The sequence below is a fragment of the Mucilaginibacter sp. OK268 genome (assembly GCF_900103125.1).
GTDB lineage: Bacteria > Bacteroidota > Bacteroidia > Sphingobacteriales > Sphingobacteriaceae > Mucilaginibacter.
In genome coordinates, this window is record NZ_FNJV01000001.1 from 1,267,934 (window position 1) to 1,383,276 (window position 115,343).

The 115,343-nt window shown below is 42.0% G+C and carries 100 protein-coding genes (2 of these 100 running past the window's edge); 54 read left to right on the forward strand and 46 right to left on the reverse strand.

Features of this window, described 5'->3' with window-relative positions; genetic code table 11:
• The 3 genes from BLR84_RS05150 to BLR84_RS05160 form a co-directional block, all read left to right on the forward strand.
• Nucleotides 1-795, forward strand: partial view of a family 20 glycosylhydrolase gene (locus BLR84_RS05150; RefSeq protein ID WP_090465254.1) — the 3' end only. It extends 1,560 nt beyond the left edge of the window; only the last 795 of its 2,355 coding nucleotides appear in the window; the start codon falls outside the window, past its left edge; the stop codon is at nucleotides 793-795.
• Between the two features lie 242 nt (nucleotides 796-1,037).
• Nucleotides 1,038-2,726, forward strand: coding sequence for a DUF4091 domain-containing protein (locus BLR84_RS05155; protein WP_176851954.1), 1,689 nt, complete (start codon nucleotides 1,038-1,040; stop codon nucleotides 2,724-2,726).
• 9 nt (nucleotides 2,727-2,735) lie between these two features.
• Nucleotides 2,736-4,925: an alpha-galactosidase gene (locus BLR84_RS05160; protein WP_218128207.1), complete on the forward strand. Its 2,190-nt coding sequence runs from the start codon at nucleotides 2,736-2,738 to the stop codon at nucleotides 4,923-4,925.
• Between the two features lie 476 nt (nucleotides 4,926-5,401).
• On the opposite strand, the gene BLR84_RS05165 is transcribed toward BLR84_RS05160, so the two are convergent.
• Complete coding sequence (locus tag BLR84_RS05165) at nucleotides 5,402-5,761, reverse strand: DUF1304 domain-containing protein (RefSeq protein WP_090465260.1); 360 nt, start codon at nucleotides 5,759-5,761, stop codon at nucleotides 5,402-5,404.
• A 477-nt stretch (nucleotides 5,762-6,238) separates the two neighbouring features.
• On the opposite strand from BLR84_RS05165, the gene BLR84_RS05170 reads away from it, so the two are divergent.
• Genes BLR84_RS05170 through BLR84_RS05180 form a run of 3 tightly spaced genes read left to right on the forward strand, consistent with a single transcriptional unit; the run spans nucleotide 6,239 to nucleotide 12,155 of the window.
• On the forward strand, nucleotides 6,239-7,327 hold the full coding sequence (locus BLR84_RS05170) for an ROK family protein (RefSeq protein WP_255366860.1): 1,089 nt from the start codon (nucleotides 6,239-6,241) through the stop codon (nucleotides 7,325-7,327).
• A 44-nt stretch (nucleotides 7,328-7,371) separates the two neighbouring features.
• Entirely contained in the window at nucleotides 7,372-10,530 is a 3,159-nt protein-coding gene (locus BLR84_RS05175) for a SusC/RagA family TonB-linked outer membrane protein (protein ID WP_090465264.1), read from the forward strand.
• 26 nt (nucleotides 10,531-10,556) lie between these two features.
• The gene (locus BLR84_RS05180) at nucleotides 10,557-12,155 is read left to right on the forward strand and encodes a SusD/RagB family nutrient-binding outer membrane lipoprotein (protein WP_218128208.1); all 1,599 of its coding nucleotides are present in this window, start codon (nucleotides 10,557-10,559) and stop codon (nucleotides 12,153-12,155) included.
• Nucleotides 12,156-12,247: 92 nt separating this feature from the next.
• Here the strand turns inward: BLR84_RS05180 and BLR84_RS05185 are convergent, their stop codons facing one another.
• A complete protein-coding gene (locus BLR84_RS05185) occupies nucleotides 12,248-13,051 on the reverse strand; it encodes an SDR family NAD(P)-dependent oxidoreductase (protein ID WP_090465267.1) in 804 nt (267 codons plus the stop codon).
• Between the two features lie 80 nt (nucleotides 13,052-13,131).
• Nucleotides 13,132-13,725 carry a Crp/Fnr family transcriptional regulator gene (locus BLR84_RS05190; RefSeq protein WP_090465270.1) on the reverse strand — a complete coding sequence of 198 codons (594 nt, stop codon included), beginning with the start codon at nucleotides 13,723-13,725 and terminating at the stop codon, nucleotides 13,132-13,134.
• Nucleotides 13,726-14,010: 285 nt separating this feature from the next.
• Between BLR84_RS05190 and BLR84_RS05195 the strand changes: the two genes are divergently transcribed.
• From BLR84_RS05195 to BLR84_RS05210, 4 genes are read left to right on the forward strand one after another with little or no spacing between them, the layout of a single operon-like run.
• The gene (locus BLR84_RS05195; RefSeq protein ID WP_090465856.1) at nucleotides 14,011-15,609 is read left to right on the forward strand and encodes a glycerol-3-phosphate dehydrogenase/oxidase; all 1,599 of its coding nucleotides are present in this window, start codon (nucleotides 14,011-14,013) and stop codon (nucleotides 15,607-15,609) included.
• A gap of 42 nt (nucleotides 15,610-15,651) precedes the next feature.
• Nucleotides 15,652-17,157: a glycerol kinase GlpK gene (glpK, locus tag BLR84_RS05200; protein WP_090465273.1), complete on the forward strand. Its 1,506-nt coding sequence runs from the start codon at nucleotides 15,652-15,654 to the stop codon at nucleotides 17,155-17,157.
• Between the two features lie 35 nt (nucleotides 17,158-17,192).
• On the forward strand, nucleotides 17,193-17,924 hold the full coding sequence (locus BLR84_RS05205; protein WP_090465276.1) for an MIP/aquaporin family protein: 732 nt from the start codon (nucleotides 17,193-17,195) through the stop codon (nucleotides 17,922-17,924).
• 41 nt (nucleotides 17,925-17,965) lie between these two features.
• Nucleotides 17,966-18,748 (forward strand): hypothetical protein, encoded by a 783-nt coding sequence (locus BLR84_RS05210; protein WP_090465278.1) that lies wholly within the window; start codon nucleotides 17,966-17,968, stop codon nucleotides 18,746-18,748.
• A gap of 27 nt (nucleotides 18,749-18,775) precedes the next feature.
• Here BLR84_RS05210 and BLR84_RS05215 read toward each other — a convergent pair whose 3' ends face one another.
• Nucleotides 18,776-19,807: a LacI family DNA-binding transcriptional regulator gene (locus BLR84_RS05215; protein WP_090465281.1), complete on the reverse strand. Its 1,032-nt coding sequence runs from the start codon at nucleotides 19,805-19,807 to the stop codon at nucleotides 18,776-18,778.
• A gap of 295 nt (nucleotides 19,808-20,102) precedes the next feature.
• Between BLR84_RS05215 and BLR84_RS05220 the strand changes: the two genes are divergently transcribed.
• Together BLR84_RS05220 and BLR84_RS05225 are read left to right on the forward strand one after the other, a co-directional pair.
• Entirely contained in the window at nucleotides 20,103-21,566 is a 1,464-nt protein-coding gene (locus tag BLR84_RS05220) for a tagaturonate reductase (RefSeq protein WP_090465285.1), read from the forward strand.
• Nucleotides 21,567-21,666: 100 nt separating this feature from the next.
• The gene (locus BLR84_RS05225; RefSeq protein ID WP_090465288.1) at nucleotides 21,667-22,308 is read left to right on the forward strand and encodes a DUF2306 domain-containing protein; all 642 of its coding nucleotides are present in this window, start codon (nucleotides 21,667-21,669) and stop codon (nucleotides 22,306-22,308) included.
• A gap of 11 nt (nucleotides 22,309-22,319) precedes the next feature.
• Here BLR84_RS05225 and BLR84_RS05230 read toward each other — a convergent pair whose 3' ends face one another.
• From BLR84_RS05230 to BLR84_RS05245, 3 genes are all read right to left on the reverse strand, one after another.
• Nucleotides 22,320-23,198: a cyclase family protein gene (locus BLR84_RS05230; protein ID WP_090465290.1), complete on the reverse strand. Its 879-nt coding sequence runs from the start codon at nucleotides 23,196-23,198 to the stop codon at nucleotides 22,320-22,322.
• Nucleotides 23,199-23,705: 507 nt separating this feature from the next.
• On the reverse strand, nucleotides 23,706-25,088 hold the full coding sequence (locus tag BLR84_RS05235; RefSeq protein WP_090465293.1) for an MFS transporter: 1,383 nt from the start codon (nucleotides 25,086-25,088) through the stop codon (nucleotides 23,706-23,708).
• Between the two features lie 614 nt (nucleotides 25,089-25,702).
• On the reverse strand, nucleotides 25,703-26,623 hold the full coding sequence (locus BLR84_RS05245) for a ThuA domain-containing protein (RefSeq protein WP_090465298.1): 921 nt from the start codon (nucleotides 26,621-26,623) through the stop codon (nucleotides 25,703-25,705).
• Between the two features lie 509 nt (nucleotides 26,624-27,132).
• Between BLR84_RS05245 and BLR84_RS05250 the strand changes: the two genes are divergently transcribed.
• A complete protein-coding gene (locus tag BLR84_RS05250) occupies nucleotides 27,133-28,632 on the forward strand; it encodes an FAD-dependent oxidoreductase (protein WP_090465301.1) in 1,500 nt (499 codons plus the stop codon).
• Between the two features lie 218 nt (nucleotides 28,633-28,850).
• Here the strand turns inward: BLR84_RS05250 and BLR84_RS05255 are convergent, their stop codons facing one another.
• The 13 genes from BLR84_RS05255 to BLR84_RS05315 form a co-directional block, all read right to left on the reverse strand.
• Nucleotides 28,851-29,237: a DMT family transporter gene (locus BLR84_RS05255; RefSeq protein WP_090465304.1), complete on the reverse strand. Its 387-nt coding sequence runs from the start codon at nucleotides 29,235-29,237 to the stop codon at nucleotides 28,851-28,853.
• 11 nt (nucleotides 29,238-29,248) lie between these two features.
• Nucleotides 29,249-30,205: a sterol desaturase family protein gene (locus BLR84_RS05260; RefSeq protein WP_090465307.1), complete on the reverse strand. Its 957-nt coding sequence runs from the start codon at nucleotides 30,203-30,205 to the stop codon at nucleotides 29,249-29,251.
• A 103-nt stretch (nucleotides 30,206-30,308) separates the two neighbouring features.
• Entirely contained in the window at nucleotides 30,309-31,112 is an 804-nt protein-coding gene (locus tag BLR84_RS05265) for an SDR family oxidoreductase (RefSeq protein ID WP_090465310.1), read from the reverse strand.
• A gap of 157 nt (nucleotides 31,113-31,269) precedes the next feature.
• Nucleotides 31,270-32,613 carry an aminotransferase class III-fold pyridoxal phosphate-dependent enzyme gene (locus BLR84_RS05270; RefSeq protein WP_090465313.1) on the reverse strand — a complete coding sequence of 448 codons (1,344 nt, stop codon included), beginning with the start codon at nucleotides 32,611-32,613 and terminating at the stop codon, nucleotides 31,270-31,272.
• A 13-nt stretch (nucleotides 32,614-32,626) separates the two neighbouring features.
• Nucleotides 32,627-33,565, reverse strand: a complete 939-nt coding sequence (locus BLR84_RS05275; protein ID WP_090465316.1) for a transketolase family protein — start codon at nucleotides 33,563-33,565, stop codon at nucleotides 32,627-32,629.
• A 4-nt stretch (nucleotides 33,566-33,569) separates the two neighbouring features.
• Complete coding sequence (locus tag BLR84_RS05280; protein WP_255366861.1) at nucleotides 33,570-34,433, reverse strand: transketolase; 864 nt, start codon at nucleotides 34,431-34,433, stop codon at nucleotides 33,570-33,572.
• Between the two features lie 28 nt (nucleotides 34,434-34,461).
• Nucleotides 34,462-35,268 carry a cytidylyltransferase domain-containing protein gene (locus BLR84_RS05285; RefSeq protein ID WP_090465318.1) on the reverse strand — a complete coding sequence of 269 codons (807 nt, stop codon included), beginning with the start codon at nucleotides 35,266-35,268 and terminating at the stop codon, nucleotides 34,462-34,464.
• 99 nt (nucleotides 35,269-35,367) lie between these two features.
• On the reverse strand, nucleotides 35,368-36,420 hold the full coding sequence (locus BLR84_RS05290; protein ID WP_090465321.1) for a hypothetical protein: 1,053 nt from the start codon (nucleotides 36,418-36,420) through the stop codon (nucleotides 35,368-35,370).
• 225 nt (nucleotides 36,421-36,645) lie between these two features.
• Nucleotides 36,646-37,446, reverse strand: a complete 801-nt coding sequence (locus tag BLR84_RS05295; protein WP_255366862.1) for a phosphatidylinositol-specific phospholipase C/glycerophosphodiester phosphodiesterase family protein — start codon at nucleotides 37,444-37,446, stop codon at nucleotides 36,646-36,648.
• A gap of 332 nt (nucleotides 37,447-37,778) precedes the next feature.
• Nucleotides 37,779-39,395: a RagB/SusD family nutrient uptake outer membrane protein gene (locus BLR84_RS05300; protein ID WP_090465324.1), complete on the reverse strand. Its 1,617-nt coding sequence runs from the start codon at nucleotides 39,393-39,395 to the stop codon at nucleotides 37,779-37,781.
• Nucleotides 39,396-39,415: 20 nt separating this feature from the next.
• On the reverse strand, nucleotides 39,416-42,442 hold the full coding sequence (locus BLR84_RS05305; protein ID WP_090465327.1) for a SusC/RagA family TonB-linked outer membrane protein: 3,027 nt from the start codon (nucleotides 42,440-42,442) through the stop codon (nucleotides 39,416-39,418).
• Between the two features lie 480 nt (nucleotides 42,443-42,922).
• Nucleotides 42,923-45,475: a hypothetical protein gene (locus tag BLR84_RS05310; RefSeq protein ID WP_090465330.1), complete on the reverse strand. Its 2,553-nt coding sequence runs from the start codon at nucleotides 45,473-45,475 to the stop codon at nucleotides 42,923-42,925.
• A 334-nt stretch (nucleotides 45,476-45,809) separates the two neighbouring features.
• Nucleotides 45,810-46,013 (reverse strand): hypothetical protein, encoded by a 204-nt coding sequence (locus tag BLR84_RS05315; protein WP_090465333.1) that lies wholly within the window; start codon nucleotides 46,011-46,013, stop codon nucleotides 45,810-45,812.
• Between the two features lie 285 nt (nucleotides 46,014-46,298).
• Between BLR84_RS05315 and BLR84_RS05320 the strand changes: the two genes are divergently transcribed.
• From BLR84_RS05320 to BLR84_RS30545, 9 genes are all read left to right on the forward strand, one after another.
• On the forward strand, nucleotides 46,299-48,701 hold the full coding sequence (locus tag BLR84_RS05320) for a GumC family protein (RefSeq protein ID WP_090465336.1): 2,403 nt from the start codon (nucleotides 46,299-46,301) through the stop codon (nucleotides 48,699-48,701).
• A gap of 17 nt (nucleotides 48,702-48,718) precedes the next feature.
• Nucleotides 48,719-50,080, forward strand: coding sequence for a lipopolysaccharide biosynthesis protein (locus BLR84_RS05325; RefSeq protein ID WP_090465338.1), 1,362 nt, complete (start codon nucleotides 48,719-48,721; stop codon nucleotides 50,078-50,080).
• Nucleotides 50,081-50,168: 88 nt separating this feature from the next.
• The gene (locus BLR84_RS05330) at nucleotides 50,169-50,756 is read left to right on the forward strand and encodes an acyltransferase (RefSeq protein WP_176851955.1); all 588 of its coding nucleotides are present in this window, start codon (nucleotides 50,169-50,171) and stop codon (nucleotides 50,754-50,756) included.
• 12 nt (nucleotides 50,757-50,768) lie between these two features.
• Nucleotides 50,769-52,034: a hypothetical protein gene (locus BLR84_RS05335; RefSeq protein ID WP_090465344.1), complete on the forward strand. Its 1,266-nt coding sequence runs from the start codon at nucleotides 50,769-50,771 to the stop codon at nucleotides 52,032-52,034.
• Between the two features lie 11 nt (nucleotides 52,035-52,045).
• Nucleotides 52,046-52,807 (forward strand): glycosyltransferase family 2 protein, encoded by a 762-nt coding sequence (locus BLR84_RS05340; protein WP_176851956.1) that lies wholly within the window; start codon nucleotides 52,046-52,048, stop codon nucleotides 52,805-52,807.
• Nucleotides 52,808-52,835: 28 nt separating this feature from the next.
• Complete coding sequence (locus tag BLR84_RS05345; protein WP_090465350.1) at nucleotides 52,836-54,137, forward strand: glycosyltransferase; 1,302 nt, start codon at nucleotides 52,836-52,838, stop codon at nucleotides 54,135-54,137.
• A gap of 1 nt (nucleotide 54,138) precedes the next feature.
• Complete coding sequence (locus BLR84_RS05350; protein WP_090465353.1) at nucleotides 54,139-55,281, forward strand: glycosyltransferase family 4 protein; 1,143 nt, start codon at nucleotides 54,139-54,141, stop codon at nucleotides 55,279-55,281.
• Entirely contained in the window at nucleotides 55,265-55,990 is a 726-nt protein-coding gene (locus BLR84_RS05355) for an acyltransferase (protein WP_143013832.1), read from the forward strand. Before BLR84_RS05350 ends, BLR84_RS05355 begins: the two co-directional genes overlap by 17 nt.
• 297 nt (nucleotides 55,991-56,287) lie before the next feature.
• Complete coding sequence (locus tag BLR84_RS30545; protein ID WP_369829174.1) at nucleotides 56,288-56,560, forward strand: DapH/DapD/GlmU-related protein; 273 nt, start codon at nucleotides 56,288-56,290, stop codon at nucleotides 56,558-56,560.
• Here the strand turns inward: BLR84_RS30545 and BLR84_RS05365 are convergent.
• Nucleotides 56,557-57,225 (reverse strand): acyltransferase, encoded by a 669-nt coding sequence (locus BLR84_RS05365; protein WP_090465359.1) that lies wholly within the window; start codon nucleotides 57,223-57,225, stop codon nucleotides 56,557-56,559. The two genes, BLR84_RS30545 and BLR84_RS05365, sit on opposite strands and share 4 nt — an antisense overlap.
• A 265-nt stretch (nucleotides 57,226-57,490) precedes the next feature.
• On the opposite strand from BLR84_RS05365, the gene BLR84_RS05370 reads away from it, so the two are divergent.
• From BLR84_RS05370 to BLR84_RS05400, 6 genes are all read left to right on the forward strand, one after another.
• Nucleotides 57,491-58,651: a DUF1972 domain-containing protein gene (locus BLR84_RS05370; protein WP_090465362.1), complete on the forward strand. Its 1,161-nt coding sequence runs from the start codon at nucleotides 57,491-57,493 to the stop codon at nucleotides 58,649-58,651.
• 4 nt (nucleotides 58,652-58,655) lie between these two features.
• Complete coding sequence (locus BLR84_RS05375) at nucleotides 58,656-59,462, forward strand: polysaccharide biosynthesis/export family protein (RefSeq protein ID WP_090465364.1); 807 nt, start codon at nucleotides 58,656-58,658, stop codon at nucleotides 59,460-59,462.
• A 426-nt stretch (nucleotides 59,463-59,888) separates the two neighbouring features.
• Nucleotides 59,889-60,698 carry an SDR family oxidoreductase gene (locus BLR84_RS05385; RefSeq protein ID WP_090465370.1) on the forward strand — a complete coding sequence of 270 codons (810 nt, stop codon included), beginning with the start codon at nucleotides 59,889-59,891 and terminating at the stop codon, nucleotides 60,696-60,698.
• Nucleotides 60,699-60,799: 101 nt separating this feature from the next.
• On the forward strand, nucleotides 60,800-62,119 hold the full coding sequence (locus BLR84_RS05390; protein WP_090465373.1) for an MFS transporter: 1,320 nt from the start codon (nucleotides 60,800-60,802) through the stop codon (nucleotides 62,117-62,119).
• A gap of 166 nt (nucleotides 62,120-62,285) precedes the next feature.
• Entirely contained in the window at nucleotides 62,286-64,142 is a 1,857-nt protein-coding gene (gene hscA, locus BLR84_RS05395) for a Fe-S protein assembly chaperone HscA (RefSeq protein ID WP_090465375.1), read from the forward strand.
• A 113-nt stretch (nucleotides 64,143-64,255) separates the two neighbouring features.
• Entirely contained in the window at nucleotides 64,256-65,218 is a 963-nt protein-coding gene (locus BLR84_RS05400) for a hypothetical protein (protein ID WP_090465378.1), read from the forward strand.
• Between the two features lie 139 nt (nucleotides 65,219-65,357).
• Here the strand turns inward: BLR84_RS05400 and BLR84_RS05405 are convergent, their stop codons facing one another.
• On the reverse strand, nucleotides 65,358-65,882 hold the full coding sequence (locus BLR84_RS05405) for a DinB family protein (RefSeq protein WP_090465381.1): 525 nt from the start codon (nucleotides 65,880-65,882) through the stop codon (nucleotides 65,358-65,360).
• Between the two features lie 251 nt (nucleotides 65,883-66,133).
• Here BLR84_RS05405 and BLR84_RS05410 point away from each other — a divergent pair, with 251 nt between their 5' ends.
• Nucleotides 66,134-66,796: a hypothetical protein gene (locus tag BLR84_RS05410; RefSeq protein ID WP_176851957.1), complete on the forward strand. Its 663-nt coding sequence runs from the start codon at nucleotides 66,134-66,136 to the stop codon at nucleotides 66,794-66,796.
• Nucleotides 66,797-66,823: 27 nt separating this feature from the next.
• Here the strand turns inward: BLR84_RS05410 and BLR84_RS05415 are convergent, their stop codons facing one another.
• The 3 genes from BLR84_RS05415 to BLR84_RS05425 form a co-directional block, all read right to left on the reverse strand.
• Nucleotides 66,824-67,114, reverse strand: coding sequence for a hypothetical protein (locus BLR84_RS05415; protein WP_090465386.1), 291 nt, complete (start codon nucleotides 67,112-67,114; stop codon nucleotides 66,824-66,826).
• Nucleotides 67,115-67,368: 254 nt separating this feature from the next.
• A complete protein-coding gene (locus tag BLR84_RS05420) occupies nucleotides 67,369-67,953 on the reverse strand; it encodes a riboflavin synthase (protein ID WP_090465388.1) in 585 nt (194 codons plus the stop codon).
• Nucleotides 67,954-68,605: 652 nt separating this feature from the next.
• Nucleotides 68,606-69,103 carry an SRPBCC family protein gene (locus tag BLR84_RS05425; protein WP_176851958.1) on the reverse strand — a complete coding sequence of 166 codons (498 nt, stop codon included), beginning with the start codon at nucleotides 69,101-69,103 and terminating at the stop codon, nucleotides 68,606-68,608.
• A 75-nt stretch (nucleotides 69,104-69,178) separates the two neighbouring features.
• On the opposite strand from BLR84_RS05425, the gene BLR84_RS05430 reads away from it, so the two are divergent.
• The 6 genes from BLR84_RS05430 to BLR84_RS05455 all read left to right on the forward strand — a co-directional run bounded on the left by BLR84_RS05430 (nucleotide 69,179) and on the right by BLR84_RS05455 (nucleotide 73,532).
• Nucleotides 69,179-69,637 carry an NUDIX hydrolase gene (locus BLR84_RS05430; RefSeq protein WP_090465393.1) on the forward strand — a complete coding sequence of 153 codons (459 nt, stop codon included), beginning with the start codon at nucleotides 69,179-69,181 and terminating at the stop codon, nucleotides 69,635-69,637.
• Nucleotides 69,638-69,805: 168 nt separating this feature from the next.
• On the forward strand, nucleotides 69,806-70,780 hold the full coding sequence (locus BLR84_RS05435) for an ABC transporter substrate-binding protein (protein WP_090465397.1): 975 nt from the start codon (nucleotides 69,806-69,808) through the stop codon (nucleotides 70,778-70,780).
• The gene (locus BLR84_RS05440; RefSeq protein WP_090465399.1) at nucleotides 70,781-71,650 is read left to right on the forward strand and encodes an ABC transporter permease; all 870 of its coding nucleotides are present in this window, start codon (nucleotides 70,781-70,783) and stop codon (nucleotides 71,648-71,650) included. It begins immediately after the preceding gene.
• Nucleotides 71,647-72,396 (forward strand): ABC transporter ATP-binding protein, encoded by a 750-nt coding sequence (locus BLR84_RS05445; RefSeq protein WP_090465402.1) that lies wholly within the window; start codon nucleotides 71,647-71,649, stop codon nucleotides 72,394-72,396. The genes BLR84_RS05440 and BLR84_RS05445 overlap by 4 nt, the downstream gene beginning before the upstream one ends.
• 34 nt (nucleotides 72,397-72,430) lie before the next feature.
• Nucleotides 72,431-72,673, forward strand: a complete 243-nt coding sequence (locus BLR84_RS05450; RefSeq protein ID WP_143013834.1) for a hypothetical protein — start codon at nucleotides 72,431-72,433, stop codon at nucleotides 72,671-72,673.
• A gap of 337 nt (nucleotides 72,674-73,010) precedes the next feature.
• The gene (locus tag BLR84_RS05455) at nucleotides 73,011-73,532 is read left to right on the forward strand and encodes a tetratricopeptide repeat protein (protein WP_090465407.1); all 522 of its coding nucleotides are present in this window, start codon (nucleotides 73,011-73,013) and stop codon (nucleotides 73,530-73,532) included.
• A 162-nt stretch (nucleotides 73,533-73,694) separates the two neighbouring features.
• Here BLR84_RS05455 and BLR84_RS05460 read toward each other — a convergent pair whose 3' ends face one another.
• Both BLR84_RS05460 and BLR84_RS05465 read right to left on the reverse strand, forming a co-directional pair.
• Nucleotides 73,695-74,156, reverse strand: a complete 462-nt coding sequence (locus BLR84_RS05460) for a c-type cytochrome (protein ID WP_090465410.1) — start codon at nucleotides 74,154-74,156, stop codon at nucleotides 73,695-73,697.
• The gene (locus tag BLR84_RS05465; protein ID WP_090465415.1) at nucleotides 74,156-75,466 is read right to left on the reverse strand and encodes a PQQ-dependent sugar dehydrogenase; all 1,311 of its coding nucleotides are present in this window, start codon (nucleotides 75,464-75,466) and stop codon (nucleotides 74,156-74,158) included. The genes BLR84_RS05460 and BLR84_RS05465 overlap by 1 nt, the downstream gene beginning before the upstream one ends.
• Nucleotides 75,467-75,752: 286 nt before the next feature.
• Between BLR84_RS05465 and BLR84_RS05470 the strand changes: the two genes are divergently transcribed.
• The 4 genes from BLR84_RS05470 (at nucleotide 75,753) to BLR84_RS05485 (ending at nucleotide 80,129) form a co-directional block, all read left to right on the forward strand.
• Nucleotides 75,753-76,436, forward strand: a complete 684-nt coding sequence (locus BLR84_RS05470; RefSeq protein ID WP_090465417.1) for a hypothetical protein — start codon at nucleotides 75,753-75,755, stop codon at nucleotides 76,434-76,436.
• A gap of 215 nt (nucleotides 76,437-76,651) precedes the next feature.
• A complete protein-coding gene (locus BLR84_RS05475) occupies nucleotides 76,652-77,665 on the forward strand; it encodes a LacI family DNA-binding transcriptional regulator (protein WP_090465421.1) in 1,014 nt (337 codons plus the stop codon).
• A 46-nt stretch (nucleotides 77,666-77,711) separates the two neighbouring features.
• Nucleotides 77,712-78,992: a serine hydrolase domain-containing protein gene (locus BLR84_RS05480; RefSeq protein ID WP_090465423.1), complete on the forward strand. Its 1,281-nt coding sequence runs from the start codon at nucleotides 77,712-77,714 to the stop codon at nucleotides 78,990-78,992.
• A 156-nt stretch (nucleotides 78,993-79,148) separates the two neighbouring features.
• The gene (locus BLR84_RS05485) at nucleotides 79,149-80,129 is read left to right on the forward strand and encodes a hypothetical protein (RefSeq protein WP_090465426.1); all 981 of its coding nucleotides are present in this window, start codon (nucleotides 79,149-79,151) and stop codon (nucleotides 80,127-80,129) included.
• A 5-nt stretch (nucleotides 80,130-80,134) separates the two neighbouring features.
• On the opposite strand, the gene BLR84_RS05490 is transcribed toward BLR84_RS05485, so the two are convergent.
• The 5 genes from BLR84_RS05490 to BLR84_RS05510 form a co-directional block, all read right to left on the reverse strand.
• Complete coding sequence (locus tag BLR84_RS05490) at nucleotides 80,135-80,815, reverse strand: arylesterase (protein ID WP_090465868.1); 681 nt, start codon at nucleotides 80,813-80,815, stop codon at nucleotides 80,135-80,137.
• Between the two features lie 4 nt (nucleotides 80,816-80,819).
• On the reverse strand, nucleotides 80,820-83,405 hold the full coding sequence (locus BLR84_RS05495) for an ABC transporter permease (protein WP_255366863.1): 2,586 nt from the start codon (nucleotides 83,403-83,405) through the stop codon (nucleotides 80,820-80,822).
• Nucleotides 83,383-84,072 (reverse strand): ABC transporter ATP-binding protein, encoded by a 690-nt coding sequence (locus BLR84_RS05500; RefSeq protein WP_090465430.1) that lies wholly within the window; start codon nucleotides 84,070-84,072, stop codon nucleotides 83,383-83,385. The genes BLR84_RS05495 and BLR84_RS05500 overlap by 23 nt, the downstream gene beginning before the upstream one ends.
• A gap of 134 nt (nucleotides 84,073-84,206) precedes the next feature.
• The gene (locus BLR84_RS05505) at nucleotides 84,207-84,806 is read right to left on the reverse strand and encodes a GNAT family N-acetyltransferase (protein WP_090465433.1); all 600 of its coding nucleotides are present in this window, start codon (nucleotides 84,804-84,806) and stop codon (nucleotides 84,207-84,209) included.
• 24 nt (nucleotides 84,807-84,830) lie between these two features.
• Nucleotides 84,831-85,463 carry a MarR family winged helix-turn-helix transcriptional regulator gene (locus BLR84_RS05510; protein ID WP_090465436.1) on the reverse strand — a complete coding sequence of 211 codons (633 nt, stop codon included), beginning with the start codon at nucleotides 85,461-85,463 and terminating at the stop codon, nucleotides 84,831-84,833.
• A gap of 240 nt (nucleotides 85,464-85,703) precedes the next feature.
• Between BLR84_RS05510 and BLR84_RS05515 the strand changes: the two genes are divergently transcribed.
• The 3 genes from BLR84_RS05515 (at nucleotide 85,704) to BLR84_RS05525 (ending at nucleotide 90,195) form a co-directional block, all read left to right on the forward strand.
• A complete protein-coding gene (locus BLR84_RS05515) occupies nucleotides 85,704-87,455 on the forward strand; it encodes an ABC transporter ATP-binding protein (RefSeq protein WP_090465439.1) in 1,752 nt (583 codons plus the stop codon).
• Between the two features lie 103 nt (nucleotides 87,456-87,558).
• Entirely contained in the window at nucleotides 87,559-89,319 is a 1,761-nt protein-coding gene (locus BLR84_RS05520) for an ABC transporter ATP-binding protein (RefSeq protein WP_090465442.1), read from the forward strand.
• A gap of 171 nt (nucleotides 89,320-89,490) precedes the next feature.
• The gene (locus BLR84_RS05525) at nucleotides 89,491-90,195 is read left to right on the forward strand and encodes an NUDIX hydrolase (RefSeq protein ID WP_090465445.1); all 705 of its coding nucleotides are present in this window, start codon (nucleotides 89,491-89,493) and stop codon (nucleotides 90,193-90,195) included.
• A gap of 184 nt (nucleotides 90,196-90,379) precedes the next feature.
• Here BLR84_RS05525 and BLR84_RS05530 read toward each other — a convergent pair whose 3' ends face one another.
• Nucleotides 90,380-92,500 carry a sensor histidine kinase gene (locus BLR84_RS05530; RefSeq protein ID WP_090465448.1) on the reverse strand — a complete coding sequence of 707 codons (2,121 nt, stop codon included), beginning with the start codon at nucleotides 92,498-92,500 and terminating at the stop codon, nucleotides 90,380-90,382.
• Nucleotides 92,501-92,617: 117 nt separating this feature from the next.
• Here BLR84_RS05530 and BLR84_RS05535 point away from each other — a divergent pair, with 117 nt between their 5' ends.
• Both BLR84_RS05535 and BLR84_RS05540 read left to right on the forward strand, forming a co-directional pair.
• Nucleotides 92,618-93,067 carry a response regulator gene (locus BLR84_RS05535; RefSeq protein WP_090465451.1) on the forward strand — a complete coding sequence of 150 codons (450 nt, stop codon included), beginning with the start codon at nucleotides 92,618-92,620 and terminating at the stop codon, nucleotides 93,065-93,067.
• A gap of 124 nt (nucleotides 93,068-93,191) precedes the next feature.
• Entirely contained in the window at nucleotides 93,192-94,208 is a 1,017-nt protein-coding gene (locus BLR84_RS05540) for a PorP/SprF family type IX secretion system membrane protein (protein WP_090465454.1), read from the forward strand.
• A 21-nt stretch (nucleotides 94,209-94,229) separates the two neighbouring features.
• Here BLR84_RS05540 and rpoN read toward each other — a convergent pair whose 3' ends face one another.
• Complete coding sequence (rpoN, locus tag BLR84_RS05545) at nucleotides 94,230-95,705, reverse strand: RNA polymerase factor sigma-54 (RefSeq protein WP_090465457.1); 1,476 nt, start codon at nucleotides 95,703-95,705, stop codon at nucleotides 94,230-94,232.
• Nucleotides 95,706-95,896: 191 nt separating this feature from the next.
• Between rpoN and mscL the strand changes: the two genes are divergently transcribed.
• Nucleotides 95,897-96,307, forward strand: a complete 411-nt coding sequence (gene mscL, locus BLR84_RS05550; protein ID WP_090465460.1) for a large-conductance mechanosensitive channel protein MscL — start codon at nucleotides 95,897-95,899, stop codon at nucleotides 96,305-96,307.
• Nucleotides 96,308-96,393: 86 nt separating this feature from the next.
• On the opposite strand, the gene BLR84_RS05555 is transcribed toward mscL, so the two are convergent.
• A complete protein-coding gene (locus BLR84_RS05555) occupies nucleotides 96,394-97,272 on the reverse strand; it encodes a ChaN family lipoprotein (RefSeq protein ID WP_090465462.1) in 879 nt (292 codons plus the stop codon).
• A gap of 138 nt (nucleotides 97,273-97,410) precedes the next feature.
• On the opposite strand from BLR84_RS05555, the gene rpmH reads away from it, so the two are divergent.
• From rpmH to tsaB, 4 genes are all read left to right on the forward strand, one after another.
• Nucleotides 97,411-97,569: a 50S ribosomal protein L34 gene (rpmH, locus tag BLR84_RS05560; RefSeq protein ID WP_076375290.1), complete on the forward strand. Its 159-nt coding sequence runs from the start codon at nucleotides 97,411-97,413 to the stop codon at nucleotides 97,567-97,569.
• 76 nt (nucleotides 97,570-97,645) lie between these two features.
• Entirely contained in the window at nucleotides 97,646-98,050 is a 405-nt protein-coding gene (rnpA, locus tag BLR84_RS05565) for a ribonuclease P protein component (protein ID WP_090465465.1), read from the forward strand.
• Nucleotide 98,051: 1 nt separating this feature from the next.
• Complete coding sequence (yidD, locus tag BLR84_RS05570; protein ID WP_090465468.1) at nucleotides 98,052-98,294, forward strand: membrane protein insertion efficiency factor YidD; 243 nt, start codon at nucleotides 98,052-98,054, stop codon at nucleotides 98,292-98,294.
• Nucleotides 98,295-98,378: 84 nt separating this feature from the next.
• On the forward strand, nucleotides 98,379-99,071 hold the full coding sequence (gene tsaB, locus BLR84_RS05575; protein WP_090465471.1) for a tRNA (adenosine(37)-N6)-threonylcarbamoyltransferase complex dimerization subunit type 1 TsaB: 693 nt from the start codon (nucleotides 98,379-98,381) through the stop codon (nucleotides 99,069-99,071).
• Between the two features lie 43 nt (nucleotides 99,072-99,114).
• Here tsaB and BLR84_RS05580 read toward each other — a convergent pair whose 3' ends face one another.
• Both BLR84_RS05580 and BLR84_RS05585 read right to left on the reverse strand, forming a co-directional pair.
• The gene (locus tag BLR84_RS05580; RefSeq protein ID WP_090465474.1) at nucleotides 99,115-100,587 is read right to left on the reverse strand and encodes a DUF5723 family protein; all 1,473 of its coding nucleotides are present in this window, start codon (nucleotides 100,585-100,587) and stop codon (nucleotides 99,115-99,117) included.
• A gap of 137 nt (nucleotides 100,588-100,724) precedes the next feature.
• Nucleotides 100,725-102,320, reverse strand: a complete 1,596-nt coding sequence (locus BLR84_RS05585) for a hypothetical protein (protein WP_090465477.1) — start codon at nucleotides 102,318-102,320, stop codon at nucleotides 100,725-100,727.
• A gap of 85 nt (nucleotides 102,321-102,405) precedes the next feature.
• Between BLR84_RS05585 and BLR84_RS05590 the strand changes: the two genes are divergently transcribed.
• The 3 genes from BLR84_RS05590 to BLR84_RS05600 all read left to right on the forward strand — a co-directional run bounded on the left by BLR84_RS05590 (nucleotide 102,406) and on the right by BLR84_RS05600 (nucleotide 106,296).
• Entirely contained in the window at nucleotides 102,406-102,792 is a 387-nt protein-coding gene (locus tag BLR84_RS05590) for a DUF423 domain-containing protein (protein ID WP_090465480.1), read from the forward strand.
• Between the two features lie 74 nt (nucleotides 102,793-102,866).
• A complete protein-coding gene (priA, locus tag BLR84_RS05595) occupies nucleotides 102,867-105,353 on the forward strand; it encodes a replication restart helicase PriA (protein ID WP_090465482.1) in 2,487 nt (828 codons plus the stop codon).
• A gap of 283 nt (nucleotides 105,354-105,636) precedes the next feature.
• Nucleotides 105,637-106,296 (forward strand): protein-L-isoaspartate(D-aspartate) O-methyltransferase, encoded by a 660-nt coding sequence (locus BLR84_RS05600; RefSeq protein WP_090465485.1) that lies wholly within the window; start codon nucleotides 105,637-105,639, stop codon nucleotides 106,294-106,296.
• Nucleotides 106,297-106,467: 171 nt separating this feature from the next.
• Here BLR84_RS05600 and smpB read toward each other — a convergent pair whose 3' ends face one another.
• The 3 genes from smpB to BLR84_RS05615 form a co-directional block, all read right to left on the reverse strand.
• On the reverse strand, nucleotides 106,468-106,923 hold the full coding sequence (gene smpB / locus BLR84_RS05605) for an SsrA-binding protein SmpB (protein ID WP_090465488.1): 456 nt from the start codon (nucleotides 106,921-106,923) through the stop codon (nucleotides 106,468-106,470).
• 167 nt (nucleotides 106,924-107,090) lie between these two features.
• Entirely contained in the window at nucleotides 107,091-108,974 is a 1,884-nt protein-coding gene (locus BLR84_RS05610) for an Nramp family divalent metal transporter (protein ID WP_090465490.1), read from the reverse strand.
• Nucleotides 108,971-109,624 carry a metal-dependent transcriptional regulator gene (locus BLR84_RS05615; protein ID WP_090465493.1) on the reverse strand — a complete coding sequence of 218 codons (654 nt, stop codon included), beginning with the start codon at nucleotides 109,622-109,624 and terminating at the stop codon, nucleotides 108,971-108,973. The genes BLR84_RS05610 and BLR84_RS05615 overlap by 4 nt, the downstream gene beginning before the upstream one ends.
• A 141-nt stretch (nucleotides 109,625-109,765) precedes the next feature.
• On the opposite strand from BLR84_RS05615, the gene BLR84_RS05620 reads away from it, so the two are divergent.
• Entirely contained in the window at nucleotides 109,766-110,236 is a 471-nt protein-coding gene (locus BLR84_RS05620; RefSeq protein ID WP_090465496.1) for an Lrp/AsnC family transcriptional regulator, read from the forward strand.
• A 109-nt stretch (nucleotides 110,237-110,345) separates the two neighbouring features.
• Here BLR84_RS05620 and ung read toward each other — a convergent pair whose 3' ends face one another.
• On the reverse strand, nucleotides 110,346-111,023 hold the full coding sequence (gene ung / locus BLR84_RS05625) for a uracil-DNA glycosylase (protein WP_090465498.1): 678 nt from the start codon (nucleotides 111,021-111,023) through the stop codon (nucleotides 110,346-110,348).
• A 72-nt stretch (nucleotides 111,024-111,095) separates the two neighbouring features.
• Here ung and BLR84_RS05630 point away from each other — a divergent pair, with 72 nt between their 5' ends.
• The gene (locus BLR84_RS05630; RefSeq protein ID WP_090465501.1) at nucleotides 111,096-111,647 is read left to right on the forward strand and encodes a hypothetical protein; all 552 of its coding nucleotides are present in this window, start codon (nucleotides 111,096-111,098) and stop codon (nucleotides 111,645-111,647) included.
• Between the two features lie 57 nt (nucleotides 111,648-111,704).
• Here BLR84_RS05630 and BLR84_RS05635 read toward each other — a convergent pair whose 3' ends face one another.
• The 5 genes from BLR84_RS05635 to BLR84_RS05655 all read right to left on the reverse strand — a co-directional run.
• Nucleotides 111,705-111,920, reverse strand: coding sequence for a hypothetical protein (locus BLR84_RS05635; RefSeq protein ID WP_090465504.1), 216 nt, complete (start codon nucleotides 111,918-111,920; stop codon nucleotides 111,705-111,707).
• A gap of 300 nt (nucleotides 111,921-112,220) precedes the next feature.
• Nucleotides 112,221-113,117 (reverse strand): helix-turn-helix domain-containing protein, encoded by an 897-nt coding sequence (locus BLR84_RS05640; protein WP_090465506.1) that lies wholly within the window; start codon nucleotides 113,115-113,117, stop codon nucleotides 112,221-112,223.
• A gap of 59 nt (nucleotides 113,118-113,176) precedes the next feature.
• Nucleotides 113,177-113,998, reverse strand: coding sequence for an SDR family NAD(P)-dependent oxidoreductase (locus BLR84_RS05645; protein ID WP_090465510.1), 822 nt, complete (start codon nucleotides 113,996-113,998; stop codon nucleotides 113,177-113,179).
• Between the two features lie 205 nt (nucleotides 113,999-114,203).
• Nucleotides 114,204-114,728, reverse strand: a complete 525-nt coding sequence (locus BLR84_RS05650) for a metalloprotease family protein (protein ID WP_090465513.1) — start codon at nucleotides 114,726-114,728, stop codon at nucleotides 114,204-114,206.
• Between the two features lie 3 nt (nucleotides 114,729-114,731).
• A protein-coding gene (locus BLR84_RS05655; protein WP_090465517.1) for a hypothetical protein crosses the window boundary here: on the reverse strand, nucleotides 114,732-115,343 show its 3' portion. 297 nt of this gene lie beyond the right edge of the window; only the last 612 of its 909 coding nucleotides appear in the window; its start codon lies off the right edge, out of view; the stop codon is at nucleotides 114,732-114,734.

Below are 115,343 nucleotides of genomic sequence, written 5' to 3' on the forward strand. Positions count from 1 at the left end.
CCGGCCGGCGACCCGACCATTATCGGTGGTTCTTTTGCCGCCTGGAACGATATCGTAGGCAATGGCATCAGCGAAAAAGATGTGAACGACCGCGTATTTCCGGCCATGCAGGTTTTATCACAAAAAATGTGGGGTGGAAATCATACTGAAAGTGCTTATCCCGATTTTGCTGTAGCGAGTAAACAGGTTGACGAAGGTCCGGCTGTAAATATCAGGGGCAGGATAAGTGCAGATACAACTACGATTACCCGTTTTACTTTTGATAAAAGCGACCGCCGGGTTAAGCTTCAGGGGACTATCTATACCAAAGGCATAAAAGGACAGGCCCTCGCGTTTTCAGGCGAAAATAGTTTAGCCACATTACCTTATCCCGAGATCGGTTATAACTATACTGTTTCCTTTTGGATCAATCCTGCTGATAACCCTACAGAGGATGTGGTGCTGTTCAAGGGCCCCAATTCGGTAGTGAAATTAAAACAGGGAAACACCGGCAAACTGGGCTTCTCCAGAGATGGTTACAACTTCGATTTTGACTACGCCGTTCCAGAAAACGTTTGGACACACGTGGTGATCTCTGGTACTAACAAAGGTACAAGCCTGTACATCAATGGTGCTTTACAAAAGAAACTGTACGACGATTGGATCCAGTTCAGCGATAAAGAAAAAACAAAGGTGCGTAAGGTAGAAACCCTGTTTTTTCCACTGCGGGAGATGGGCGGCTTCCATGGTAAAATAGATGAGCTGCAGATCTGGAACAGGGCATTATCCGACCAGGAAATAGCGAACGACAAATAGCCCTAAACTTTAAAAAAGTAAAAGAACACATGATCAACACAGGCAAATCGCTTTTAAATAGGCGGCACCTACGGAGCCGATACTTTTTTGTATTTTATCTACAAACATGTTACTCCTCCGGAGTTGTGTTTGGGCGGGCTGTTAAACTCCGGAGGAGTAACATGTTTATAGCAGAAAATATTTTTATAAAGGCTCCGTTAGGTGCCTCCTATCGACCACATGATTTAAAAGCGATTTCCCTGATGATCAAAAAAATTGCCACCATTTTATCCGTGATAATATTGGGAGGATTAACAAGCCTCCAGGCCCAGAGTATTAAATTAGTAGACCCTTTAGAGCCTATATATCCCGATACCAATCATATAGAACAATATACCAATAACTACCGGCAAGAGTTTTCCTTAAATACCAATGCCGATGTTCATGTGTTGATAGAAGCAGCCCCGGGAACTACTATATCTATATCCGCCGATATCAATAAGCACCGTGTGCCGCTTTCATCATGGAGTCAATTACTCGATGTCCCTGTGGAACGGAATACAGGTTTAACCGGCAGGACCGAGATCTATAATCATCAAATCAATCCATATGTTATCCGTCGCGCGCCTTTTCGCATTTATGAGGCCATACAGCCGCTCAAACAACCCCAATTAGTAACAAGTAACAGGTTTACGGCCTTAAGTCTGACCATCGACCAATCGTTGATCTCCAAAGCCGGCGATTATTCCTGCCATATCCTGGTTAAGGGCAAGAGCTGGCAGCGTAAGGCCGTTTTTACCATAAAAGTTTATCCTGTAAAGCTGCCATCTGTGGCCGATCAGCATTTTTTCTATACCAATTGGTTCAATATAGTGCAGATGGAAAAACGACAGCACGTGGAGCGTTGGACAAAAGATTGGTTTACCATGCTCGATAAATACGCGCGACTCATGGCACATGGTCGCCAGAACTGTATCAATATCCCCGAAGAATTATTGAGCTATCACGATAACCACATCGCCCTGGACGAAAAACGACTGTTAGATTTCATAGCCGTTTTCCGGAAATATGGTTTTAAATACTTTGAATCGCCCCACTTGATGTACCGTGGCGATAATGACGATTGGAACGATCCGGAATTGAAAGTTTTCCTGACCAAAAGGCACTACCATACACCGGAAGCTAAGCTGGATGTTGACACCATGGTGCATTTGATCAAAAACTTTTGCGTTAAAAATAACCTGGAACACAGCTGGCTGCAGCATGTATCAGACGAACCTAAACAAGTACAGGCCAAATGCTACCGCGAGATAGTGGCACAAGTACGGTCCATATACCCGGCTATAAAAATTATTGAGGCCACAAATGATAGGGATAGCCTGGCCGGCAGTGTCGATCTATGGTGCCCCACCATTGACGATTACCAGGAAAACCAGGCTTTTTTTGATGAACGGAAAAAGCATAACGAAAACGTATTGGTTTATACCTGCCTAACTCCCGGCGGTAAATGGCTCAACCGCACGCTTGATGAGGAAAGACTGCGACAGGTATACTTTGGCTGGGCCGCTGCCAAATACAATACATTAGGCTTTCTGCACTGGGGCTTAAACCAATACCATGTTCCCGATCCTTTACAACAAAGCGTGGTACATCATTTTGCACCGGGCGCGGCACTCAATAACGAGCTCCCGCCGGGCGACACCCATATTATTTATCCCGGTGCGGATGGGCCGCTGTCGTCCCAGCGTTTTGAATCGCAACGGATCGGTATTGAGGATTATGAACTATTGAAAATGCTGCAAAGCAAGGATAATACAGCAGCAGCCGGTATTATCGGGCAGATTTTCAATAGTTACAATGATTACAATACATCGGTACAAAAATACCGGCTGGCAAAGGCCCAATTATTGAAAGCTTTATCTGTAAATTCAACTGAACTTATCTCCAAATAAACAATTACCATGACGATATTTTCCTGTAATCTGAAACATGCGTTCGCAGCCATGATCTGTTTTTTTATGCTGATAGGACTATGTTCCCCGATTAACGCTCAAACTAAACCGCAGGCCGACTGGCTGCTTAACCCAACCGCTTATAAAGCGGTGATCAAAGCTGCTCCCTCTGGTAAAGAGATCACGCTGAATAATGGCTTGGTTAAAAGAACTTTTAGGTTGAGTCCCAATTTGGTTTGTACAAATTATACGAACCTGGTTAACGGACAACAGTTGTTACGCTCGGTTAAGCCCGAGGCCCGTTTAACCATTAACGGTAAAAGTTATAATGTAGGTGGATTGATAGGGCAAAAAGAGAACGCCTACCTTTTGCCCGAATGGATCGATAATTTCAGTGCCGGTAAAAACGATTTCCAGCTAAAACGTTTTGAGATCAAAGCGCTGGTACCCAGTCTTAACTGGAAAAGTAAATTCTGGGCAAGCAATCATCATCAACCCGCTGGCCAGCAGATCGATTTCCTCTACCTTCCCGCCGCGCCTGAGCTAGCAGGATTGGAGGTTACGGTTACCTATGAACTGTATGATGGCTTACCGCTGATTGTTAAATCACTCCGGATCAATAACAAGCGCGATCAGTCATTTAAGATCAATAGGGTGGTTAGCGAGGTGTTGGGTATGGTAGAGGAGCAAAGCGCCGTGGTTGGTACACCCGCCAATATGGCCAAACCGCAGGGCATATATTTGGAGACAAATTATGCCTTTAACAATGCCATGCGGTATGATCTGAGCGACCAAACCACGCACTGGAAAGCTGATTCAACCTATACCTCGCAGGTAAATTATGATTATCAGACCCCATGCCTGCTGGAGGTCTACCCGGATAAGGCGCCCGGTATTGATCTGCAAAAAGGAGAAACTTTAAACTCCGTACGCACAAACGAGTTACTGATGGACAGTTACGACCGGGAACGCAGGGGACTGGCTATCCGTACCATGTACAACACCATAGCGCCCTGGACAACCGCCAACCCCATATTTATGCACCTGGTGAGCCGCAATGATGAAGAGGTACACACAGCGATAGATCAATGCGCGGCAACAGGCTATGAGGCCCTGATATTGAGTTTCGGTAGCCATTGCAATATGGAGGATACCTCTGCCGTTAACATCAAAAGATGGAAACAACTGGCTGCTTATGCGCATAGCAAGGGGATCTTTATAGGGGGATATTCCCTGTTTAGTTCGCGCCGAATAAGTGATGAGGATGATGTGATCAACCCTAAAACAGGCAAACCCGGCGGGGCTTTCTTTGGCAACGCGCCATGCTTCGGCAGTAAATGGGGACTGGCCTATCGCGATAAAATAAAAACCTTTTACGCGCAAACAGATTTCGATATCTGGGAAAATGATGGCCCGTATCCCGGCGACGTATGCGCATCGACAACGCATCCAGGGCATAAAGGCCTGGACGATTCGCAATGGCGGCAAATGGAGATCCAAAAGGATCTGTATCATTCCCTGCATGAAAAAGGCGTATATATCAACGCCCCCGATTGGTATTTTTTAGATGGTACCAATAAAATAGCGATAGGTTATCGCGAAGTGAATTTCTCGCTCTCGCGCGAAGAGCAGATGATCCTGAACCGTCAGAATATTTTTGACGGTACCTGGGAAAAAACGGCCTCCATGAGCTGGGGATTTGTGCCGCTAACCAAATACCAGGGCGGCGGTCCGGAAGCGGTGCTGGAACCTTTGAAAGACCATCTGAAAGATTACGAACAATTGATGGCCCAGTATTACGGGGCAGGGGTACAAGCCTGCTATCGTGGTCCGCGGTTATATGATACGGAGGTCACTAAGCAAACCGTTATCAAAGTGATCAATTGGTACAAAAAATACCGCGATATACTCAACTCGCAGATCATTCACCTGCGCCGGGCCGATGGCCGCGATTGGGACGGGATCTTGCATGTAAACCCCAACCTACAAACCAAAGGCATGCTGATGCTGTATAACCCGCTCAAGCAAACCATCACCCGTACTGTCAGCATCCCGTTGTACTATACCGGGCTGACCAGCACGGCTACGGTTCAGGAACAGGAAGGCCCCGCGAAAAAATACACGCTAAGCCGTGACTATAAAATAACCTGCACTTTTACCCTGAAACCCGAAAGTTACACCTGGGTACAGATCAAGTAAGGGTTTGGGGAGATTTTTGGAGTATGGATTTGGGAAGCAAGGAGCAAGGACGAAAAGAGTAAGGAGCAAAGACAAAATATAAAAAGTATGTCATTGCGCGTAGCGTGGCAATCTCGTAGCTATTCCTATTGATTAGAACGTGATGAGATTGCTTCGTACCTCGCAAAGACATGGTATAGAAATTTTCGAATCTCCCTGATTTTTCGTATATTTATATCAACACCAGCCCGGATCTCTTTTTTTAGAGACCCGGGCTGTTTGGTTAAAGGGAAAATAAGACCAAAAACCGACCGTTTTTCACTTAGTTAATTGATATTCAATAAATTAATACTTTTTAAACCTTTCAAAACCCACCAAAAATTTGTTAAAAAGTGTTAAAATGGCGTTAAAAAAGTGTTAAATGGATAAAAAACAAGCCTTTTTGCCCCTGTTTTGACTAAAAAAGTGTTAAAATTTAAGGTTTAAAAAGTTTTTTCTTACCTGATCAAGATAAGAATGATAGCCAGCAACGCCGGTACCGCCTGAATAAAGAATATCTTTTTGGTTACGGTAAGCGCTCCGTAAATTCCCGCTACGGCTACACAGATCAGGAAAAACAAGGCAACATTGGTATGCCACTGAGCATCGCTGATAAAAAATGTCCAGATCAAACCGGCTGCTAAAAAACCATTATATAAACCCTGGTTTGCAGCTAAAACCTTACTCTTTTCCAGTTCCTCCAGTGGTTTGTTAAAGGCTTTAGGTCCACGGGTTGTCCAGGCGAACATTTCCAGCCATAAGATATAGCAGTGTATAAGGGCTACCAGGCCAATAAGTACTTTGATAATAAGATCCATAGGTTTATGATTTATAGGATATAAATGTAGTAAAATGTGAATGATATATTAAGTCTGGATTTCTGTTATAGCAATAAAGCTTTGCCTCTATTTAGTTAGACCTTCCTACATAAGATGAATATATAGCTTACCTTTTTGCTAAATAAGCTTAATTATTGCGAGTATTATAATTGCCGCTAATAATTGTTGTGATTTTTATTAGATAGTATTATTTGTATCAGTCAATTTTGGAAATTATTCTATTTGTTTGGATACTTATTAAAAAAAATAAAAAAGTTTGCTTAAAAAATCAGAATTAATTAATTATGTTTGAATAATAAGCAATTATTTATGGAAGGTAGGCATAAGCAAATTAAAAGTGCCCAATTAAAGAGTGATATCTTAAAGCAATTGTATTTTAAAAAATCGCTACTATATAGTGAATTAAGCGCGATTTATAACAAAAGTATTCCTGTAATAAATAAAATAATAAACCAGTTGATCAAAGAGGGCTTCGTAGCCGAGATTGGTTATGCTGCATCGAGTGGGGGGAGAAGGCCCCTGATGTATTCGGTAAAACCAGATGCTATGTACATCATGGCTATAGCGATGGATCAGTTCTCGACCCGTATGTTAATTATGGATCTGCATAACGAGCCGATAACGGAAGTTGAAATGATAGCATTGTCGCTAAATGCTAATCCAGAGGCTTTGCCGCAACTGATAGATCATATTAACCATTGTATCGTCAATAGTGGGATAGATAAGGCCAGGATACTTGGAATTGGAATTGGTATGCCAGGTTTTGTTAGTGTTTCTGATGGCATGAATTACTCCTACCTGGATACAGGCGGCGAAAAACTAACAGAATATATTCAACGCGCTACCGGACTACCGGTATATATAGATAATGATTCGAGTTTAATTGCACTGGCCGAGCAAAAATTTGGCGCAGCACGATCAAAGGACCAGGCCATGGTTATTAACCTGGGTTGGGGTATAGGGCTGGGGATGATAGTTAACGGTGAGATTTTTAGAGGAAGTGATGGCTTTGCCGGTGAATTTAGTCATATCCCTTTATCTGAGGACGGTACGCTATGCCTTTGTGGTAAACAAGGTTGCCTGGAAGCCGAAGCATCAATGCTGGTTGTAACTAAAAGAGCAATAGAAGGCATCAATCAGGGCAAACTATCCTCATTAAAGTCATTTATTAATGAGCCATTGGAAGTGATCGCGAAAGCCATTTTTGATGCAATAGATATTGGTGATCAATATGTGATAGATCTGCTTTCAGATGCGGGCTATAAAATAGGGAAGGCCCTGGCCATACTGATACATATTATGAACCCGCGCGCTATAGTTTTAAGCGGTCGGGGTACAAAAGCCGCTAAAATAATGCTGGCTCCTATACAACAGGCATTAAATAAATATTGTATTCCCCGATTGGCGGCAAAAACAGAACTGCTCATTTCATCATTGGGTTTTGATGCCGAACTTTTAGGGGCCGCAGCCCTGGTCATGGAATATTTAGACGATGATATTTTAACTACACACTTTAATCAACAGCCTATGGATAAAACACGCTAAGAAAACACAAACAAAAATTTCAAAATTACTATAACCGCTTAATCATGAAAAAAACATTACTCGCATTAATAATGCCCTGTTTGGCTATTGGAGTCAACGCCCGCACAATGGCCGGCTTTAGGGTAGCAGATAATCTGCACATTATAAAAAACAATACCACGAAAACCTTAAATGCGATTGACGCCATTAAAGGAAACGTGAAAGACGCCAGCGGCCAACCGCTTATTGGCGTTAATATACAGGTAAAAGGAACCAGCCGGGGGACACAGACCGATGCAAATGGTGCCTTTACTGTACAAGCCAGCGCCGGCGAGGTATTGGTTGTTAGCTACATAGGATACGCAAAAAAAGAAGTAACCGTAGCAGGGCCGGCAGTAGCCCTTAATATTGTGCTTTCAGAAGATTCTAAAACACTGGGCGAAGTTGTGGTTACCGCTTTAGGTATTAAAAAATCCGAAAAATCAATTACATACGCTTCGCAGCAAATAGGTGGCGGTGAGCTTACCCGTGTAAAAAGCGATAACCTGATGAACTCCCTGAATGGTAAAATTTCGGGTGTTACGATCTCGCCAAGCGCGTCAGGCGTGGGTGGTTCGGCTAAGGTTATTTTAAGGGGTAATAAATCGGCCGCTGGTAATAACCAGCCTTTATACGTAATTGATGGTATACCTATTTCCAACGGTTCCAACTCAAACGGACAACCCAATAACACATTCGGAACCAGCGTTGGGCAAGGTGGCATGGCATCAGCAGCATCTACCAACCAGGATGGTGGCGATGGTATATCAAACCTGAATCCCGATGACATCGAAAGTGTTACTATATTAAAAGGTGCTTCCGCATCAGCATTATATGGTAGCCAGGCGCAAAATGGTGTTATCCTGATCACGACCAAAAAAGGTAAAGCCGGTAAAACCTCTATTAGTTTTACCTCATCAGCCACAACGGATCATATTGCCTATAAACCTGAGTTTCAAAATTCATATGGGCAAACTCCCGGTGGTGCAGACAGTTGGGGCGCCAAAATATCCAGCGGGCATGATAATCTTTCAGAGTTTTACCAAACTGGTACCAATTTTACCAATTCTATAAATCTTTCCGGTGGTTCTGAAATTGCGCAAACATATTTTTCTTACGCCAATACTACTGCCAGAGGTGTTGAGCCTGGTAACAAGCTGGTTCGTAACAACCTTAACTTTCGCGAAACCGGTCATTTTTTAAATGATAAATTAACGGTTGATGGAAATATCACCTATGTTGATCAGAAAATAAATAACTCACCGGGTCTGGGTTTGTATTTAAATCCTTTAACCGGCTTATACCTATTCCCCCGCGGACGCGATATCCTTCCATATAAAAATCAATTTGAATTACCACCAGTGCCTATTACTGGAAACGGTGCTCCGACACAGAATTGGCCTTTTAACGAAGATATTCAACAAAATCCATGGTGGACAACCCAGCGCGATCCAAACACGGCTCAGCGTAATCGTGTGCTGATAAACGGTAGTGTTAAATATGATTTTAGTAAATGGTTAAGTCTGCAGGTTAGGGGAAATCTGGACCGTTTTAACGACGTTTATGAGCAGGATCTGTATGCAGGTACCAATCCTGTTTATGCCAAAGCAAATGGTCAGTTACTGTTAACCAATCAAACTACCGAGCAAAAATATGGTGACGCGTTACTAACTTTTACAGTGCCTGGTAAATCTGATTTTAAAGTTGATGGTGTTCTTGGTGCAAGTATAACTGATTCAAAGACAGCTGGTACCATTATAGGCCCAAATTCGCTGAATGCTTACAATGATCCAGGACTTTTAATACCTAATGTATTTTTGCCCGAAAATCTGGTTTCGGCAGATGGCGCGCCTCCGGTTAATTCGCTTCCGGCAAATCATAACCAAATACAATCATTATTTGCCAATGCTAACTTGTCTTACAAAAACTGGGCGTTTTTAACCCTGACAGGCAGGAACGATTGGTCGTCAAATCTGGCATTTACACCTAACAGCTCCTATTTTTATCCTTCTGCAGGTTTGTCATTCATCTTAAACCAGATGTTTGAATTGCCTAAAGCTATTTCTTATGCTAAAATCAGGGGAACCTATGCAGAAGTTGGTAATACAGTACCATCGTATGTAACTAACCCGTTAACGCATATTATCCCTGGCGGTGTAGTTTTAAACTCTGTGGCTCCTTTCCCGCAGTTGAAGCCTGAAAGAACAAAATCATTTGAGTTGGGCTTTGATTCTCGCTTTTTTGATGATGCCTTAACGGTTAATTTTACCTATTACAAATCCAATACAAGAAACCAATTCTTCCGGATCACACCTTCTTTTGTGACCACTTACTCTCAAGGGTTTGTTAATGCCGGGAATGTTCAAAACTCGGGTATTGAGTTTATGGTGGCTTATGATGTAATTAAAAACAGTTCCTTCACCTGGAATACTGCTTTCAATGGATCTACCTTTAATAATAAAGTGATAGATGTTGATTCAAAAGATGGTATCGATCAGTTTATTTTAACAACAAGCTCAAATAACTCTTATGAATCTGTACTGGCTAAAGGTGGTTCATACGGTGATATTTATGGAGTTACTTTAAAACATGATGCACAGGGCCGTATTATGGTTGGTGCCGATGGAAAACCAATTACAGAAGATGGGTTTAATTATATCGGTAACCCTAATCCCAAATTCCAATTAGGCTGGAATAACACATTCAATTACAAAAAATTCACCGTAAGCTTCCTGATTGACGGCAAATTTGGCGGACAAGTATTGTCATTAACGCAAGCTGTAATGGATAAATATGGTGTTTCACAAGTAACAGGTGATGCGCGTAATGCAGGTAGTGTACAAATTAATGGTGTTGATCCAACTGGTAAAGCAGTTAGCAGCGTTGATCCTAAATTATGGTATACTACTATCGGCGGTCGCGATGGTATCTCAAGCCAATACATATACAGCGCCACAGTGGTACGTTTGCGTGAAGCCTCTGTAGGTTATACGTTGCCGCTTACCGGAAGTGTATTTAAAAGCCTAAGACTTTCACTAACTGGCAGAAATTTATTGTACTTCCACAAGAAAGCTCCTTATGATCCAGAGGTTACCATGTCAACCGGTAACAGTCTTTCTGGCGTTGATACCTTTAACCAGCCGGCAACACGTAATATTGGTTTTAACCTGAATGTTACTTTATAAAATATTCACTTTTAAAAATGAAAGTAATGAAAACACATTATAAATTAATTGTACGCTCCGGCTTTAACTACGGGATGGCCGGGCTGCTTGCAATGGTAATATTTACTTTTACCAGTTGTAAAAAGAACTTCGAAAAATTCAATACAGATAATACAGGTGTTAAGGATTACCCTGTTGGTTTGGTATTTCCAGGGTTACAATATTCAGTTTTTAATGAAGAGGGCGGGTATCAGCTTGATCAGAACCTGAATGCCGATTGCTATTCGGGCTATATGATGTCTCCAAACCCATTCAGGGGAAACATTAACAACCTGAACTATAGTTTAGTTGATGGCTGGAACCAGCAGATTTTTATCGATTCCTATTCAACCTCCTTATTCGCTGTTAATGGTATTGCCAAAACTGGCGCCAAAGCCAATCTTCCGGATTTTTGGGCGATAGCCCTGATATTAAAAGTAGAGATTATGGATAGGGTAACCGATAAATACGGGCCGATAGCTTATAGTAAAGCAGGTTCTGTTATATTGAATACGCCCTATGATAGTCAGCAAGCCGTTTACAATCGGTTCTTTTTGGAATTGGATACAGCCGCGGCTAATTTAAATACATTTATTGCAGCTAATCCTGGCAAAACGCCTTTTGCAACATATGACAGGGTTTATGGTGGCGATTATACCAAATGGCTTAAATTTGCTAACTCGTTACGGTTACGCCTGGCTATGCACCTTACTAAAATAGATCAGACAACCGCTCAGGCGCAAGCTCAAAAAGCTTTGACGGCTCCTGGTGGTTTGCTTACAACTAATGATGACAATGCCGGCATTTCTGGCTCAGGATACCATAATCCACTTTTTACAATTACCACGAGCTGGACTGATATAGCAGCCGGAGCTTCTTTGGAATCATATATGGTAGGATATAAGGATCCGCGTTTGCCTAAATACCTGTCGCCGGCTACCGATACGCATTTTGCCGGTCAGTATAAAGGTATCCGTATAGGTTCGGCAGTTACCGCAAAGCCTGGTTACAACGGCTTCTCTGTTTTAAATCCAAACACTATTGTGGCATCTGGATCGCCTATGATGATGATGACCGCTGCCGAAGTCTGGTTTCTGAAAGCAGAAGCAGCGTTGCGCAACTGGCCGGGTGCGGGTGACGTAAAAACCAATTACGAAACCGGTATAAATACATCCTTAGCTCAATGGGGAGTTTCAGGTGGTAGTTATGTTAGTGATGCGGTTAGTAAGCCTAAGGATTATGTAGATCCTTTGAATGCTGCTAATAATGCAACCGCGGTTTCATCGATTACAGTTGCCTGGAACGCAGGGGCTACTAACGAGCAAAAACTGGAGCGGATCATTACCCAGAAATGGCTGGCTATGTTCCCGGAGGGTCAGGAAGCATGGACAGAGTTTCGCAGAACCGGTTATCCTAAATTATTTACGGTTGTAAATAATAATAGCAGCGGAACGATTGATACTCAAATCCAGATCCGTAGGCTGGCATACCCTCAAAATGAATATACGACCAATGGAGCCGAAGTGCAAAAGGCCGTTACCTTACTGGGAGGCCCGGATAATGGTGGCACAAGAGTATGGTGGGATGTAAACAAAGCAAATTTTTAATTGAAGCATTAAAGCAGCATCCAAATGCTGGTTATCTTATAAAAACAAAGTGGCCCTTATATGGCGCCACTTTGTTTTATTGATGTTGACAATTATGTTAAAGAATAGCTTTTAACCTTGTTTTTAAACATATTGGCAACAATACCTATAATGGTTCGGCGGGGCAGGAAGCGTGAAGATAGGGATTGTATATAATTGTTGAAGCTGCCTGTTACGGTATAGTTTCTCCCCTTCATGAAGGCTGCAATACCTTCTTTAGCAACTTGTTGCGGAGTTGCATAGGTCTGCCCCTCCGTTTGGGCATTCGCAACTTCAGAAAAAAGAGTTTTAGTATTTCCCGGGCATACGGCTGTAATGGTGATGCCTTTATCCTTGTATTCGCCAAACAAAGCCTCCGAGAAACTGAGCACAAAGGCTTTTGTAGCACAATAAACGGCAATATAGGGTGTAGGTTGAAATGATCCGGTTGAGCCTATGTTGATAATGCCGCCGCTTTTATTTTTAAGCATCTGTGGTAAAAAAAGATGGGATAGCTTTACTGTGGCATCTATGTTTAAGGCAATCATTTCGGTATAGGTTTGTTTTTCTTCATCAAGAAAATTGGCCCATTTGCCAAACCCGGCATTATTTACCAAAATGTCTACATGGAGTTTGTCATTCCAGATTTCCTGCGCTATCTTGTCGGCGGCAGAGGGGGAGGTAAGATCAGCTGTGATGATCTTTACGTCGACAGCATGCTCTTTTCTGATCTCGGCTGCAACTTTAGCCAGTTTATCACCTGACCGGGCAGTTAAAATAAGGTTAAGGCCCATTTGTCCGAACTGTCGGGCAAAGGCTTCGCCAATTCCAGAAGAGGCTCCTGTTATTAGTGCTGTTTTATTTTTTAATGATTTCATATTATTAGCTTTTACAGCTGCAATAGTATATCATTAAAATACGAGATTGCTTAACCTATGTTAGGAAATTAAAAAAGTGATCAAATCAGTTGACCAGCTACAGATCTGCGTATGCGACTAAGTGATTCCGGTTTTACGCCTATAAAAGATGCAATATATTGTAAGGGAATATTGTGGATAAAATCTGGATGTTGTTTCATGAGTTGCAAGTATCTTTCCTCGGCGGTTTTGCTAACAAGATCCCGGGTACGTTGTGAATTGTAAAATGCCACGTGCTCATTGATGATGCGGCCCGCATCGGCCCATTTTGGATAAAGTTGGAATAGTGACTCCAGTTTTTCTTTTTTTATTCGCAGTAGATCACAATCTGTTATGCATTCCAGTTGCTCCTGTGAGGGCGTACCTGAGATATAGCTGCCAAATGCTGTCATAAAACCCAGGGGGCAATTGATCTGATTGGTTATCTCCTGACCATCTGTGTAGTAGTAAGTCCTTAGATATCCTGAATTTATAAAGTACATATACCGGGCGAATCCTTGGTGCTTAACAAGTACAGATCGTTTTTGATAGCTCACAGGCTCAAAATTTTCAACAATAATATCCTTGTCATTGTTGTCAATGAAAATCAGTCCCGAAAGCAGATCTATCAATTTTTGATGTTGTTGGAGCTCCATATATAAAATTATAACAATTTGCCTGTTATATGGTCATTCTTTTTCAAGATTTGGTTTGGGTAGCTCTTTATTGTTTGTGTTGTATTGTTTAATTTGTTTCGTTTTATTTCAATTGTATTTCATTTTGTATTGTTTTGATGAATTATTCATTTGTAAATAGCTTTTTTGTTCTCTTTTTGTGAAAAATTAATTATTAGTTAGTTTTGTTTTGTTTCTAATTGTTATTATTTATAATTTTGATATGTGAATCGAAACTGATTGATAAAATATAACTATATAAAAATCATGGTTGCAACTAACAGAAGCGATATTGTAAAATCCATAGCCGATCCTGATAAAATTTGGGATGTGGTGATAGTAGGTGGTGGCGCCACTGGTTTAGGCGCTGCGGTTGATGCTGCCTCCAGAGGCTATAAAACCCTGCTATTAGAACAGGCTGATTTTGCAAAAGGTACATCCAGCCGGAGTACTAAACTGGTACACGGTGGTGTGCGTTATCTTGCCCAGGGTGATATTGGCCTGGTGCGTGAAGCTTTGCATGAACGCGGTCTGTTGCTTAAAAATGCACCTCACCTGGTAAAAAACGAATCATTTGTTATTCCTAACTATGAATGGTGGGGTGGCGCTTTTTATACTATTGGCCTAACCCTTTATGATCTGTTAGCTGGCAAGCTTGGTTTTGGCCGCGCAAAACATATCTCCAAAAAAGAGGTGATCAGTAAGCTCCCCACCATCAATCAAAAAGGTTTACGGGGTGGGGTAGTGTATCATGATGGTCAGTTTGATGATTCACGGCTTGCAATTAACCTTGCGCAAACCTCACTTGAGCAAGGTGCTACCGTACTGAATTACTTTCGCGTGGTTAGCTTGATTAAAAACGATCAACAGAAAATTGCCGGTGTAATTACCACCGATATGGAGACTGACCAAACCTATACCATAAAATGTAAAACAGTTATTAATGCCACTGGTGTATTTGTTGATGATCTGTTGCAGATGGATAAACCTGGCAAAAAGCCACTAGTTAGGCCAAGCCAGGGTGTGCACCTGGTGCTCGATCGGTCATTTATGCCAGGCGAGGATGCCATCATGATCCCTAAAACGGAAGACGGCCGGGTGCTATTTGCCGTTCCGTGGCATGATAAATTAGTTGTAGGTACAACGGATACCCCGCTTAATGAACATAGCCTTGAACCTCGGGCATTGGAAGAAGAGATCGACTTTATTATACGCACCGCTGAAAAATACCTGACCAAAGCGCCAACCCGTAAGGATGTGCTCAGTGTATTTGCCGGTTTGCGCCCATTGGCTGCTCCGGAAAGTGATTCATCCAAAACAAAGGAAATTTCACGTAGTCATAAGCTGCTGGTATCCGATTCTGGACTGATCACCATTACCGGGGGTAAATGGACAACCTACCGCAGGATGGGAGAAGATACGATTAATAAAGCTATTGAGGTAGGTAAACTAGGTCCCAAACCAAGTGTTACTAAAGACCTGTCGATACACGGCAGTAAACTCAACGTAAACCGGAATGATCATTTATATGTGTATGGCAGTGATGAAGATGCTTTGCTGTCACTGGTAAATGAAAACGCGGAATGGGGTAAAAAAATGCACCCAGATATGCCTTATATACAGGCAGAGGTGGTATGGGGAGTAAGGCATGAGATGGCCCGCAATGTAGAAGATATTCTGGCGCGCCGTGTACGGTCCTTATTCCTCAATGCGCGTGCCGCTATTGATATGGCCCCGATTGTGGCCAGCCTGATAGCCCAAGAATTGAACAAAGACGCCGCCTGGGAGAAGGAACAGGTTGCATCTTTTACCGCTTTAGCCAACGGTTACCTGCTTGAGCCTTATCAAACCAAACCAATACAATAGATAGTCAATTAATTATATCCAAACCAGTGAAAAACGTAAATTATGGAAGATTACATTTTAGCATTAGACCAGGGAACTACCAGCTCAAGAGCTATAGTATTTGATCACAAAGGGCAAATTAAATCTGTTGCCCAAAAAGAATTTAAACAGATATTCCCGCAATCGGGTTGGGTTGAACACGATCCGAATGAGATCTGGTCGACTCAGGCCAGTGTAGCAGCAGAAGCCACCGTTAAGATGGGCATAAACGGTACCAATTTGAAAGCTATAGGTATTACCAACCAACGTGAAACCACTATTGTGTGGGATCGTAATACAGGTGAGCCTGTATATAATGCTATTGTTTGGCAGGATCGCCGTACGGCTGCTTTTTGCGACAAATTAAAACAGGATGGGCACGAGGATATGATCCGTTCCAAAACAGGACTGGTGATCGATGCCTATTTTTCCGGATCAAAGATCAGGTGGATTTTGGATAATGTAGAAGGTGCCCGTGCAAGGGCCGAGAAAGGCGAACTGGCATTTGGTACGGTAGATAGCTGGTTGGTATGGAAATTTACCCGTGGACATGTGCACATTACGGATGTTACCAATGCCTGTCGTACGATGCTTTTCAACATCCAAACTCAGGAATGGGATGATGAGCTGATCGCTTTATTGGGTATACCAAAAAGTATGTTGCCCGAGGTAAAACAATCCAGTGAGGTATATGGCGAAACGGCAACAACCATTTTTGCCTCCAAAGTTCCTATAGCGGGCATAGCTGGCGATCAGCATGCGGCACTTTTTGGCCAGATGTGTATTGAAAAGGCCATGGTTAAAAACACCTACGGAACAGGCTGCTTTATGCTGATGAATATTGGCGATAAATTTATTGAATCAAAAAATAACCTGTTGACTACCATTGCCTGGAAAATTAACGGGAAGATACAATACGCTTTTGAGGGCAGTATATTTATTGGTGGTGCCGTTGTACAATGGTTGCGAGATGGCTTGGGTATTATCAAAACATCTGCCGACGTAGAAAAACTGGCTTTGGCTGTTGAGGATACGCAGGGTGTTTATTTTGTTCCTGCCTTTGCCGGCCTGGGTGCACCTTACTGGAAACCTGATGTACGGGGGACTATTGTTGGCCTGAGCCGGGGAACCACAGCATCGCACATTGCCAGGGCAGCTTTGGAATCTATAGCTTATCAAACTATGGATGTACTCAAAGCGATGGAGGCTGATAGTGGGATGGAAATTAAAGAATTAAGAGTTGATGGCGGTGCTACGGCGAATGATCTGCTGATGCAGTTTCAATCAAACTTGCTCAATTGTAAAGTGATCAGGCCAAACGTGGTAGAAACAACGGCTCTGGGTGCTGCATATCTGGCAGGTTTGGCGGTTGGTTACTGGGAAAGCGTAGAGGAAATACAACAGTTGTGGAAATCAGAAAAGGAATTTACACCCGAAGCTGATCTACCTGCAATTAAACAAGGGATCAAAGGCTGGAAAAAAGCTATTCATGCTGCCCAGTCCTGGACTGATGAACTGCCAGAGGCTTAATTAATTGATTATTCACTATTAATTTTAATATCAATATGTCACCATTCATAGCTGAGTTGTTAGGCACCATGTTGCTTATACTTTTAGGCGATGGCGTAGTTGCCAACGTTGTTTTAAATGATACCAAAGGGAATAATAGCGGTTGGATTGTTATTACCACCGCTTGGGGGCTGGCCGTTTTTGTAGGTGTGGTTGTTGCCGGGCCATATAGCGGGGCGCACTTAAATCCCGCGGTTACCATAGCCCTGGCCATTGCCGGTAAATTTGCCTGGGCCAGTGTGCCGCTTTATATTGCTGCACAGCTTTTAGGAGCCTGTTTAGGCGCTTTTTTAGTGTGGTTAATGTATTACGATCATTTTCAGCGTACCAATAATCCAGGTGGGATCTTAGCGATTTTTTGTACGGGACCTGCTATTCGTAACTATAAATCAAATATTGCAAGCGAGATCATCGGTGCATTTGTGCTGTTGTTCACTATCTTTTATATTTCCGGAGCAGAGATAACACCCAGTAAAACCCCCGTTGGGTTGGGATCTGTAGGCGCATTGCCCGTAGCATTATTGGTTTGGGTAATCGGTTTATCCCTTGGTGGTACTACGGGCTACGCTATTAATCCGGCGCGTGACCTGGGGCCACGCATCATGCATGCTATTTTACCTATCAAAAGCAAAGGTACAAGCGACTGGGCTTATGCCTGGATACCTGTTATCGGCCCCATTATTGGTGCCGCGATAGCCGCTTTTTTATACACTAACCTGAGTCATTAACACATAATCCAATTATTATTTCTTTTTAAAACCAGAGTTTTATGAAAACGATTTATAAAGTTGGCTTTTTGGCCATACTTGGGCTATGCCTTTGCCTTAAAGGCATGGCACAAGACACCACAGCAAGGAAAAAAGACTCGATCATTGTAAAAAAATACCGCCCGTTTGATGTTAATTTACAGGTAAGGTCATTATATATATGGCGCGGATTTAAGGTATCAAACGCACCCATTACGGACGTAGATATGCATTATACTACCCGCGATGGTAGTTTCGCCGTTGGCTTATGGGGTGGTGCCGGTTTCACGGGCGATTACAAAGAGTTTGACTACTATGTGAGCTATAAAGATAAAAAATCCGGGTTCAGCGCTTCTGTATGGGATATTAACAACATTACCAATTATCCTAATGCCGATCTGTTTAACTATAACAAGGCAAGCACATCGCACTTTATTGATGTTACAGTAGGTTATCAGTTTAAGGATGCATTTCCGCTCAGTATCAACTGGAGCACCATTGTGCAGGGGCGGGATACCTATGTAAAAAGCAATGGCGATTTAGGTAACGCTTATTCCAATTATGTGATATTGGACTACAGGCTATGGAAAGAAGGAAGTTCTGATCTGCATATTTTTGCAGGAGGCGGTTTCGCTTTTGGCCGACGGGTGAATTTTTATGGCTCAAAACCCAATATTGTTAACACCGGCTTAACCCTGAATAAGGACCTGGTGCTTTTTAACTATCATATGCCAATTTCCGCCACGGCCATGTTTAGTCCGGAACATAAATACGGGGCATTACAATTAATAATCAATGCGTTTTAAGTAATTATATGCCTGTTGAGGTGGGTGCTACCGAAGTTTTTGAGATGATGCCCGGGCAATCAGCTCGGTTTCCACTTGTTCTGTAGTAAATTCCTCAACAGGCCATTTGCTTTCAATGGTCTTGATCAGCATTTCAGTGGCCAGCTGTCCTATTTGAAATGCCGGTTGGCGCACAACTGTTAAGGGCGGATCAAACAACTCTGCCACATCTGAGTTAGTAAAGCCGACAATGGCTATATTGTCCGGAACTTTGATCCCCAGCTTTTTTAGAATGTGCATGCAGCTAATGGTAAGCCGGTCGCTGCCAACGAAAATAGCTTCAGGGCGCTCGTCCATGCTCAGTAGCTCTTTAATCGCAAATTCAACTTCGTCCTGTATCATACCTCCATGATTGCAGTGCTTTAAATAACCTGCCCTAAAATCAAGGTTGTGTTTGTCAAGCGCTGCCTTAAAACCGTTAAATCTTTCCTGGGTAATTGACAGGTTATTGGAACTGGTTAAGTGGGCTATTTTCCTGAAACCTGTATTGATTAAAAGTTCGGCAGCATCAAATGATCCTTTAAAGTTGTTCGCGATTACTTTATGGGTATCAACATCTGCCGCAACCCGATCAAAAAATACAATTGGAAATCCTTTTTCATGCAGGTATTTATACTGAGAAGTATCGGTTGATTCGGCAGATAAGGATACCAGCAAGCCATCTACATGGCGCGACAAAAGGTGCTTTACATTGGTGCATTCCCGGTCAAATGATTCATGCGTTTGCGTGATAATAACATGGTATCCCCGATTATAAGCAATTGATTCAATGCCATTAATAGCCTGCGAAAAATAGGTGTTAGCAACTTCACATACTACAACACCAATGGAGTGGCTTTTTTGTTCTTTAAGACTAAGTGCTATAGGATTTGGCCGGTAGTTTACCTTTTCGGCATATTCCAATACCAATTTTTTTGTTTCAGCGCCTATTTCATAGCTTCCGTTCAAAGCTCTTGATACTGTTGATGTTGACAGGCCCAGCGCCTTTGCTATATCTTTTATGGTATAAGATTCAAACATAATTTAGTTCAAGGTGTTTCGAGGGGCCAGCATGACATTGGTTTACAATGAGAGTTCTCTGTTACAGGGCTAAGTTAGTGTAAAATTACAGATCTCCTATGCCAGTTTGAATACAATTAAAGGATCTAAACCATGCAAACGTTTCCGGGAACGTTTGCATGGTTTTAGTACGTCATATCTTTTTTTTATTAGCTACTTGTACTTAACCTTGTTTGGTAATTGAGCCGTACGGCTCAATTACCCCAATAATAATAAACCAACAAGAACCGATAAATACATCTTTTTTATTGAGTGCATGATCTTATCAAAATATAATTTAAACAAAATCAATTTGCCGGTATCGGGCCTACCGGATGAGCAAATATTTGAACTTCCTGAAAAAGTATTACAATTTGGTACCGGGGTGCTTTTACGTGGCTTACCTGATTATTTTATTGACAAAGCCAATTGCAAGAGCGTTTTTAACGGCAGGATAGTCGTAGTAAAATCAACCGATACGGGTTCGGCTATTGATTTTGATAAACAGGATAGTTTGTACACTATTTATACAAAAGGTATTGCAAGCGGCCAAGAAATAAATGAGCAGGTCATATGCTCGGCCATTAGTCGCGTGTTATCAGCTACAATCGATTGGAACGCTATTTTGGAAGTTGCTCAAAGTCCTCATTTACAGGTGATCATTTCCAATACCACAGAAGTAGGTATCAAGCTTGTAAAGGAAGATATCAGCAAGCATCCTCCGGTATCTTACCCTGGTAAATTATTGGCGGTTTTATATAAGCGATATAAGGCCTTTAATGGGAGTGCCGAGAGCGGATTGGTCATTATACCTACTGAGCTGATAATTGATAACGGTAAAAAATTAGAGTCAATCATACTTGAATTGGCACACCTTAACAAGCTGGAACCGGCCTTTATGGATTGGTTGGAAAGTAATAACCGCTTTTGCAATTCGCTGGTTGATCGTATTGTTCCAGGGAGGCCCGATAAGGCCTTAAACGATGAAATTGAAGCAAAAAGTGGCTACACAGATAATCTGAGTATCATAACGGAGCCATATAGCCTGTGGGCCATTGAAGGGGATGATCATATTAAGTCGGTTTTGTCATTTTATGAGGTTGATGAAAGTGTTGTTATTACGCCTGATATTGAATTATTCAGGGAGCTTAAATTGCGTTTGCTGAACGGTACGCACACCTTAAGCTGTGCCTGGGCCATTTTGGAGGGTTTTGCAACGGTGAAAGAAGCCATGGCTGATGAAGCTTTTATACATTTCATTACACCGTTGATGTTTAACGAGATATTACCTGCTATCCCGTACAAAATTGATGAAAAGGTAGCTGCCGATTTTGCCGGTAAAGTGCTCGACAGGTTTCGTAACCCGTATATCAGGCACGAATGGTTAAGTATTTCGGTACAATACACCACTAAGATCAAAATGCGGGTGATCCCTTTATTATTGAACCATTATAAACTACATAACGCAATCCCGGAACATATGGTCCTTGGCTTTGCCGCTTTTATCCGGTTTATGCAGATCAAATTAAGTAAGGAGGGCCATTATACCGGGATAGTAAATAACCGGGAGTATAAAGTTACCGACAGCTTTGCTGAATATTTTGCAACTGTTTGGCAAAATGTAGAACCAAACATAGCCATACATCATATACTGACCAATACTGATCTTTGGGATACCGATCTTACCGTTTTACCGGGATTCAAAGACGCGGTAATTGAACGGTTCAACAGCTTCAAATAGGGTATAGGATAACTGTTCGGGTTAATTGCTGTAGGGCTGTAACAAATTTTCAGCGCTTACCATCTAAGGGTTAAAGTAAAGGTCACCAATACTAAACCTCATGAAGCTGAAAAAAATATCCTGGATTTTAATTGCTGTTTTTGCTATCATCATAGGCCTGCATCCACTTGCTTACTATTTTGTGGATATGAAAACCAACGGTTTACTCAGTACTAAACCCCAGGCCGTATTAGATAATGCAGTATGGCATGGAGCGTTTTATGCACATATTACTTTTGGTGGTATTGCCCTGCTAACCGGGTGGACCCAATTTAGTAAAAAGCTGCGCGAAAAATATCTGAGTACCCACCGGCTGGTTGGCAAAATTTACGTTATTGCTGTTGGCCTAAGCAGTATCAGCGGATTATTCATCGCTTTTTTTGCTACTGGTGGTATAGGCAATGTTTTAGGTTTTGGCATATTGGCCATGTTATGGTTTATAACCGTATTCAGCGCTTATACCAGCATCCTGAAAAGGGATGTATACCAGCATGAAAACTGGATGATACGCAATTACGCCCTCACTTTGGCCGCCGTTACTTTGCGTATCTGGCTACCTTTATTATCTGGCTTTGTTTTTCATGATTTTATACCGGCGTATCGCATCGTATCCTGGTTGTGCTGGGTACCAAATCTGATCATTGCTGAGATCATTATCAGTAAAAGAACAGCGAAACCGGAGCAAGTTCCTCAAACGATATAGACTGTCAGCAATTAAAAGCTGGCATATGCCCTTACCGGGAATGTACCCACACCTTTAAATTTTGGCGGTACCGCGTTGAATTTATAGCCGCTCTCCGGTAATTTGTCCAGGTTACATAAATGCTCAGATATCAGTATTTCGGCTCCTAATAGAATGGTATGTACCGGGCGACTTTTACCCCGGGTGTCATCAATGTTATGGCTATCGATACCCACCAGTTTTACGTTGCATTCTTTCAAATATTCAGCTGCATCGGCTGTAAGGTAGGGATGGTTTTCAAAATATTGCGGTGTGTTCCAATGTTTTGCCCAACCGGTATAAACCAGTACAGCTTTGTTCCTGATCTCTTTACCGGTAAAATAGCTTTTGCCAATTTCGGTTGCGTTTTCGGCATTGATGGCAATGGCATCCAGATCTGCAAAACGTTCTAACTCCATTTCAGACAGATCTTTACCATGCTCAAAACGATGAAAAGGGCAGTCGATATAAGTACCCGTATTGGTCACCATTTCTATTTTTCCTATCTGGAATTCCGTACCCGGTTCATAGTTGGCTTTGGACTGCTCCCGGCTGAGGTAATCGCAAATGATAGGTGAAGGCAAGCCTTTATAGGTTATCAGGCCATCAAAAATGGTATGACTCAGGTCGATATATTTATCATCAGGCTGGATATTAACAGCCTGGCGTTTATGTTTTTCTTCGATGTAATATTTGTTCAGGATATCAACCTTGCCAACCATGAGTAGCTGCATATCGTTTACAATATAATCGGCCAGTTCCTGGTCGGTAATAGTATCGCCGACAATATCCAGTCTGAAATCCTGACCCTGGATGCCGCCGCCATTGGTGAAAGAAATATCAAAATCAAAAACTACTCTTTTATCAGGCATGGTGATTTGGTCTGTTTTAGTGATCGGATGAAAATGCTAAAATAAAACTTTTTAAACCTTCAATTTTAACACTTTTTTAGTCGAAACAGGGGCAAAAACGGCTCAAAAATCATTCAAAAACCCCGATTTTAACACTTTTTAACAAATTTTAACACCGTTTTGATGAGTTTTTTAAACTTTAAAAAGTATTAAATAATTGACTGTCAAATAACTACATGCAAAATGGTCGGTTTTTGTCTCTGTTTGGGCCTTAATAAAACAGCCCGAGTGTCTTTTTTACAAGAAACCCGGGCTGTTGTATCTATACAAAGATACGAAATTTTGGGTGGAATATTAATCCATAAGTCCAGTCATCCTGAACTTGTTTCGGCACCCCACAAGTAAGGTGTATAACATATTGGCTAACTCATCCTGTGGGATCCTGAAACAAGTTCAGGATGACCGCTCTGTGTTTTGGTCCATCTTCGCCCAATGCTCTTTTGCCGTCTGCGCTGTAAAAGCCCTCTACTACCTACTTATCTTCAAATACCGGTAAATCAACAAAAGGATACAAACTATGCCCGCGGCCGAAATAAGGGAACTCACCGTTATAGCATTTACTATAGCTTCTGGGCCGCCGTTGGTCATGGCGCCAAATACAGCTACGCCCATGGCGCCAGCGGCTTGTCGCGTGGTGTTTAATACTGCCGATGCTGTGCCGGAACGGGTTTTGGCCACGGTGGATAAGATACCCGTGGTCATGGCGGGTACGGCAAGCCCCATCCCCAGTGGAATGATAATAAAAGGGAAAAACAGCTGCCAGTAGGGCGTATGCGCATGTGCGATGAGCAAGCCAGCATAACCGATTGCGCCGATGCTGAGCCCTGTGATGATGGGTACGCGTGTGCCGTATTTGGCCATGAGTTTGCCGCTGATGAGATTGGAAATGATAAACCCTGCTGTAAGCGGTAAAAAAGCCATGCCTGCTGTGAGGGAGGGGTAATGAAGTACATTTTGCAGGTACAGGCTCAGCACAAATACGGTTCCGTAATAGGTGGCATTCAATACGATGCCCTGTAATACCAGCACATTAAAAACCGGCGACTTAAACAGATCCAGTGGAAGGATAGGGGACCTGGCTTTTTGTTCTATCCGCAGAAAAATAATAAACATAATGGCGCTGAAAATAAGCGCGCCGTAGATGATGGGATTGTTAAAACCGAGGTGGTGCAATTCGATAATAGCCGCTATAAGCGCCGTAAGTGCCAGCATCCAGGTAAGCTGACCGGGAATATCAAAACCTTTGTTGGCGTGTTTTTCGCTTTCGGTGAGTTTAACGCTTAACAGGATACCGATCAGACAAATAGGAACGTTCACAAAAAATATCATCCGCCAGTTGCTCACGTGCATCAGCAGGCCACCGAGGATTGGTCCGGCAGCTATGGATACACCACCGGCAGCTGTCCACCAGGCTACGGCTTTGCTGCGTTGGGTAGCCTCATGGGCAAAGCTCTGGTTTAGGATGGATAGGGAGCTGGGGATCATGGCTGCTGCACCAACACCCTGCAACACGCGGAAAACGATCAGACTAAATGGGTTCCATGCAAAACCACAGCCTGTAGAGGCTATGCCAAATACTAACAGACCAAATTGAAAAAGCCGCTTCGATCCCAGCAGATCACTCATGCCACCAGCCGAGAGCATCAGCACGGCAAAAGCGATGGTATAAGCATCCACTATCCATTGCAGTTCGCTGATATCAGCCTTAAACGAGGCGGATATCTGCGGCAGCGCGATGTTCACGATGGATACATCCAACTGCGATACCACAAATGCCAGACTGGTGGTACCCACTATAAAAATAAAGGGAGATTTTGTTTTGCGTCCTCTGCTTATCGCCGCCTCTGCCATGGTCTATAGGTATTGATGTACAGTACAAAGATACCTCCTCCAAAACCATTACAGTTCGGTTTAAAATGAAATGTGATATTCATATCGAATATGAATAAATGTTTTTATTGCTTTTGTCCCTTCGGTGTCTCCAGAAGAAGACCCTGAGGGGATGGGGAATTGAACATTAGTTATTGGGCCACAAGCGGTACACTTGCGGTAATTAGGGGTAACAAAAACGGGTGTCATGCTGAGCTCCGTCGAAGTATGGTGGGCGGGCCTCTGCGCTCTACCCTTCGACGGAGCTCAGGGTGACAGTCCATTTTTTAAACCTCCAGGGAGCATGGACGTTCACCCGTAATAAAGTTCAAGCGTAGATGCTTGAACGGGCCGATTATACACTAAATATCAACTTTATGATCGTCAAGCCGTTTGAAGGATAGGATGAACAGGATTCCTAAAAATGAAAAGAGAACACCATACATTATTCCATTAAACGCGCCCATTAAACGTTTAGACCCCGAATAAGCACATAGTCTGAGATAAAAAAGCCCAATAACAAATCCTATTAATTCTTGCATGTCTATCTAAAAATACAAACAGTAAGCTAAAATTATATCTAAACGCAGTTAATTTTATTTCACATCAAGCGGCGCCATGCTTACCGCTGTAGCAGAAGGGAAGTTTTTTGGTACAGGATAAGTAACTTTGCCGCTTCCAAGCCACTCAACCGCCCTTATCATAGTGGTTTGGAAACCTATGCAACGATAGGCAGGTGGATAGGTATCGCCTTTCCACAAATGCCCCATGCTTGATACATAAACTTTTCCCTTACCATATTTCACGATCCATTCCACCGGCCAGTTGATGCCCGTAAGTGGGTCTTTAGCATAGGAGAGTACCGTGAGGTTTTGTGCCGGGCCACGCGCAAAACGGTATAGTTCAACATCGGGTGTAAGCCATTGTTTAGGGTAAGATCTGTTGATAGGATGGGGATTCAATACGCTGATGAGCAGGTTGCTCCTGTCGTTATGATAGGTATCCTGGCCCTGGCCTGGTGGTATGCTGTCTATTTTACCCAATGAATCAACCGTGAGTGCATAACCGAAGCTTTTTGACCGCCAGCCCAAGCCTATCATTTTGTTATACTCGGCCCAATCGGGGTAAGCATTATTAGCGGAGTGCAGGATATACAGACCACCGCCATTTTTAACATAGTTTTCCAGTTCATGTTGCACGCTTAAAGGCCATTTTAGCTTCGGATTCTGGATGTTGTTGGTATTTTGTATAACTACATCATATTTTTTAAAGTTGGGTTTCCAGCTTGATTGAACGGTGGAATCCTGCAGATTTACAGGTATAGTTGAAACGGTTATGTTGAACAGGCCCGATCCATCCAATATTTGCTTCACCATTTTTGTTGTCTGTTTCCAGTCGTGATTACTGAAACCATCAACAATAAGCACCTGGATGATTTTTTTAGGGTGATTTTTTGCACATACCACCGAGCACAATAAGCAACAGGTAAACAGTAAGCTATATTTAAGATATTTCATGGAAATTATTTGTGGTATAAAGATAGGATAAGCTATTACCTGTATGTTATGGCAACGAAAGCTAAAGCGTAAAAAAGTTGTTGTAAAAGTTTTTATAAAAGGCGCGGTATCGACTCAGCCCGACATCGCTGCGCTTGTCACCCCTCTTCGCCTGCTTTCTTTCCTTCGCGCGTCATTGCGAGGTACGAAGCAATCTCTATGCTGCACAGGGTTGCTCTGCTTATCGGGGATTATTAATCTTTTGATCGTTTTTTATCGGGATTAATGAGCTCCCTCCGGTCGGTTGTCTTCGTGCCTCGCAATGACGCACGGGGAGAATGGGTTTCAACCCTCTTTCCGCCAAAGGCGAAGATAGGGTGATCCAGCGAAGCGCAGACCGGGTGAGTCGACTACGCGACATGCTGAATATGAATAAATAACTTTATAACTTGTTTATAAAACCCTTTGTATAGTATATTTAGGCTGATAGCTTATCGGGCTATAGTTCATTTACCTCATAAAACAAGAGAATGGCAAATATCAAAAGAAGGGTATTTATCAAAGGCACTTTACTGGCCGGTGCCGGTACTATTTTGGGTCCGCAGATCATTAAAGCGGCAGAAGAGAGTGGTACAAGCACAAATCAAGTAGATAAGCCAATAACGGCAAGCGGTAAAAAGGTTATCGTAGCCGGCGCTGGGATAACTGGGCTATGCTGCGCTTATGAATTGATGAAGGCCGGGCATGAGGTGGTTGTTCTGGAAGCCAGCGGCCGCTATGGCGGGCATGTGTTTACCGGTCGCGATGGTTTATCTGATGGCCTGTATGCTGATTATGGTGCCGACCATATCACCAAACCGGGCTACGAGCGCTTTTTTGAATATGTTGATGAATTTAAGCTCAAGGCTATCCCATATCCGCATGCCGAAGGCTCAGAGGCTGCGCCCGATAATCATACCCTCAAAATGATCGACGGGAAATTTTACACTCCCGAAATGATGAAAGACCCGGCGGTGCTAACCAAATTCGGGTTTAACGAAAAGGAGATCAAATTTCTGTCGGAAAACCCGATGTACGCCCTGAGCGATTTTTACCTGAAACCATACCTGAGCAAGTTTACCGACCCGTACCAGCCCTTTGGCGTGGGTTACGATGATTACGACCAGATAGCCATAGCCGAAATCTATAAAAAAGAAGGCGCTTCGCCGGGCGCGCTTCGGTTTTTGGGAGGAAGTACTACCAATGCCCTATACGCGCTGTGGCGGTCGGCTATGATGAAATCCCGGGGGATTCCGGCATCAGAAGGGGATACCTATCACTTAAAAGATGGTAACGAGCAGCTGCCTATGGCTTTTGCCAAACGTCTGGGTGCAAGGGTTAAACTTAATCACCCGGTTACGGCCATTAAGCATGATAGTACAGGGGTAACGGTTTCCTACAAAGCATACGGTACTACTCAAATTCAGGAAATGAAGGCCGATTTTTTGGTGAACTGCATCACCCTGCCCATATTTAAAACTATCCCGGTTAGTCCGCCGCTATCCCCGGCTAAGCAGTATGTGGTTAACCGCATGGGGTATTCTTCACATCCTTTTTATGTGTTTGAGGCCAGTTCCAAATTCTGGCTCGATGATGGGTTTAAAACCATCAATATGGAGTTTGAGCACCCGGATATATCGTCTATATGGGAAGAAACCAACGAGGTGGATACCCAAAGAGTGATTCTGAAAGCCTTTGGCCCGGGTGGCATATCGCCAGAACGTGTTCTGGCGGCTTTCAGGGCTGTGTACCCGGGTAAACATGATACCATAGAACAGGCCCTAACGTTCGACTGGACGAAGGACCGCTTTGCCCCGGCCTGCGAAATGCAGCCCTTCCCGATAGGTACTATGCGTAAATTCTGGCCGCAGGTAATGCTGCCCGAAGGTCGGATCTATTTTGCAGGCACCTATGCCGATAATATGAGCCGGGGAATGGAGTCCTGCATCCGCTCGGCGCAGCGGGTGGCACAGGAAATTGGCAAGGTGTGAGTTTACAATCTGAGTTAAAGACCGGTCATGGTTCGACAAGCTCACCATGACACCCAATTAACGTTAAGAACTAAAAAACAATCATGTCATTGCGAGCGATAGCGTGGTAATCTCCTCGCGTTTATACATATGACGAGATTGCTTCGTCGTTCCTTCTCGCAATGACATGGTTTTTATTTTTTGTCTTTGATCCTTACTCCCAAAATCCGTCCAATCCCCTAAGGCACCTGGTTGATATGCGACACCGAAAATTTTAAACCCATAATGCCGATCATGATGAGGGAGATAAAGAAAACCTCCATCCAGGTGATGGTTTTGTTGAAGAAGGCCATTTCGGCTACTTTGATAAATACCAGGGTGGCTGCGGTCCAGATGGCGTATGCGGTGGCTGTAGAGAGCTCTTTGATGGCCAGGGAGAAGAAGTATACGTTACACACACCAAACAGGATATAACCCAGCAATGGCGCCAATAGCGGGAAGCTCACATCAACCCGGTAAAAGTTGTGCCAGGTAAGCAGTTTAAGATCGCTTAGTTTAAAGTATTTTACCGAAAACGTCCACGCGGTTTCAAATACTGCTGCTATGATGATGTATATCCAGGCCAAAGGTTATCGGGTTATTGCAAAATTTCTTCTTGCGGGTGAGGGGTTATGCTTGTGTCGATTGTTTTGGGTTGATGTATTGTATCGGTTTTAGAATGTTGTTTTTTCCATGGTGATAACAACAAAGATAAAATAGCCGGGCGCAAATTATAATAGCGCTCAAACCATTTATATTTCAACAGCTTGTTTTCGTCAAAACGCTTTACGGAAAAGGCGTGCTGTAAAAAATAATCTTTAGGGTACTCATAGCCTAATCCCCAGTTCTCGCGCTCGTTACCAGGTGAATGTCCCGGATCATAAGCAGAGCCAAACAGATGGTCCCAGATGGAAAACTTGGTAGCAAAATTGGCATGGAAAACTTCCTGGTAATTGGCATGGTGCCACAAATGCAGCTCGGGTGTGTTGAGGATATATTTGAGCTTGCCCAGCTTCACGTTCACGTTAGCGTGGATAAACATACCGAACATGGCATCCAGCAGGGCTTTGATGGGTATCACCGCCGGATCAGCCCCTAATAAAATAATGGGGGCAAACTCAATGGTTTGGTTAATGATGATCTCGATGATGTGCGAACGCGAGCCTGATAAAAAATCAACTTCTTTACCGGAATGATGCGCCTCGTGAGTTCGCCAAAGAAATTTGCTGCGGTGCTGCAGTCGGTGAAATAGATAAATGTACAGATCATGCGTTACCAGGAAAAACAACACCTGCACGGCTATAGGCCAATGGGTTACAAACTGAATGGCCGACCAATCGAAATGATGCTGAATAGGGGCTATGATATAATCAAATATCAGGATCTTTAAAAAATAGCTTTGTATCAGGGTATACCAAACCAGGTCGATCCAGAAACCTTCCCTGAAAAATTTTAACCCTTTACGGTAAGGCGATACCCGTTCCCAGGTAATAATGAATATTACCCACAAAACCAGTATCGTAGTGGTAACGGTAAGTAGTTTTTCCTGTGGCATTGTTTTTAAGTTAGTGAGTAGTGAGTGGTGAGTTGAGAGTGGTTGGGCAGTTAATCAAAATTTAAAAACCACTCACCACTCTCTATTCACTACTCACCACAATTTATATCGCTGTCCATCCGCCGTCAACCACCAGGTTGGCGCCGGTCATATAGGCGGAGGCATCGCTGGCTAAAAATATCAGTGCGCCCTGGTAATCATTGGACTTTGCCATACGGCCCAGTAATGTTTTGGCCGAATAGTTCTCAACAAAAAAATCGTTCTGGTTATTCTCTACGCCACCCGGCGAAAGTGTGTTAACCCGCACCCCTTTATTACCCCAATACGAAGCCAGGAAACGGGTGAAGTTAATCACCGCGCCTTTGGTTACCGGGTAGGCGGCAGATTTATAAAAATCCTGTTCGCCCTGCGCGTTTTTGTATATCGACTGATCGGGGCCTACCATACCATAGGTAGAAGCGACGTTGATAATGCTGCCAGAACGTTGGTCGGCCATTACGGTACCAAACACCTGCGAGCATAAAAACACGCCGGTCACATTTACATTCAGTGATTGCTGAAATGCCGCGAGCGGATAATTCTCAAATGCCGAGAGCTCTTTGGCCATAGCCGGATTCTCGAACATATCGTTAATGGCGGCGTTATTCACCAATATGTCGATGCTGCCGTAACGGGTGGTGATCTTATCGCGGGCAACCTCCAGAGAGTGTTTGCTGGTTACGTCGATCTTTAAGCCTCCGTGTTGTTCGCCGAGGTTGGCGGCAAAGGCTTCTACCTTTTTCTCGTCCATATCGGCAGCTACCACGTTCGCGCCGGCCATAGCCAGTGCTTCGCAATGCTTTTGCCCGATAAGACCCAGTGCCCCGGTCACGATAGCCGTTTTTCCCTGTAATGAAAATAGTTCCATATACTTCATAATGAGAGTCAAGATATAAGAGTCAAGAATCAAGAGAAAAAACAAAAACCTTTGTTTGCTACCAGTATGCTTAACTACGTCTCGTTATCAGTTATTATTTTTTCTTTTTTATTTTCTTGACTCTTGGTTCTTGACTCTTAATTCTCGTTTATAATGCGGCGGTTTTTGGCTTAATGTTATAATTGCTCACCTTACGGAAAACAGCCTCCAAAACTTCGCCTTTTAAATAGCTTTTCACATCGCCGCTTAAAATGGCCTCTTTAACCAGTTGCAATACATCGCGGTAGGCTAAAAGGGTGTAGTCAATATCTTCGGAAGTATGGCTGAAGCACATGTTATGGAAACCGGCCCAAAGGATACCACGTTTAATCATTTCCTGCTGCATCAGTGTTTTCAGTTCCAGTGCATTACCAGCCTCCGGAGTAAAAGTTACCATACTGCGACAGTTATAGCCTATGCAGCGGGTGTACTGGTCCATACCTAATGATATAGCGATCTGGTTATAGCCGTCTTTTAACAAGGCACCATGCTGATCAAGGTATTGCGGTACATTTTTATCACGCAGCTCGTTGATGGTAGCTATACAGGCTGCTAATGATAGCGCCTCACCGCCAAAGGTGGTATAGCTGAATACTTCGGAGTTGAAGAGCTCCATCACATCTGCGCGACCGGTAAGCAGGGCTATAGGCATGCCATTGGCACAAGCCTTGGAAAACACCGCCAGATCGGCCTTTACATCGAAGTATTCCTGCGCACCGCCCAGGGCAATACGGAAGCCTGTCCACATTTCATCAAAAATAAGCAGGGTGCCATTTTCACGGCATACCTCGGCTAATTCCTGTAAAAAGCCGGGTTTGGGTGCCTCAAAAATAAAAGGCTCCAATATCAGGGCAGCAACGCTTTCGTCTAAGGCTGCTTTTATCGATTCGATGTCGTTGTATTCAAAAGTGTAGGTAAGGTCCTGTATGGCACCGGGAATGCCTGCATTGCGGCTGGTGATACCGATATACCAATCGTGCCAGCCGTGATAACCGCAGCAAAATACTTTGTCGCGACCGGTAAATGCGCGGGCAACACGAATGGCGGCAGAGCAAACATCAGCACCGGTTTTGGCTATTTTAACCGCCTCGGCATTCGGGATCACTTGTTGTACCAGTTCGGATAATTCAACCTCCAGTGGGTGCATCAGGGAGAAGGTGATACCATCGTTTAGTTGCTCGCGGATAGCATTATCAACAGCAGGGTAGGCGTAGCCTAAGGAGATAGGGCCAATGGCCGAGTTATAATCGATATATTCATTACCATCGGCATCCCAAACATGCGAGCCTTTACCTTTTACCAGGTATTTGGGCGCTACGCCTTTGCTAAACTGACCCGGACCTTTAGCCAGGGTTTGGGTAACCGGTTTTTGAACTTTTAAAGCGCGCTCGTATATTTTGTCCGACTCGGTGATGTCGGGATAATTATTGCTTAACTGTATTTTATTAGCCATGGTCAAATCTTTTTTATTCTGAAAACTCTGGGGTTAATATAGATGGTTGTGAGTACCCGGTTTGATAGCCTAATATCCGCTCGGCTATTTGTTTGCCGGAGAAGCCTTCGTTTTGTAATACATCTGGTAATAAGGCGGGTCTGAACCATCTTTCCTTTAAAGCGATAGGCATTACCTTGGCCGTGGTTTGGTATTGTAATAATACTTCGGCAACAATAGTATATAAGCCGCCGGTAAGGAAATGATCTTCGAGGGTAACGATGAGGTTGCTGCTGGCTGCTACTTGCAGAATGATAGCTTCGTCAACCGGTTTAAGGCTACGCATGTTTACCAGACCAACTGATAGGCCTTCGTTTTGCAACACCTCCACAGCGATGAGGGCCTGCTCAAACATTAACCCATAGGTTAAGATGGTTACATCACTGCCTGAACAGATCACTTCGGCTTTACCTAATTCAAAAGGCTCATGTACGTGACTGGTCTTGCGAGTATTAATACGGGTATAAGCCGGGTTAGGCGATTTCCATATCTCCGGTAGCATTTTTACCAGGTCGTCCTCATCAGCCGGGGCAAAAACAGTAACATTAGGGATGCCTCGCATAATGGAAATATCTTCAATAGCCTGGTGAGTAGGCCCGTTTGCATCTGATAAAAAGCCGGGGATAAAACCACTTAGCTTAGCCGGTAAATTGGCAATGCCCAGGTCGGTACGTACAAATTCAAAAGCACGCATGGTTAAAAATGCAGCCAGGGCGTGTACCACCGGAACACGGCCACGCAGGGCCAGACCAGCCGCCGCACCTATCATGGTTTGCTCGGTGATGCCGGTATCAATAAAACGTTTACCCATAACGGCAGGCAGGTTACGCACCAGTGCGCGGTTTTCGGCTGTCATCACTACTACCTGTTCATCGTTCAGGGCCGTTTCGGTTAATAATTCTTCGTAGGTCATGGGCTTATCTGACAATTAAAGTTTCTGATGTTAATGAGGTGATATGCTCGCCATGCAATTCCAGTAAAAGCTGCTCGACTTCATCGGCCGAGAAATTACAGAACCAGCGATCGGCTCGCTCCTGTATACTGGGGAGGCCTTTTCCGCGCACGGTATCGGCTATAACTACATTGAGTTTGCCTTGTTGAAAAGGGTAGGTGCTGAAGGCCTCATGCAATTCGGTATAGCTATGGCCGTTGATACGATGTACCGCCGCACCAAATGATTCAAATTTTTGTACTAAAGGCTCCAATGGTATCAGATCCTCCGTGCGCATATTGGCCTGGAAATGGTTCCGGTCGATCACAAAGATCAGGTTATCTAACTGATAGGCATTGGCCACCAGTATGGCTTCCCAGCAGGTGCCTTCGTTTAACTCGCCATCGCCCATGATACATATTACTTTGTTGTTGCTGCCGCTGATTTTGAGATCCATAGCAACACCTATGGCTACCGAAGGCAGGTGACCCAGTGAGCCTGAATGGAACTCAACTCCCGGGATTTTTGTATTGGGGTGCCAATAAATATGATCGTTCAAAGAAAGATGGTTATCCAGTCGTTCTTTTTGCAGAAAGCCCAATTCAACCAATGTGCCGTATAAAGCTGGAACATCATGGCCTTTAGAAAGAAAAAGGTAATCACGGTTGGTGTCTTTTAAATTTGAAGGCGTAAGGTTCAGAAATTCGCTATACAGGTAAACGATCATATCAACTGCCGATAAAGAGGCTCCTGTAAAGCAACCGCCTGCTGTTGACATGCGCACAATATGTTCGCGCACTTTTAGCGCTATGGCCTGTAGTTCCTGTTCGCTATGTTTTGTGTTTTCCACGGGGTAATGGTTATTTTAATTTAATATTTTATTGGCTAACCGGCGCTTGTTTGGTTTGCTTCGGTTGTATGGTTCTTAACTCGTTTAAATGATTGCGATACCAGTTTACACCGGCATAGTTGGCATTGATCTGGTAGATCTCCGGTTTACGATCCAGCAGATCCAGGATGTCAGCACATGAAAAGCTTTTGTTTGTAGGGTACAGCTCCTCAAATACCCTTTTAATAAAAAGGTAGTCTTCCTGGTAGTCAATCGTAAAGCGGTGCGACATGGAATAATCCAGGCCGGTTTCCCAGGTTACATTACACATGCTGAACAGTTGCGGGTTTTCCCAGATATAAGGCGTAGTATGTTCCAGCTCCAGGTTTTTCTCTGCGTTTTTCCAGGCTTGCTTTAAACAGGCCATGGTCATGATCTCTACATCGTTACCATCGGGCCAGGTAGCCGGATGCAGGTTGCTTACATAATCATGCGCAACGGTATGTTCAAAAAAATAAGTAAGCGTCTGATCGATAATACGGGGATCAATCAGCGGGCAATCCGAAGGTGTTTTTAATACCACGTCGGCATTATGCAACAGGGCAGCCTGGTAATGGCGGTCGAGCAAATTGTTTTGATCGCCCCGGTAACAGGGTATGTCCAAGAGCCTGGCTTCCTGCTCAATAATATCGTCCTCAGGGTTAACTGATGTTGCTATCACCAAAACGGCTTCGTGCTGTATCATCTGCAGGCGCTCTATCATCAGAGCCAGTATGCTTTTACCCAAAACAGGTAACATCACTTTACCGGGTAAACGGGTTGATGCCATGCGGGCCTGTACGATGATAACTACCATTTTTTTAATTAGTGAATTACTGAATTAGTGATTTAGTGAATTTTTCATCTGTGTTTATTCCAAAAATCCTTGCTTTTTGCTCTCCCAATCCTTGCTCCCTTAATAGTTAGCCACCAACTGTTCTGTATAAAAAGGGACACCTGGTGTATTTAAAGCTTTTTGTACATCAAAGTTTTCAGACATGCCTTTGTGCTTAGTATAAGCCCGGCACACCTGTGCTATTTTTTGTGCGGAGATACCACCATTTTGAATAGGCGCCAGTTTTTTAAGCTCATCCACATCAAACCAGGAATGTACCTTTTTACCTAATGCTATACCAGTATATACCACGGTTGAATATTGGGTGATCAGTTCGCAGCAATTAGCGATCATATGATTGGTATTCCCCGATTTAAAGATCATCGCATCTACAGGGGCATGTTTCCTGATCTCTTTTTCGGCACGTTCCGCATTCTCGTTTGGGTGCAATTTGAAGAGCAAAGGTCTACCATTGGCTATTTTCACGGCGCTTTTAATAAAAGCGGGCCGGTTTTCGAAACGATAGGTTTCGCGCATATCGGTGGTGGCTACCATCACATAATCACGATGCGGGAAATCGTTATCCAGAAATTGTTCCAGGTTATCGTAATTAGGCATGCCGGTAACGGCTATCTTATTACTGTGTGTACCGTTTTTAATAAAGTACTGACGGTAACCTAATGATGCTGAACAGTAAACGTCGCAAACATTTGATGAGCCGTTCAATGAGGTGTTGCCGCATAAAAAAGTCGGCAGCTTCAACATTTTCACCAGTTTACTCACCAACGTATATTTATCAACCATGCCTTCCTGCACCCATACTGTTTTGGTTTTACGCATGCGGCGGGGCACCAGGATATCCGAGCAAAAAACTACCAGATCATAATGGTTTAATCTTGCGCCATAATCAATTTGAAGGCCGTGCTGATGAAGGTATTTCTCGGAGTTTGTACGATAGTAGTTTGAGAGTATCGTACCGTTAAGCAACGAAGTATGATTAATAAATAAGTTTAATATATAGCTGTCTGTAAATAGCTGACTAAACCAGCAATCAAACTCTGGCAGTTCGTTTGCTATCTGGTGCATTTGTGATGTTTGGTTTACAGAACCGGTAATAAACAGTATTTTCTGCATTTATAGTTTGATGACTAATTGTTAAGGCAAATGTTTTCTGTTATGGTATGCTTAACTTAACTGATGTAAATATTTTATAATAAATTATGCATCATATATTAAAACCATCGCAATGGATTAAAAGTATGGCTGTTACTTTTATATAATGCTAATTTAAGGTTATGAAATAGTTAATTATGTATTAGGGTAATTTTAACTTAACACGTTCAAGGTTAATGTTTTATATTATTTAGCATTCGCGGAAAAAGCTACACGCCTGGTTAGGAAGTTTTTAAGCTCCGGAAGTTTATCCGTATTGATCAGATCGACACCACAGTCAAGCAATTCATTCCAAACCACCGGATTTTCTGGTGATGCCCATAACCGTACTTTTTTACCAAACCGATGTGCCATGCTTACATATTTACACAAGCGCGCTTTTTGTAAAACAGGGAAAGCACCGCTACCGTTCCAATTCACCAGCCGGGAGTACCTACAGCTTGCCGTGCGGTAAATATTTGTTGATGAGGTGTCCTGTTGAACCTTCATCAGGTCCTCGTCAATAAAGGCCAAACGGTTTTGCTGGTTTTTCAGGATATCAAATGGTTTGTTACCGGTTATCACTATCGTGATCTGGCGCTGAACAAATACACCATCCTCGTAGCCGGAAAGTATACTTTTATATTTTTCGAGCACTGCTGACAAGGCCTCGTATGTTTTGACCGCGTTTGATTTAATATCGATCATCAGCGTAATGGGATAAACAATGCGGGATTCTTGCCCGTTTGAACCATTGATACAGCTGGCCAGCGGATCCAGATATAGACGTTCCAGTGTCCGGTGTCTTTTAAAAAGTGGGAGTAAATGAGCTACAACTAATTTCCCCTTTCGTAAATAAATATCAGCTTCTATATGGGTATACCCGTTATCCAGAGCATCATACAACGGTCGTTTATGCCAATAATCATTATGTGCAAAGGCGTTGGCGAGCGGGACATTTTGGGAGTAGGAGTTAAAGGCAGTAAATACCAGGAGAACTAAGAACAATAATTTTAGGTGCTTTAGGCAAAAGCTTGCTGCTTGCATCATTAATTGTTTTTGTTGCACAAAGCTACCTGTTGAATGTGTTTTAAATATTAGCACACAGTTAATTAATTTTTCATTGATGTTAAGGTTTTGTGAAGAGGAGGTTTTGGAGCAAAGATTCTTAGAGCAAGGAATAAGGACTTTTGGAGTAAGGATGCTTGGGGAGAGAAGATAAGCAATAGGGATTTAAGGAATAAGGAGCAAAGATGAAAGGGTAAGTATAAAAAAGAACAAGGAGCAAAGACCTTTTGTCCTTGCTCCTTGTTCCAAAAATCCTTGTTCCAAAATCCAAATTAATAACCAGGGTTTTGAACCAGGTTAGGGTTGGTTTTTAGCTCAGTTGATGGGATAGGGTACAATCTGCGGGTTGGATCTGTGTTCATTTTCAGATCATCCGCTTTTCCGCCAGCTACTGGTAGCAGATATTCTTTTTCGAACTGACCAAAACGGATCAGGTCATTACGACGCCATGCTTCCCATGAAAGCTCGCGTGCACGCTCATCTAACAAAGCATCCAAATCAATTGATGAAGCAGCCTGTGCGTGGGCACGCAGGCGTAGCTTGTTTACCAATGTTAGTGGCGTTTGTGTTTCGCCGTTTATGGTAGTTGGTGTAGCTCCGCGTAATAAGGCCTCAGCTTTCATCAGTAACACATCAGCTAAACGAAATACCGGTACGTCGTTACTGTTTAAACGAGTTGCCTGGATGATGTTAACATCAGGATAGTATTTGATCGATCTTACACCTTCTGATTGTGAGGTAAGTATGTCGTTACCCAAATCCATTGGTTTTAATCCGGTAAGGGTTAATGTAGGTATGAGGTTGATTTGTTTAGTAGCATTTGGTGCCGGATAGTAAACCGGTTGGTTAGTGAAACCACCATTACCATCGGGATAAAATTGCGGGCCTGCCAGCCAGGTTTTAGTACGGTCATCTCCAGGAATGTTAAAGCGGTTATAAAACTCAGGCGTAGTGCTCATGGCAATACTCAAACCTACGTTAAAACCATATGCCTGCACCAGGTAATAAAAGAAACCAAAACGGGTAAACTGGTTGCCCGGTATTTGCTGGTCATAAGGTACTGCAAATATGGTTTCGTTGATCTGCGGGCCGTTGGTTGGTAAAAATATATCCCTGTATTTAGCATCCAGATAATAGTTGGTATTAGCCTGTACGCTATCGCACATGGTTACCGTTTCCTGGTAGCGATTGGTACCGGTGTATACGCCAGAGTTCAGATACATTTTTGCCAACAAGGCAAATACCATTCCTTTAGTTGGGCGACCGTATTGTGATACGTTTGTTGTAGCGTTGCTGCTTTTGGCTGGTAGCAATGGTAAAACAGCTTTTAATTCGCTTTCAATAAAGGCATATACCTTGGCGCGCGGCTGTGTTGCTGGTTGTGCGGTTACCGGGAAATCGGTAATGATAGGCACATTACCGTACAAATCCATCATGAAATAAAGGTAGAGGGCGCGCATCGCTTTAACTTCGGCAATAGAAGATGTCTTTTTTGCAGCTGATGATGACGAACTATTGATAACGCTCATGATGCGGTTACAGGTGTTTATACCACCAAAACCCCATTGCCATACACCTATTACGTTAGGATGATCAAAAGTCCAGGTATGGTAATGTAATTGGCGGTATTGGCCACCATCGTCAAAGTTGCCGTCACGTGCAGGTAAAATGGCTTCATCTGTTGACATATCCTGCATGCGCCAGTAAGGTACGGCGTAGCTTGATGACAGGTTAGAATAAATGGTACCCAGTAATGCGGTATAATCGGCATCGGTTACCGGGAAGTTTGATTTTACGTACTGCGACTCAACAGGTACATTTAATTTTGTACAAGAAATTGTGCCTATCGTCACAACTATCGCGGCACATATGATGAATATCTTTTTCATTTTTGTTTGTTTAACTGTTATTAAAATGATGCGTTTATACCTAAGCTGAAGGTGCGTGTTTTAGGATAAAAATTCTTGTTATCGATACCTGGAGTTAAACCGCCCATATCAATTTCCGGGTCAACACCACGGTATTTGGTAATGACGAAAATATTATTGCCAGAGGCATAAAAACGCAAGCTTTTAAAGGCCTGAATATGCGGCTTAATGGTATAACCAATAGTGGCATTATCCAAACGCAGGTACGAGCCGCTTTCCAGGAAACGATCCGAGATCAGGTAAGCATTGATATCTTTAAATGATTCGCCTAAAGTAAATCTTGGAATGTTTTGTAATTTGGAGTCGGCAGGGTTATTTAAACCGGCAAGTGTTGCATTTAAAATCTTGTTGCCATACACCCCGCGAACCAGGAAGTTAAAGTCGAAGTTTTTGTAGAAGAAGCTGTTGCTCCAGCCGTAAACCAATTTAGGCTGTGCATCATATTTAATAAACTGATCGGTAGTTAATGGTTGGGCGGCCGTTGTTGATCCATCGGCTTTTTGATAAGTACTAACGCCGTTGGCATTTTTGCCCAAATAGTGCCACAGGTCAAAAGTACCAAGAGCATAACCTGGTTGTATGATCTGGCTGTAGTTGCCCGATTGACCTTTACCACCTAACTGGGCAGTTTGAATGTATGGAAGAACCAGGCCACCCTGTGATAAACTTTGTACCACGTTTTTATTATGTGAAAAGTTTAACGAGGTGCGCCAGGTAAAAGCCCCCGATTTTACAGGTATGGCATTTAATACAACTTCAATACCGCTATTTTTCATTTTACCTACGTTTGCGGTTAAAAGCGGATAAAAATATTGGGTAGTTGATACCTGGAGGGTAGTGATCAGATCGGAGGTCTTCTTGATATAATAATCAACAGAACCGGTAATGCGGTTGTTGAGTATACCAAAGTCCAAACCTATGTTGGTAGTAGCGGTACTTTCCCATTTCAGATTTGGGTTGTCATTACGTACGGGGCCGATAGGGTTAACTATATTACCATTACTTAAAAATTTACCACCACCCGGAGGCACGCCGTAAATTAACTGAGCAGTAAAGGCGTCGAACCCTGCACTGTTACCAGATACACCATAACCGGCCCTTAATTTCAAGTCGCTGATAACCGGAACAGATTTCATAAAATCTTCGCTGATGATCTTCCATCCGGCAGAAGCCGCAGGGAAATAGCCATGGCGAACGTTTAAACCGAAACCCGAAGATCCATCTTCCCTTAATGAAGCCTGCAGCAAATACTTGTCAGCAAATTGATATTGTGCACGGGCATAAAAAGATATTAACCTTAAAGTAGATATATAGGTTGGCGGGGTAGTGCCATTTATATTGTAACTCGGGTTAAAAATAATTTGTGAAAGCTGGGTAGGATTGGAGAATGCTAAATAATTATAAGTTAAAGCATCATTTGAAAATCCCTGGGTTTGTACCCCGAATCCGTCACCGTTACGATCCTGCTGATAAGAGTAACCACCTAATAATTTAAGGGAATGCCGACCAAAAATGCGGTCGTAATTAAAATAAGCTTCTACAACGTTACTGGTATTGGTATAAGCACTGCGGGCCGCTACACCACCAGCGTTAACGTATATACCAGACTGACTGGTGGAATAGGTATTAACGTTGTTTTGTTCCTTTTGGGTTGATCCAGATACGGTAAACTTTAAACCGTTTAAAATGTCAACAGAAGCAAAACCATTGATCAGGGTTTTGTTGTTCTCTGTTTTGATAAAGTTATTGTTAATTAACGATAGCGGATTCAATGGTCCGCTGCCTGTACGGGTATAGTTTTCTTTATAAGTGCCATCCGGGTTAAAAGGACCCACCGTTGGTAAATAGAACAAAATACCCGATAATACCTGGCTTTGGAATATATCGTTGTTTTTGGTGGCGCTGTTGGTAAGCGTGATGCCTAATTTTAAACGATCATTAAAAAAACGCTGGTTGATATAACCTTTGTAGATAGTACGCTCCAGGCTGGTATTTTTTAATATACCATTATTTTTCATGTAGTTTACACTTGCACCATATTCTGAATTGGTACCTGCACCACCATAAGAAAGGTTATGGTTTTGCGAATAGCCTGTTCTTTCTGCCAGTTTCTGCCAGTTGGTATTTGAACCATCGTCGTCGGCTGCGCTCAGTTTGGGTACGCCATTATCCGTTAAGTATTTACGCAGTTCATCGCCTGTAAGTACATCAATGTTTTTGGATACGTTTTCAACAGCGCCATACGCACTATAGTTTAACCTGGTTTGGCCTGCTTTTGCTTTGCGGGTTGTAACCATGATTACGCCATTGGCAGCACGTGAACCGTATATAGCTGTTGAGGATGCATCTTTTAGCACGTCAATGCTTTCAATATCGGCAGGTGCCAATAAATCTATAGAAGCGCCGGGTACTCCATCAATTACATAAAATGGCTGCGTCGCACCGTCGCGTAATGTTGATGGTCCTCTTAATATAGTTGAGGGTTGTTTGTTGGGGTCGCCGCTTTTGGTGATGTTTAAACCCGCTACTTTACCTTGTAATAGCTCAGCAGGAGTAGTTAACACACCCGCGTTAAAATCCTCGGCCTTTACCGATGTTATAGCGCCGGTAACATCCTTACGGCTTGATGTACCGTAACCAATAACTACCACATCTTTCAACTGTTTGGTATCAGTTACAAGCGTAATGTTGATTGCTGCTTTATCACCAGCGGTAACCTCTTTAGGTACCGAACCCAAAAATGTGAATTTTAAAACATCGCCCGGGCCGCTTACAGTAACGGAGTAACCACCATTACTGTTGGTAGTAGTTGCTTTGCCCGTGCTTTTAACGGTTACTACAACACCCGGTAATGGTGTGTTGGTTTCGTCGGTTACGGTTCCTTTTACAAGCCTGCCGGTTTGTGAAAAAGCTTGTAGCGCGGTAAGCAATATTGCGCAGGCAATGAGTAAACCATGCCTGGATAAATGATGTGTTTTCTGGAAAAAACAGTGGTAAATTTTTTTCATAATGTGTGTTTTGGACAATTAATTAAACTAAACTCAGGAATCGCATTTTTCCGCTGCAAAGGAATGATGTGCATGTTAGGAAATCATCAAGTGAACATTAGCTTTTTCATTTAGGTTGAAATGAGTGATTTGGTTAATTGGTGTTGTTTTTTGTATTAATTTATTGATTTACAGAATTTTAATACATAAAAAAGATTAGTTATGCCATAAATTGGTTATATAGCAAAAACTAATTATTAAAATTAGCTTAATATCGGTTAAACAACTTAAAAAAGGTAATAAATGGGTTTATTGCCTGCAGTTGGAACTTATTAATTTAGTAAGTTTATTATTGGTTTTTCATGTAATAAGCTAAAGAAATAGCTGTTACAATGGTTTAAAAATAGGTTTTAATTAATTCATTTGGTAAGTGAGCAAATTACTTAAACGTTTTTGTTTAAAAGTAATTAGGGATTGAACTCAATTCGCCCTTATGCCTTATTAATTAGAAAAATCATGATTAGAAAATATTTCAGGACTCAACCCGCATTCACGCAGAGCTCTGGAATTGCTGTACGCCAGTTGTTTATAAAAGGCCTCATCCTGATTTACAATAGCGGGACTATTTATCAATAAGTTTATGGTAAATACCTTTGCAAACTTGTTCCCTGATTTTTCTGTAGCCTGGTTTAAATATTTAAAATATCCGGGGATGGAATTGTATTCGTTGTTAAGAATAGCTTTTTTAATTTTGAGGCTGTAAAACGCCAGTTTCATGTATGGGGTAAACGAATTTTCTTTTGTTTTAAATAGTTCAGAAATATGATCATGGATAGTTTTAAGCTCTTTTACTCTTCCTAATAAAAAGTACGAATCGGCCAGTAGTATTTTTAAAAAGAAATTATAGCCCGTAGCTTCCATTGAATCTTTAAAATGCACTTTTTGAAGCGCATTGATGTACCTGAGCATTTTCCTGGGTTTCTGGCATATTAAAAGGGTATAGCCAGCCAATAAGTAAACAAGATCATTCCCCTGGCTGTAACGCAGATTTCCGGTTTGTTTTGGCGGGTTAAAATAAAATCTGGTAATGGTAACAAAGAAGTCTTTTTTTATAATGCCGTATCTGAAAAAGTAATATATGGTATTAAGGCACTCTAACGGGCTTATGGTAAACTCCTGGTAATCCTCATGCGAAAAAGCGTTGAGCTTTATTAAATAAGCCTCCAGCGAGGACAGATCTAATTGCAGTACAGCTATAATAGCCAGGGCGCTATTGGTCAGGATCTTTTTGTAGTTAGATAGCTCGAATTTTAGCAATGATTGCAAAGTTTTTTTGTAATCGGGAGTTATCAGTTCAAGTCCAAGAAAGTAGTAAAACAGCCCATCACTGCAATCTTGTTTAAAGTAATTGGCCATGGCACCCGTATTGTTTTGAACCAGGTGGGCTTTATTAAGCATATCTCCCAGGAAAACAACCAGGTCTGATCTTTCCCTGGGGTTAAGGTCAGCTTTGGAAAGTGCCGAAAAATTCTCCTGCTGTCCGTTTTTCATCGCATGCATAACGCACCACTTAATGATGGGTACTTTAAGCTCATTGTTAGAAAATAACAGGTTAATAGCTTTTATCAGGTTTCCGTCAAAAGTGTTGTTATTGTCGTATAATAATTTATTGGCTATGGCCAGTTCTAAAAAATTATTATTCCCGAATTGAACGTAAGTATTAAACTGAGCATCATTGCTTGTATTGGTTTCTTTTAAAAAACCAATGCTTAATAAATCTTTATAAGCTTGATTATATTGACTGAACAGATCATTTACCCTTAATTTATCCACATCATACTCACGCCTTTTAAAATCCATGTTTTCGATAAGCCCTTTTAACAGCAGGGTTTTATCTGCAGCGTGGTGCCCCAGGTAAATTTTATTAAATATAAAATTGGAGATCAGATCGTAAATGGAAGTATGATCGATATTATTAAGCGAAAAGTTGTCCTTATGCTGTTTATAATAAAACTGGAAGTAGAGCGGGTGATTAAAACTGCTGGCAACCTCGGCCGGTATCAGCGTTTGCATTTCCGGGTTAATGTTGAGACATAGCTCTTTTATTTCCTGTAAGTTGAAGAGCGGTACATTGCTGTTTAATTGCGGATCAATGATCGTGCCGATAAACCATTTGGGGTGATCAGGATCCAGTACATGCCGGTTGTTAATCCAGTTTGCAGATCGCATGGTTAAAACCATCTTAAACCATTTGTGCGCTTGATAAAATGAAAAAATGTCCATTAACTGGTCAAGTAACAATTGAAACCAGTTGTTTTTAAACATATGTTCATCCAGGCCATCAATAATAAGGTAAAAGTTACCTTCCTTACGCTTATTTTCATCAAGCAGGGAAATAATATCTTCTTCAAGTGTATAGCCCAATAAGGCCAACAGCCAGTCGTTAAAGTCCTTCCCGCTGATCAAAACATTCATTAAGGCATTACTGCTGAAAAAAAGGATGATATCATTGCTACCCGATGTAATATTCAGCGCCTGTCTTTCATCTACCCAATGGCACAGCGCTATGGTTTTACCATAGGAAGGAGGGGCTAGTAAAACTGTTGCTGCGTAGTCGCCTTTTAAAAATTCATCAAAATGTTTTTCGAGAAAGCTTCTTTTGATGCTCTGATTAAACGGAATGCCTGATTTGTTTTTTAAGGCCTGTAGCGTAAAATTAGTGATCTTGGCAGCTTTTTGACTCAAAGAATCCCAATCAGCATTTTTGTGATTGCTGTTAGTATGTTGTTTGTCCTGTTTTTTACAAAAGTCGTCCCAGCCATTATATCCGCAATAGTTTGATAAAACATCTATGGTAAATAGCGATGGTTTAAATTTACTTAGCGCAAAGCCATAGATCCGTTTTAAAGTAGTCTCGCTTACAGTATGGCTTGTTTTATTACTGATTTGGGCCGAAAGTGTTTTACAATCACTTGCCTGGATGCGGGTAAGGTGTGAGTTTTCTAAAACATACGATTTTAATAATTCAAATAGCTGCGATGAAAAGGCTGTCATATTATTAAAAAGTATCGGGCATATGGCTTTTAATGAATATTTTATTGATAATCAAAACACCATCACCCTACATTATAAGTTTTAGTTGATCAGTAGGTTAATTATAAGTTTATGAATGTATGTAATTTTATAGCCTAACATTTTATTTCCGCTCTTAATGAACGAAATGAATGTTTCTATTGATTTTATTCATTTTTCCTGTTAAATGAACAATTATACAGGATATTTTTATTCATAAATTGCTGTTCGGGGGCGATACAGTAATTATGTGGATTATTGGACCGGTTGCCTATAGGTTAATTTATTGCCTATAGGGCGTTTTTTTGTTCGCTTGTTATAAAAGCGAAAAAATAGATACCGCGCAAATTAATACATGGAAAATACCCATCACCAATAAATCCGATTGTTCGTCGGTAAGGATGTTTCCTGGTGCTTTAATACTTAGTTTTTTTAATTTCACAAAGCCATAAATACCTGTTATGGCAGCTAAGATCACGGCAAGTGCCGCAACCTTGTCACTTGTAATGTTATTTATCATAAGTCGGTTTTTAGGTTAAAATCCGCTTGGTGGCTTAATAAAGGTTATGCATAGTTATGTATAAAGCTCATATAGGAGGTTTGTTTATTTTATTCATTATTATAAACTTGTTCACATTGTTCATTCTGTTAACTTCCCCTTCAAGCCAGTCTTTTGAGCTTAACTTTCCTATAGCTAAAACCGTATTACTTTACAATTTGATACCGGGTTACGTATCGATAAATCTTGCGGATTAATAATAAAAAAGAACACCTTAACACCTTGTACTTATATTAAAAAAAACAGATGGATAATACAGACATTTTGGCCGAAAAACTTGATTTTACATACAAGAAAGAAGAAGGGCCCAGCGATGTAAGAGGGTTAATCGCTTTGTGCCTTAATTATTGGTATGTATTTGCATTAAGCATCATTGCTTGCCTGATAGCCGGATTCGTTTATATACAGTATAGTCCGAATCAATGGAGCATATTGGGTAAGGTAATTGTTGAAGATGAGCAGGGTACTCCGGAGAAAGCGTTGACCAATGGATTGAACGCCGACCTGGCCTCACTGTTTGATGTAAAGAGCAATGCCGATAATGAGGTTAAAATATTAAAATCAACAAGTCTTATAAACCGCACGGTTGCCAAGCTAAACCTGAATATTCATGTGCTGGATAACAATGGCTGGAAAAGCTTTGAAATACATGACAACGCGCCCTTCTCGGTATTTGTTGATTACAAAAAGAAAGATATCCGTTTTAGTAAGTACAAAATAGCTATACTCAGCAATACAACTTTCCGGATTAAGAACAGTAAAGAGGATCTGGATATTAACGGCGAGTTTGGGAAACCAATTCAGCTTGGTCAGTACGATCTTACCTTAAACAAAACCGACAAATTTAAACCTTCCGGATATTACAAGTTAAATATCCAGTCAAAAAAACAGGCCGCAAAAGATCTGACCGATAACTTAGCTGCCGGGCTTGATGATAAACAAGCCACGGTGATAAACCTGCAGCTAAGCTATGAAAACCCGGATCATGGTGAATTGATTTTGCAAACGTTGATGGAGATGTACCTGCAAAGCAACTTATCTAATAAGATACGTAAGGCCGATAGCACCATGAAATTCATCAATGCCCGCTTGTTGGTTGTTGGGGACGAGCTTGGTAAAGTTGAAAAAAACCTGGAGCAATATAAGGTTCAGAATAAAATATCAGATATCAACGCGCAATCAAAAGCACTTGTTGAGGGAGCTAATCAGTATCAGAGTAAACTGAATGATAACTCGGTGCAATTGGCAGTAGTAAATGATCTGTACAAATATGTAAATGATGCCAATAACCCGCAGGTTGTACCAAGCTCGCTGATAACCAAGGATGTTGCCTTTGGGACCGCCATAAATGCCTATAATGAAATGCTTTTACGGAAAGAACAGCTTAAGCTAAACCTTACTGATAACAGCACCATCATACAAAACCTTAACCAGCAAATTGAACTGTCCCGCCGGTCATTGATGGCGAGCATTAAAAATTATCGTAACAGTTTGGAGGTTTCGCAACAGACATTCAAAAAGCAAAACTCATTTATCGAAAACAAGATATCTGATGCCCCGGTAAAAGAGCGGATCTATCTGGATTACTCCAGACAGCAAAGCTTAAAACAGGATCTTTACTTATTTCTGCTGCAGAAAAAAGAAGAGACAGCCATCTCTCAAAATGCAACCATGTCAAGCGTACGCATATTGGATGTTGCAGAGAGTAGTGAAAAACCTTTCGCACCGAAACAATCGTTGATATACCTTATCGCTTTGTTTGCAGGCATCTTTTTACCGGCCACGGGCTTAAGTATAAAAGAGATGCTGAATATCAAGATTAACAGTAAGGCTGATATTGAAAAACATACCAGTGTGCCGTTGCTGGGCGAAATAAGCCGGAACACCAACCGTAACAAGCTTTTAATATATAATGATTTCCGCTCTATAGTTTCGGAAGAGATCAGGGCGGTACGTACCAACCTGAAATATGTTACGGAGAAAGGAAAGTCGAATGTGATCCTCTTTACCTCGAGTATGAGCGGGGAGGGCAAATCATTTATTTCCCTTAACCTGGGTAATTCCATAGCCATGTCTGGCAAAAAAGTAGTGTTACTTGAGCTTGATTTGCGCAAACCAAGGCTGCTGAAAAATATCGGTGTCGAAAACGATCATGGTTTTACCAATTATGTAATTTCAAACGAAGAGGAAAGTATTGATAATTTGATCAAGCCTTCTACTTTTAATGAAAACTTCTTTTTCATATCATCGGGCCCTATCCCTCCGAACCCGACCGAGTTATTAATGCACGACAGGTTAAAAACCTTGATAGAAGAACTGCGAACCAGGTTTGATTATGTGATCATTGATAGTGCCCCGGTAGGACTGGTTTCTGATGCGCTGATCATTGAAGAGTTTGTGGATATCACTTGTTACGTAGTAAGGCAAAACTATACCTACAAATCACAACTGGGAATAGTTAACGATCTGCACAAATCAAAAAAGGCCAAACATCTATACCTTATCGTAAATGATATTGAGCTTAAAAAGAACAGCATTACCGGTTATGGTCATGGTTACGGTAACTATGGTTACGGTTATGAAGGGATTGAAGATAAAGGGAATGCCCTGACATCCATTTTTAATAAAACAAAACAACCTAACACATAAAATATAGCAGATAAGTTATGTTACAGGCTATACAAACTCATGTTCAGCGCTTTTTTACAAAGGGACACGAGCGTTCTTTGAAAACCAAAAAGAATATCATTCAATCAGTTTTGTTGAAGGGGGGCAGCGTGGCTATTTCGTTGTTACTCATCCCGCTTACTATCAAGTACATTAACCCAACTCAATATGGTATCTGGCTAACGCTGAGCTCCATTATAACCTGGGCCGGTTTGTTTGATATGGGGCTTGGGAACGGGTTGCGTAATAAGCTTGCAGCCATGATATCATTGGGCGATGTTTCGTCGGCAAAAAGTTATGTTAGCTCAACCTACGCGTTGTTGTTTATTATATCAAGCATCATGTTTGTAGTGTTTTATTTTGTTAACCCCTACATCAAATGGCAGCAGATATTAAACGCGCATAACACACCAGCAGGGTACCTGAGCATGATCGTACTGATCGTGTTCGCGTTTTTTTGTTTTCAGTTTGTAATACAACTGATCAATAACGTTTTAACGGCAAATCAGGCCCCGGCCAAAACCGCTTTTTTAAACCTCATGGGGCAAATATTATCGCTTGTAGCGGTACTGTTTTTAATGCGGGTTAAACAGGGCGAATTGCTTGATGTGGTTATTATCATAGCCGGTTTGCCATTAGTAGTATTGGTAGCGGGCAGCATCTGGTACTATAATAGTAGCTATAAGGAGCTTGCACCGAGCTTTGGGTCGATTAACTTAAAACACGCCAAAGAGTTGCTGGGTGTAGGCGGAGGGTTTTTTATTATACAAATAAACGCCCTGGTGCTTTATGAAACAGACAATATTGTGATCACCCAGTTATTTGGCCCTAAGGAGGTAACTACTTTTAATGTGGCTTACAAGTTGTTTTCGGTGATCCTGATGTTCTTTGTTATTGTGATAACGCCATTTTGGAGCGCTTTTACTGAAGCGTATACCAAAAATGACCTGGAGTGGATCAAAAACGCAGTTGCCAAAATAAATAAACTATGGATAGCCCTTAGCTTTTGTGCTATATGCCTGCTCATCGTATCACCCTGGTTATATCGCCTGTGGCTGGGGAAAACGATAACAGTACCCATTTTGCTATCCATAGCCATGTGCCTTTATACTATTACCATTATATGGCAAGCCATACATGTACAGCTTTTAAACGGGATAGGTAAAATAAAGCTTCAGTTGTATGTGGGTATTGTTGGTTCCATAGTAAACGTGCCACTATCAGTTTTTTTAGGTAAAAAGATAGGAGTGGCCGGGGTAACACTATCCAATGTTATTTTATTTATCATCATGGGAGTGCTTTTTTCTATACAAACAAAAAAAATAATTAATAAAACGGCTACCGGCATTTTTAATGCCTGATACGGGCCAGGGGTGAAATATTATTATCAGGTTGATCATGTATTATATCAGGAAGTTTTACAGGTTGTTACGGGTGCTCTACTATAAAATGGCACGTCAATACTCGTGGCTGATCAGCAGTTTTAAATTTTATTTGAACGGCGTAAAATATCACCGCGACTTTGTTGGTTTTGGCATCCCCATATTGGACATTAACATGCAGGGAACTTTCTCCATTGGCCGGAGGTTTTGGTTTAATAGCGGTAAATATCATGCCATGGGAGGCCGGCAGCAGCAATGCTACTTTGTGGTGGCCAAAGGCGGCGAGTTATCCATTGGTGACAATGTGGGTGTTACCTCGGTAGCTTTTATTTGCCACAATAAAATAAGCATCGGTAATAACGTAAAAATAGGTATCAATACGGTTATCTATGATACCGACTTCCATTCGCTTGACGCACGGATGAGGAATAGCTATCCCGAACGGCTGGATGGTGTAAAAACAAAGCCGGTTATTATTCGTGACGGCGCTTTTATAGGTGGGCACAGTACTATTTTAAAAGGAGTAACCATTGGTAAAAACTCTATTGTAGGGGCAGGCTCAGTCGTGTTTGAAGATATTCCGGATGAGCAGGTTTGGGCAGGGAACCCAGCCCGGTACGTGCGCGATAATTTTGTTTATGCAACAACGGCTTAAATATTAAGGAAAATGATCAATCGTATATATCCACTTTTATTGCTGGTGCTTATTATGGCCTCGTTTTTTCATATGCAGGCCATAGTAATAGTTATTGCGTTGCTGATCATTTTTATGCCCTTAAAACATCGTTTGGCCGCTGTTAAAGCCGCCCGTGTTTTTGCCATTTTATTATTGCCCGTGTTATTCGCCCTGATAGTTGGTTATGAGAACGATAATTATCTTATCGTAAAAGATTTCTACTACTTCAGTATACCTGTGCTGTTTATACTGTCGGGTATTGTACTGGCCTGCCGGCTTGATATCGAAAAATTCTTAAAAACGCTGGTTTACGCAGGGCTGATCACATCGGTATTGGTAACGGCCATATCGGTATCCTACATGGGGATCAGCGCTTTATTCGATCCATACTCGGCCCACTATGCCATGGGTATTGTAGGTGCTCCCGGCCCCCCAATGGGATTGGCGTGTTTGCTGTTTACCTGGAAGTTTAATATCAGGTTGTTTAAACCTCACTGGTTTAAATTATTTATGGCCGTAAACGCATTTGGGATTTACATGTGTGCCTCCCGTACCTACTTTATCATCATGGTATGTTTTGCCCTGCTCATGGTGGCTGATAAGGTTAAAAAGATCTGGATAATCCCCACTATCTTCTTCCTGGTTATGCTGATCGCCTTGATACCGACCGATATTTTTCAGGCTACCTCGTCCGAAACTTTTATGAGCAAATTGCTGGGTTCATTTAATGAGCTAAAAATGGGCGATTATAATACCGAGCAGGATATCAATATGAAATACCGTGGCTATGAATCGTTCATGGCGTTGAAGAGCTATATGGAGGGCGATACCAAAGACTGGATATTTGGAGGCTTAGGTAAAACCGTCGATCTGAAAACCTTTGTACGCCTGGGCGAGGATACCGATTTTCAGTTTATTCCGGTTTTGCATAATGGCTGGCTTTATCTGCTGGTAAAAATGGGTATAGCAGGTGTATTTACCTATATCGTGATATTTTTTAGACTGATCATCAAAAACTGGCGAAAGTACGCCGATAGTACGGCCAAACCGGCTATCAGGCTGTTCGCTGCTTTGAGTATTGGTTGCATATTTAGTCTGCTGCTTACCAATTATATTGTTACCGCGTTATTTAATGCCGAAATGTGTATTGTGATGATCACATTAGGCTATAGTTACCTCAATTTCAACTCGCTGGTTTTTAAACAGGAACAACGTGAAAAAGAAAAAGTGCAGGCCTATCAGTTTGAAGCCGCTTAATGGATATAAAAATGGAAACACATTTAAATACCCCCAAAGTTACCATTATTACGGTTGTATATAATGCAGTTGCTACTATTGAAGATACCATCCTGAGCGTGATCAATCAAACCTATCACAATATCGAATATATTATTGTTGATGGTGGCTCAACCGATGGTACTTTAAAAGTGATCAATATGTACAAGGAGCGGGTAAGCCGCTTCATCAGTGAGCCCGATAAAGGTATAGCTGATGGCTTTAATAAGGGTATAGCCATGGCTACCGGCGATTGGATAGGGATGATCAATGCTGATGATTGGTATGCCCTTGATGCGGTGGAAGTGATGATGAACAGGGGCTCGGCGAAGGATGATGTACGTTGTGGTAACATTATGCTGATAGGTAAAAATGGATTTGAGCGTGAAAAAAAGAGCAAAGTAGGCTGGTTGAATTTTGGAATGTACATTATGCATCCCACCTGTTTTATCCGAAAAGAAGTTTACCAAAAAACAGGCAAGTATGATATCAGTCTGAAAATAGCGATGGACTTTGATATGTTTCTGCGGATAAAATATAATGGTTTTGAAATTGCACATATTGATGAAACCGTAGCTTATATGCGTATGGATGGGGTAAGTAACGATACCGTGAAAATGCACCATGAAGAACTTGCTGTAATGCGCCGGCACTTAAAAGGTCTCAATTATTTTAATTCCTGGCTCTTTAATTATTTGAACCGCTTGCGCTGGAAATATTTTTACAAAGATCCGCTAAGAACACAATTAAACTGAGATAAGCGAAAAACCTGATACCCCTGTCATGAAAAAAAAGATACTTATATCGGCTTATGCAATATCTCCTTTTAGAGGTTCTGAGTATGGTGCCGCCTGGAATACGGTAACCCATCTGGCCAGTCAGCATGAGGTATGGGTGGTTTATGGTATGTCTGATAATTTTATGGGCGATACCCAAACCATGAAAAAATACGTGGAGGAAACGCCTTTAGCTTCAGTTCAATTTATCGAGGTACAGCCTGGGCGTTTGGCCAAAGCAATTACCTTGTTAGATAAAGCCGGCCTGGGCTGGTTCTTTTACTTTGCCTACTATTTGTGGCAAAAAAAGGCGTTGAGTGTCGCCCGCGAAGTTTTAAAAACCGTTGATATTGATGTAGTGCACCAGTTAGGGCCTATCGGCTACCGTGAGCCCGGCTTTTTATGGAAGCTGAATAAACCAACAGTTTGGGGGCCAATAGGCGGCATGAACATCATCAACCCAGAGTTGCTGAAAGGGAAACCTTTTTCAACTCGATTGAAATTCAATGTAAAAAACACGATCAACCATATCCAGTTAAATTATTCAAAACGCATCAGGGAAGCATTTTTGCAGGCTGATGTACTGGTGGCAGCTACCTCTGCCGGGCAGCAAACCATTCGCGAAAAATTTGGAGTGGAAAGTTATTATCTATCCGAACAAGGCATCGTTAATCATACTTTTTTGGATGAGTCAAAGTTTGATCACATCAACCAACAGGTTCAGCTGGTATGGTCGGGCACGCTTATCGAACGTAAAAACTTTAGCATGTGCCTTGATGTCCTGGCAAAAGTTAAACAGAATAACTGGAAGTTGCACGTATTGGGCAATGGTCCGCTAAAAGAAAAGTTACAGCAAAAGGCCGCTGAGCTAAAATTAACCGATCACCTGGTATGGCATGGCCACATACCCCGGCCGGATGCTATCCGTGTGATGTCGGGGGCTCATCTGCACATCATCACCAGTATAGCCGAAGATAATCCGGCTGTGATATTTGAGGCTTTAACTTATGGTGTACCTACCCTAACTATGGATCATTGCGGTATGGGTAACGTGATCTGTAATAAATGCGGCATCAAAATAAAACTGGATGTCTACGATACTATCGTCAATAATATGAGCGCTGCCCTGGAGGATGTGCTGGTAAATCCGCATAAACTGGTTGATCTGGCACAAACAACATTAATATGCGCTGCCGATCATAGCTGGGATAACAGGCTGGCCAGGTTGAACAGTATGTATGAAGAGGCTATTCAGGTACGTGAAAAACGTTATGATTTATCACCCAAACTAACCCCATTAACTGCCTGATATGCTTGCCAACCGTCAACATAAAACAATCAAATTAGGTATTGATGCCAAGTGGTTTTTCAAAGGGCCGCCGAGTGGCAACATGGTGGTGAAAAACCTGGTGAACGAGATGGTGAATAACCCTAATGATCAGTTTCAGCTTTACCTGCTCATTACCCGCGATTGTAAAAAACAGGCGCTCGCATATTTTCCTTCATCCGTAAAACTCATTTTTTTGCCGGTTATCCCCAATATGTTATCCAACATGTTGCTGGTGCCTTTAATAGCCCGGGTATATGGCCTGCAGGCGGTGCTGTTTCAAAATTTCAGTAGTCTGTGGAACAATAAATTATGCAAAATAGTTTACATACATGATGTTTTGTTTTTAGATTATCCGCAGTATTATTCGGGTTCGGAGATCGCGTATTTCAGTAAAATGAAGCGTTTAGCCGCCAAGGCCGATATGATCATTACCATATCCAATTCAGAAAAGGAGCGGTTGGTTAAAAATAACGTTGCCGGCGAAAACAGGATAGCTGTTGTTTACCACGGCATCAACCATGCTTTTAAAACATTAGCTAACTATGCCGATGACAGTGTAAGCGCTTTTATGCATAAGTATAATCTGCCCGCCAAATACCTGTTATACGTAGGGCGTGTGAACATCCGCAAAAATATATTTCACCTGGTTAGCGCCCTGAACCTGCTGGATGATAAGGCTATTAAACTGGTGGTTGCCGGTGAGCTGGGCAGTGATATCGATTTACTGAAAGATCATATTCAGGTCGAAGGGCTTTCGCACCGGGTTATCTTCACCGGACATGTTCCCGAAGAAGATCTGTATCTGATCTACGCCAATGCCACCGTTTTCTGTTTCCCCTCATTTGCCGAAGGTTTTGGCCTGCCACCACTGGAAGCTATGCAATGCGGGGTGCCGGTTGTGGTATCGCGACGTACCGCTATGCCGGAGGTTTGCGGAGATGCGGCTATATATATTGATCCCGATCATCCCGAAGATATTGCCGAAAAGATCAATTTTTTGCTAAACGATACGGTGCTGTACCAGAAAAAAGTGTTGGAAGGGATTGACCATGCCAAGAAATTCTCCTGGCAACTATCGGCAAATGGAATATTAAAATTAATAGGCGATGCATACATTAATTGAAAAGGTAATACGCAGGCTTAAAAATAACCCGGATTATAAGTTCGAGAATGACTATAGTTTGCGGGAGCTGTCGGTTATTTTATGGGGCAGGGGCCGGCAATTATCCCGTGGTGCATGGAAGCGGATGTTTTTTAAAAGCTCGGATGGTTTGGTATTCATTGGGTCGCATGTAAATATCAAGCACCCTTATCTGTTTTCGGCAGGTAAAAACCTCATTATTGAAGATCATGTTTATATTAATGCCTTATCGTCCGAAGGCATCCGGATCAAAAACAATGTTTCTATTGCCCGTAACTGTACGCTGATCTGTACCGGTGTCATCGCTCAAAAAGGTAAAGGGATCATTGTGGGTAATTGCAGCGGTATTAACGCGGGTACTTATTTAGGCGGTCAGGGAGGTATTGAAATTGGCGATAATGTGATCATTGGCCCCGGGGTTAAAATATTTTCAGAGAACCACAACTTTTCTGATTTTAACATCAATATCAAGGATCAGGGTGTAACCCGGAATGGTGTTTTTATCCATGACAATTGCTGGATAGGTGCCGGTGTAACCATATTAGCGGGTGTAACCATAGGCGAAGGTTGCGTAATAGCCGCCGGTAGTATTGTTACCAAAACGGTGGCGCCCCATTCGGTAGTGGCCGGGGTGCCCGCTAAAGTTTTAAAGAAACGCGGCGAGTTGCTTAGCCAGGAAGTACCAGTATAAAATCATAACTCCTAAATCAAAATTATGCCCGCAAATAATATGGCAAAACTCAAAGGCTCGGTATTGTACATGGTATGTGGCATCATAGGCTGGCTACCGTTCCATACGCTAAGGATATTTTTGCTACGCATGTTAAAAGCTAAAATAAGCTGGAAGGTTGGCTTGTACAGGGGCTTTGAAGTAAGGAGCCCATGGAAATTGAGCATTGGGGCTGGTACCATAGTGGGGCACAACGCTTTGCTGGATGCGCGTATGGGTTTAACCATTGGTAATAATGTAAACATCAGTAATGAGGTGATGATCTGGACGCTTCATCATGACTATAATAGTCCTGATTTTGCACAGACAGGGCAACCGGTAGTAATTGAAGATTATGTTTGGTTATGTTCGCGTACCGTTATTTTACCGGGTGTTACCATTGGTAAAGGTGCTGTGGTTGCCGCTGGCGCGGTAGTTACCCGCAATGTGCCACCCTATACGGTGGTTGGTGGCGTACCTGCCAAACCCATAGCCAAACGAAATGAAAATCTTACTTACGATTTAAGCGACGCGGTTTTACCCATTATTTAATACCACCATTTAATTCCGGTTTTCAATACGCGCATTGGGTTGCCGCCAAAAATGGAATTTTCGCCGCTCAATGGTTTGGTTACCATGGAGTTGGCTGCTACCACACTGCCCGATGGTATTACCGCTCCTTTTAAAATGGTGCATTTACAACCCACCCAAACATTATCGCCAATAATAACCTCTTTTGGGTGGTTAAAAACTTCGCCGGTTGCTTCGTCGGCAATGTGATGAAAATCGGTATCCATTACGAGTGATTCCCATGATATACCGCTGTGGTCGCCAATTACTATTTTTTTGGCAGCTACAATGGCGCATTCTGTACTCATGTTAAAATCGTCGCCAAAAATAAGCTCAGCATTTTTAAAAACGTTGATTTTGCAGCCATGCATAATAAAAGCCCTGCCATTAAAAATAACATCCCCGTCTACTTCCCATACCGCCCTTGATCTTTTAAAGTCGGTAATTCCAATAGCGCCATAACCAATCTGTATCAAGGCGGTTCTGATAGGCGCGTTGATAATTACCCTGCCTTTTGTTTTGTGCAGGAACACGTTGCGTGATATTAATACCGGGAATTTGATGGCGGTTTTAAAAGGGAAATATCTGAAGTTAAAAATGATGCTCTTTAAATTGATCCTCCTCAGGAATTTGAATACTTTGATCATTAATTATTATTTAGGGGCGTAATACATATAAGTATAATAAATTTTTATTGAAAAATATAATGTTTTTCTATAATCAGCTCTACTTTCCTGTTTATTTTGTTCACTCGTGTTTTTAACATCCTGTTTGTTCACATAGCTTACAAACGAAGCTTTTGCCTGTGTTTCTACGTATAATTATACATGGTTCGATCAGAAGACATAAACTGATGGCCAGAGCCCTAAAATATTGATCTATTATTGATTAAGGTATTAAATATATATTATTATGCGTATAGCTATCATTGGAACCAGGGGTATTCCGAACCATTACGGCGGTTTTGAACAATGCGCTGAATATTTGGCTGCAGGCTTGGTCAAAAAAGGTTATGAGGTAGTTGTTTATAATTCTCATAACCATCCGTACCAGGAAAAAACCTGGAATTCTGTTGAAATATGCCACTGTTACGACCCGGAGTTCAAACTGGGAACAGCAGGTCAGTTTTTATACGACTATAACTGCATAAAAGATTTAAAGAAAAAAAAGCTTGACATTATTCTTCAATTAGGGTATACCAGCAGTTCTGTCTGGGGCTGGCTTTTACCCAGAAATACTGTGGTTACCACCAATATGGACGGCCTGGAGTGGAAAAGATCAAAATACTCCAAACCGGTTCAGGCGTTTTTAAGATTTGCCGAAAAACTGGCTGTACGCTACAGTGATCATCTGATAGCTGATTCTGTAGAGATCCAAAGATATCTTGAGAACAAGTACAATAAAAAATCAACCTATATAGCTTATGGGGCCGATATATTTGATCAGCCCGATTCTTCGGTACTGGAGGAATTTAAGTTGACAGCCAACCAATACGACATGTTGGTTGCCCGCATGGAACCCGAAAATAGTATCGAAACCATCTTAGATGGGGTAGTTAAGGCCGGTATCAACCGTGAGTTTTTGGTAGTGGGTAGTACTAATAATGATTTTGGTACTTATTTAAAAGCGAAATTTGCATATTATGATAATATTAAATTCTGCGGTGGTGTATATAATATGAATAAGCTTAATAATTTAAGATATTATTCTAACTTATATTTTCATGGTCATACTGTAGGCGGTACCAATCCGTCGCTGTTAGAGGCTATGGCATCAAACAGTTTGATCTGCTCAAATGATAATAAATTTAACCGTGCCATTCTTGAAAACGATGCCCTGTATTTTACAGATGCCGATGATGTGGTGTTCCATCTGCTTACCGGTAACAAAACAGAGGCTCGCTTTATCCAGTTAATGGAGAACAACAAACAAAAAATAACTGAGCTTTATACCTGCGACAAGATCATCGATTTATATGCAGATCATTTTGAATCGATCATGGCAGAACGCGGGAAAGTTTATCAACCCAAAACGGTTAATCCTGAAGTATCATTCCTTTTAGAAAATTTATAGATCAATGCGAATTAATAGATTACTAAGCTATTTACCGGTACTTTTTGCGGTAAGCGCCCTTACTATGCTTTTGGGTTCATGTTCATACAAACAGAACCAGGCCTATTTTGAACAAAACTCCAAAGCGCAGGCTGCTCCTGTAAAAATGGAGGATTACAAGATCGCTGAGTATAAAATTAAAGCAGGCGATATTTTACGGGTTCGGAATTTGCAGAGCATTAAATTAATTACCGACGAGGCCAGTGCCGCCAGCAGTACAGATCAGGCATCATCCGGAGGTAGTACCCAGGCATTGGATTACCAGGTTGAAAGCGATGGTACCATTGCACTGCCGGTAATTGGACGAGTACAGGTAGCGGGTTTATCAAGGTTGGAAACATCAAATAAGCTGGACGACCTGTACCGGAAAAATGTGCTTAAAAATCCAATTATAGAAGTTAAGGTGATCAATTTGAAGGCTACATTGGTAGGAGAGGTAAAAAGACCTGGTAATTATCCCTTGCTGAAAGATGAAACCACCCTGATGGAAATATTGGGTGAAGCAGGTGGACTTACCGAAAAAGGTAACGAAAAAAAGGTGAGAATAGTGAGGGGTGGAGGGCTGCAAAGCAAACAGATCATTGAGGTTGACCTTGATGATGTGGCATCTTTATCAAACCCCGAAACCATTGTCCAAAATCAGGATATCATTTATGTGGAACAAAACAGGCGCGCTATACGTAATGATAAATTACAGAACATTACTACCATTGCCCAGCCGGCTTTGCTTTTACTGAATACGGCTTTAATTATTCTTACACTTAGAAAATAAGTTAGCCCTACATCTGAAACCTGATTACTGTTTGCACTACCTACAAAGTATGATCCCCAGGCATAGCTTGCCTGGGGATCTGTTTTTTTTGAAGAATTGCCCGCTTTCCGGATCTATGGTTTAAGCCAGTTTTTTTCTTTTTTATTTCAAGGTTGGGTAAAAAAGCGGTAAGTATACCAATGAGGGGTAAAAAGGCGCATACGTGAAATACATAGCTAATGCTGGTGCTATCGGCCAGCTTACCCAATATGGCCGACCCTAAACCATGCCTTTCTTTTTAAAAAGAAAATTTAATTAAAAAATGATAAATCCTTTGCATGATCAATACTTTCTTTAATGTGCAATATTTATAAATTTATAACCTGATAAAATCCTATTTTCACGGCTCGAAAGTCGAACGTAAAGCACAAGATATTAATCAATAAAATGAAGAAAATAATTTTAGTAACCGGAGCATCCTCTGGTTTGGGCCGGGCTACGGCTAGCGCACTATCGGCCCAGGGACATACAGTTTACGGCACCAGTCGCGACCTGAAACGCATCAGCAATGTATCGTTTACTCCCCTGGAGATGGATGTTACTAATGATGCCTCGGTAAACGCGGCCATCGCCACCATCCTCAAAGCCGAAGGTCGTATAGATGTGGTGGTAAATAATGCCGGTAACGGTATTGCCGCGCCTTTATACGCTGTGCAGGTTGATGATGCCAAAAAACAGTTCGAAGTGAACTTTTTTGGTGTGGTACGTGTAAACAGCGCCGTGTTACCCGGTATGATTGAGAAAAAACAGGGCCTGGTGATCAACATTAGTTCATTGGCCGGTTTGTTTGGTTTGCCGTACCAGGGTTTATATAGTGCCTCAAAATTCGCTATTGAAGGATATTCACAAAGCTTACGCATGGAATTGCAAAACACGGGCGTTAAAGTTGCCGTGGTAAATCCGGGCGACTTTAAAACCGATTTTACCGGCAGCCGCGAAAAAGTGCCTTTTACCTTGCCAAATGAGCAGCTGAAAAAAGAGTTTGAAGCAGCCGTAGCCAGCATGGAAAAAGACGAAAGCATTGGTGGCGAAGCCAGCAAAGTGGCCGATCAGGTTTGTAAAATAGTGGCTAAATCAAAACCGGCGCATAACTACCTGGTAGGGGCATTGGGTCAAACCATTGTGCCTACACTTAAAGCCATACTGCCGGGCTCCATATTTGTAAAGCTGATGAATGATCATTACGGGATAAAATAATTTGGTGAGTGGGAGTAGTGAGTGGTGAATGGTTGGCTAATGTATAAAATGGAGCCCCCGTTAACCACTCACTACTCCCCACTTAACCACTTACCATTACAATGGAAACAGTAAAAAACAACAAGAAAACCATTTGGGCCTGGGCCATGTTTGATTGGGCCAACCAGGCTTATAATATGGTGATCCTATCAACCATATTCCCGGCTTATTATGTGGCTATTACCCAGGATAAAAATCCGGGCGCTATGGTAACCTTTTTTGGTCACCGGTATATCAATACCGTGTTATCTACCTATGTATTGGGTCTGTCGTATTTGATTATCGTAGTTCTGCTACCAATACTTACCTCCATTGCCGACTACAAGGGCCATAAGAAACTGTACATGCAGCTGTTTACCTGGATGGGGAGCCTGGCCTGCGCAGGTATGTTCTTTTTCACCATGAACACCTTTACCTTTAGTATGGTTTGCTATGGTTTGGCATCAATAGGTTATTGCGGTGGTTTCGTGTTCTATAACTCGTATCTGCCGCAAATCGCCACGGTAGATCAGCAGGACGCCGTGAGTGCAAAAGGGTTTATTTATGGCTTTGCCGGTAGTATTGTGGTGCAGGTGCTTTGCTTTGTGTTTGTATTATCGCCTAAAACATTTGGTATTACCGATGATGTTGCTGCACGTTTATCATTCCTCATTGTAGGTATCTGGTGGATAGGCTTTTCGTTCATTGCTTTTTATATGCTGCCTAAAGGGCAACCTAACGCAGGTTCGCATGAATATAATGTGTTAACCGGCGGATTTAAGGAGCTGGGCAAGGTTTGGCGAAAAGTAAAGCAGCTGCCTTTATTAAAACGGTTTTTGCCCGCCTTTTTCTTTTACTCAGTAGGAGTACAAACCATTTTGCTGGTGGCTGCCAATTTCGGGGCTAAAGAACTAAAAATGCCTGAGGAAGATCTGATCATTATCATTCTGCTTATACAGATAGTGGCTATCATCGGCGCTGCTATAACCGCTAAGATGTCGGCTAAATATGGTAACACCAAAGTGCTGGCGGGTATAGTTGGTATCTGGTGCCTGATATGCGGCAGTGTTTATTTTGTGGCCAATGCCCACCAGTTTTATGCCGCTGCGGTAGTGGTAGGACTAGTTATGGGGGGCGTACAGTCATTATCACGATCAACATTTTCTAAGTATATCCCAGCCAATATCCCGGATACGGCTTCCTATTTTAGTTTTTATGACGTTACCGAAAAACTGTCAATCGTAGTGGGCCTATTCGCATTCGGTTTTGTAGAATCAGTGACTCATGAAATGCGCGATTCTGCCTTAATGCTCGATGGCTTTTTTGCCATGGGTCTGATACTGTTATTGTCGTTAATCGTAGTTGAGGCGAGGGTTAGGTCGGCAGAATCTTTAGCGGCGTAGTTGCATTTTGGGAGACGCATGTGATGCGTCTCTACATTTTTACCTTTTTGTAGAGACGCATCACATGCGTCTCTTTTCGTAAATAAAGCATTTTTTATAATTACACATTCAAAAGACACAGCATCCCTCAAAACTAAGTACATTTGCGGCTTGTTAATTGACTACCATGGCTAAAGTTTCTATCAACCTGGCAACAGGTTCCATACAAAAAGAAGATATTATTGTGGGTATCGATCTGGGTACCACCAATTCCTTAGTGGCATTCATCAACCCTGATAAAGATCCGCGGGTTATTAATGATACGGGTAAAGGTGTCCTGGTGCCTTCTGTTGTGCATTTCGGGCCAACCGGTGATGTTTTGGTAGGTAATGAGGCTAAAGAGTTTCTGATAACCGATCCGCAGAATACCGTTTTCTCGGTAAAACGCCTGCTGGGCCGCAGCTACCATGATATCGAAAATTATAAAGACTTTTTCTCGTACAAGGTTATCGACGATGATACCGAAAGCCTGGTGAAGATTAAGGTTGGTGATAAATTTTATACCCCGATAGAACTATCGGCACTGATATTAAAAGAATTAAAAGCCCGTGCTGAACACGCGCTGAAAACCCCGGTGAACCGTGCGGTGATCACTGTGCCTGCCTATTTTAACGATTCGCAGCGCCAGGCCACACGTGACGCTGGTAAACTGGCTGGCCTGGATGTATTACGTATCGTGAACGAGCCAACTGCCGCGAGCTTAGCCTATGGTATCGGTCTTGATCCCGAAGAAACCAAAACCATTGCTGTGTATGACCTGGGCGGTGGTACTTTTGATGTATCTATTCTGCAAATACAGAACGGTATTTTTGAAGTTTTGGCCACCAATGGCGATACCTTTTTAGGCGGCGACGATTTTGACCGCCTGATTGTTGATCACTGGATCGAGAAAAACCAGCTGAACAAAGCTGAGATCATTGCCAATAACGAACTGGCCCAACAACTGCGCCTGAAAGCCGAAGAAGCTAAAAAAGCCTTCGCGCACCAAAGTCTGTTCAATGAAAAGATAGGGGAAATCTGGTGTACGCTTGATCGTGCTACTTTCGAAGAGCTGATCATGCCTAAGGTACAGCAAACCATTACGGCTTGTCAGAATGCGCTGAAGGATGCTAAATTAACCATCAAAGAAATCGACGAAGTGATTATGGTTGGGGGATCAACCCGTACAGCGCTGGTTAAAAAAATGGTGGCCGAGTTTTTCGGTCGCCCGGTACATGATGATGTGAATCCTGATGAAGTGGTGGCCCTGGGCGCCGCTATACAGGCCGATATTTTGGCCGGTAACCGTAAAGATATTTTATTGCTGGATGTTACCCCGCTGTCTCTTGGTATCGAAACCATGGGCGGCCTGATGGATGTGATCATCCCGCGTAACTCCAAAGTACCTACCAAAGGCGGCAGGCAATATACCACCTCCATTGATGGGCAGGTGAACATGAAGATTGCCGTTTACCAAGGTGAACGCGACCTGATCAAAGAGAACCGCAAACTGGCTGAGTTTAACCTCAAAGGTATTCCATCTATGCCGGCCGGTTTCCCCAAAGTGGATATTAACTTTTTACTGAATGCCGATGGTATCCTTACTATACAAGCTATCGAACTGCGCTCTGGCGTAAAACAGGAAGTAGAAGTAAAACCTACTTATGGCATTACAGATGAACAGGTAGAACAGATGCTGATGGACAGTATAACCCACGCCAAAGACGATGTAGCCCAGCGCATGCTGATTGAGGCCCGTACTGAAGGCGAACAAACGGTATACGTGGTGGAACGCTTTTTGCAAAAGAACGGTAATTACGTTACGGTTGCAGAGTCTGCAGAAACACATAAACACCTGGTGGCCCTCAAAGAGTCTCTGGTATCTGGTGATAAAGACCTCATCCTGAAACGTATTGATGAGATCAATGAGTTTACAAGACCCTTTGCCGAGCGCCTGATGGATCAGGCTATCAGCACAGCCATGAAGGGTAAGAGTATCGAATAATAGACAGTGTTAACGAAAACCAAATAATGAGAATCAAGATATTAGAGTCAAGAATCAAGAAAAAAGTGTTATGTTCTGAAAAAAGTAGATTCCTGGTTCTTGTCTTTTGTCTTTTGACTCTTACTTTAAATGGGGTTTATGCAAATGACCTTCATTATATCCATAAAGACACTACGCTAAAAAGCGTAACCACGCTGGATACCCTGCAATATGATTCGCTGATGAAACGCCTGGCCAATGGCGATCAAACCGGCAGATGGCCCGTGAAAAAAGCGCCATATCCTTTGCCTGGTGCTATTTTGCCCTTCAACCGCATTGTAGCTTATTATGGTAATATGTACTCCAAAAATATGGGTGTACTGGGCGAATACGCGCCCAAAGAGATGCTTGCCAAGCTCAAAGGCGAAGTTAAAGTATGGGAAAAAGCCGATACCCTTACACCGGTTGTACCCGCGCTGCATTATATCTGTGTAACTGCCCAGGCCGATGCCGGTCGTAATGGTTTGCATAACCTGCGGATGCCTTTTAGAGAGATCGACAAGGTGTTGGATATGGCCAAACAGATCAATGCTATTGTGTTTTTAGATATACAGGTAGGTTTCAGCACCATGCAGACCGAACTGCCCTTGCTGGAAAAATATATGAAAATGCCCAACGTACACCTGGGCATCGACCCGGAATTTTCTATGAAAGAGGGGAGTGTACCGGGTAAACGCATAGGTACTTTTGATGCCGATGATATTAACTACGTAACCGGCTATTTAAGTGGACTGGTAAAAAAGTACAATCTGCCACCCAAAATATTTGTAATCCACCGCTTTACCAAACGCATGGTAACCAATTATAAGGATATCAAATTGCGCAACGAGGTACAGGTAGTGATGGATATGGACGGCTGGGGCGGTCCCGATCTGAAAAAAGGTACCTATAAATATTTCATAGCCCAGGAACCTGTACAGTTTACCGGTTTTAAGCTATTTTATAAAAATGATATCAAGAATGCACCCCATCGCATGCTTACCCCCAAAGAGATTTTAAACCTGAAACCCGCACCTATTTACATACAATACCAGTAGGGTTTGCTATTCCACCGTTTTTGTCATTTCGAGCGAGGTACGAGGAGAAATCTTTTACTACTTGCATGTCGCTTGCAGAAGATCTCTCCTCGTACCTCGTTCGAGATGACATTTCTTTTTCGTTATATAATAGTATACTTTATAACATTTCTGGCGGAGGCGTTACCCCTTTTAAACGCAGATAAACCGTAGTTTGCCCGCGGTGGTGTGTCTGATGTTCAAAAGCTTTACCTAAAACAATAGCTTTTGGCAGATCTTTACCGCCAAATTTCATGCTTTCCTGTAGCTGGGCCGGAGTCATGCCCTGTATCGAGCTGATCACAAAATCGTAACTGTCCATTACTGCTTTGGTAGTAGCGGCTTTTGTTTGCTCAACAGTTTTTTCGGCTGATGTTTTTCCAAGAGGACTTGCTTTGCCACTTACCGAAGAGGCGAAAAAATAATTGGCATCTGTTAAATGCAGCATCTGGCCAGCAAACGATCTCATTTCTGGAGTTGGTTTAAAGCTGTAACCATCATCGGGCATGGCATCCAGGTAGGTTTTGGTGAAGTTTTTGGCGCGCTGCCATTCGGTAACTATTTGATCGGTAGTAACCTGGGCATGCACTGTTGCGCAGGCGAAAACAGTTACCATAAAGGTAAGCAGCAGGGTTAGTTTTTTCATGATTTGATAGTTTTAAGATTGGTTAACTTTGGTTGATACTAAGTTATTAAATTAACCTGTTGTGATTTAGATATTTATGAAAAAAAGATTTAGCGGTTAATGTCAAAACTCCCGCGAAATTACGATAGCGTATCTCGCGGGTTGCATGGTCAAAGTCCTCAGCAGCAAAGAGGTCACTATGATTTGTTTATGTGCAATTTAAAATGCAGTTTTATTGCATGCAATTTATTTATAGATGCTTATCCCCTATTGTGATCGTTGTATTTGCACAGCATGTCAACGCTCAGAACATGCGGGCACTGAATACCATGCTCAACAGGCAATGGCAGGGGCAACAAATGGGTATGATGATGGCGGCAGGGAGGTTTAATTACAATAACCCGGGTAACTTAAAGTATAATTTTATCGTCACCATGGCTGATAGTTCCAAAAAGGAAGTGAGCTCGAAAATCTATTCAGATACGGCCACCCATAAAACCTATCTGCTTTTTGTTGACAAAAGCGTCCCTAAGTCGGACCCAAACCGTAATAAAAAAATATATCCATCACAAACAGTAAGCATAGCGCGTGATGTGGCCGGGCCGGGGCCAGGCTTTAACCGGGCAGATTATGTAGCGCCACCGCCGCGGTTCTTTAACGGTATTGCCAAAGATAGTTGCTGGATGTTTAAAGTGATATCGGGACCAATAAATGCGTACTCTTGTTTAAGTGAAGAGGGAGATACCCAAATTTTTGACCCTTCTACTATTGTGGGTATACAGCTCAATAATGGGGCTATTGAAAAGTTTAACGAAGAGAATTTGAAAAATATGGTAGGGCAAGATATTGATGCCCTTGAAAATATTCAAAAGAAAAACTATTACAAAGCCATTAAAAAGTACAACCACAATGCAGCAAAGGCTGCAAAAAAATAGATCCCCGTTTCCGGGGATCTGAATTTTTTATAGTTTGTTGATGGCGTCTTGTTCTTTCAGCGCCTGGATGTTGTTCTTATCGCTGAAGGCGTCTGTCTGATTGGCAAAATCTTCCAGGATGCTGGCGATGTTGTCCAGGTTGTCGGCTACGCGCTGGTGCATGTCCGGAAGGTCCTTTTCCAGTCTTTTATCGCCCAGTTCTATGTTGTCTACTTCAATTTTAGCCAGCTTGGTGATAATAGCCTGCTGACTATTCTTCAGGTCTTCCAATTCATGGACAATTTTCTCCATCAGTCCAAACTTCTTTAACTTATCCATACTGTTGTGTTTTTTAATTTAAAGTATACCTCATTAACTCTAAAAAATAAAAATTGTTTAGAATTTGGATTAGTTATATGAAAAGCCTTGCACGGAGGGAGGAATTTTTTTGCGATCGATATGTCCCGCGTAAAAGATTTTTCGCTGTCGCTCAAGAGATAGTTTCTCCTCGCGCCACCTCACTTTCCGCCCGGGCTCGTTCGAAATGACAGCGTGGTTAGTAATTGGCTAATAATTATTTGTTAAATACGATTTTAACGTTGCATCAGCCGGGCTACGTATTTGCCAATGATATCAAACTCCAGGTTAACCACCGAACCTTCACGAACGTTATGCAGGTTGGTATGTTCAAAAGTGTAGGGGATAATAGCTACAGAAAAGCTGTTGGCTTTGGAATTGACCACGGTTAAGCTGATACCATTAACACAAATAGACCCTTTTTCGACAGTGACATTGCCGGTAGCGGCATCATACTCAAAAGTGTATTCCCAGCTGCCGTCAAGCTCTTTAAATGCGGTACAAACAGCGGTTTGGTCAACATGGCCCTGAACAATATGGCCATCGAGCCGGGCATTCATTTGCATGCAGCGTTCCAGGTTTACAGGTTCGCCCACTTTCAGGTGACCCAGGCTGGTTTTGTTCAGCGTTTCTTCAATAGCAGTAACCACATGCAGGCCATCGGCCAGCGCTACCACTGTTAAACAAACCCCATTATGCGCCACCGATTGGTCGATCTTTAATTCGTGCGAAATAGCCGATTCAATAGTGATATGTAAATTGCCCTGCTCTTGTTGCAGATCGGTCACTTTACCCAAAGTTTCTATAATTCCTGTAAACATATGCCCCTCAACCCCCTAAAGGGGGAGTTTTTGATGAACGTCAAAGCTAAAGAATATTATAGATGTTTTTTGTCAGGGAAGTTTGAAATTTAACGAAACGACTCAACCGGTTGTCGCTTCAAGAGATGGCGTTAATATACCACATGTCATTGCGAGGAGGAACGACGAAGCAATCTCTTAGCTATTCTTGACGATGAGAACGCGAGGAGATTATTAAATGTTGTTAATTGTTTTTTTAAGGTATTAATGAACTCCCTACGGTCGGTTGTCCGCGCTGCGCTCGCAATGACATGGTTTTGATTTGTCGAGATAAGTCGACTCTGTGACAATTTAACCTTCTTTTCTGCCTGTATACTCCACCTAAATTTCGTATCTTTGTATAGATACAAGCAGCCCGGTTGTCTTTTTATAAGAGAACCGGGCTGTTTGGTTAAGGAAAAACAAGGCCAAAAACTAGCTGTTTGGTGTGTATTAAATTGATTATCAATAATTTAATACTTTTTAAACCTTTTAAAACTCATCAAAATCGTGTTAAAATTTGTTAAAAAGTGTTAAAATGAGGGTTTTTAAATCAGCTTTGAGCTTTTTTTAAGCCGTTTTCGACCAAAAAAGTGTTAAAATAATAGGTTTAAAAAGTTTTACGAGCCATGGGCTATTTAAAACTGGTCGATACATCAACCCTTTTATTACGCAAATCCTTACCACCCTCAATTACTGATTTCAAGTTGGTGAGGTAAAATGTCCACCCGAGCTGGCATTGTACATATAGATTTTTTGCAGGGTCATTTTCCAGGGGGATGTTTTCCTGGGTAAGTTCAATGAGGGTGAGGCCGTATTTGTTCTGGATATCGATGGTTACAATGCTGCCGCCGGTAAAGGTAAATTTAAGCAGGTCGGAGCCATTGTTTTCCAGCACCTGTCCGTTCTCAACCGTATCGTCGTCAAAGCCGTGCCAGTACCAGGAATAGGTATCCTCTTTGCTGATAAATTCATCCTTTTCGCGCTGACGGCCAACTATGGTATAAAAATCAGCCTGGCGTAAAAACCAGCTTTCGAGCCCGGCAGGAGTAGCCCAGGCCTCATAAATATTGCGAACGTTGGTATTAAAATCTGCGGTTAGTTTAAAGGTTGTCCAGCGGTTGTCAGTCATATATAGTAGCATTGTTTGATATAAAAATAATCATAATACCTTACCCTTTTATTAACTTGCTTTTAAATATTAACCATGGCTAAACAAAGCGCCGGAATACTATTATACCGAAAAACTGAAGGCAAACTACAGGTTTTCCTGGTGCACCCCGGCGGGCCGTTCTTTAAAAATAAAGATGATGGCGGCTGGTCGATCCCCAAAGGTGAATTTTTGGATGACGAGGACCCGTTGAAAGCCGCCAAACGTGAATTTGAGGAAGAAACCGGGCAGGGCATCATCGGTAAATTCATCCACCTAAACCCGATCATCCAAAAGGGCGGGAAAAAAGTACATGCCTGGGCAGTAGAAGGTGATATAAACCATTTGAGTGTCAAAAGCAATCATTTTGAAATGGAATGGCCGCCACGCTCGGGCAGGCAACAATCATTCCCCGAGGTGGATAGGGCGGAATGGTTTGATGTAGATATAGCTAAAGTGAAGATCAACCAGGCACAGGTGGAGTTCATTGAAGAATTGGTTGAGAAGTTAGGATAATGAGACTTTGAGATTTTGAGACAAGCCCGATCATCAACAGTTTTTTATCTAAGGATCACATGGTCTCATCATCTCAAAGTCCCAAAGTCCTAAAGTTCCTTTGTAAAACTAATTTCACCTTTTGCCGTTCTGCTTTTACCTTTATGGGCAATTACATAACTTAGTAAAATGAAGTTTTTCAAATATCTACCTATAGCTTTTTTATTGATCTCGATTGTATCGTGCAAACCAAAACCAAAGTCGACCGATGTGCCTGTTGTTGGTTTTGTGGATGCATTTGAGGATGCCACCATATCGCAGGCCCGTACCGGTTTTACTGATGCTTTGAAAAAAGAGGGCTTTAGCGAGGCTAAAAAAACAGTGCAGATAGAGTACAGCAATGCCCAGGGCAATATCCCTACGCTAACCCAGATCGTTAATCATTTTGTTTCTGAAAATGTTGATCTGCTGGCTACCTGTACAACTCTTTCTACCGTTACGGCAATACAAAAAACCAAAACCATACCCATTTTTGCTATGGTATCGCCAGTGCCCGAGCGTATGAAAGTGCTTGATGCCAATGGCAAGGCCCCGGCTAATCTTTTTGGTGCATTGGAAGATCTGAACTATATCGATACTTCATTTGCCATCATCCCTAAATTACTGAAACCCAAAGGGACAAAGCTGGTGATCGGGATGATCTATAATCAATCGGAGCCGCAATCTACCGATGCGTTAAACCGCATCAAATCATTGGCCGAAAAACAGAATGTGACCATCATGGCGCTGCCTTTAAATTCTTCGGCAGATGCGCAACTGGTTACGCAATCCCTGCTAAATAGGAACATTGATGCTTTTTTCGCTAACCCGGATAATACCGTTTTTGCATCATTTGAGACCATTTTGAAAAGCTGTAACCAAAAGAATGTACCCATATTTACCAGTGAGGCTGGCCTGGTGCAACGCGGTGCTGTTGCTGCTTTTGGTGCAGATATTTACCAATGGGGCTACCAGGCAGGCGAACAGGCCGCGCAATTTTTAAAAACACACAAAACCGATGGACTGGGGCCGCAGATGGTGAAGATCAGGAAAAGGGTATATAATACTGCCGCTGCAAAAAAATATAACATTACAGTACCCTCAAATTTTGAGGCTGTTAAATAAATGGATTTTTATCTCACCACGGTAACACTGGGACTTTGCTATTCGGCTTTGGCGCTGGGTATTTATATCTCTATGAAGATATTTAATATCCCGGATATCACTACCGATGGTAGTTATACGCTGGGTGGCGCCGTTACGGCTGTTATGCTCACGCACCACCAATCGCCATATATTATTTTACCCGCGGTTATCATAGCCGGTGGTATAGCAGGGGCCTTAACAGGACTGATCCATACCAAGCTAAAAATAAACGCATTGCTGGCCGGTATCCTGGTCATGACGGCCTTGTATTCGGTAAATCTGACTGTTATGGGGCGTTCCAATATACCGCTCAGTAACCTGCCTTCCATATTCTCGTCGGTACAGGTGGTAACAGATCCTAATCAGAATACTTTTTGGATCCTGTTGGTATTTGTGGTACTGATCACTTTTTTGATAGGATACCTGCTCAAAACAGATTTTGGTATAGCTATGCGGGCAACCGGCAACAGTGAATCCATGATCAGGGCGCTGGGGGTTAATACCGACCGAATGAAGATCACCGGCCTGGCATTGGCCAACGCGCTTACAGCTTTAAGCGGTTATTTTTTTGTACAATCGCAGGATTTTGCCGATATCAATATGGGTATAGGCATCGTGATCGTGGGCCTGGGCTCGGTAATTATTGCCGAATCGCTGATCAATTGGTTGCGTATCACCAGTGTTTGGCTCAGTTTAATTCTGGTGCTGGGCGGAGCCGTGGTATTTCAGCTGGTTTTGGCGCTTACGCTGGCCATTGGCGTCGATCCGAATATGCTCAAAATAGTTACTGCCGTTTTTGTACTGCTGATAGTTAGTTTACCCCGTTTATCATCACTCCGATCATCATGATAGCGATAAACAACGTACATAAAACTTTTAATAAGGGTAAGGCCAACCAGGTTAACGCGGTTAACGGCATCACCCTGGATATTACGGAGGGGGAATTCCTGGTGATCGTGGGCTCTAACGGCTCGGGTAAAACCACCCTGCTTAACCTGGTAGCAGGGAGCGTATTCCCGGATACAGGGAGTATCAGTATAGACGAAAATAACGTCAGCAAACTACCCGATTATCGCCGTAGTCAATGGATAGCCCGTGTTTTTCAAAATCCTGTGAGTGGTACAGCATCTGACCTGAGTATTCTGGATAATTTCAGGCTGGCTGCCATACGTACTAAAGCCAAGGGTTTATCTATCGGTGTTAATGATAAATTCAAGCAGCAGGTTAAAGAAAAGATAGCTACGCTGGGCATGGGGCTGGAAAATAAAGTAGAGCAATCCATGGGGACGCTTTCGGGTGGGCAAAGACAGGCTTTAACCCTGTTAATGAGCGTAATGGATAGCTGTAATGTATTGTTGCTGGATGAGCCTACCGCTGCGCTTGATCCACGATCGGCAGAGGTGGTGATGCGTACGGCTGATAAACTGATCACTGATTTTAAACTGACTGCCATATTGATTACCCATAACCTCAAGGATGCCTATAATTACGGCACACGGATCATCCAAATGAGTGAGGGGCTGGTGTTGAGGGATCTGAACAACAAACAAAAGTCAGATTTAAAGCAAAATGACCTTTTTGATTGGTTTGCCTAAAAAATGGCAAAGTAATTGTATGGTGTTGTGCATTATGAAGACTAACAATTTTGAATCCATACTCGATGCTTACCAGTTAGTAAGCGGCGCCAAGATAAAAGGAAAAAAACAAGACGAAATATTTGAATTGGGCATATACGATGCTTTAAAAAGAGGCTACACTCTGTATCCTTTGGAGCATGGCGTAAAATATGATGATTTCAGCGTGATCGTATCAGAAAAAGAATTGAAGAATAACTTTTTGATCGAAGGCGCTAAAGCTGCGATTGCTGCTTAAAATATTGAATAATTGGAGACTCATGTGATGTGTCTCTACGTTTCTTATTTTTTATGTAGAGACGCATCACATGAGTCTCATATCCCGCATTTGCCCGCCATTTTGCAATTTCGATCAATAAGTGTAATTTTGTAAAAAAATAGATGATGCTGTTTAATAATTCATTCTGCTTTAAAAATATGATGTGCCCCATGGTGGCCAGGCAGAAGGGTTGTGCATCAATGATACTCTTCTCCAGTCCGTTTTAGAAAACGCTATTACCACGGACAGAATTTATTACATCATTATTTATTCAATTTATGCTTGCTGCAAGTGAGCTTTTGCAATTTTAAAATTTATGAACACTTATTATACTATCGAAGAAAAGTATCTGCAGGCTATCGATAAAATATCATATGGGAAAACACCCAAAGCCCTTAAATTACTGAACGAGATAATTAGCAACGACCCATTATACGCACGCGCCCATCACCAATTGGGGATGATATATTATTACGAGATTAAGGATTACCAAACTGCAGGCTATCATTTCAAAACCTGTATGGAGTTGGAACCATCCTTCCCGGATAACTATAGCCATTACCTTGATCTGTTGGTTTTTCTGAACATGGAAAAACTGGTTAACGCCATATCAACCAAAGCCTTAAACACTCAGGGTGTTGACGCTGCCGGTATATATGACCTGCTTGGCCTGTTCCATGAAAAGAACAAGCAATGGACAAAAGCGCTGGATGCTTATCAGAAAGCCTTCATGGAGGTAACCGAAAATAACGAAAAGGTAGATATTGAATTGAGCCTGAAACGGGTAAAGTCAAAAATGAAACAAACTTTGGCTTATACATATCAGATAACGGACTAAACCCCTCCCAATAAAATAAAGGCGTCATTGCGAGGCACGAAGCAATCCCTAACTATACAGAGCGGCTCTGCTAATCGGGGATTGCCACGCTATCGCTCGCAATAATGAACTTTCTATTAAACAACAAAAGCGGGGCATGCCCCGCTTTTGTTGTTTAAGCCTTTAGCTCTTTTTATTAGTCGCCCTTACGGCCTTTACCTGGGCAGCGGTAATGGCAGAGGCCTTATTACCGAAGCTGTTACGCACAAAGGTAAGCACATCGGCAATTTCCTGGTCTTTCAGAAAATCATGTGATGCCATACTGTTGGAGTAAGTTTCGCCATTGATCTCTACATCTTCGTTAAAACCGTTCAGCACAATTTTGATGAGTTTGGTTTTATCGCCCAAAACATAGGTTGTTTTAACCAGCGGTGGATTCATGTGGGGCACACCCAAAGCATCAGCCTGGTGGCAGGATACGCAATATTGGGCAAATACCTTCTGACCGGCTGCAATCGACGCTTTCAAACCAACTGTTGTATGCTTTACAGGAGCTTTGGCCTTATGCCTGGTTTGGGCTTGTAAACCGGTTACGGTAAACAATACTGATGCGAATATGATTATTGGGGCTTTTTTAAAGTCCATTATTTTTTATAAGTTATTTTGTAAATAGTTCCCTGGTTATCGTCTGTTACATAAAGTGAGCCATCCGGGCCTTGTGCTAATCCGCATGGGCGGTGCTCTGCACGACCAGAAGCTGTTTGCGCCGCGGTACCTGCAAAGCCATCGGCAAATACTTCCCACTCGCCGCTTGGTTTGCCATCTTTAAACGGCTGAAATACCACGAAGTAACCGGCCTGTGGTTCAGGGGCACGGTTCCAGGAGCCGTGGAAAGCGATGAAAGCGCCGTTCTTATATTTTTCCGGGAATTGGTTACCGGTATAAAATAACAAGCCGTTAGGGGCAAGGTGGCCCGGGAAAGCAGCAACAGGATCAATCGCATCCTGGCCGCCTTCTTTTTTGCCATCGCCGCCATATTCGGGCATTAAGATCTTTTTATGTTGTTCCTGATCGTAATACATATAAGGCCAGCCTGCGTTATCACCTTTTTTAAGGGCATACATACATTCGGCTGGTAAAACAGCGGATTGTTTGGTGGTAAACATATCCGGGAAAAGATCGTGTAACTGATCGCGGCCGTGTTGCATAACAAATAGTTGGTTGTTTTGCTGGTTCCAGTCGAAACCTACCACATTGCGAAGACCTGTAGCGTAACGTACGCCGTCGCCATAGTGTTGGTTAAGCTTATCAGCTTTAAACTGCCATATACCGCCTGCAGAGTCTAAAATAGGGCAGCCTTTTTGGCCCGGTGAGCCTTTTTTGCGATCTTCTACCTGGCAGGCATTGGAGTAAGCGCCGATGTTCACGTACAGATTGCCATCGTTATCCAACGTAATGGCCTTAGCTTCATGTTCACGGCGACTTAGCAAACCGGTAACTATTTTCTCGGGCTGATCCGGGCTAATCACCTCGTTTTGGGCGTTCAGTTTATAACGGAAAACCTCCTCGTCAGATGAAGCATACAGATAACCATTTTTAACATATACACCGGTGCCGCCAAAGGTACCAAAGCCTGTTTTTACAGTTGCTTTATCTCCTTCCTGGTGTAGGAACAAGATGCCCTTGCCGTTTTTAGCGCGATTAAGTTTAACATAAATATCACCCTGTGGGGTTACAGCTATCTCTCGTGTACCGCCCAGTTTGTCGGCAATAACAGCCGCGTTAAAACCTGCGGGAAGCTTTAATCCGGCTCCACCATCGGCAGTTGGGGTAGTAGTGTTAAGGGAATCTTTGCCGTTATTAGCAGGCCCGCCGCTTTTACAGGCATTAAATAATATGAACGCCGCTATTGCCGCAACAGGCAGCAATGCCGAAAGTAATTTTCTGTTCTTCATGGCAGTTGATTAATGGTTATCAAATTAAATAAATATACAGGGAATACCCAAATCTGTTTTGTAGTAATGCTATGACAGAATTGCCTTTATTTCAGCACTATCCATTAATAAAAATACCGGGTTTTAGCTGCTTTTATGGAGATGATTATATCGGGAGAATTTAATTTCGGTAAATATTTATAAATAAAAATTAAATTCTGATTTATAGCTGTTTGGTGATGAGACTGAAATATCGGTTAAACCATTGCTATTGCTTATCGTCCTAACTGTATAAAATTTAACAAACATGAAAAAGTTAATCATATTATCAGCAATAGCAACAAGCGGATTATTTTATGCCAAAACCGCAGATGCACAAATATCTATCCACCTGGGTTTTAATATACCGGTGCGCCACGTTTATGCACCGGCGCCACAGCCCGTTGTTGTGCAGGAAACCCCTGTTTATGACGATGATAATGTACCTGCCGACTACGATGGTGATGATTACTACTATCTGCCCGAAGTTGAAGCTTATTATTCTGTACCAAGGCATTGCTACTATTATAACGATGGTAATTCATGGGTAACCGCAGCTTATTTACCAGGCGCATACCGTAACTATAACTGGCGTAGTGCTGTAAGATACGAAGTGCGCTCTCCAAGACCTTATATGCACCATGATCTTTACAGGTCAAGATGGGGTGGTTACGCCGGCGGTCGCGGCAATTGGGGGCATCGTTTTGACAACAGATATAACGGTGGTTACGCTTACTCAAGTCGTGACAACCGCGGATGGGGCAGAGGCGACTACGGTCGTGGTAACTGGGGGGGTAATCAAAACCAGAACGACAACCGTGGATGGAACAGAGGTAACCAGAACCGTGGTAACTGGGGTGGCCAACGTTCAGATAATCGTAACAACGATAACCGGGGACGTGACAATGGCCAGCGCTACGCCGAAAACAGAGGTTATGCCACTCGCCAATAAAATGACCAGTTTATAGATTAATATCCCGATATATATTTTAATAAAAGAATTACCTGTAATGGGTGATTCTTTTTGTTTTGGGTTTAGCCGAATAAAAGAACTGCCTAAAATAACTCGATTTAGCATTTATTTATGCCTATAGTTAAGTTATCACACCAAAGGCTCTTTTGTGTTATTATTTATGTTATATATTTGGATAAACAACACTAAAAAATTTGAAGAAGAAATTATCTATCGTTGATATTGCCAACAGCCTGAACATATCTAAAACTACTGTATCCTTTATTTTGAATGGCAGGGCACGCGAAAAACGGATAAGCGAAGAACTGGTTGAACGTGTTTTAAAATATGTAAAAGAAGTTGGCTATAAACCAAATTCACTGGCAAAAAGCCTGCGTACGGGTAAATCAAACATTATAGGTTTATTAGTACAGGATATATCCAATAATTTTTTTGCCACCATAGCCCGGCAAATTGAAGACCGCGCTTACAAAAACGGGTATAAAATTATTTATAGCAGTACCGATAATGACACCCAAAAAACCCAGGAGCTGATAGCTATGTTTCGCGACAGGCATGTGGACGGATATATCATCGTTCCGCCAGAGGGTATTGAAGAGGATATCAGCGCCCTAATCAAAGATGGCCTGCCTGTGGTATTGTTTGACAGGTATATGCCTGGAGTTGAGACGGATTATGTAGTGGTTGATAATTTGTTCAGCACCTACAATGCAACACGGTATCTTATTGATAAGGGGTATAAAAATATCGCTTTTATCAGCTTTAATAATCAGCAAACACAGATGGCCGACAGGCTTAGCGGCTATAAAAAAGCCATCACCGAAAGCAAGCTTAAAACCAATATTAAGGAGGTCGATTTTTACCAGGATGAAAAACTGATGACTGATCCGATCCAAGCTTTTCTGAATGAACATCCTGAAACGGATGCAATACTGTTCGGCAATAATCGTTTGGGAACCTGCGGACTTAAAGTGCTCCGGAAACTGGGCAAAAGGATACCGGAAGATATTGCCCTGATATGTTTTGACGATTATGAGGTTTTTGAACTCTGCAACCCTCCGGTAACGGCAATAGCACAGCCCATTGATGCTATTGCTGATAAGGTGATCACACTATTGCTTAACAGGCTCAATACTTCTGTGGAGAATGGTGTAAAACAACAGGTGATATTAAGCACTGACCTGAGGATCAGAAAATCTACAAAATAAAATACGCTGCCAACAGTTTAAGTAAGGTGCTATTTAATTATTGATGATGAAAAAGGTTTTGCTGTTTTTATTATTCCTTAGCGCTGGTTTGGGTGCTTATGCGCAAGGTGTTACCTTACAGTTGGGCAATCCGGTATCAGAAAAGTTTTCGGTTGAAAGATTACAGCGTATTGATCATCTGATTGAGGATAATATCGACTCTGGTTATATCAACGGAGCTGTCGGCCTCATCGCCCGAAATGGTAAAATAGTGTACAATAAATCATTCGGTATTGCTGATGTGGAGCAAAAAAAGCTGATGAATAATGATAATATATTCCGCATAGCTTCGCAAACCAAAGCTATTACCAGTGTTGCGGTGATGATGCTATTTGAGGAAGGAAAGTTTTTGCTGGATGAGCCTATCTCAAAATATCTACCTGCATTCGCGCACCCTAAGGTGATCGATCTGTATAATGATAAAGATACCACTTACACCACTGTACCCGCTAAACGGGAAATAACTATCCGCGATCTGCTTACCCATACATCAGGCATCGAATACGCGCAAATAGGTTCACCCCGGATGAATGCTATTTATGCAAAATCGGGAATACCTGGTGGCTTTGTAGCCGGTAAACTTCGTGTGGCGGATGCTATGGATAAATTAGGAAAACTACCACTAACCCATCAACCAGGTGAGCACTGGACCTATGGTTTAAACATAGATGTGTTGGGTTACCTGGTTGAAAAAGTTTCAGGCAAAACCTTAGATCAGTTTTTTAAAGAGCGCATATTTGATCCATTGGGGATGAAAGATACCTATTTTTATATACCAGTGACTAAGCAAAATCGCTTGGTAGCGGTTTATACACCCGATAAACAACAGCATTTGGTAAGATGGAGCGCTTCTACACTTTCTGGGGTAGATTTCGATTACCCTAAAGTGGCAGGGACATATTTTTCAGGCGGAGCCGGTTTAAGTTCTACCATTAAGGATTATGCCATTTTCTTACAAATGATGCTGAATGGGGGCCTCTATAACGGTCAGCGCCTACTGGCCAGGCACACGGTTGAAATGATGACCGAAAATCAAATAGGCGATCTGTATATTAACCCGGATAAAGACAAATTTGGTCTGGGTTTTGGTATTACCACTCCGGCAAGCTCAGCTAAATTAGGTATAAGCCCTGGCTCATTTGCATGGGGCGGTTTTTATGGCACCTTGTATTGGGTAGATCCAAAGGAGCACCTGGTTTGTTTGCTTTTTATACAGAACTGGCCATTACCGCATAATGCCATACAGGATAAATTCCGTGCCCTGGTTTACCAGGCCTTGGCAGATTGATTCTTCATGTTTCCATGCCACATATCAGGTAAAATCCACACTCAAATAACGTGTAATTACGGTAATATATGCCTCTGTCTTTGTTTAGTTTTATGAATGTAAATGATTGATGTGCAAACCGTAAACTAACTCTATAGATTTTAAAAATATATTTATATGGAAGAAGGGCCTTGCTACCGGAACCAGATATCGAACGTTGAAAAAGTTATCGCTGGGATTTTATTATCCCTGCTTACCCTGTTAGCGCTTGTTACGATTATTGCTTTTTGGCCCGATAAACTGCCTTCAAGTGGTAGTACCGCGAGGTATGACTATCGTTTATTTAACGTAACCTTGTTGGATAGCGCCTGTATTAACTATGGCAAGCCTTCGATACACCCCATAAGCAATACTGTGGCTGCTTATAGTGACACCGCCAAAAAAGTTGTAGAAGCAGGTAAAACGCCGAATGTTGCTGCTCTGGTGCATTGTACAACGCCCGTTAATATCAGGGACACTATTCAGTTTAACACATTGATGTTGCTTTTAGTAGCTGTGTCCGGTTTTTTAGGAAATATGGTACATATATCTACCTCGTTTACCACATTTATAGGCGCCGGGCAGTTTAAGCGTAGTTGGTTATTATGGTATTGCGTTAAGCCTTTCACTGCGGCGGCTTTAGCGGTGATTGTTTATTTTGCCTTTAGGGCCGGTTTTTTAAACTCGAACGATCCCGGTAATACGTTGAATATCTATGGTATTATGACCATATCAGCTTTGGCGGGGCTTTTTACAGATATTGCAACCCAAAAGCTTAAAGAAATATTTGAAGTGATATTTCGGCCAAAGGAAGCCAGGCCAGATAGTTTAAAAGATGATAAGGTAACCTTTGTAGATACGAATCCCGAAAAATTAAATACTACTCAATGCAATGACATAGTAATTGCCGGCGAAAACCTCGACAAGAAAAAATGGATCATTAAAATTAACGGAGCCAAAATTGCCGATGAGGTAATTGTGACAACCCCTAAATTGATACATTTTACTTACTCCCTGAGCGAAACCGACAGATCAAAAGGACATGTTATACTCACTGTTGCCAGCGGCCTTGATACGCCGGAATACACTTATAAATGGGATCTCACAGCGGTAACCTAAATCTATTACAGAACGCCCTTTAAAACGTCCCAAACATTATTGGCCACTATTTTGGCTCCTTGTGCTGTAGGGTGAATCCCATCGGCCTGGTTCAATGCGGATATGCCAGCTACACCCTGTAAAAGGAACGGTACCAACTGAGCATGGTTTTTAGCTGTCAGATCAGGATAAACGGCCTTGAATTTATTGGCATAATCGGCACCCATATTGGGAGGAACCTGCATACCTAATAGTACGATCTTTACTTCGGGATATTTAGCTTTCACCTTATCAATAATGCTTTGCAGGTTTTTACTAGTCTCACTTACCGGGATACCGCGCAGTCCATCATTAGCGCCAAGCTCCAGTATAAAAATATCTACTTTCTGTTTCAACAGCCAGCTTAAACGGGCATTACCGCCCGCGGTGGTTTCGCCGCTTAAACCAGCGTTAACCACTTTGTATGGTAGTTTCAGGGAGTCTATCTTATCTTTGATCACACCCGGGAAAGCCTCCGACGGGTCATCCAACCCATAACCGGCGGTCAAACTATCGCCAAAAAACAATACGGTTTTTGACGTGGCTGCATCCGGTTGGGCTGCTGTGCTGCTTTTAGCTCCCTCATCAGTTGAGGGTTTTTTATTTTGATCGCACGCCGCGAAAATAAGCGTGGTCAGTAACAGGAACGTTAATTTGAATTTGTGCATGGTATTAAGCGTTATTGCGTAATATTTCAAGTGGCGGCTTATTTAAAACGCCCCTGCTATTTAACAAACCAATGATAACGGTTAGTATGGATATAACGAAAACTAATATCAACGCCGGCAGATAATTAACTGTATAGGGTATCTCAAAACTGTATTTGGCCAGTAACCAACTGCCGCCAAAAGCGATCACTATACCGGTAAGGGCTGATAAAGAGCCCAGGAACAGGTATTCCAACGCGGTAATGGCAAAAATTTGTTTGCGGCTTGCACCTAAGGTGCGTAGCAATACACTTTCCTGTATACGCTGATATTTACTGATGCGTACCGATGCCACCAATACTACCACACCGGTTATGATACTGAAGGCGCTCATAAAGCGGATCACATAGCTTATTTTATTCAGCAACTCATCCAATACGCTTAAAACCAGGCCCAGGTCGATAATAGAGACATTTGGAAAGCTATGCACAATGGCCCTTTGAAAAGTAGCTGATACTTTAGTTGATGGCACATGGGTAAGCAACACCTGGAACTGCGGGGCGTCTTCCAGAACACCTGTCGGGAAAACCACCTGGAAATTGGTCTGCACTTTACCCCAGTTTACTTTACGTACGCTGGCCACGTAGGCGGGCATTTCTACCCCCTGAACGTTAAAAACTATTTTGTCGCCAATTTTAAGGTTTGCCCGATGGTACAGGTTTTCTTCTACAGAAACGGGTATATCTTTTCCAGGCTCTGCTTTGCCAATCCAGGTACCGTCTGTCAGTTTTTCTGATCCAGAAAGGGAGTCGCGGAAAGTAACCCGGTATTCATAAGCAAATACACCGTGCGGAATTTTTATGGTTGAATCCTTTTGCAGATCGGCAGCGGTTTTACCATTGATCTGCTCTATCCGCAGGGTTACAATAGGCACCTGTTGTAATACAGGCAAACCTTGCTGACGGGTTAAGCGGGCAACGGAATCCTTCTGGCTGTTTTGTATATCAAACAAGATCATGTTTGATTGGTTGCCGCCGCTCGATAAGGTAACCTGACCGATGAGCAAATTTTGAATCAAGAACAGTATACAAATGAACATCGTACTTAAACCTATGGACACCATAAGGATAAGCGTTTGGTTATTGGGCCGGTATAAATTGGCAAAGCCTTGTCGCCATAAATAACTCCACGAGCTGTTGATCAGTAATTTAGTAAGGCGCATCAGCAACCATGCTACTGCTGATAGTATGATAAAAGCTCCCAATATACCCAGCGTAAAGAACAGACTCCCCAACCAGCTATCTAATTGCAAATAGGTAAAAGCGATGATAAACAGCATAATGAGCGCATATACCAACCAGCGGAGCGGATCACGGGATAATACGGCATCATCAAATGATAGTCTGAGGGTATTTAATGGTGATACATTACGCACAGATATCAGCGGGAGTAAAGCAAAAAGCAGGGAAATGATCACCCCTAATAAAATACCCTGACCAATGGCCATCCAGGAAATTTGAACGGATATGGTGAATGGTATAAAATCTTTAAATATCACCGGTAATAAATGCTGTATTGCGGTACCCAATGCAGCCCCTATAACAGAGCCGATGAGCCCGATACCAACAATCTGGATCAGGTAGATCAGAAAAGCTTCAGACGCCTTTACACCCAGGCAGCGCATTATGGCAATAGATGCTATCTTTTCGCGCACATAGATATGAACCGCGCTGGCCACACCTACACAACCCAATAGCAAAGCAACAAAACCCACTAAGGATAAAAAACGACTCAGATCGCCAAAGTTACGACCGGTATTTTCTTTTCGGCCTTCAATGGTTTCGTACCGCATGCCTGCTTTATCCAACATAGGATCAAGCTTTTTGGTAAGTTTATCCAGGTTTACCGGTCTGGTGAATTTATAGTAAAAGCTGTAGTTTACCCGGCTGCCAATTTTTACCAGCCCGGTTTGCTCCAGGTATTGCATGGGGATATAAACCACCGGTGCTATTCCCGCAACAGCACCGGCCTGTCCGGGGGCGCGGTTTAAAATGCCGGTAATTAAAAACTGACTATTGCCGATCTTGATAGAATCGCCCACATGCGCGTTGAATTGCAGCATCAGGGTTTTATCAACCACAGCCATTTGGCCTTTTCTGAAGGATGTGCCAGCTTGTTCGGGTGTGGTTTCAATAGCGCCATAATAAGGGAAATTGCCCTGTAGTGCCCGTACCTGTACTAGTCTTGTGCCTTTACTTTTGGGGAAATAGGCCATCGAGGCAAAGCTGCGTTCCTGCGAGCGGTCATCGCCTAATGAATCCAATAGTTTTTTCAGTTTTGAGTCGACCGGTTTATTGCCTGATACAGAAAGATCAGCGCCGATCAGGGTAGCTGCCTGTCCGTTGATGTCGTTTTGGACATTGTATTTAAACGCGTAGATGGCTACTAATGCGGCTATCCCAAATACAATGGCAGATATGAAAAGAAATAATCTCGACCGGTTTTTACGGCTATCGCGCCAGGCCATATTAAACAGCCAGGGGATATTCATTTTTCTTTGATAGTTAACGGGATTGGTCTCCATAAACTTATCCGTTAATTGTTTTTTCATCAGCTATCAGCTGACCACCTTTTATCCTGATGATGCGCTGTGTTTTAGCGGCCAACTCCAGGTCATGGGTTACCAGGATAAGTGTAGTGCCGGCCTCTTTATTCAAATCAAAAAGGAGTTTTACCACCTTTTCGCTGGTTTCGGCATCCAGGTTGCCGGTAGGTTCATCGGCAAATAATATTTTGGGCGAATTGGAAAAGGCGCGTGCCAGCGAAACCCGTTGTTGCTCACCACCCGACAATTGAGAAGGGTAGTGGTGCCCGCGATCGGCCAGCCCCACTTTATCCAGCAAATCCAAGGCCCTTGCCCGGATATTTTTTTCGTTACGAAGCTCCAAAGGAACCATTACGTTCTCCAAAGCGGTCAACGTAGGCAGCAGCTGAAAATTCTGAAATATAAAACCTACATATTGGTTACGTACCTGCGCGCGCTGGTCTTCTGTTAAGTTCCCCAGGTTAATGCCATTTAGTTCCACTGCTCCCGCACTGGAGCGGTCAAGCCCCGCACATAATCCCAATAAGGTAGTTTTGCCACTGCCCGAAGGGCCCACAATAGCATTGGTAGAGCCGGCAGCAATGCTGAAATTTATATCATGTAGCACGTTGAGCGTACGCCCCGCGCTTTGGTAGGTTTTGCCCAGATCTGAAATATTGAGTATAGTTTCCAAACGGTGTGTTTTTTATGGTATAGATGCACCTGGCTGTAATTTGTTACCCGGCCAGTTTGCATAAATATCCATGAATTATGCCATTAGGGGCTTAAACGCAGATAGGTTTTTATTAAATGACTTTAAAAATACAATTACAACTTAGCTTTCAGCCGTTCTTTTACATCCTGCTGCCATTCGTGTTGTAAAATGCTCAGGAGAATAGAATCGCGCCGGGTTCCGTCAGGAAGGGGCATGTGGCTACGGATAATACCCTCTACCGTGCAGCCTATACTTTTCATAGCCGCGATGCTGCGCTCATTCCGGGCATCGGCACGAAAGCCTACCCGTTTCAGGTCCAATTCTTCAAAGGCCAGTTGCAGTAGTAAAAATTTGCAGTGTTTGTTGAGACCGGTACCCCTGAATTTTTCGCCATACCAGGTATAACCTACTTCCAATGCCTGGTTGGCCGATTGTATATCATAAAAGCGGGTACTGCCTGCATATTCGCCTGCTTTTTTATCGTAAATAATAAAAGGGTATTCCTTACCCTCAAGCCTGGCTTTAAGGGCCTGATCAATATAATTACGCATGCCATCAGCGCCTTTGGCACTCACCTGTGAATAACTCCAGGTGTTGGGCTCATATAGGGCAAAAGGCAGCAGGTTTTGATAGTCGTCGATAGTTAAGGGTCTGATCAATACCCATTCGTCTTCTAAAATATAATCGGTTTCGGATGAGAGTTTTGAACTCATGATAGTGGTTTACTTTTTAAGTTTTCAGGCTTTATCAGCCATGGCGTGCTCGTACATCTGCATAAATGGCTTGTTCTTTAGTTCAATAGCAAGTGCAGAATTGCGTTGCTCGCAATATTTTAACATTTCATAACAATCAACCAAAACATCATCGCTCAGGTCTTTAAAGGTCATTTCGATTACCTTGGCCGATATTTTATAATATTCATCAAGGGCAGCCGTCCCTTTGGGAGTTATTTTGATGAGCTTAGCACGCTTATCATCGGGCGAGGTACGCTCCGTTATCTTTTTTTCGCGGATAAGCCTGTTGATGATCTCCATACCGGTAGTGGTTTCGGCAAACATCTGGTTGATCAGATCGCTCTTTTTTACTTCGCCCATGTGCACAAGCGTATTCAGATAATAAAAGCTTTCCGCAGGGGGCATCTCGATATGGTTAACTGCCGATCGGAAGTAAAGAGAGTAGGCGCTCAAAATACGGCCTACTGTTTTGAGCAGACTGACACCATTCATGATACGTTCGCTTTTTTTACCCGGATGTTTGGGTTTGGGTCGTTGTTTTTGAAGGTAATATCGACAAAAAGCTTCAACGGATTGCTCATTGCTAACCTCTTCAAATGCAGTCCATTCCTCTACCAGTTGTACAATAGGTTTCATGTTATTACTATTTAGTTGTAAAATTATGAAATTATATCTAAAAAGTTTTAATTATTACCAAATAGGAATATATTTGCATTAATATTTCTGTTTAGTAGTAATTTGGTGCGATTGTAAATTATTTGTCCGCCAGCAAAATGTTTTACTTTCATAATCGTCATCATACATATAATGGTGTATTTTTACTAAGCCGTTAACCTTATACTTTGAAACATCTGTAGATGTATATCTGAAAAAGACATGAAAACTGATACTCAAAAACCCGATAAAAAACCACCTGGTGTTTTTAGCTTGCTAAAGCCGTACATGGGCCTCGTTTCTCTGCTTTTGTTGTTTGCATTAATCAGCAATGGCGTGAATCTTTGGTTGCCCAAGATAATAGCCAGCGGAATAGACGATTATACTAAACAGCACTTTGTGTTTAGCGATATCATTAAAAAATTCTCATTAGCTGTACTGGTCATTTTTATTTTTAGTTATCTGCAAACCATTATTCAAACCTATGCTTCGGAACGTGTAGCCCGCGATCTGCGGCAAAAACTGGCCGATAAGATATCCAGGCAAAGTCATGCTTTTATTGAAAAAGCCAATCCGTCCAAGCTGCTTACCAATCTAACGGCTGATGTTGATTCCATAAAGCTGTTTGTATCGCAGGCATTGGTATCTATCGTGTCCTCCTTGTTCATCATTATTGGTGCAAGCATATTACTGTTTACGATTAACTGGAAGCTTGCCCTGGCGGTGATTGCCATTATCCCGATCATCGGCGGTACATTTTTTTATGTGTTAAAGAACGTACGCGCGTTGTTTATAAAAAGCAGGGGGGTAATTGACCAACTGAACAAGGTAATCAACGAAAGTATCCTGGGCGCAGCGCTTATTCGTGTGATCAATTCGCAGCAGCTGGAGTATAATAAGTTTTTAGAGGCCAATACCGAGGCTAAACAATATGGCTTAAAAATACTGGGCTTTTTTGCCGGACTGATACCTATCGTAACCTTTACAGCCAACCTGGCAGCCTTGACCATTTTAATGATGGGTGGCCATTTTGTGATCAACGGCAGCATGACCCTGGGTAGTTTTGCCGCCTTTAATAGCTATCTGTCATTACTCATATTTCCGATATTTATATTAGGCTTTATGAGTAACCTGATCGCGCAGGCCTCGGCATCATTTACCCGTATCAGTGTGGTGCTGGATGCACCGGATATGGTTGATGCCGGAACTTTAAAAGAAACACTGCGCGGTGAAGTGGAACTTAAGGATGTGTCATTAGTGTATGGTCAAAAACCGGCGCTTAAAAATGTATCGTTTTCGGTAGCGGCAGGATCAAAAATTGCTATCATCGGGCCTACAGCTGCCGGTAAAACGCAGCTGCTTTATTTGCTCACTAATCTCATCAACCCAACATCCGGTTATGTGCATTATGACGGGCGCAGCATTGAGAGTTATAACAGCGAATCGTTCCATAGTCAGGTGGGTTTTGTTTTTCAGGATAGTATCATTTTTAATATGAGCATCCGCGAAAACATTGCTTTTAGTGATACGGTTACGGATGAATCATTGGAAAAAGCCATTGAAACAGCCGAATTGAGGGACTTTATCGATAACCTGCCAGAGAAGCTGAATACCATTGTTTCTGAACGTGGATCGAGTCTTTCTGGCGGACAAAAACAACGAATCATGCTGGCCAGGGCTTTGGCCGTTAACCCAAAAGTTTTATTGCTGGATGATTTTACAGCTAGGGTTGATACCAATACCGAGAAAAAGATATTAAGCAATATCCAGAAAAATTACCCCGGATTAACCCTGATATCGGTTACCCAGAAAATAGCATCGGTTGAGCATTATGACCAGATCCTCCTGCTTACCCAAGGCGAAATAGTAGCCCGTGGCGTGCATGATGAGCTGATGCAAACCAGTCCGGATTACGTACAGATATTTAACTCGCAGCAAAGTACCAGTAATTACGAACATGGCGCTGCTCATTAAAAATAGATGTGCAGATTTCAGATGTGCGGATTCTGTTAATTCTAAAATTCTAAAAATTCGAGTTTAGACAAAAATCACTAAATCACTAATTCACTAATTATATATGAATTACGATCTGAATAAGCTTAGCCAGGCACAGCAAAAGACCTCAACCCTTGCAGGACTTAAAAAGCTGTTGCAGCTAATTGCGCACGAAAAGAAGATACTTTTACTTGCCCTGTTGGCTATATTAACCAACTCCTCGCTCAATTTATTGGGGCCTCTTGTTATTGGGCACACCATTGATACCTATGTGCAGCATAAGGATTATAGCGGGGTTATTCATAACGCCACTATATTGTTATGTATGTATTTGCTGGCTTTGTTTACCAGCTATAGTCAAACCAAGCTGATGGGTAGTGTAAGTCAGCGTATGTTGTTTACCCTGCGTAACTCTATATTTAATAAGTTACAGCAGCTGCCGGTAGGTTTTTTTAACCAGAATAAGGCGGGCGACCTGATATCGAGGGTAAACAATGATACCGACAAGCTGAACCAGTTTTTTTCTCAATCGCTGATGCAGTTTATCGGGAACATCTCTATCATGGTAGGCGCAGGTGTGTTTTTGTTACTGATTAAGTTTGAATTGGGTGTTGCCACGCTTGCCCCGGCTGTACTTATTTTGGTGTTGACACTGGTTTTATCACCCTGGATAAAACGCAAAAATGCACAGAACCTGAAAAGCGTAGGAGGGATGAGTTCGGAGATACAGGAAAGCCTGCATAATTTTAAGGTGATCATCGCTTTTAACCGCCGCGATTATTTCCGGAAACGTTTTGAAACCGCCAATCGTGATAATTACAAAACCGCGATTGGCTCAGGATTGGCAAACAACGTTTTTATACCTGTTTATGGTTTGTTTGCCAGTATAGCACAACTGATCGTGCTGGCCTTTGGTATTTATTTGATCACCATCGGACAGTTTAGTATTGGTTTGCTGGTGAGTTATTTATCATACTCCACCAACTTTTATAACCCTTTGAGGCAATTAGCCGCGTTATGGACAAACTTTCAACTGGCTATGGCGGGCTGGGACAGGATATCACAAATACTGTCTCTCGAAACCGATCTGCCTGTTATGGAAAATGGGATATCTGAACAAAATGCCGCCCTGCTGGAATTCAGGAACGTACACTTTGGTTATAACGATGATCAGGAAATACTGCACAATATCAGCTTTAAGCTGGAGCAGGGTAAAACCTACGCCCTGGTTGGCCCAACCGGTGGAGGTAAAACCACTACAGCATCACTGATTGCCCGCTTATATGATCCTTCAAAAGGATTGGTTATGCTGGATGGCCGTGACATCAGAACCTACAGCCTGGAAGAGCGCACCCAAAAAATTGGATTTATTTTACAGGAACCGTTTTTATTTACCGGAACGGTTAAGGATAATATTTTATATGGTAACGATCTGTATAAGGATCACAGCAATGAACAGCTGGAAAAAGTGATCATTGATGCTAACCTGGGTAGTCTGCTGGCTATTTTTGAAAGTGGGCTGGAAACCCAGGTGCTTTCTTCGGGTGATAGCATCAGCCTTGGTCAAAAACAACTGATCGCTTTTATGCGGGCGGTATTGCGTAATCCTCAGATATTGATTTTGGATGAGGCTACGGCTAATATTGATACCATAACCGAGCAGTTATTGAGCGATATATTGAACAAGTTACCAGATACTACCACCAGAGTGATCATCGCCCATCGCCTGAATACTATTGAAAATGCCGATGAGATATTTTTTGTTAATTCGGGCGAAGTATCAAGGGCCGGTTCGCTTAACGATGCTATGGATATGTTGCTGCAGGGCAAGCGGGTTAGTTAAAGGATTTGGCTATGATATTTATTTATAATGATTGGTGCTAAGGTTTTAACCCGCTACAATAAGTGATCTTATAAAAATTAAAAAATGTTGCCTCGAATAAAATAGTTGTAGTATCGACACTAAATATTTGCATAATTATTTTTACACTTGCAAATAAACTTTAACCAAATTATGCAGAAGTATACCGGCGAGACACGCATTTTAGCGGCGACAGATTGTATCATTTTTGGATTCGACGGATTTAATATCAAATTATTGCTTGTACAACGTGGTCTTGAACCCGAGAAAAATAAATGGAGCCTGATGGGAGGCTTTATACAGCCTTCGGAGTCGCCAGATGATGCCGCCAACCGCATATTAGAATTACGTACGGGGCTTAAAAATGTATACATGGAGCAGTTTCATGTATTTGGTCATCCAGACCGCGACCCGGTGGAGAGAACTTTGTCTATCGCTTACTTCGCGCTGATTGATATTCATCAGTATGAAAAACAACTAAGCGAAGAGTATCACCCAGAATGGTTTTTACTGAATGAAATGCCCGAGCTGATATTTGACCATACAGAAATGGTAAGGCTTGCCTTACGCCAGTTGCGTTATAAGGCCGCGTTACACCCAATCCTGTTTCAGCTATTACCAGAAAAATTCACCATACCGCAACTGCAGGCACTTTATGAAGGCGTTTATCAAACCAAGTTTGACGATCGTAACTTTAGCCGTAAACTATTATCAACCGGTTTGCTGGTAAAACTGCCAGAGAAAGATAAATTGTCGTCAAAGAAAGGCGCTTTTTATTACAAACTTGACCAATCTCATTACGAACAGAATTTTGAATCGTTCCTGAACCTGGTACCTAACCCCGAGAAATTCTTTTAGTTAAGATAGGGTAAAAGTTATATTGGAAGCTTTACTAAGAGTGGGTTTACATGTAAACCCACTATATAATCATAAATTAGACTTAATTTACTGATTATCAATTATATATATAGATGTTAGCCATAAAAAGTGTAAACCATGTAAACCCAGTTTTAACAAAATTGGCCACCTGTTTGGGTTTTTACTAAGCTAAGTTTTTAGGGATCGAAACCATAAATGTTGCACCTTTATTGGGCGAGGATGTTACTTCGATACTGCCCCGGTGTTTTTCGATAATACCAAATACGATAGAAAGCCCCAGTCCGGTACCTTCGCCAATGCCTTTAGTGGTAAAGAATGGTTCAAAGATCCGTTGTTTTGTTTCTTCGGTCATGCCTACACCCGTATCGGTAATTTCGATGGTAATGTGATCGGCATAGTCCTTAGTAATGATCATAATACATTCATCGCTATGATGATCTTTACTTTTAATGGCATATATGCTGTTGTTGATCAGGTTAATGATCAGCTGATTAATTTTGCCCGGATAACAGTTTAAAGGCTCCAGTTTGTCAAAAACAGGCCTGATCTCGATGTAGTATGGAATAGTACTTCTTAAAATAAGGAGGTTGTTCAGGATTGATTTATTGATGTCGGCAGTTTTTAATACCTGCTCATCGGTACTGCTAAAGGTGCGCAGGCTGTTTACTATTTCTGCCGTTCTGTTTGCACCATCTTCTATGCCATTTAATAAAACAGTTATCTCATCCTTAATAAAATTGAGGTCGATCTTTTGTTTGTAATCATCCAGCTCTTTAAAAAAAAAGGTTTGCCCCGGGTTATTCAAGGCATCGTCATACTTATCCAGTAACGCTAAAAGCTCATCAAAATCAAGCCGTAAAGGAGCGATGTTTGAACTTACAAAGTTAATGGGGTTATTAATTTCATGAGCCACGCCGGCTGTAAGTTGGCCCAGCGAGGCCATTTTTTCGTTATCGATGAGTTGCTTTTGAGTAACTGTAAGATTATCGATAGATAACGAAAGGCTTTTATTGATCTTAATTAATTCTTCAGTTCGCTCTTTTACCTTGCTTTCCAGCAAAATATTTTGCTGAATTATTAATCGCTCATTTTCCTGGGCAACGGTAAGTGCAAAACTTTGTGATTCGTTTTTTTGGTAACGGTAAAAGTTAATTTTTCCTGCTAAAGCTGCCGAAAACAGGATCAGTTCTAAAACGGAACTGTAAATCACAATATTAGCTGTTATATTGTCGTAGGGAATAAATCCCTTATTACGCGCTACAGACATCAACAAACTGATTAAGAATATCCCCCAGCTTAGCAAAAAGAATTTGGCTGGTTTGAAATTACTCTTAAAGTATAAATAAGCTCCTATAATAAGCAGGCTAATTGCAGTGATAGCTGTACTAATGGTGATTAAATTATAGGCAATACCGGCCATGCCTGCTACAATCACCATAAGAGTTACTAAGTAGAATAGATAGAGTAACAGATAATATTTATACCACTGCTTTAAATTTTGTTTGAGCTGTAAAAACTTACTCATAAAAAGCAAAATGGAAAATCCGAGCAATACCCTAATCACAGGGATCACATAATTATTTAAAGTGGTTATATCTGTTGTAAGTAAATTAGTTCCATAGCCACGTTTAAGTAACTGGGACAGGCCTAAACAAACGATATAATTTACATAATACAGGTAACTGTAATCGCCAACAATAAAAAATAACAATAAATTATACAAGGCCATCACTATAAAAACACCTACTATGATACCGGTGGTAATATTTTCAATATTACGGCTTTCTAAAAACGCCGGGGCGCTGTAAATTTTTATCGGAACAACGGCAGAAGCATTGCTTCTTATACGTAAATATACGGTGCTTGATGTTCCCGGTAAGAGTGGGCAATTGATAAAAGCGAGGTTTTGAGTATGATCAGGACTTAGATGGCGCGGGGCTATGCTTGTGTTTACTGTATAATAAAGGTCGAATTCATCAATAACACTGGCATTTATACCAATAGTGATCAGCGGCTCTTTACTGTTGTTTTTTAAGTTGAATTTTATCCACGTGGTAGATTTTGAAAGCCTTAAAGCCGGAAGCGTTTGTTCAATGCGGTGAAACTTATTGTTATTTACAACCTGGTCGATGTTTAAATTATTGTCAGGAGCTTCAAGCTCGTAAAAGTATCTGTTGGTTAATAGTTGTGATCGGTTGCTATTAATAACCAATGTATCAGTTGGGTAGGCAAAAGTTGCAAGCCCCAATACCAGCAGATACCCGGTTAATAATATTTTTTTCATGATATAATTGTTACACCTATACAGAACAATAATTATAATAAAAATGCGCAGTAAATTAAACTTTGCATAAATTTACTTTTGTAAGCCGATATTATCCGTTCACTAAAGTGTTTTGCTATGGCCGTAGGAGTGTTGTATGTTGATGATGAAATAAATAACCTGAATAGTTTTAAGGCAGCCTTTAGACGCGACTTTAACATATATACGGCCAGCTCTGCTGTTGAAGGGCGCAGGATACTGAATGGGAATGAGATTGGGGTGATCATTACAGACCAGCGTATGCCCGTTACTACCGGGATTGAATTTTTGGAATCTGTTTTGCAAACGAATCCCGACACGATCAGAATATTACTAACCGGGTTTTCAGATATCAACGCCGTTATTGATGCTATTAACCGGGGACAGGTTTATAAATACCTGGTAAAGCCATGGCAAAATGATGAACTCCGGATCCACATTCAAAATGCCATTGAAATTTATATCCTTCGAAAAGAAAATAAAGAGCTCACCTATAAATTACAGATAGCGAACATGGAGCTGGAAACACTGGCTAAAGCTTTCAGGTAATATGTACCCCTGTCTGGCCTTCTGGACAATATTACTTATAAAGATTATATTAGTTTATTGCCCGTATTTGGGGTTATTTTGCCTTGAAATAAGGTTGAATTAGGCGGGTTGTAAACGTTAACCAATGAAAAGGATCTTATTCATAGCCTTTAATTTTGTTCTTTTTATTCAGTGTGTTATAGCGCAACAACGGCCACAGTACACACAGTATATTTTTAATAGTTACCTTTTAAATCCGGCATTATCGGGTATTGAAAACTATACCGACGTAAAAACCGGCTATCGCAGCCAGTGGACAGGCCTGGAGGGTGCGCCGATAACAGCCTATCTGTCGGTAAATATGCCCATTGGTAAAAACTTTATACAAGGCGATGCTACGGCTTTCCCGGCCAGTGGGGGGCTTAATCCGGCCAGCAGATTATATACGCAGCAGTACCAGGCGGCTGAACCCCATCACGGTGTTGGATTAACGGTGGTATCAGACAAGACCGGTCCTTTTACACAAACAAATATCGATGCAACTTATGCCTATCACCTGGGGCTTACCAGTCGGTTAAATCTCGCGGTTGGGGTATCAGCGGGCTTTAGCCATAATGTACTAAACCTGTCGCAGGTAAGCACGGCCGACGCTTCTGATCCTATATTAAACACTTTAGATAATAACCAATGGAAACCCGATCTTGGGATAGGTATTTGGGCTTATGCTTCTGATTATTTTATAGGTGTTTCGGCGCAGCAGATATTGCCTCAGAATGTGTATATAACCAGCAAGGCAAATCTTTATCAGAACAAAACTGTACCTCATTATTTTTTAACAGGAGGGTTTAAAGTTTTTTTATCTGAGGATGTTACGCTTATACCCTCGGTCATGTTGAAGTATATTCAGCCGCTACCCACAACGTATGATATCAACATGAAATTATCCTTTGCCGATAAACTTTGGATAGGTGGCTCATACCGTCATAATGACTCCTACGCCGGATTAGTAGGGCTTAATCTGAGCTCATTTGTCAATATTGGCTATTCTTATGACGTCACTACATCCGCGTTGAATACTGTAAGTAATGGTACACATGAAATTGTGATCAGTATATTACTTAATAACCGTTATAAGGTAAGTAGTGCTCAACATACGTTTTAGCCCTCTCCGCGGCTTGGGAGGCTACAGTTCCCTTCTTAGCCTTGCAACCGGGATGTTCATTTGTTCGCGGTATTTGGCAACGGTTCGGCGGGCAATATTGTAGCCGGCATCTTTGAGGATATCGGTTAGTTTTTCATCGGCTAAAGGATGGCGTTTGTCTTCCTTGCCGATGTGCTCTTCCAGGATCTTTTTTACTTCCTTGTTAGATACTTCTTCACCACTTTCGGTCTGGATAGCTTCGGAGAAGAATGATTTGAGCAGGAAGGTGCCAAATTCTGTTTGTACGTATTTGGAGTTAGCTACGCGTGACACTGTTGAAATATCCATGTTTATCCTGTCTGCAATATCCTTCAGGATCATCGGTTTAAGATTCTTGTCGTCGCCAGTTAAAAAGAACTCATATTGATACTGCATGATGGCATTCATGGTCTTCAGCAAAGTTTGCTGACGCTGTTTGATGGCATCAATGAACCATTTGGCCGAATCAAGCTTTTGTTTTACAAACTGTACCGCTTCTTTGAGTTTTTTATCTTTTTGTGCCGCTTTATCATAATGCTGAAACATTTCCTGGTAGGAGCGACTTACCCTTAGTTCTGGCGCATTTTTGGAGTTAAGTGTAAGTATCAGCACGCCATCATTGTTGGTGATATGAAAATCGGGTATCACCTGCATTTGCTTGGTGTTGATTTCGTTGGAATCGCCTGGTTTGGGATTAAGTTTTAGTATCTCATTCACCACACCTCGTAACTCATCGGAGTTCATGTTCAATGATTTTTCGAGCTTATCGTAATGTTTACGGGTAAATTCGTCAAGGTATTGTTCAACAACAACAACAGCTTTCCCGATGATCGGATCGTTGGGGTCTTTTTTACGCAGTTGTATCAGCAGGCATTCCTGCAGGCTTCGTGCCCCAACACCAGCCGGGTCAAATCCTTGTATCACCCTCAGCATATCCTCTACCTCTTCATCCTCGGCCATTACATTTTGTGAAAATGCCAGGTCGTCAGTAAGCGACATGATAGGGCGGCGCAAATAGCCGTCATCATCCAGACTGCCTATAATTTGCTGGCCGATCTTAAAGTCTTTATCGCTCAGGGGTAACAGGTCAAGCTGTAATTGTAAGCTTTCAAAAAATGAATTTTGTACGGCTATCGGGATCTCTTTACGTTCATCTTCATCATCGCCATTTTGGTCATAACGTGATCCGTAGTCGTTCACGTTATCGTCCTGCAGGTAATCATCAATATTAAACTCATCCATTTCACCCTTTTCCTCGTCGCCATTATAAGTGTCTTCGTCTGGATCGCGGTCAGGGTATTGTTCTTCGGGTTCGTTTAAATTGGTTAAGCTCAGATCTTCAAGCGCGGGATTCTCTTCCAGTTCTTCTTTTATTCTGGTATCCAATGATACTGTAGGAACCTGCAGCAATTTTATAAATTGTATTTGCTGCGGCGAAAGCTTTTGTAAGAGTTTTTGTTGAAGATTCTGTTTAAGCATAATTAAGATGAGCCCAAAAATACATCAATTACCATTAACTTTAAAATATCTTATGGTGGATGGACGCTGGTATTAAATATTAAAAAATATAATTTGTTTGAACACCATTAAAATTTATTCGCTACTTTAGTTAAAACTAAAACCAATTTATTCCGTTACCTGAACTAAATTATTAACTAAAATCTATCATTATGGCAATAATCAAAGAGTTTAAGGAGTTCGCTATGCGCGGCAATGTTGTTGACCTTGCAGTGGGCGTTATCATCGGTGCAGCTTTTGGTAAAATAGTTACCTCATTGGTAAATGATGTAATTATGCCGCCAATTGGCTATTTAACCGGTGGTATTGATTTTAAAAACTTAAAGATACTTCTTAAGGCGGGTGACCCGGCTAAAAAAATAGCCGATGTATCTATTAATTATGGTAGCTTCATCAACACGGTGATCGAGTTCCTGATTGTTGCTTTTTGTATTTTTATGGTAGTAAAAGCTATCAACTCGCTTAAAAAACCAGAAGAAGCTGCTCCGGTTGCAGATCCTGCACCAACAAAAGAAGAAACTTTACTTACCGAGATACGTGATTTGTTAGCTAAAAAAGCATAACAAATTTGAACAAAGATTTTTGGATCAAAGATAAAGGATCATTGACGGGGGATATCCTTAGTCTTTGATCCTTTTGCCTTTAATCTTTATTCCTTGCCCGTCAACTTTGGATCTGTTAGAATAATATAATCTGCCAGGGTTTTGAATTTTGTCCAATCGGGGTTGTCAAAACTTTCATCGGCATACGATGCTATGGTTAATACCCTTGCTTTTGGTGCATACTTTTTGAGCTGGGCAACTGCACCCAGTTTTTCTTCGCTGTGAAAACCGCCATTAAGCTGTAATACTTTAAATTTAGGATGCGCCTTTAAAAATTGCGCTATCGACCAGGCCATCGTAGCATCCCACAAGTTTTGTGATTGATAGATCTGCATGCCTGCCATCGCCTCATGTCCACCCATAATCTTTACAAACTTATCGTAATAAGCCCCGGTAGCGGTATCAATAGGGAGGGGTGCCAGATAGCTTTTGGCTTGGGTGCTCAGTTGTTGCAGGCCACCAAGACCATTGCGCGTAACCATATTGGTATAACGTGAGGGCGCATTGGCGGCCACAACCGGTAAATGTTGGAGTTTAGCCAGCTCAACCAGTGGCCGATAGTCTTTATAATTTGGCCAGGCACGGGCATCAGTTAACAGGTTTTTTTCGCGGATAAGATCGTTAAGATATTCGTTTAACACCAATTGACAGTCGGTTTGAAACATCTCCATGGAAAGCGCTGCCTGGTTTGGATATTTTTCTGTTAGTCCCTTAAATAAGGCATATTCGAGGGAATGGGCGGTTGAATCGTTATGTTCCTCGCCGAAAAATAGTACATCAATTTTACTGGTTTGCTGAATAATATCGGTAATTGTTACCAGTTTTTGTTCCGTAGTGCTGTATATTTTGTAATGAGAAGGCGATATATCCTGACCCAAAACAACTGATGGTAAACCTATTAGGAGCAGGATAAGTAATGATTTCATATTGCGGTTTTAAAGTGCTTAATTTACAGTAAGAAACATAGAGCAACAAATAAGAAAAATAGTATTTGAAATGTTTTGAAAAATTACTACATTTGCGCTCTTGTTTTTAAAAAGATCGAATAGAATAAAAATATAGCCATGAAAAGAACTTTCCAGCCTTCTCAAAGAAAAAGAAGAAACAAACACGGTTTCCGTGAGCGCATGTCAACTGCTAACGGTAGAAGAATATTAGCAGCCAGAAGAGCTAAAGGCAGAAAAAGATTATCAGTTTCTGACGAGGGTCGTCATAAAGCATAATCCTGGTTGCTTGGTCCTTTCATAGGGACATGGACCGTTTATATGCTTAATGTCTCCGGTTCAAATAATGGCAACTATGTATACTTTTAAAAAAGAAGAACGATTATGTAATAAAAGGCTTATTGATAAGCTTTTTCATAACGGTTCTTCTTTTTTGTGTTATCCCTTCAAAGCTTCGTGGTTATTTCATTCCGAACCACAGATATTCCCGGCCCAGGTTTTATTTTCGGTTTCCAAAAGGCGTTATAAGCATGCTGTTGACCGTAATTTAATAAAAAGATGCATGCGCGAGTCGTACAGGTTGCACAAGCAGCAATGCCTGTATAATTTACTCACGGCAGCCGATAAAACAATTGTGCTGTCGATAGGGTATATCGGAAAAGAAATTGTCCCTTACTGTGTTATCGAAAAAAAGATGTTGAAGATGTTGGGCCAGCTTGGTGAGCAATTAACGGCTGCAAACAATATCCCGGTGAAATGATATGAACGCGGTGATCAATATATTGAAGACAATTGTCGGCAGCATTTTTATACTGCTGATTAAGATATATCAATATTTTATTTCTCCGCTCACAGGCGCTTCATGCCGGTATACACCAACCTGTTCCCAGTATGGTGTGGAAGCCATTAAAAAACACGGAGCCTTTAAGGGGGGATGGTTAACTTTGAAACGCATTGCCAGCTGTCACCCCTGGGGCGGGCACGGCCATGATCCGGTACCGTGAGTAGTGAGTTCGAAAAAGTGACAAGCAATTTAATCAAATTCTGAAAATTCTTAAATCCTGAAAATTCTGATTCAGACTAAAAAGATGAGTGTTATTTTACAAATTGAAACCGCCACCACTTCCTGTTCAATAGCCCTGGCTATTGATGGTAAAGTTGTAGCGTTTAAGCAGATAAACGAACGTAACATACATGCAGAGGTGATCACTTTGTTTATTGATGAACTGGTGACCTCAGCAAATTTAACTTATAATAATCTTGATGCTATTGCTGTGAGTAGTGGCCCGGGCTCCTATACCGGTTTGCGTATCGGGGTTTCAACAGCTAAAGGGCTGTGTTTTGCTCTTGATAAGCCGCTCATCGCCATTGAAACACTGGAGGCTATGGCTTATGGTGTTATTTATGGTGAAAGCTTTACAGTTACCCCAGATACACTTTTATGCCCCATGATAGACGCCCGGCGCATGGAAGTTTATTGTGCCCTGTTTGATACTAATGGCCAAAAAGTAAGAGTCACCTCCGCGGATATTATAGATGAGCATAGTTTTGCTGAAGAACTCAACAAACATCAGATCTTGTTTTTTGGTGATGGTGCTGATAAGTGCGAAACCACATTAGGTGCTAATCCTAATGCCAAGTTTTTACCGGGCTTTGTTAACTCAGCAACCTTCCTGACCCAGAAGGCAGCCGAAAAGTTTGATAAAAAAGAATTTGAGGATGTGGCCTATTTTGAACCTTATTATCTCAAGGATTTTATAGCCGGAAAGAAAGCTTTATAAATAAATACAACAAAGCGATTGTCTTGATTCCTGATGCTAATATCTAGATGCCTTTATTGGTGCTGGTTTTAAATAAACGACCAAACAGGCGACCAAAAAAACCTTTTTCACCCATCGGGATAATGCTGGCATTCATCGGGTGTTCAATCACACGCCCAAATTTCAGGGTAAATCCTAAATAAAAGTCGCCTCCCGAGTAATTACCCACATGATTTATTTGTGTATTGTTATTTACAGCCGCTAATGCTAACTTGCCTGTATTGGTAAGTCTTTCGGTACCAATATAAAACTCCGTATTGGGCGATTTGATCATGAGTTGTGTGCCAATATTAAAAAAGTGCATGTCGTCATAGCTTGTAGTAAGGCTAGCTGTAAAAATGCCACGGTAATTAAAATGGTTAACCAGGGCACCTTTAAAATCCGGGTAAAACAGCGCTTTTGAGGCTATAAGGGTGGGGGAATATTTCCATGTATTACTATAACCTATCCAGTAACTTTTGGTCGCACTCAGTTCGGCAAGGCCATTTATGGCAGTGGTGAGTGGTTTAACCGTTTTATTATTATCGTCCTGCATTATTTTATGCACCCGGTTGTAAAGTGTATCTGCAAAGTGCTCAGATCCTAAGTTTTTGATCACGCCGCTATTATTGAAATCATAAGTTGTTGACCGGTTGCTCCAATGAATAAAGCCAAGATCTTTGATGTTACCCTGTATAGTTATGTGGTCATCCGTAATGTATGAGGCCCCTAAACTAACAGCGGCACCTGGGTTGCGCAGATTGGGCAGGTAATCGCGGGAATCACGTTGGCCTGGGATATAGTTGGCATAATAGCGACCGGCTAAGGCCAGTACCGCACTTGGGTTATTTGGATCTGTCCGGTCAAAAGCAATTTGCGATTGGGTGATGTTAAATTGCTGATATTCGATACCCAGCAGCGCACTTATTTTAAAGCCCAGGGCTATCTTTTTATTGATACGTTCGCGATACGAAAATCCTATCTGATGATAAGCCTGGTATCGGTAATTGTCATTAAATATGTTGGTATAATTATCGTTTGGGAAGTTCCGTGTACCGTTTAACAAGGCAAATGATTCGTCTGAGAAAAGTCCCCTGGCTTCAGCTTTGGTTTGCGCCGAAAAACCTATCTCCACATCGCCGTTAAAACTTGTAAACAGTTTGAACATAATAGCATAGGCATTAACGTTGGCATTAAAATGATTGTATTTACCCTGTCCTATTTGTAAATTATCGGTATCGTATTTTGAATCGTTGCCAAATATCTTAGTTTTAATAGTACGTTGTGCATTACCGGTTAAATAGGCATTCACATTGAAACTTGGGATAAAAAAGTTAAAGGCATACTGCCTGCTGGAATCGGGGATGAATGATCGTTGCGAAGGATTTTCGAAAGAATCATATAAAGTGCCTGTATTGTATTGCGAAAATTGCTGTGCAGAAACGGATAAAGAGAAAAATAATATACCAAAAACAATTAATAGCCTATTTTTATTCATACAACAATTTGCCAACTTTCTGTTTAGTAATGGTTTATTTTGAACCAGTAAGAAATATTCCCATAAACTATAGGGAAATATTGCAGATACAATAGCCCCTTTTAACGGGAATTGATAGCGTATGGTTGTATGTTTTTTTATTTAACTGAAGTAGCGGTGCTGTCTGTATTATTCAGGCGCATACATAGGTTGGTGTAGAAGTTTTTATCAGAGGCGCTAAACTGATAGGCAGCCGCGTAAAAGCTTTTCCAGCTGGGATTGGAACTTTCAAAAGCATCATAAAAGGCATCTTTCAGATCTCTTTTGAATATAGATTGTGAGTTTTTAAAGTTGATAAAAAAAGCAACGTTGCTTCTTTCGGCCAGCAGATTGTCAAACTGGTTGTATTGATCGGTTTTACTAATAAACTTACGGTTATAGTAGGTATCTGAATAACTTGTAAGCTCGGAGGGGGTTGCAGCCAGCACCAGGTAATTATCTATGATCATAAAGTACGGCTTCCGGAAAACACTAAAAGCATCGCCTAACAAATAAAATGGTACTTTATCATAATTAAACTGCCCTATATTATCATTGGTCATGGCGCTGATGTTCATCATGATGGGTCTTAATTTTGAACCATCCTTAACAGAAACTATGGCGTATTTTTCCTGGTAACGTGTAGTAACTACGGCAAATTCGTTACCCAGTAAGTGCTCAAACTCTGGCTTCAAAAGCACACCTGTTTCTGCCTTTATCTTACTAAAAAGCTGGTCTTTCTCCTTGCTGATGCCCGCTTTAATATGCCACTGTGAAAGCCCCGCAGAAAATCTTAAAGGATCAGATACCGCGAAGTTGATAGTATAAGCTGTCGTGGCCGGAAAAATTTCTTTTAGGTGATTCACCACAGGCTGCTGATCGGCAAATAAATTTAAATAACTGGCTGTGTGATTGTGCTGTAGGGTGGTAAAGCCACTGAACATCAAAGCGTCGTTTTTAAAGTTTAAAGTTAGGGCCGCTAAAGCGGGTAATAGCTTAAAGCTCTTAAAAATATCGGTGTTCTTGTTTTTAAATATCTGGTCAAAGAGAGGGGTGAGCTGACTGTAGTTAATATAAAGGTTGGCCAGGGAATTGGCGTTTTGCTGTTCGGGCAGCGGAATAAAAACGTTCTTGTTTTTATCGTCCTTATATAAAATGCTTTGGTCTATCAATTCTTTTGAAAAGCTGCCGGCAAAAATATTATTCTCTTTTTGGGTGATGTAAAAGTGTTTATTGATGGCCTTAACCAATACATCATAAATTATTCCAACCGTATTGCGTACCGGGGTTACCGATAAGCCGCTATTGGGTTGTGTATTTAAGGCGGTAAAAGCATCTGTTTTAAAATCGTTGGTGGTGGGTATGGTGATGAGCAGGTTGATATCGTTACCGTTTGAGGGGTGTACCGAGATAAATACGTTTTGCCCGTCAAAAAAACGCTCCAACTGTGGTGATGTGATTAATAGCTTACGCAGTGTATCCAAATCGGCCAGTTTGTCTTTACCGATAACGGCACTTAGTAACTGGTTGCCCTTAAAAATGTCGTAAAACCCTTTTTCGCTGTTAAATTCAAATACCGCTGTAGCATTATCAGGTATAGTATGCATTACCTGGCCGGTACGCACGCCCGGCGGACTTAAGTTTTTAAAGTAAACAACCGTTATGGCTATTGTAGCGGCAAGTAAAATTAAAGTGATAACTATCAGACGTTTCATAGCGGATTGCTTTACAAAGATAGAATTTTACCCTGCGCCATTAAAGTAATACTTTCAATTGGTTAACTTAGCTTTTTATATCTGCATGAACAAACAAATAATTATCACGGCTTCGGTTTTTGGCATGCTGGCCGTTATTACCGGGGCTTTTGGGGCACACGGATTAAAAGGTCGTTTATCTGCTGCTGATTTGGAGGTATGGCACACCGCCGTACAATACAATTTTTACCATGTATTCGCACTGCTTTTCCTGTCGACCTTTGCCTGGTTTAAAAATAGCCAGATAACCTGGGCCTATTATTTTTTTAGCTTTGGGATCCTGTTTTTTTCTGGTTCATTGTACCTGTTGTCGTGTCGTAGCCTGTTGGGCTGGAACTGGCTGATTGCGCTTGGCCCAATTACACCGCTGGGCGGCTTGCTGTTTATTTTAGGCTGGCTGATGTTGGCCATTGCCGCTTTTCGCAATAAGTGATTTTTGATTTCGGACGTCGGATGTTCGATTTTGGATTTAGAGTTTAATATTTAGAGTTTAGAATTCCCCCTTCCATGTTAGAATTTGCTGAAATTGAACATACCGATCGTAAAACGCTTTTTGCCGAAGTGATTTTACCGCTGGCAATTTCAAAAAATTATACCTACCGGGTTCCGTACGAGCAAAATGACGCCATCGCTATAGGCAAAAGGGTAGTAGTGCAGTTTGGTAAAAGCAAGCTCTATACCGCTATTGTTAAAGAGATAAGCACCCTTGCACCTGAAAAATACGAGGCGAAATATATTATTGAGATCCTGGACGATCAGCCTGTAGTAACCCCTCATCAGTTGAATTTCTGGCAATGGCTGGCTGATTATTATATGTGCAATATTGGTGAGGTGATGAACGCGGCATTACCCGCCGCCCTGAAACTGGCCAGCGAAACCCGCATTGTACTCAATAAAGAGTATGATATTGACCGATCAACCCTTCACGATAAAGAGTTTCTGATCGTAGAGGCCCTGGATATCCAACCAGAACTTACCGTAAGCGATATTGCCAAATTACTTGGGCAAAAAACGGTAATGCCTATTCTGAAACTGATGTTCGAGAAAAACATCATCCATATATCTGAAGAGGTAAGCGAACGTTACAAACCTCGTAAGCGTACTTTTATTACACTGAACCCGGTTTATAATCACCCGGATAATTTGCGTGAGCTTTTTCCGATACTGGAGAAACGTGCCCCCAAACAAGCCGACGCACTGCTAGCCTATATTAAATTGGCAAGGCATCAAAAAGCCATCACCAAGAATGAGTTGATTGAAGAAAGCGGTGCCGGCGAATCGAGCATTAAATCGCTTATAGAAAAAGAGATCCTGATAGCTGAAGAAAAAAATGTGAGCCGCCTGCATTTTGAGGAAGAAGAACTGAACAGCAATTTTGAGTTAAGCGAACAGCAAACCGAAGTGCTGCAAAGTGTGCGTACGCAATTCCAGGAGAAAGATGTAGTACTATTGCATGGGGTTACCTCATCGGGCAAAACACAACTATATATCAGGCTGATAGAAGAAATGATACGTAACGAGCGGCAGGTACTTTACCTGCTGCCCGAAATTGCGCTCACCACCCATATTATTGAACGGCTGCGCCTATATTTTGGCGCCGACATTGGCGTTTATCACTCCCGGTTTAACGACAATGAAAGGGTGGAGGTTTGGCAAAAAGTGCTGAACAATGATTACAAGGTGATATTGGGCGCACGGTCGTCGGTTTTTTTGCCTTTTAATGACCTTGGTCTTATTGTGGTTGACGAAGAGCACGAAACCTCCTACAAACAGTTTGATCCGGCTCCGCGGTATAACGCCCGTGATGCAGCCATTTTTCTGGCCAATACGCACCGGGGGAAGGTATTGCTGGGTTCCGCTACACCATCATTCGAAAGTTATTTTAATGCCCGTACCCATAAATATGGTTTTGCCGAGCTCACCGAACGTTACGGCGGTGTACAACTGCCCGATGTGCAGGTAGTGAGTATTAGTCACGAAACCAAGCAAAAAACTATCCAATCGCATTTTACCAGTGTGTTGATGGAAGGGATCAACCAGGCCTTGATCAATAAGGAGCAGGTTATCCTGTTTCAGAACCGGCGTGGTTATGCGCCGGTGCTCATGTGTAAAATATGTGCTTATACGCCAAAATGTATTAATTGCGATGTGAGCCTTACCTATCATAAAAGCAGTGGCAAATTGCATTGCCATTACTGCGGTTATAAAGAGGATTCGCCATCTGTTTGTCCGGCTTGTGGCTCAACACATCTGGAATACAAAGGTTTTGGTACCGAGAAGATAGAAGATGAATTAAGCCTCTTGCTACCCGAAGCGCGTATTGCCCGGATGGATTTGGATACTACCCGTGCCCGCAACTCGCTGCAAACCATATTGAACAACCTGGAAGAAAAAAAGATAGATATACTGGTAGGTACCCAAATGGTAGCCAAAGGGCTTGATTTTGCCGATGTAACCCTCATAGGGATCATTAATGCCGATAGTATGCTTAAATTTCCGGATTACCGGGCCAACGAACGCAGTTTCCAGATGCTGGCACAGGTGAGTGGACGGGCCGGGCGAAGGGGCAAACGGGGAAAAGTGGTGATACAAACCTACGATCCCAATCACCGGGTTATTAAGCAGGTGATCGCGAATGATTATAACGATCTGTATTTTACAGAAATGGAGGAGCGTAAAAGCTTTAAATATCCACCGTTTTATCGCATCATCAACCTGGATATTAAACACAAAGATCCCGACGTATTGTACAATCAGGCCAATTATCTGGGTAATGAGCTTCGCAGGCATTTTGGCGAGCGGGTAATAGGTCCCGAGTCACCATTGATCAGCCGTATCCGAAATTATTATATCAAATCAATCATGCTCAAATTTGAGCGGGATGGCATTTCTATTGTTAAGGCCAAAGCTATATTACGGGATGCGATAAGCCAGTTTCAAACTACCAAACTAAGCAAGGGTAGCATTATTCAGCCCGATGTTGATCCGTACTAAGGAGGATACTCTACAACACGTCATTGCGAGGAGGAACGACGTGGCAATCCCCGATTAGCCGATCCGCCTTGTACAGTTAGGGATTATTAATGTCGTTAATTTTCTTTAAAAGTATTAATGAGCTCCCTTCGGTCGGTTGTCCACGCTATCGCAGCAATGACGTACGTTTTTATATAGTATTAATCATCTAAACTTTTTTATTGGTTAAGGCATAATGAATTACCCATCTCCACGTTATCCGCATCCTCCAAATGCTGAAATTCCTGCTAACTTTGCCGTATAAATGGCTTATAAGTATATTGATAATTACCGCGAAAAAGGTGCCCGTAAACGATTGGTTGACATCCTGCGAAAAAAAGGTATCCAGGATGAAGAGGTGTTGCTGGCCATAAGCAAAGTACCGCGCCACTACTTTTTTGATGAAACTTTCTGGAACCAGGCTTATAGCGATATCGCTTTTCCGATAGGTGAGGGACAAACTATATCTCAGCCCTATACCGTTGCTTATCAAACCGAATTGTTGCACATTCGCAAAGGAGATAAAGTACTGGAGATAGGCACGGGCTCGGGTTATCAAACCTGTATATTAATGGAGCTTGGTGCTAAAGTTTATACTATTGAGCGCCAAGAAAAGCTGTTCGAACGAACACGGTTCATCCTGCCCGAAAAAATGGGCTACAAGCCCCACTTCTTTTGCGGAGATGGCTCCATAGGCAAGGCCGAACACGCGCCCTACGATAAAATTATTGTAACTGCCGGCGCACCTACCGTACCTGATGTACTGCTGAAACAACTAAAAATAGGTGGCATACTGGTAATCCCGGTAGGCGACGAAGAAACCCAAAAAATGGTAACCGTACTCAAAGTTGCCGAGCATGATTATGAAAAAATAGTGCTGGATACTTTCAGGTTTGTACCGTTGGTAGGGGATAAAGCTTGGTAGATGTGCAGATGTGCGGATTTCAGATGTGCAGATGAAATCTCACATGATAAATAGATAAAATAAATGTAGTGCTTTAATCATAAAATGAAAAGCCCGACTTGGTTAAAGTCGGGCTTTTCATTTTATAAAGAATCATCTGCACATCTGAAATCCGCACATTCAAAAGAGGGGTTACCGTTTCATCGCCCGGTCCATTTCAACTTTGGTGTCGCGCTCTTTTAGGGTTTCGCGTTTGTCAAATGTCTTTTTACCCTGGGCCAGTCCGATCTCCAGTTTGGCAAAACCTCGCTCGCTAATGAACAAGGCCAGTGGCACAATGGTCAAGCCTTTTTCTTCGCCGCGGGTCAGGAGTTTTTTGAGTTCTTTTTTGGTGAGTAACAGCACACGATCGCGCTTAGCCTCGTGATTGTAAAACGATCCGTATGAATATTCTGATATATGCAGGTTGCGTACGAACAGTTGGTTATTAATAAAAGTGCAAAAAGCATCATTGATGTTAGCCTTGCCCTCCCGTATCGACTTTATTTCGGTGCCTAATAATTGAATGCCGGCTACATACTTATCCAGTATATGGTATTCAAAATAAGCCTTCTTGTTTTTTATATATATTTTATCCTGAGTAGTCATGTTTTCCTTTCGGTGAGGTGCAAATTTACGTAAAATTTTGCCTTTAGTAATTCTGAATATAATGAGGCAAGACTTACGAAGTTTAACTCATTGTTATTGGTTTTTTAATGGATTCGTTGAGGGTTTCACCGTTTTAAAACTTCCTAAGTCTTGAGGAGGAGAGATTGTTATCTGCTGGGCTTTACCACCAACACTGGCACATTAACCATGTGCCTTACGGAGTTTACGGTTGTGCCAAAAATAAGGTCTTTAAGTGCTTTGTGACCGTGCGAGCCCATCACTATGAAATCAACACCTTCTTCATTCACTATCTTAGCGATAGCACTTGCCGGGTTACCGTAGCCAATTTGAGCTTTTGCCTTATAACCCAGGTTTTCCAACGCGGTTACATACTGATTGAGGTTGTCTGCATCACTTTGGGTTTCGCTATCCATAACCTGTTTACCATAGTAGCGTGCACCGGCAGTTTCCACTACGTGGATCAGGGTATAATTGGCTCGTTTACCACCCTGCATAATGGCATGCCGTAAGCAGTCATTATCATTTTTTGAAAAATCGATGGTAATGGCTATGTGTTTGTAGATAATGGCATCAAGTTCAGTAATAGCGCTTGCAATACCATGGGGCGCGTAAACCGGCTGATCTTTATGCTTATATAGCATCGGCCTGAAAAATACATATATCAGCAGTGCCGCTACACCAATTACGATGGGAAAAACCAGGGCATAGATCCAGATAGCCGAGGATGGGTACTCTTTTATCCAGTCAAATAATTGTTGGTATACCAGCTTGGCATTCAAAGCAACGATAAGGACGGCACAGATCCAGGCCAGTACTTTTACTTTAAGGCTGATAGCAAACTTACCCATCCGTTTCTTATCAGATGTAAAGTGGATGAGCGGGATAACCGCGAAGCCCAGTTGCAGGCTCAATACCACCTGGCTTAATATGATAAGGCTGCCCAAGCCCGCCTCACCAAAATAAATAATAGTGAATACGGCCGGTACAATAGCCAGCACGCGGGTAAGCAAACGGCGTAACCAGGGTTCAATACGCAGGTTAATGTGACCTTCCATAATAATTTGTCCGGCGAGGGTGCCTGTAATGGTTGAACTTTGTCCCGAGGCGATCAAGGCGATGGCAAAAAGCACAGGGGCAACCCGGCCGAAAATATGTTCCAGTAATTTATAAGCATCCTGTATCTCGGCAACTTTAAAATAACCGTTCTTATAAAACGCGGTGGCTGCCAGTATCAGTATAGCTGCGTTCACCAAAAAGGCCAGGTTAAGCGCGATAACAGTATCAAACAAGTTAAATTTAATAGCTGATTTAATGCCCACATCTGTACGGGTGATCTGCCTGGTTTGCACCAGCGAGGAGTGCAGGTACAGGTTATGCGGCATTACTGTAGCGCCAATAATACCAATAGCAATGTATAGCGACTCGCCACTCAAATTACCCGGGGCAAAACCTTTGGCAATTTCAACTACGCTGGGGTTCACAATAAACATTTCGATTAGGAAGGATAGCCCTACAATAAATATCATGGATATAATAAAACCTTCCAGTTTACGCATGCCCTTGTTCATTAGATAAAGCATGAGGATGGTATCGGTAATGGTAAGCGATACACCCCATATCAATGGTAGATTAAACAGTAGTTTTAAACCGATGGCCATGCCGATGATCTCGGCCAGATCGCAGGCTATAATGGCTATTTGGGCCAGTATGTACAGCCAGAAGTTTACAAAGCGGGGATAGGCGTTTTTGGATGCCTGCGCCAAATCGAGCCCGCGAACGATACCCAGGCGCGCGCTCAATGATTGTAAAAGGAGTGCTATCAGGTTGGAGGCGAACAATACCCATATCAGCTTATAGCCAAACGCACTGCCGCCGGCAATGTCGGTTGCCCAGTTGCCTGGATCCATATAACCCACACTAACCAGATAGGCGGGCCCCAGGAAAGCCATTATTTTGCGCCAGCCCGTTTTGTTTTCGGTGGTAACCGAACTGTGTACGTCTCCTAATGATTGATTGTGGTTATCGGTCATAAAGCTATCAGTAAGTTATTGGCCGCTTCGCGGCTGATATGAATTTCTTTTTTGTTTTCAATTTGTAAGATCATGGAATGGTCAAACTCTACAATTTCCATGATGGATATTTTTTTCCCGAGCGTAAGCTGCTGTTTTTCGAGATATTGTAAAAAAGATGAGCTGTGATCGCGCACGCCGGATATGGTGCCGCTGTCGTTTACCCTTAATGCGGATATGGGCGTCAGCTCCGACGCGTTAAACCGGCCATTACAGTCGGGGATAGGTTCGCCATGCGGGTCATGCTGGGGGTAGTCCATAAACTCATCAAGCCGGTCAATCAGCTCTGCCGATGATATGTGCTCCATCTCTTCGGCCATATCATGTACCTGGTCCCATTTAAACTTGAGTTTCTCCACTAAAAAATACTCCCAGAGCCGGTGTTTGCGGATAATATTCACGGCTATCTTTTCGCCCGATGGGGTTAGGCTTACGCCCTGATACCGGGTATAGTTGATCAGGGCTTTATCAGACAGTTTTTTTAGCATATCCGTTACCGACGAAGCCTTGGTGTTTAATGACGCCGCAATTTGATTAGTGCTCACATTTTCGGCATCAATAGACAGGTGATAGATCGATTTTAAATAGTTTTCCTCGGCTAACGTATTCATTTATACAAATCTAATAAAAAATTTAGACTTATCTAAATTATGAAAAACGCGGGAAATATATTTTTGTTGAATTACTTTTAAGAGAAATATAATTTTGTGAACAGAGGAAAACTGTATATTTGCGTACATTATTGTAACCTGATGGCTGCGGAATTAGATAAAATCGATCTTCAAATACTTAAGATATTACAGGAAAACGGAAGAATAACCAACCTTCAACTTTCAAACGAGATAGGGCTTTCACCAGCACCAACCTTAGAACGCGTACGTAAGCTGGAAAATGCCGAGTACATCAAGAGCTATCATGCCTTGGTTGATGAGGAAAAACTAGGCTTGGGTATCAAAACCTTTATACAGATATCGCTTGACTTTCATCAGAAAAATACCATTCAAACATTTTTGGATGAGATCAAACACATTAAAGAGGTAACCGAGTGTCACCACGTAACCGGCCAGTGCGATTTTTTACTGAAAGTTTATGTGCGCGACATTAAATCATACGAACAACTGATCATGGAAAAGATAAGCCGCATCACGGTAGTAAAAACTTTCCAAACCATGATGATCATGTCAACCAGCAAAAAGGAACCGATTGTTCCGTTGGAATATTAGTTGAAAGAGAAGCAAGAAGTTAGAGTCAAGAATCAAGATAAAAGTGTCAAGGTTCTTGACTTTTGTTTTTTAGCTCTTGATTCTTGACTCTAATTTCTTGACTCTTTCCTTAGCCTATCTGCCAATTTATCGGTTTTTTACCTTCTTTTTCTAAGATAGCGTTGGTTTTTGAAAATGGTTTGCTGCCGAAAAAACCACGGTCGGCAGAGAAAGGAGAGGGGTGGGGCGATTTTAGGATAAAATGTTTCTTCTCATCAATCAATGCTGCTTTTGATTGCGCGAATGCTCCCCAGAGTATAAATACAATGCCTTCCTTTTTGTCAGATATGGTTTTGATCACCTCATCAGTAAACTCCTCCCAGCCCTGCTTTTGATGCGAACCCGGGTTACTGGCTCTAACCGTTAAAGTAGCGTTTAATAATAGTACACCCTGTTTGGCCCATTCTTCGAGGTTACCATGTGCGGGTATTTTAAATCCGGGGATATCGGTTTGTAATTCTTTATAAATATTGATGAGTGATCGGGGAGTGGCGATACCTTTTTGTACCGAAAACGAAAGCCCGTGGGCCTGGTGCGCGCCATGGTACGGATCCTGGCCCAATATCACCACTTTTACATCGTCAAAATGAGTGGTGTTAAACGCATTGAAAATTTCGCTGTTTTTGGGGTAAACTACCTGACCTGCTGCCTTTTCTTTCTGTAAAAAATCCTTGAGTTTTATCATGTAGTCTTTCCCAAATTCAGCCTTCAAAACTTCCATCCAGGAGGGGTCTAATGCATTTGCCATAAATATTGATATAATGTTGATTAAGCGTACAAATTAACGGATATTTGTACTCAATATATAGTATCATAAATTATGTCAAATATTGTAAGGCTAATTATAGCCTGTGTATTATTCGGTGCGGCGGTTGCGCTTTGTGCCTTTGGATTTTGGGGCTGGGGAATTTTAGTTTTGTTTTTAGGCGGTATTGTGCTGTTGAGCTTCTTCTTTAACGAGAATATGATCATATCGCAATTTTATCTGCGTAAAGAAAACTCAGAAAAAGCCGAAGCCTGGTTAATGAAGATCACTGATTACGAAAAACAGCTGCATAAAAACCAGCATGGTTATTATAACTTACTCATAGGTTTGGTTGAATCGCGCAAGGCGCCTATGAAATCGGAAAAATACTTTAAGAAAGCGCTTCAGTTGGGCATGAAAATGTCTCACAATACGGCTTTGGCTAAATTGAGCCTGGCAGGTATCTCTATGGCCAGACGTAACAAACGCGAGGCGCAAATGTACCTTTCAGAAGCTGCAAAAGATGATAAGAATAAATTACTGGCCGAGCAGATCAAGATGATGAAAGGACAAATGGCTCAAATGGATAAGCAACAGGTAGTAAGGGGCGGATATCGCCAGTTCTGATCTGGAAAGAAAATAAAAAGGAATAAAATAAAAAAGGGACGCGAAAGCATCCCTTTTTTATTTCTCGTCAATAGCGCTGAAATAATCGGCAGTAGCAGAGTGATTCTGGTAAGGCGATACTACGCGGTCGCTATATGAATAGTCGCTTTCTTCGCTCGGATTGGCCACTTCGACCATCTTTAATAAACTCCTGATGAACGATAAGTTGAAGTTACTTCTGTTCAGTTTGATCAGGTATTCGTTCTCGGTGATCTCCAAAATTGAATTGGTCATGACTTTTTTTGATAGTTGTTTATTGCAAGTATAATCAACATAATTAAACACAAAGTACCGTTTGCTTTAAGCTTTTATTAATAAATTGTTATTAAATTGCTGATACAGAGTTGGGTATCAAAATAGCCCTGACAATGGCCCTGTTAAGGTGTTAACTACGGTAAAAATAGCATAAAAAGAAATACAAACCGGAGAGTTTTCGTTTTTATTTTTTATATATGGACACTTATCAGCATCTCCTGTGGCTTATACCTTGATATCTTAACCGTAGTTGGTGTTATTACCGTACCGCACTTTTTATTAATGCTGGTTACGATAAGCCACAGGGCTGAGACCTGTTTCTTTTCTGAAAAGCCTGGAAAAATAAGGAGGATTTTCAAATCCAAGCTGATATGCGATCTGCGCCACCGTAAGGTCGGCACCAATCAATAGGTTTTTTGCTTCTGTGATCAGGTAGCTGTGGATATGGTCGATTGCTGACCTTCCTGTTTCCTGCCTTAACAGATCACTAAGATAATGGGGCGACATTTTGAGTTGTGCTGCAATGGTCGTAACGGTCGGCAAACCATCCGTCTGCAATGCACCACCCTCAAAATACTGCCGGATGGCTTTGTTAAATTGGGAAATTACCTTACCTGTCAGTTCGTTTCTGTTCAGGAACTGACGTTTATAAAACCGCTGAGAATATTTGAGGATAGCTTCAATATGTCCCAAAATAATCTCCTTACTGTACTCATCCTGATTGTTATTATATTCTGTCTCGATCTTCCGGAATAGTTCCCACATAATTTCTTCCTCGCGGGGTGAAATGTGAAGGGCCTCATTGGTTTCGTAATCAAAAAAACTATATTTTTTGATGGTCTGATGCAACGATTCTCCATTCAGGAAATCACGGTGAAACATAATCGTAAACCCACTACCTTCCAGTTTAATGTTTTTAAGTTCAACAATCTGACCTGGTTTAATATAGATCATGGAACCTCCATTGTGATCGTATTTGGTACGGCCGTAATAAAGACTGCCGGATATGACTTTCTTAAACGCGATGGTATAAAAGTCGGTTGTATATTCATTGTTAGGGATACCGCAGGTAGTTGGGCATGTATCTACACATGTAATCAGGCTAAGTAAGGGGCTTTCCGACATCGGCCACCCTCTGGCTTTATGCAGTTCGCTTAAACTTTTAAAATGCTTCATCTGAATAAAGATACAGCATCCGGCTGATAGGATACTGTATCGTTTTTTAATTTAACTGATTAATGACCATGTGCTGCTGCGGAAACTTCTTTCCATGATTCCCAAACTGCCAGCCGGTCTGCATAAACCTGTTGTACTCTGGGTAAGGCGACTTTTCCTAAAAATAAACGCAATGGCGGCTGATCGCTATCCACCAATTTTAAAATAGCCGGTACTGTTGCTTCGGGGTAGCCAACCATTTCCGGGGTAAAATAGCCATTGAATGTTTCCTTAAGGCCGTTATATACGGCAAGAGATTGAGTTTTAACGGCCGAATCGCCACTCCAGTCTGTGCCAAAGGCATTGGGTTCAACAAGGCTTACCTTGATACCGAATCCTTTTACCTCTGCAGCAAGACTCTCGCTTAATCCTTCAACTGCCCATTTAGAGGCGATGTAGATACTTATAATAGGTGCAGCAGTGTGACCTGCCAAACTTGAAACCTGTACGATATGCCCATAACCTTGCTCCCGCATAATTGGGATAATCGCCTGCGTCATCCATAGCAAGCCGAATACATTGGTTTCGAACTGATCCCTGGCTTCCTGTTCAGTCGCCTCTTCAATGGCACCAAACAAACCATAACCTGCGTTGTTGATCAGCACATCTATACCTCCAAAATGTTCATGAGCTTGTTTAACGGCTGCAAAGCATTGTTCCCGGTCGTTTACATTCAATTTGACGGGCAACACCGCTTCCCCATAAATGCTTACAAGGTCTTTTAACGAGTTAAGGTTTCGTGCGGTGGCGATTACCTTATCACCACGTTTTAAAAATGCTTCCGCCCATATTTTACCCAATCCCCGGGATGCGCCTGTTATTAAGATTACTTTAGATTCCATATGCATTATTTTATGCCACAAAATTACCGGTGGCAGGTATCGGTGAGTTATACATATCGCTGAATATCGGATACATATTTTTCCAGTATGGGATTCTGGGGCTTTATATCATATCAATGGAGATTGATCCAGTAAACAGCCACCCTGCGTCAACCGAGTGTCTGCGGTATCATTACATTGATGAGTATACGATTTCTTGCTTGTTTTATTTAAAAAGCAAAGCCGGCAAACCTACGCCTATAGCTACCCCATAAGCCAGATCGGCCCAAAGAAAGCGCAATATGTTAAATACATATATAAGCCCGATAATGGGAAAGGAGATAAGGGCAAGGATGTTTTTCTCTTTGATCTTTTCTTTGGCTTGTTCATATAAGTTTCTGGCATCCTGGTTAGATGGAATTGCGTGCATGCCGATGGATACACCGAGCCACATCAAAAAATAGGATAGGGGATGGCTTACATTAAAAAAGTTGATAGGTATATAAGCTGGTAAGCAAATAAGCAGGCACAGTAAAGTATTTACAAAAAACGGGCCCATACTTATTAAAAAGGTGGTGTAAAAGTTTGTGGTGTTTTCGTGTATCACATAACCCACCGGGTTAGCAAAGCGAAAGTAACATACCTTGAAAACCGCTACCTTACGCAGCTTGCAGAAAAATAAATGTGCAAATTCATGTACAATAACACCTGGAAAGGTGAAGATCGAGATCAGGATGCCGGGAATAAACATATTTTACCGATTAGATGAGGTGTAACCATTAGGGAATTTTTTATGAAACTGATCTCTGGTGATGATCTGCCGTGAATCAAGCCGGTACTGGATCAGACCGTAATATTCTTTTGCTACGACGCTGGTATCGTCAAGCGTTTTTGCTTTATTGAAGTATTTAAGGGAGAGCTGTTTGAGCGAATCCACATTGTTTTGCGCATACAAACAAGCATAAGCAGATGATACTCCGGCCCACGATTGTGATTGGGTGGTATCTAACTGTAAAAAACTTTTTGAAGCGGCTAAAAACAGCTTATAGTCTTTATTGTCGAAGCCCGACCCTATTTGTGCCTGCAGTATATATTCTTTCACATGAAAATTAGGCGAAAGGTCTTTGCATTTTTCGAGTTGTACTAATGCCGCTGCCGACTTATCTTTCGACAGCAGATCAACGGCCTTAAAGTAGGCTGCCATTTCGGCCAGATCGCTTATTTCCGGCACCTGTGCGGATGCCTCGCTCATAAAGTTTGCTGCTCCGGAGAAGCTTTGTTTGCCGAAAGCCTCATTAGCATGTTTAATATTACGGTAAGCTGAATAAAACCGCCAGTTCCAGAAAATGGAAAATACAACCAGTAC

Bases quoted from the DNA above. Each gene is read 5' to 3' on its own strand.
- BLR84_RS05155 (WP_176851954.1), top strand. From the start codon at position 1,038: ATGATCAAAAAAATTGCCACCATTTTATCCGTGATAATATTGGGAGGA.
- BLR84_RS05160 (WP_218128207.1), top strand. From the start codon at position 2,736: ATGACGATATTTTCCTGTAATCTGAAACATGCGTTCGCAGCCATGATC.
- BLR84_RS05165 (WP_090465260.1), bottom strand. From the start codon at position 5,761: ATGGATCTTATTATCAAAGTACTTATTGGCCTGGTAGCCCTTATACAC.
- BLR84_RS05175 (WP_090465264.1), top strand. From the start codon at position 7,372: ATGAAAAAAACATTACTCGCATTAATAATGCCCTGTTTGGCTATTGGA.
- BLR84_RS05180 (WP_218128208.1), top strand. From the start codon at position 10,557: ATGAAAACACATTATAAATTAATTGTACGCTCCGGCTTTAACTACGGG.
- BLR84_RS05185 (WP_090465267.1), bottom strand. From the start codon at position 13,051: ATGAAATCATTAAAAAATAAAACAGCACTAATAACAGGAGCCTCTTCT.
- BLR84_RS05190 (WP_090465270.1), bottom strand. From the start codon at position 13,725: ATGGAGCTCCAACAACATCAAAAATTGATAGATCTGCTTTCGGGACTG.
- BLR84_RS05195 (WP_090465856.1), top strand. From the start codon at position 14,011: ATGGTTGCAACTAACAGAAGCGATATTGTAAAATCCATAGCCGATCCT.
- glpK (WP_090465273.1), top strand. From the start codon at position 15,652: ATGGAAGATTACATTTTAGCATTAGACCAGGGAACTACCAGCTCAAGA.
- BLR84_RS05205 (WP_090465276.1), top strand. From the start codon at position 17,193: ATGTCACCATTCATAGCTGAGTTGTTAGGCACCATGTTGCTTATACTT.
- BLR84_RS05210 (WP_090465278.1), top strand. From the start codon at position 17,966: ATGAAAACGATTTATAAAGTTGGCTTTTTGGCCATACTTGGGCTATGC.
- BLR84_RS05215 (WP_090465281.1), bottom strand. From the start codon at position 19,807: ATGTTTGAATCTTATACCATAAAAGATATAGCAAAGGCGCTGGGCCTG.
- BLR84_RS05220 (WP_090465285.1), top strand. From the start codon at position 20,103: ATGATCTTATCAAAATATAATTTAAACAAAATCAATTTGCCGGTATCG.
- BLR84_RS05225 (WP_090465288.1), top strand. From the start codon at position 21,667: ATGAAGCTGAAAAAAATATCCTGGATTTTAATTGCTGTTTTTGCTATC.
- BLR84_RS05230 (WP_090465290.1), bottom strand. From the start codon at position 23,198: ATGCCTGATAAAAGAGTAGTTTTTGATTTTGATATTTCTTTCACCAAT.
- BLR84_RS05235 (WP_090465293.1), bottom strand. From the start codon at position 25,088: ATGGCAGAGGCGGCGATAAGCAGAGGACGCAAAACAAAATCTCCCTTT.
- BLR84_RS05245 (WP_090465298.1), bottom strand. From the start codon at position 26,623: ATGAAATATCTTAAATATAGCTTACTGTTTACCTGTTGCTTATTGTGC.
- BLR84_RS05250 (WP_090465301.1), top strand. From the start codon at position 27,133: ATGGCAAATATCAAAAGAAGGGTATTTATCAAAGGCACTTTACTGGCC.
- BLR84_RS05260 (WP_090465307.1), bottom strand. From the start codon at position 30,205: ATGCCACAGGAAAAACTACTTACCGTTACCACTACGATACTGGTTTTG.
- BLR84_RS05265 (WP_090465310.1), bottom strand. From the start codon at position 31,112: ATGGAACTATTTTCATTACAGGGAAAAACGGCTATCGTGACCGGGGCA.
- BLR84_RS05270 (WP_090465313.1), bottom strand. From the start codon at position 32,613: ATGGCTAATAAAATACAGTTAAGCAATAATTATCCCGACATCACCGAG.
- BLR84_RS05275 (WP_090465316.1), bottom strand. From the start codon at position 33,565: ATGACCTACGAAGAATTATTAACCGAAACGGCCCTGAACGATGAACAG.
- BLR84_RS05285 (WP_090465318.1), bottom strand. From the start codon at position 35,268: ATGGTAGTTATCATCGTACAGGCCCGCATGGCATCAACCCGTTTACCC.
- BLR84_RS05290 (WP_090465321.1), bottom strand. From the start codon at position 36,420: ATGCAGAAAATACTGTTTATTACCGGTTCTGTAAACCAAACATCACAA.
- BLR84_RS05300 (WP_090465324.1), bottom strand. From the start codon at position 39,395: ATGAAAAAGATATTCATCATATGTGCCGCGATAGTTGTGACGATAGGC.
- BLR84_RS05305 (WP_090465327.1), bottom strand. From the start codon at position 42,442: ATGAAAAAAATTTACCACTGTTTTTTCCAGAAAACACATCATTTATCC.
- BLR84_RS05310 (WP_090465330.1), bottom strand. From the start codon at position 45,475: ATGACAGCCTTTTCATCGCAGCTATTTGAATTATTAAAATCGTATGTT.
- BLR84_RS05315 (WP_090465333.1), bottom strand. From the start codon at position 46,013: ATGATAAATAACATTACAAGTGACAAGGTTGCGGCACTTGCCGTGATC.
- BLR84_RS05320 (WP_090465336.1), top strand. From the start codon at position 46,299: ATGGATAATACAGACATTTTGGCCGAAAAACTTGATTTTACATACAAG.
- BLR84_RS05325 (WP_090465338.1), top strand. From the start codon at position 48,719: ATGTTACAGGCTATACAAACTCATGTTCAGCGCTTTTTTACAAAGGGA.
- BLR84_RS05330 (WP_176851955.1), top strand. From the start codon at position 50,169: ATGGCACGTCAATACTCGTGGCTGATCAGCAGTTTTAAATTTTATTTG.
- BLR84_RS05335 (WP_090465344.1), top strand. From the start codon at position 50,769: ATGATCAATCGTATATATCCACTTTTATTGCTGGTGCTTATTATGGCC.
- BLR84_RS05340 (WP_176851956.1), top strand. From the start codon at position 52,046: ATGGAAACACATTTAAATACCCCCAAAGTTACCATTATTACGGTTGTA.
- BLR84_RS05345 (WP_090465350.1), top strand. From the start codon at position 52,836: ATGAAAAAAAAGATACTTATATCGGCTTATGCAATATCTCCTTTTAGA.
- BLR84_RS05350 (WP_090465353.1), top strand. From the start codon at position 54,139: ATGCTTGCCAACCGTCAACATAAAACAATCAAATTAGGTATTGATGCC.
- BLR84_RS05355 (WP_143013832.1), top strand. From the start codon at position 55,265: ATGCATACATTAATTGAAAAGGTAATACGCAGGCTTAAAAATAACCCG.
- BLR84_RS30545 (WP_369829174.1), top strand. From the start codon at position 56,288: ATGATCTGGACGCTTCATCATGACTATAATAGTCCTGATTTTGCACAG.
- BLR84_RS05365 (WP_090465359.1), bottom strand. From the start codon at position 57,225: ATGATCAAAGTATTCAAATTCCTGAGGAGGATCAATTTAAAGAGCATC.
- BLR84_RS05370 (WP_090465362.1), top strand. From the start codon at position 57,491: ATGCGTATAGCTATCATTGGAACCAGGGGTATTCCGAACCATTACGGC.
- BLR84_RS05375 (WP_090465364.1), top strand. From the start codon at position 58,656: ATGCGAATTAATAGATTACTAAGCTATTTACCGGTACTTTTTGCGGTA.
- BLR84_RS05385 (WP_090465370.1), top strand. From the start codon at position 59,889: ATGAAGAAAATAATTTTAGTAACCGGAGCATCCTCTGGTTTGGGCCGG.
- BLR84_RS05390 (WP_090465373.1), top strand. From the start codon at position 60,800: ATGGAAACAGTAAAAAACAACAAGAAAACCATTTGGGCCTGGGCCATG.
- hscA (WP_090465375.1), top strand. From the start codon at position 62,286: ATGGCTAAAGTTTCTATCAACCTGGCAACAGGTTCCATACAAAAAGAA.
- BLR84_RS05405 (WP_090465381.1), bottom strand. From the start codon at position 65,882: ATGAAAAAACTAACCCTGCTGCTTACCTTTATGGTAACTGTTTTCGCC.
- BLR84_RS05415 (WP_090465386.1), bottom strand. From the start codon at position 67,114: ATGGATAAGTTAAAGAAGTTTGGACTGATGGAGAAAATTGTCCATGAA.
- BLR84_RS05420 (WP_090465388.1), bottom strand. From the start codon at position 67,953: ATGTTTACAGGAATTATAGAAACTTTGGGTAAAGTGACCGATCTGCAA.
- BLR84_RS05425 (WP_176851958.1), bottom strand. From the start codon at position 69,103: ATGACTGACAACCGCTGGACAACCTTTAAACTAACCGCAGATTTTAAT.
- BLR84_RS05430 (WP_090465393.1), top strand. From the start codon at position 69,179: ATGGCTAAACAAAGCGCCGGAATACTATTATACCGAAAAACTGAAGGC.
- BLR84_RS05435 (WP_090465397.1), top strand. From the start codon at position 69,806: ATGAAGTTTTTCAAATATCTACCTATAGCTTTTTTATTGATCTCGATT.
- BLR84_RS05440 (WP_090465399.1), top strand. From the start codon at position 70,781: ATGGATTTTTATCTCACCACGGTAACACTGGGACTTTGCTATTCGGCT.
- BLR84_RS05445 (WP_090465402.1), top strand. From the start codon at position 71,647: ATGATAGCGATAAACAACGTACATAAAACTTTTAATAAGGGTAAGGCC.
- BLR84_RS05450 (WP_143013834.1), top strand. From the start codon at position 72,431: ATGAAGACTAACAATTTTGAATCCATACTCGATGCTTACCAGTTAGTA.
- BLR84_RS05455 (WP_090465407.1), top strand. From the start codon at position 73,011: ATGAACACTTATTATACTATCGAAGAAAAGTATCTGCAGGCTATCGAT.
- BLR84_RS05460 (WP_090465410.1), bottom strand. From the start codon at position 74,156: ATGGACTTTAAAAAAGCCCCAATAATCATATTCGCATCAGTATTGTTT.
- BLR84_RS05465 (WP_090465415.1), bottom strand. From the start codon at position 75,466: ATGAAGAACAGAAAATTACTTTCGGCATTGCTGCCTGTTGCGGCAATA.
- BLR84_RS05470 (WP_090465417.1), top strand. From the start codon at position 75,753: ATGAAAAAGTTAATCATATTATCAGCAATAGCAACAAGCGGATTATTT.
- BLR84_RS05480 (WP_090465423.1), top strand. From the start codon at position 77,712: ATGAAAAAGGTTTTGCTGTTTTTATTATTCCTTAGCGCTGGTTTGGGT.
- BLR84_RS05485 (WP_090465426.1), top strand. From the start codon at position 79,149: ATGGAAGAAGGGCCTTGCTACCGGAACCAGATATCGAACGTTGAAAAA.
- BLR84_RS05490 (WP_090465868.1), bottom strand. From the start codon at position 80,815: ATGCACAAATTCAAATTAACGTTCCTGTTACTGACCACGCTTATTTTC.
- BLR84_RS05495 (WP_255366863.1), bottom strand. From the start codon at position 83,405: ATGAAAAAACAATTAACGGATAAGTTTATGGAGACCAATCCCGTTAAC.
- BLR84_RS05505 (WP_090465433.1), bottom strand. From the start codon at position 84,806: ATGAGTTCAAAACTCTCATCCGAAACCGATTATATTTTAGAAGACGAA.
- BLR84_RS05510 (WP_090465436.1), bottom strand. From the start codon at position 85,463: ATGAAACCTATTGTACAACTGGTAGAGGAATGGACTGCATTTGAAGAG.
- BLR84_RS05515 (WP_090465439.1), top strand. From the start codon at position 85,704: ATGAAAACTGATACTCAAAAACCCGATAAAAAACCACCTGGTGTTTTT.
- BLR84_RS05520 (WP_090465442.1), top strand. From the start codon at position 87,559: ATGAATTACGATCTGAATAAGCTTAGCCAGGCACAGCAAAAGACCTCA.
- BLR84_RS05525 (WP_090465445.1), top strand. From the start codon at position 89,491: ATGCAGAAGTATACCGGCGAGACACGCATTTTAGCGGCGACAGATTGT.
- BLR84_RS05530 (WP_090465448.1), bottom strand. From the start codon at position 92,500: ATGAAAAAAATATTATTAACCGGGTATCTGCTGGTATTGGGGCTTGCA.
- BLR84_RS05535 (WP_090465451.1), top strand. From the start codon at position 92,618: ATGGCCGTAGGAGTGTTGTATGTTGATGATGAAATAAATAACCTGAAT.
- BLR84_RS05540 (WP_090465454.1), top strand. From the start codon at position 93,192: ATGAAAAGGATCTTATTCATAGCCTTTAATTTTGTTCTTTTTATTCAG.
- rpoN (WP_090465457.1), bottom strand. From the start codon at position 95,705: ATGCTTAAACAGAATCTTCAACAAAAACTCTTACAAAAGCTTTCGCCG.
- mscL (WP_090465460.1), top strand. From the start codon at position 95,897: ATGGCAATAATCAAAGAGTTTAAGGAGTTCGCTATGCGCGGCAATGTT.
- BLR84_RS05555 (WP_090465462.1), bottom strand. From the start codon at position 97,272: ATGAAATCATTACTTATCCTGCTCCTAATAGGTTTACCATCAGTTGTT.
- rpmH (WP_076375290.1), top strand. From the start codon at position 97,411: ATGAAAAGAACTTTCCAGCCTTCTCAAAGAAAAAGAAGAAACAAACAC.
- rnpA (WP_090465465.1), top strand. From the start codon at position 97,646: ATGTATACTTTTAAAAAAGAAGAACGATTATGTAATAAAAGGCTTATT.
- yidD (WP_090465468.1), top strand. From the start codon at position 98,052: ATGAACGCGGTGATCAATATATTGAAGACAATTGTCGGCAGCATTTTT.
- tsaB (WP_090465471.1), top strand. From the start codon at position 98,379: ATGAGTGTTATTTTACAAATTGAAACCGCCACCACTTCCTGTTCAATA.
- BLR84_RS05580 (WP_090465474.1), bottom strand. From the start codon at position 100,587: ATGAATAAAAATAGGCTATTAATTGTTTTTGGTATATTATTTTTCTCT.
- BLR84_RS05585 (WP_090465477.1), bottom strand. From the start codon at position 102,320: ATGAAACGTCTGATAGTTATCACTTTAATTTTACTTGCCGCTACAATA.
- BLR84_RS05590 (WP_090465480.1), top strand. From the start codon at position 102,406: ATGAACAAACAAATAATTATCACGGCTTCGGTTTTTGGCATGCTGGCC.
- priA (WP_090465482.1), top strand. From the start codon at position 102,867: ATGTTAGAATTTGCTGAAATTGAACATACCGATCGTAAAACGCTTTTT.
- BLR84_RS05600 (WP_090465485.1), top strand. From the start codon at position 105,637: ATGGCTTATAAGTATATTGATAATTACCGCGAAAAAGGTGCCCGTAAA.
- smpB (WP_090465488.1), bottom strand. From the start codon at position 106,923: ATGACTACTCAGGATAAAATATATATAAAAAACAAGAAGGCTTATTTT.
- BLR84_RS05610 (WP_090465490.1), bottom strand. From the start codon at position 108,974: ATGACCGATAACCACAATCAATCATTAGGAGACGTACACAGTTCGGTT.
- BLR84_RS05615 (WP_090465493.1), bottom strand. From the start codon at position 109,624: ATGAATACGTTAGCCGAGGAAAACTATTTAAAATCGATCTATCACCTG.
- BLR84_RS05620 (WP_090465496.1), top strand. From the start codon at position 109,766: ATGGCTGCGGAATTAGATAAAATCGATCTTCAAATACTTAAGATATTA.
- ung (WP_090465498.1), bottom strand. From the start codon at position 111,023: ATGGCAAATGCATTAGACCCCTCCTGGATGGAAGTTTTGAAGGCTGAA.
- BLR84_RS05630 (WP_090465501.1), top strand. From the start codon at position 111,096: ATGTCAAATATTGTAAGGCTAATTATAGCCTGTGTATTATTCGGTGCG.
- BLR84_RS05635 (WP_090465504.1), bottom strand. From the start codon at position 111,920: ATGACCAATTCAATTTTGGAGATCACCGAGAACGAATACCTGATCAAA.
- BLR84_RS05640 (WP_090465506.1), bottom strand. From the start codon at position 113,117: ATGAAGCATTTTAAAAGTTTAAGCGAACTGCATAAAGCCAGAGGGTGG.
- BLR84_RS05645 (WP_090465510.1), bottom strand. From the start codon at position 113,998: ATGGAATCTAAAGTAATCTTAATAACAGGCGCATCCCGGGGATTGGGT.
- BLR84_RS05650 (WP_090465513.1), bottom strand. From the start codon at position 114,728: ATGTTTATTCCCGGCATCCTGATCTCGATCTTCACCTTTCCAGGTGTT.